The sequence below is a fragment of the Actinomycetospora sp. ABD4_176 genome (assembly GCF_056311855.1).
In genome coordinates this window covers 2656536-2768623 of sequence record NZ_CM149974.1, presented here as the reverse complement: position 1 = coordinate 2768623, position 112088 = coordinate 2656536, and the positions used below count along the sequence as shown (strand labels likewise).

The 112088-nt window shown below is 74.8% G+C and carries 109 protein-coding genes (2 of these 109 cut by a window edge); 56 read left to right on the top strand and 53 right to left on the bottom strand.

Features of this window, described 5'->3' with window-relative positions; translation table 11 throughout:
• Together ACYX4T_RS13390 and ACYX4T_RS13385 are read left to right on the top strand one after the other, a co-directional pair.
• Nucleotides 1-292, top strand: the end of a protein-coding gene (locus ACYX4T_RS13390) for a dihydrofolate reductase family protein (RefSeq protein WP_476014983.1). 302 nt of this gene lie to the left of the window's left edge; only the last 292 of its 594 coding nucleotides appear in the window; its start codon lies off the left edge, out of view; it ends in the stop codon at nucleotides 290-292.
• Nucleotides 293-314: 22 nt separating this feature from the next.
• Nucleotides 315-1019, top strand: coding sequence for a mycothiol-dependent nitroreductase Rv2466c family protein (locus ACYX4T_RS13385; protein WP_476014982.1), 705 nt, complete (start codon nucleotides 315-317; stop codon nucleotides 1017-1019).
• 67 nt (nucleotides 1020-1086) lie between these two features.
• On the opposite strand, the gene ACYX4T_RS13380 is transcribed toward ACYX4T_RS13385, so the two are convergent.
• Genes ACYX4T_RS13380 through ACYX4T_RS13370 form a run of 3 tightly spaced genes read right to left on the bottom strand, consistent with a single transcriptional unit; the run spans nucleotide 1087 to nucleotide 3758 of the window.
• Complete coding sequence (locus ACYX4T_RS13380; RefSeq protein WP_476014981.1) at nucleotides 1087-1929, bottom strand: class I SAM-dependent methyltransferase; 843 nt, start codon at nucleotides 1927-1929, stop codon at nucleotides 1087-1089.
• A gap of 23 nt (nucleotides 1930-1952) precedes the next feature.
• Complete coding sequence (locus ACYX4T_RS13375) at nucleotides 1953-2966, bottom strand: sigma-70 family RNA polymerase sigma factor (RefSeq protein WP_476014980.1); 1014 nt, start codon at nucleotides 2964-2966, stop codon at nucleotides 1953-1955.
• A gap of 3 nt (nucleotides 2967-2969) precedes the next feature.
• On the bottom strand, nucleotides 2970-3758 hold the full coding sequence (locus ACYX4T_RS13370; RefSeq protein ID WP_476014979.1) for a MerR family transcriptional regulator: 789 nt from the start codon (nucleotides 3756-3758) through the stop codon (nucleotides 2970-2972).
• A gap of 167 nt (nucleotides 3759-3925) precedes the next feature.
• Between ACYX4T_RS13370 and ACYX4T_RS13365 the strand changes: the two genes are divergently transcribed.
• Both ACYX4T_RS13365 and ACYX4T_RS13360 read left to right on the top strand, forming a co-directional pair.
• Nucleotides 3926-5044 carry a ferredoxin reductase gene (locus ACYX4T_RS13365; RefSeq protein WP_476014978.1) on the top strand — a complete coding sequence of 373 codons (1119 nt, stop codon included), beginning with the start codon at nucleotides 3926-3928 and terminating at the stop codon, nucleotides 5042-5044.
• Nucleotides 5045-5132: 88 nt separating this feature from the next.
• The gene (locus ACYX4T_RS13360) at nucleotides 5133-6368 is read left to right on the top strand and encodes a fatty acid desaturase family protein (protein ID WP_476014977.1); all 1236 of its coding nucleotides are present in this window, start codon (nucleotides 5133-5135) and stop codon (nucleotides 6366-6368) included.
• Nucleotides 6369-6392: 24 nt separating this feature from the next.
• Here ACYX4T_RS13360 and ACYX4T_RS13355 read toward each other — a convergent pair whose 3' ends face one another.
• The 4 genes from ACYX4T_RS13355 to ACYX4T_RS13340 form a co-directional block, all read right to left on the bottom strand.
• Nucleotides 6393-6809 carry a glutaredoxin family protein gene (locus ACYX4T_RS13355; RefSeq protein WP_476014976.1) on the bottom strand — a complete coding sequence of 139 codons (417 nt, stop codon included), beginning with the start codon at nucleotides 6807-6809 and terminating at the stop codon, nucleotides 6393-6395.
• A gap of 38 nt (nucleotides 6810-6847) precedes the next feature.
• Nucleotides 6848-8140, bottom strand: a complete 1293-nt coding sequence (locus ACYX4T_RS13350) for an MSMEG_0569 family flavin-dependent oxidoreductase (RefSeq protein WP_476014975.1) — start codon at nucleotides 8138-8140, stop codon at nucleotides 6848-6850.
• 100 nt (nucleotides 8141-8240) lie between these two features.
• Entirely contained in the window at nucleotides 8241-9398 is a 1158-nt protein-coding gene (locus ACYX4T_RS13345) for an LLM class flavin-dependent oxidoreductase (RefSeq protein WP_476014974.1), read from the bottom strand.
• The gene (locus tag ACYX4T_RS13340) at nucleotides 9395-10198 is read right to left on the bottom strand and encodes an alpha/beta fold hydrolase (protein ID WP_476014973.1); all 804 of its coding nucleotides are present in this window, start codon (nucleotides 10196-10198) and stop codon (nucleotides 9395-9397) included. Before ACYX4T_RS13340 ends, ACYX4T_RS13345 begins: the two co-directional genes overlap by 4 nt.
• Before the next feature lie 141 nt (nucleotides 10199-10339).
• Between ACYX4T_RS13340 and ACYX4T_RS13335 the strand changes: the two genes are divergently transcribed.
• On the top strand, nucleotides 10340-11338 hold the full coding sequence (locus tag ACYX4T_RS13335; protein ID WP_476014972.1) for a helix-turn-helix transcriptional regulator: 999 nt from the start codon (nucleotides 10340-10342) through the stop codon (nucleotides 11336-11338).
• 7 nt (nucleotides 11339-11345) lie between these two features.
• Here the strand turns inward: ACYX4T_RS13335 and ACYX4T_RS13330 are convergent, their stop codons facing one another.
• Nucleotides 11346-12179: an EamA family transporter gene (locus ACYX4T_RS13330; protein ID WP_476014971.1), complete on the bottom strand. Its 834-nt coding sequence runs from the start codon at nucleotides 12177-12179 to the stop codon at nucleotides 11346-11348.
• Between the two features lie 268 nt (nucleotides 12180-12447).
• On the opposite strand from ACYX4T_RS13330, the gene ACYX4T_RS13325 reads away from it, so the two are divergent.
• Nucleotides 12448-14259, top strand: a complete 1812-nt coding sequence (locus ACYX4T_RS13325; RefSeq protein ID WP_476014970.1) for an HNH endonuclease signature motif containing protein — start codon at nucleotides 12448-12450, stop codon at nucleotides 14257-14259.
• Nucleotides 14260-14340: 81 nt separating this feature from the next.
• A complete protein-coding gene (locus tag ACYX4T_RS13320) occupies nucleotides 14341-15519 on the top strand; it encodes an FAD-dependent monooxygenase (RefSeq protein WP_476014969.1) in 1179 nt (392 codons plus the stop codon).
• A gap of 64 nt (nucleotides 15520-15583) precedes the next feature.
• Here ACYX4T_RS13320 and ACYX4T_RS13315 read toward each other — a convergent pair whose 3' ends face one another.
• Entirely contained in the window at nucleotides 15584-17020 is a 1437-nt protein-coding gene (locus tag ACYX4T_RS13315; RefSeq protein WP_476014968.1) for an amidohydrolase family protein, read from the bottom strand.
• A gap of 195 nt (nucleotides 17021-17215) precedes the next feature.
• Here ACYX4T_RS13315 and ACYX4T_RS13310 point away from each other — a divergent pair, with 195 nt between their 5' ends.
• Nucleotides 17216-18022 (top strand): IclR family transcriptional regulator domain-containing protein, encoded by an 807-nt coding sequence (locus tag ACYX4T_RS13310; protein ID WP_476014967.1) that lies wholly within the window; start codon nucleotides 17216-17218, stop codon nucleotides 18020-18022.
• A gap of 19 nt (nucleotides 18023-18041) precedes the next feature.
• On the opposite strand, the gene ACYX4T_RS13305 is transcribed toward ACYX4T_RS13310, so the two are convergent.
• Complete coding sequence (locus tag ACYX4T_RS13305; RefSeq protein ID WP_476014966.1) at nucleotides 18042-19238, bottom strand: acyl-CoA dehydrogenase family protein; 1197 nt, start codon at nucleotides 19236-19238, stop codon at nucleotides 18042-18044.
• Nucleotides 19235-20215: a VOC family protein gene (locus tag ACYX4T_RS13300; protein ID WP_476014965.1), complete on the bottom strand. Its 981-nt coding sequence runs from the start codon at nucleotides 20213-20215 to the stop codon at nucleotides 19235-19237. The genes ACYX4T_RS13305 and ACYX4T_RS13300 overlap by 4 nt, the downstream gene beginning before the upstream one ends.
• Nucleotides 20216-20383: 168 nt before the next feature.
• On the opposite strand from ACYX4T_RS13300, the gene ACYX4T_RS13295 reads away from it, so the two are divergent.
• The 10 genes from ACYX4T_RS13295 (at nucleotide 20384) to ACYX4T_RS13250 (ending at nucleotide 28803) form a co-directional block, all read left to right on the top strand.
• A complete protein-coding gene (locus tag ACYX4T_RS13295; RefSeq protein WP_476014964.1) occupies nucleotides 20384-21343 on the top strand; it encodes an AraC-like ligand-binding domain-containing protein in 960 nt (319 codons plus the stop codon).
• Nucleotides 21340-22041: an alpha/beta hydrolase gene (locus ACYX4T_RS13290; RefSeq protein WP_476014963.1), complete on the top strand. Its 702-nt coding sequence runs from the start codon at nucleotides 21340-21342 to the stop codon at nucleotides 22039-22041. The genes ACYX4T_RS13295 and ACYX4T_RS13290 overlap by 4 nt, the downstream gene beginning before the upstream one ends.
• Before the next feature lie 80 nt (nucleotides 22042-22121).
• Nucleotides 22122-23309 (top strand): cytochrome P450, encoded by a 1188-nt coding sequence (locus tag ACYX4T_RS13285; protein WP_476014962.1) that lies wholly within the window; start codon nucleotides 22122-22124, stop codon nucleotides 23307-23309.
• A gap of 34 nt (nucleotides 23310-23343) precedes the next feature.
• Nucleotides 23344-23562, top strand: coding sequence for a ferredoxin (locus ACYX4T_RS13280; RefSeq protein ID WP_476014961.1), 219 nt, complete (start codon nucleotides 23344-23346; stop codon nucleotides 23560-23562).
• A 77-nt stretch (nucleotides 23563-23639) separates the two neighbouring features.
• Nucleotides 23640-24824 (top strand): CaiB/BaiF CoA transferase family protein, encoded by a 1185-nt coding sequence (locus ACYX4T_RS13275; protein WP_476014960.1) that lies wholly within the window; start codon nucleotides 23640-23642, stop codon nucleotides 24822-24824.
• On the top strand, nucleotides 24817-25626 hold the full coding sequence (locus ACYX4T_RS13270) for a citryl-CoA lyase (RefSeq protein ID WP_476014959.1): 810 nt from the start codon (nucleotides 24817-24819) through the stop codon (nucleotides 25624-25626). The genes ACYX4T_RS13275 and ACYX4T_RS13270 overlap by 8 nt, the downstream gene beginning before the upstream one ends.
• Nucleotides 25627-25656: 30 nt before the next feature.
• Nucleotides 25657-26541, top strand: coding sequence for a dioxygenase family protein (locus ACYX4T_RS13265; protein WP_476014958.1), 885 nt, complete (start codon nucleotides 25657-25659; stop codon nucleotides 26539-26541).
• A gap of 11 nt (nucleotides 26542-26552) precedes the next feature.
• Nucleotides 26553-27590 (top strand): 5-methyltetrahydropteroyltriglutamate--homocysteine methyltransferase, encoded by a 1038-nt coding sequence (locus tag ACYX4T_RS13260; protein WP_476014957.1) that lies wholly within the window; start codon nucleotides 26553-26555, stop codon nucleotides 27588-27590.
• Nucleotides 27591-27682: 92 nt separating this feature from the next.
• Nucleotides 27683-28192 carry a hypothetical protein gene (locus tag ACYX4T_RS13255; protein ID WP_476014956.1) on the top strand — a complete coding sequence of 170 codons (510 nt, stop codon included), beginning with the start codon at nucleotides 27683-27685 and terminating at the stop codon, nucleotides 28190-28192.
• Nucleotides 28189-28803, top strand: a complete 615-nt coding sequence (locus tag ACYX4T_RS13250; RefSeq protein WP_476014955.1) for a hypothetical protein — start codon at nucleotides 28189-28191, stop codon at nucleotides 28801-28803. Before ACYX4T_RS13255 ends, ACYX4T_RS13250 begins: the two co-directional genes overlap by 4 nt.
• Nucleotides 28804-28847: 44 nt before the next feature.
• Here ACYX4T_RS13250 and ACYX4T_RS13245 read toward each other — a convergent pair whose 3' ends face one another.
• Complete coding sequence (locus ACYX4T_RS13245; protein ID WP_476014954.1) at nucleotides 28848-29114, bottom strand: hypothetical protein; 267 nt, start codon at nucleotides 29112-29114, stop codon at nucleotides 28848-28850.
• Nucleotides 29115-29193: 79 nt separating this feature from the next.
• On the opposite strand from ACYX4T_RS13245, the gene ACYX4T_RS13240 reads away from it, so the two are divergent.
• The 7 genes from ACYX4T_RS13240 (at nucleotide 29194) to ACYX4T_RS13210 (ending at nucleotide 36360) form a co-directional block, all read left to right on the top strand.
• Complete coding sequence (locus ACYX4T_RS13240; RefSeq protein WP_476014953.1) at nucleotides 29194-29520, top strand: hypothetical protein; 327 nt, start codon at nucleotides 29194-29196, stop codon at nucleotides 29518-29520.
• A gap of 38 nt (nucleotides 29521-29558) precedes the next feature.
• The gene (locus ACYX4T_RS13235; protein ID WP_476014952.1) at nucleotides 29559-30764 is read left to right on the top strand and encodes a PucR family transcriptional regulator; all 1206 of its coding nucleotides are present in this window, start codon (nucleotides 29559-29561) and stop codon (nucleotides 30762-30764) included.
• A gap of 83 nt (nucleotides 30765-30847) precedes the next feature.
• The gene (locus ACYX4T_RS13230; protein WP_476014951.1) at nucleotides 30848-32038 is read left to right on the top strand and encodes a cytochrome P450; all 1191 of its coding nucleotides are present in this window, start codon (nucleotides 30848-30850) and stop codon (nucleotides 32036-32038) included.
• A gap of 117 nt (nucleotides 32039-32155) precedes the next feature.
• Nucleotides 32156-32983, top strand: a complete 828-nt coding sequence (locus tag ACYX4T_RS13225; RefSeq protein ID WP_476014950.1) for an IclR family transcriptional regulator — start codon at nucleotides 32156-32158, stop codon at nucleotides 32981-32983.
• Nucleotides 32984-33039: 56 nt separating this feature from the next.
• Nucleotides 33040-34374: an MFS transporter gene (locus ACYX4T_RS13220; protein ID WP_476014949.1), complete on the top strand. Its 1335-nt coding sequence runs from the start codon at nucleotides 33040-33042 to the stop codon at nucleotides 34372-34374.
• A gap of 148 nt (nucleotides 34375-34522) precedes the next feature.
• Nucleotides 34523-35209 carry a GntR family transcriptional regulator gene (locus ACYX4T_RS13215; RefSeq protein WP_476014948.1) on the top strand — a complete coding sequence of 229 codons (687 nt, stop codon included), beginning with the start codon at nucleotides 34523-34525 and terminating at the stop codon, nucleotides 35207-35209.
• Between the two features lie 14 nt (nucleotides 35210-35223).
• Nucleotides 35224-36360 (top strand): acyl-CoA dehydrogenase family protein, encoded by a 1137-nt coding sequence (locus tag ACYX4T_RS13210; RefSeq protein WP_476014947.1) that lies wholly within the window; start codon nucleotides 35224-35226, stop codon nucleotides 36358-36360.
• Between the two features lie 54 nt (nucleotides 36361-36414).
• Here the strand turns inward: ACYX4T_RS13210 and ACYX4T_RS13205 are convergent, their stop codons facing one another.
• The 5 genes from ACYX4T_RS13205 to ACYX4T_RS13185 form a co-directional block, all read right to left on the bottom strand.
• Nucleotides 36415-37749, bottom strand: a complete 1335-nt coding sequence (locus tag ACYX4T_RS13205; protein WP_476014946.1) for an ABC transporter substrate-binding protein — start codon at nucleotides 37747-37749, stop codon at nucleotides 36415-36417.
• The gene (locus ACYX4T_RS13200) at nucleotides 37749-38840 is read right to left on the bottom strand and encodes a branched-chain amino acid ABC transporter permease (protein ID WP_476015271.1); all 1092 of its coding nucleotides are present in this window, start codon (nucleotides 38838-38840) and stop codon (nucleotides 37749-37751) included. Before ACYX4T_RS13200 ends, ACYX4T_RS13205 begins: the two co-directional genes overlap by 1 nt.
• Nucleotides 38841-38934: 94 nt before the next feature.
• The gene (locus tag ACYX4T_RS13195; RefSeq protein ID WP_476014945.1) at nucleotides 38935-39813 is read right to left on the bottom strand and encodes a branched-chain amino acid ABC transporter permease; all 879 of its coding nucleotides are present in this window, start codon (nucleotides 39811-39813) and stop codon (nucleotides 38935-38937) included.
• Between the two features lie 25 nt (nucleotides 39814-39838).
• Nucleotides 39839-40591, bottom strand: coding sequence for an ABC transporter ATP-binding protein (locus ACYX4T_RS13190; protein ID WP_476014944.1), 753 nt, complete (start codon nucleotides 40589-40591; stop codon nucleotides 39839-39841).
• A complete protein-coding gene (locus ACYX4T_RS13185) occupies nucleotides 40588-41430 on the bottom strand; it encodes an ABC transporter ATP-binding protein (RefSeq protein WP_476014943.1) in 843 nt (280 codons plus the stop codon). Before ACYX4T_RS13185 ends, ACYX4T_RS13190 begins: the two co-directional genes overlap by 4 nt.
• A gap of 193 nt (nucleotides 41431-41623) precedes the next feature.
• Between ACYX4T_RS13185 and ACYX4T_RS13180 the strand changes: the two genes are divergently transcribed.
• Nucleotides 41624-42868, top strand: a complete 1245-nt coding sequence (locus tag ACYX4T_RS13180) for a PucR family transcriptional regulator (RefSeq protein ID WP_476014942.1) — start codon at nucleotides 41624-41626, stop codon at nucleotides 42866-42868.
• Here the strand turns inward: ACYX4T_RS13180 and ACYX4T_RS13175 are convergent.
• From ACYX4T_RS13175 to ACYX4T_RS13160, 4 genes are all read right to left on the bottom strand, one after another.
• Entirely contained in the window at nucleotides 42840-44579 is a 1740-nt protein-coding gene (locus ACYX4T_RS13175; protein ID WP_476014941.1) for a class I adenylate-forming enzyme family protein, read from the bottom strand. The two genes, ACYX4T_RS13180 and ACYX4T_RS13175, sit on opposite strands and share 29 nt — an antisense overlap.
• A gap of 79 nt (nucleotides 44580-44658) precedes the next feature.
• Nucleotides 44659-45030: a hypothetical protein gene (locus tag ACYX4T_RS13170; protein ID WP_476014940.1), complete on the bottom strand. Its 372-nt coding sequence runs from the start codon at nucleotides 45028-45030 to the stop codon at nucleotides 44659-44661.
• 163 nt (nucleotides 45031-45193) lie between these two features.
• Nucleotides 45194-46240: an LLM class flavin-dependent oxidoreductase gene (locus tag ACYX4T_RS13165; protein ID WP_476014939.1), complete on the bottom strand. Its 1047-nt coding sequence runs from the start codon at nucleotides 46238-46240 to the stop codon at nucleotides 45194-45196.
• A 74-nt stretch (nucleotides 46241-46314) separates the two neighbouring features.
• Nucleotides 46315-46725, bottom strand: coding sequence for a GlcG/HbpS family heme-binding protein (locus ACYX4T_RS13160; RefSeq protein ID WP_476014938.1), 411 nt, complete (start codon nucleotides 46723-46725; stop codon nucleotides 46315-46317).
• 193 nt (nucleotides 46726-46918) lie between these two features.
• On the opposite strand from ACYX4T_RS13160, the gene ACYX4T_RS13155 reads away from it, so the two are divergent.
• Nucleotides 46919-47530, top strand: a complete 612-nt coding sequence (locus ACYX4T_RS13155; protein WP_476014937.1) for a sulfite oxidase-like oxidoreductase — start codon at nucleotides 46919-46921, stop codon at nucleotides 47528-47530.
• Entirely contained in the window at nucleotides 47481-48263 is a 783-nt protein-coding gene (locus tag ACYX4T_RS13150; protein ID WP_476015270.1) for an FAD-binding oxidoreductase, read from the top strand. Before ACYX4T_RS13155 ends, ACYX4T_RS13150 begins: the two co-directional genes overlap by 50 nt.
• A gap of 71 nt (nucleotides 48264-48334) precedes the next feature.
• On the opposite strand, the gene ACYX4T_RS13145 is transcribed toward ACYX4T_RS13150, so the two are convergent.
• From ACYX4T_RS13145 to ACYX4T_RS13135, 3 genes are all read right to left on the bottom strand, one after another.
• Entirely contained in the window at nucleotides 48335-48682 is a 348-nt protein-coding gene (locus tag ACYX4T_RS13145; RefSeq protein ID WP_476014936.1) for a UBP-type zinc finger domain-containing protein, read from the bottom strand.
• Nucleotides 48679-49053, bottom strand: a complete 375-nt coding sequence (locus tag ACYX4T_RS13140) for a GNAT family N-acetyltransferase (protein WP_476014935.1) — start codon at nucleotides 49051-49053, stop codon at nucleotides 48679-48681. Before ACYX4T_RS13140 ends, ACYX4T_RS13145 begins: the two co-directional genes overlap by 4 nt.
• 84 nt (nucleotides 49054-49137) lie before the next feature.
• Nucleotides 49138-50445, bottom strand: a complete 1308-nt coding sequence (locus ACYX4T_RS13135) for a hemolysin family protein (RefSeq protein WP_476014934.1) — start codon at nucleotides 50443-50445, stop codon at nucleotides 49138-49140.
• A 220-nt stretch (nucleotides 50446-50665) separates the two neighbouring features.
• Here ACYX4T_RS13135 and ACYX4T_RS13130 point away from each other — a divergent pair, with 220 nt between their 5' ends.
• Nucleotides 50666-50863 (top strand): hypothetical protein, encoded by a 198-nt coding sequence (locus tag ACYX4T_RS13130; protein ID WP_476014933.1) that lies wholly within the window; start codon nucleotides 50666-50668, stop codon nucleotides 50861-50863.
• Between the two features lies 1 nt (nucleotide 50864).
• Here the strand turns inward: ACYX4T_RS13130 and ACYX4T_RS13125 are convergent, their stop codons facing one another.
• Genes ACYX4T_RS13125 through ACYX4T_RS13105 form a run of 5 tightly spaced genes read right to left on the bottom strand, consistent with a single transcriptional unit; the run spans nucleotide 50865 to nucleotide 55303 of the window.
• Nucleotides 50865-51419, bottom strand: coding sequence for a VOC family protein (locus tag ACYX4T_RS13125; protein WP_476014932.1), 555 nt, complete (start codon nucleotides 51417-51419; stop codon nucleotides 50865-50867).
• On the bottom strand, nucleotides 51416-52426 hold the full coding sequence (locus tag ACYX4T_RS13120; protein WP_476014931.1) for an LLM class flavin-dependent oxidoreductase: 1011 nt from the start codon (nucleotides 52424-52426) through the stop codon (nucleotides 51416-51418). Before ACYX4T_RS13120 ends, ACYX4T_RS13125 begins: the two co-directional genes overlap by 4 nt.
• On the bottom strand, nucleotides 52423-52803 hold the full coding sequence (locus ACYX4T_RS13115) for a nuclear transport factor 2 family protein (RefSeq protein ID WP_476014930.1): 381 nt from the start codon (nucleotides 52801-52803) through the stop codon (nucleotides 52423-52425). Before ACYX4T_RS13115 ends, ACYX4T_RS13120 begins: the two co-directional genes overlap by 4 nt.
• Entirely contained in the window at nucleotides 52800-53912 is a 1113-nt protein-coding gene (locus ACYX4T_RS13110; RefSeq protein WP_476014929.1) for an LLM class flavin-dependent oxidoreductase, read from the bottom strand. Before ACYX4T_RS13110 ends, ACYX4T_RS13115 begins: the two co-directional genes overlap by 4 nt.
• On the bottom strand, nucleotides 53912-55303 hold the full coding sequence (locus ACYX4T_RS13105) for a phytoene desaturase family protein (protein WP_476014928.1): 1392 nt from the start codon (nucleotides 55301-55303) through the stop codon (nucleotides 53912-53914). Before ACYX4T_RS13105 ends, ACYX4T_RS13110 begins: the two co-directional genes overlap by 1 nt.
• A gap of 94 nt (nucleotides 55304-55397) precedes the next feature.
• Here ACYX4T_RS13105 and ACYX4T_RS13100 point away from each other — a divergent pair, with 94 nt between their 5' ends.
• The 10 genes from ACYX4T_RS13100 (at nucleotide 55398) to ACYX4T_RS13055 (ending at nucleotide 65435) form a co-directional block, all read left to right on the top strand.
• Entirely contained in the window at nucleotides 55398-56276 is an 879-nt protein-coding gene (locus ACYX4T_RS13100) for an LLM class flavin-dependent oxidoreductase (RefSeq protein ID WP_476014927.1), read from the top strand.
• Between the two features lie 143 nt (nucleotides 56277-56419).
• Nucleotides 56420-57310, top strand: a complete 891-nt coding sequence (locus ACYX4T_RS13095) for a type IV toxin-antitoxin system AbiEi family antitoxin (protein ID WP_476014926.1) — start codon at nucleotides 56420-56422, stop codon at nucleotides 57308-57310.
• Between the two features lie 179 nt (nucleotides 57311-57489).
• Nucleotides 57490-58713 (top strand): cytochrome P450, encoded by a 1224-nt coding sequence (locus ACYX4T_RS13090; protein ID WP_476014925.1) that lies wholly within the window; start codon nucleotides 57490-57492, stop codon nucleotides 58711-58713.
• 9 nt (nucleotides 58714-58722) lie between these two features.
• Nucleotides 58723-59133: a nuclear transport factor 2 family protein gene (locus tag ACYX4T_RS13085; protein ID WP_476014924.1), complete on the top strand. Its 411-nt coding sequence runs from the start codon at nucleotides 58723-58725 to the stop codon at nucleotides 59131-59133.
• On the top strand, nucleotides 59133-60704 hold the full coding sequence (locus ACYX4T_RS13080; RefSeq protein WP_476014923.1) for an AMP-binding protein: 1572 nt from the start codon (nucleotides 59133-59135) through the stop codon (nucleotides 60702-60704). Before ACYX4T_RS13085 ends, ACYX4T_RS13080 begins: the two co-directional genes overlap by 1 nt.
• A gap of 14 nt (nucleotides 60705-60718) precedes the next feature.
• Complete coding sequence (locus ACYX4T_RS13075; protein WP_476014922.1) at nucleotides 60719-61555, top strand: mycofactocin-coupled SDR family oxidoreductase; 837 nt, start codon at nucleotides 60719-60721, stop codon at nucleotides 61553-61555.
• 19 nt (nucleotides 61556-61574) lie between these two features.
• Entirely contained in the window at nucleotides 61575-62693 is a 1119-nt protein-coding gene (locus tag ACYX4T_RS13070) for an NDMA-dependent alcohol dehydrogenase (protein WP_476014921.1), read from the top strand.
• A gap of 10 nt (nucleotides 62694-62703) precedes the next feature.
• Nucleotides 62704-63129: a nuclear transport factor 2 family protein gene (locus tag ACYX4T_RS13065; protein WP_476014920.1), complete on the top strand. Its 426-nt coding sequence runs from the start codon at nucleotides 62704-62706 to the stop codon at nucleotides 63127-63129.
• The gene (locus ACYX4T_RS13060; RefSeq protein WP_476014919.1) at nucleotides 63126-64673 is read left to right on the top strand and encodes a class I adenylate-forming enzyme family protein; all 1548 of its coding nucleotides are present in this window, start codon (nucleotides 63126-63128) and stop codon (nucleotides 64671-64673) included. The genes ACYX4T_RS13065 and ACYX4T_RS13060 overlap by 4 nt, the downstream gene beginning before the upstream one ends.
• Nucleotides 64674-64763: 90 nt before the next feature.
• Nucleotides 64764-65435: a TetR/AcrR family transcriptional regulator gene (locus tag ACYX4T_RS13055; protein ID WP_476014918.1), complete on the top strand. Its 672-nt coding sequence runs from the start codon at nucleotides 64764-64766 to the stop codon at nucleotides 65433-65435.
• Between the two features lie 79 nt (nucleotides 65436-65514).
• On the opposite strand, the gene ACYX4T_RS13050 is transcribed toward ACYX4T_RS13055, so the two are convergent.
• The gene (locus ACYX4T_RS13050; protein ID WP_476014917.1) at nucleotides 65515-67245 is read right to left on the bottom strand and encodes an ATP-binding protein; all 1731 of its coding nucleotides are present in this window, start codon (nucleotides 67243-67245) and stop codon (nucleotides 65515-65517) included.
• A gap of 87 nt (nucleotides 67246-67332) precedes the next feature.
• Between ACYX4T_RS13050 and ACYX4T_RS13045 the strand changes: the two genes are divergently transcribed.
• From ACYX4T_RS13045 to ACYX4T_RS13005, 9 genes are read left to right on the top strand one after another with little or no spacing between them, the layout of a single operon-like run.
• On the top strand, nucleotides 67333-68970 hold the full coding sequence (locus tag ACYX4T_RS13045; RefSeq protein WP_476014916.1) for an acyl-CoA carboxylase subunit beta: 1638 nt from the start codon (nucleotides 67333-67335) through the stop codon (nucleotides 68968-68970).
• Nucleotides 68967-69743, top strand: coding sequence for an enoyl-CoA hydratase/isomerase family protein (locus ACYX4T_RS13040; protein ID WP_476014915.1), 777 nt, complete (start codon nucleotides 68967-68969; stop codon nucleotides 69741-69743). The genes ACYX4T_RS13045 and ACYX4T_RS13040 overlap by 4 nt, the downstream gene beginning before the upstream one ends.
• A complete protein-coding gene (locus ACYX4T_RS13035; RefSeq protein ID WP_476014914.1) occupies nucleotides 69743-70534 on the top strand; it encodes a nuclear transport factor 2 family protein in 792 nt (263 codons plus the stop codon). The genes ACYX4T_RS13040 and ACYX4T_RS13035 overlap by 1 nt, the downstream gene beginning before the upstream one ends.
• Nucleotides 70531-71493 carry an LLM class flavin-dependent oxidoreductase gene (locus ACYX4T_RS13030; RefSeq protein ID WP_476014913.1) on the top strand — a complete coding sequence of 321 codons (963 nt, stop codon included), beginning with the start codon at nucleotides 70531-70533 and terminating at the stop codon, nucleotides 71491-71493. Before ACYX4T_RS13035 ends, ACYX4T_RS13030 begins: the two co-directional genes overlap by 4 nt.
• A complete protein-coding gene (locus ACYX4T_RS13025) occupies nucleotides 71490-72725 on the top strand; it encodes a cytochrome P450 (protein ID WP_476014912.1) in 1236 nt (411 codons plus the stop codon). Before ACYX4T_RS13030 ends, ACYX4T_RS13025 begins: the two co-directional genes overlap by 4 nt.
• Nucleotides 72722-74302 carry a class I adenylate-forming enzyme family protein gene (locus ACYX4T_RS13020; protein ID WP_476014911.1) on the top strand — a complete coding sequence of 527 codons (1581 nt, stop codon included), beginning with the start codon at nucleotides 72722-72724 and terminating at the stop codon, nucleotides 74300-74302. The genes ACYX4T_RS13025 and ACYX4T_RS13020 overlap by 4 nt, the downstream gene beginning before the upstream one ends.
• A complete protein-coding gene (locus ACYX4T_RS13015; protein ID WP_476014910.1) occupies nucleotides 74299-75144 on the top strand; it encodes a MaoC/PaaZ C-terminal domain-containing protein in 846 nt (281 codons plus the stop codon). The genes ACYX4T_RS13020 and ACYX4T_RS13015 overlap by 4 nt, the downstream gene beginning before the upstream one ends.
• On the top strand, nucleotides 75144-75986 hold the full coding sequence (locus tag ACYX4T_RS13010) for a mycofactocin-coupled SDR family oxidoreductase (RefSeq protein WP_476014909.1): 843 nt from the start codon (nucleotides 75144-75146) through the stop codon (nucleotides 75984-75986). Before ACYX4T_RS13015 ends, ACYX4T_RS13010 begins: the two co-directional genes overlap by 1 nt.
• A gap of 30 nt (nucleotides 75987-76016) precedes the next feature.
• Nucleotides 76017-77660, top strand: a complete 1644-nt coding sequence (locus tag ACYX4T_RS13005) for a flavin-containing monooxygenase (protein WP_476014908.1) — start codon at nucleotides 76017-76019, stop codon at nucleotides 77658-77660.
• Nucleotides 77661-77754: 94 nt separating this feature from the next.
• Here ACYX4T_RS13005 and ACYX4T_RS13000 read toward each other — a convergent pair whose 3' ends face one another.
• Nucleotides 77755-78096 (bottom strand): hypothetical protein, encoded by a 342-nt coding sequence (locus tag ACYX4T_RS13000; protein WP_476014907.1) that lies wholly within the window; start codon nucleotides 78094-78096, stop codon nucleotides 77755-77757.
• A 118-nt stretch (nucleotides 78097-78214) separates the two neighbouring features.
• Entirely contained in the window at nucleotides 78215-79210 is a 996-nt protein-coding gene (locus tag ACYX4T_RS12995; protein ID WP_476014906.1) for an AraC-like ligand-binding domain-containing protein, read from the bottom strand.
• A 261-nt stretch (nucleotides 79211-79471) separates the two neighbouring features.
• Here ACYX4T_RS12995 and ACYX4T_RS12990 point away from each other — a divergent pair, with 261 nt between their 5' ends.
• Nucleotides 79472-81607, top strand: a complete 2136-nt coding sequence (locus ACYX4T_RS12990; protein ID WP_476014905.1) for a molybdopterin-containing oxidoreductase family protein — start codon at nucleotides 79472-79474, stop codon at nucleotides 81605-81607.
• A gap of 59 nt (nucleotides 81608-81666) precedes the next feature.
• Here ACYX4T_RS12990 and ACYX4T_RS12985 read toward each other — a convergent pair whose 3' ends face one another.
• The 4 genes from ACYX4T_RS12985 to ACYX4T_RS12970 all read right to left on the bottom strand — a co-directional run bounded on the left by ACYX4T_RS12985 (nucleotide 81667) and on the right by ACYX4T_RS12970 (nucleotide 85526).
• Entirely contained in the window at nucleotides 81667-81957 is a 291-nt protein-coding gene (locus ACYX4T_RS12985; protein ID WP_476014904.1) for a hypothetical protein, read from the bottom strand.
• The gene (locus ACYX4T_RS12980; RefSeq protein WP_476014903.1) at nucleotides 81941-82159 is read right to left on the bottom strand and encodes a hypothetical protein; all 219 of its coding nucleotides are present in this window, start codon (nucleotides 82157-82159) and stop codon (nucleotides 81941-81943) included. The genes ACYX4T_RS12985 and ACYX4T_RS12980 overlap by 17 nt, the downstream gene beginning before the upstream one ends.
• A 181-nt stretch (nucleotides 82160-82340) precedes the next feature.
• Entirely contained in the window at nucleotides 82341-84848 is a 2508-nt protein-coding gene (locus ACYX4T_RS12975) for an HAD-IC family P-type ATPase (protein ID WP_476014902.1), read from the bottom strand.
• A 72-nt stretch (nucleotides 84849-84920) separates the two neighbouring features.
• Nucleotides 84921-85526: a TetR/AcrR family transcriptional regulator gene (locus ACYX4T_RS12970; RefSeq protein WP_476014901.1), complete on the bottom strand. Its 606-nt coding sequence runs from the start codon at nucleotides 85524-85526 to the stop codon at nucleotides 84921-84923.
• 78 nt (nucleotides 85527-85604) lie between these two features.
• On the opposite strand from ACYX4T_RS12970, the gene ACYX4T_RS12965 reads away from it, so the two are divergent.
• Nucleotides 85605-85982: a DUF1330 domain-containing protein gene (locus tag ACYX4T_RS12965; RefSeq protein ID WP_476014900.1), complete on the top strand. Its 378-nt coding sequence runs from the start codon at nucleotides 85605-85607 to the stop codon at nucleotides 85980-85982.
• Nucleotides 85979-86770 (top strand): alpha/beta fold hydrolase, encoded by a 792-nt coding sequence (locus tag ACYX4T_RS12960; RefSeq protein WP_476014899.1) that lies wholly within the window; start codon nucleotides 85979-85981, stop codon nucleotides 86768-86770. Before ACYX4T_RS12965 ends, ACYX4T_RS12960 begins: the two co-directional genes overlap by 4 nt.
• Here ACYX4T_RS12960 and ACYX4T_RS12955 read toward each other — a convergent pair.
• Entirely contained in the window at nucleotides 86748-87413 is a 666-nt protein-coding gene (locus ACYX4T_RS12955) for a TetR/AcrR family transcriptional regulator (RefSeq protein ID WP_476014898.1), read from the bottom strand. The genes ACYX4T_RS12960 and ACYX4T_RS12955 overlap by 23 nt on opposite strands.
• 59 nt (nucleotides 87414-87472) lie before the next feature.
• Between ACYX4T_RS12955 and ACYX4T_RS12950 the strand changes: the two genes are divergently transcribed.
• A complete protein-coding gene (locus tag ACYX4T_RS12950; RefSeq protein WP_476014897.1) occupies nucleotides 87473-89230 on the top strand; it encodes an MFS transporter in 1758 nt (585 codons plus the stop codon).
• A 26-nt stretch (nucleotides 89231-89256) separates the two neighbouring features.
• On the opposite strand, the gene ACYX4T_RS12945 is transcribed toward ACYX4T_RS12950, so the two are convergent.
• From ACYX4T_RS12945 to ACYX4T_RS12935, 3 genes are all read right to left on the bottom strand, one after another.
• Nucleotides 89257-89991: a GAF and ANTAR domain-containing protein gene (locus tag ACYX4T_RS12945; RefSeq protein ID WP_476014896.1), complete on the bottom strand. Its 735-nt coding sequence runs from the start codon at nucleotides 89989-89991 to the stop codon at nucleotides 89257-89259.
• Between the two features lie 136 nt (nucleotides 89992-90127).
• Entirely contained in the window at nucleotides 90128-90748 is a 621-nt protein-coding gene (locus ACYX4T_RS12940) for an FMN reductase (protein ID WP_476014895.1), read from the bottom strand.
• Nucleotides 90745-91851 (bottom strand): LLM class flavin-dependent oxidoreductase, encoded by a 1107-nt coding sequence (locus tag ACYX4T_RS12935; protein WP_476014894.1) that lies wholly within the window; start codon nucleotides 91849-91851, stop codon nucleotides 90745-90747. The genes ACYX4T_RS12940 and ACYX4T_RS12935 overlap by 4 nt, the downstream gene beginning before the upstream one ends.
• 211 nt (nucleotides 91852-92062) lie before the next feature.
• On the opposite strand from ACYX4T_RS12935, the gene ACYX4T_RS12930 reads away from it, so the two are divergent.
• A complete protein-coding gene (locus tag ACYX4T_RS12930) occupies nucleotides 92063-93688 on the top strand; it encodes an FAD-dependent monooxygenase (RefSeq protein WP_476014893.1) in 1626 nt (541 codons plus the stop codon).
• Here ACYX4T_RS12930 and ACYX4T_RS12925 read toward each other — a convergent pair.
• The 4 genes from ACYX4T_RS12925 to ACYX4T_RS12910 form a co-directional block, all read right to left on the bottom strand.
• On the bottom strand, nucleotides 93673-95139 hold the full coding sequence (locus ACYX4T_RS12925) for a protein adenylyltransferase SelO (protein ID WP_476014892.1): 1467 nt from the start codon (nucleotides 95137-95139) through the stop codon (nucleotides 93673-93675). The genes ACYX4T_RS12930 and ACYX4T_RS12925 overlap by 16 nt on opposite strands.
• 10 nt (nucleotides 95140-95149) lie before the next feature.
• Nucleotides 95150-95782, bottom strand: coding sequence for a hypothetical protein (locus tag ACYX4T_RS12920; RefSeq protein WP_476014891.1), 633 nt, complete (start codon nucleotides 95780-95782; stop codon nucleotides 95150-95152).
• 34 nt (nucleotides 95783-95816) lie between these two features.
• Nucleotides 95817-97040 carry an alpha/beta hydrolase gene (locus ACYX4T_RS12915; protein ID WP_476014890.1) on the bottom strand — a complete coding sequence of 408 codons (1224 nt, stop codon included), beginning with the start codon at nucleotides 97038-97040 and terminating at the stop codon, nucleotides 95817-95819.
• Nucleotides 97041-97118: 78 nt separating this feature from the next.
• Nucleotides 97119-98270, bottom strand: a complete 1152-nt coding sequence (locus ACYX4T_RS12910; protein ID WP_476015269.1) for an APC family permease — start codon at nucleotides 98268-98270, stop codon at nucleotides 97119-97121.
• A gap of 191 nt (nucleotides 98271-98461) precedes the next feature.
• Between ACYX4T_RS12910 and ACYX4T_RS12905 the strand changes: the two genes are divergently transcribed.
• Complete coding sequence (locus ACYX4T_RS12905) at nucleotides 98462-100234, top strand: pyruvate dehydrogenase (RefSeq protein WP_476014889.1); 1773 nt, start codon at nucleotides 98462-98464, stop codon at nucleotides 100232-100234.
• Nucleotides 100235-100514: 280 nt separating this feature from the next.
• Here the strand turns inward: ACYX4T_RS12905 and ACYX4T_RS12900 are convergent, their stop codons facing one another.
• Nucleotides 100515-102071 (bottom strand): adenylate/guanylate cyclase domain-containing protein, encoded by a 1557-nt coding sequence (locus ACYX4T_RS12900; protein ID WP_476014888.1) that lies wholly within the window; start codon nucleotides 102069-102071, stop codon nucleotides 100515-100517.
• Between the two features lie 247 nt (nucleotides 102072-102318).
• Between ACYX4T_RS12900 and katG the strand changes: the two genes are divergently transcribed.
• Nucleotides 102319-104499 (top strand): catalase/peroxidase HPI, encoded by a 2181-nt coding sequence (katG, locus tag ACYX4T_RS12895; RefSeq protein ID WP_476015268.1) that lies wholly within the window; start codon nucleotides 102319-102321, stop codon nucleotides 104497-104499.
• A gap of 58 nt (nucleotides 104500-104557) precedes the next feature.
• Here katG and ACYX4T_RS12890 read toward each other — a convergent pair whose 3' ends face one another.
• The 7 genes from ACYX4T_RS12890 to ACYX4T_RS12860 form a co-directional block, all read right to left on the bottom strand.
• A complete protein-coding gene (locus ACYX4T_RS12890) occupies nucleotides 104558-106003 on the bottom strand; it encodes a carotenoid oxygenase family protein (protein WP_476014887.1) in 1446 nt (481 codons plus the stop codon).
• 14 nt (nucleotides 106004-106017) lie between these two features.
• The gene (locus ACYX4T_RS12885) at nucleotides 106018-106635 is read right to left on the bottom strand and encodes a DUF3159 domain-containing protein (protein WP_476014886.1); all 618 of its coding nucleotides are present in this window, start codon (nucleotides 106633-106635) and stop codon (nucleotides 106018-106020) included.
• A gap of 131 nt (nucleotides 106636-106766) precedes the next feature.
• The gene (locus ACYX4T_RS12880) at nucleotides 106767-107165 is read right to left on the bottom strand and encodes a hypothetical protein (RefSeq protein WP_476014885.1); all 399 of its coding nucleotides are present in this window, start codon (nucleotides 107163-107165) and stop codon (nucleotides 106767-106769) included.
• A 173-nt stretch (nucleotides 107166-107338) separates the two neighbouring features.
• Nucleotides 107339-108049 (bottom strand): YoaK family protein, encoded by a 711-nt coding sequence (locus ACYX4T_RS12875; RefSeq protein ID WP_476014884.1) that lies wholly within the window; start codon nucleotides 108047-108049, stop codon nucleotides 107339-107341.
• Nucleotides 108046-108651, bottom strand: a complete 606-nt coding sequence (locus ACYX4T_RS12870) for a TetR/AcrR family transcriptional regulator (protein ID WP_476014883.1) — start codon at nucleotides 108649-108651, stop codon at nucleotides 108046-108048. Before ACYX4T_RS12870 ends, ACYX4T_RS12875 begins: the two co-directional genes overlap by 4 nt.
• Before the next feature lie 37 nt (nucleotides 108652-108688).
• Entirely contained in the window at nucleotides 108689-109861 is a 1173-nt protein-coding gene (locus tag ACYX4T_RS12865) for an acyl-CoA dehydrogenase family protein (RefSeq protein ID WP_476014882.1), read from the bottom strand.
• A 55-nt stretch (nucleotides 109862-109916) separates the two neighbouring features.
• Complete coding sequence (locus tag ACYX4T_RS12860; protein WP_476014881.1) at nucleotides 109917-110711, bottom strand: SDR family NAD(P)-dependent oxidoreductase; 795 nt, start codon at nucleotides 110709-110711, stop codon at nucleotides 109917-109919.
• Between the two features lie 53 nt (nucleotides 110712-110764).
• Between ACYX4T_RS12860 and ACYX4T_RS12855 the strand changes: the two genes are divergently transcribed.
• Nucleotides 110765-111586, top strand: coding sequence for an enoyl-CoA hydratase/isomerase family protein (locus ACYX4T_RS12855; protein WP_476014880.1), 822 nt, complete (start codon nucleotides 110765-110767; stop codon nucleotides 111584-111586).
• Here the strand turns inward: ACYX4T_RS12855 and ACYX4T_RS12850 are convergent, their stop codons facing one another.
• A protein-coding gene (locus ACYX4T_RS12850; protein ID WP_476014879.1) for a TetR/AcrR family transcriptional regulator crosses the window boundary here: on the bottom strand, nucleotides 111587-112088 show its 3' portion. The gene runs 149 nt beyond the window's last position; only the last 502 of its 651 coding nucleotides appear in the window; its start codon lies beyond the right edge, outside the window — the gene reads right to left on this strand; the stop codon is at nucleotides 111587-111589.

Genomic DNA, 112088 nt, shown 5'->3' with positions numbered 1-112088 from the left:
CCACTACGGCACCGCGCCCTTCACCTTCGTCACCGAGGGCGTCGAGGCCGCCGTGGCCATCGCGAAGGAGCGGGCCGGCGACGGCGACGTCTCGGTGACCGCGGGCGACGTCGGCGGTCAGGCGCTGGCCGCCGGGCTGGTCGACGAGGTGGAGATCGACCTGGCGCCCGTGGTGCTCGGACGGGGCAAGCGGTTCTTCGGCGAGGACGCCCCGGAGACCGTGCTCGAGGACCCGTACCTGGTCGTGCCCGGTCGCCGGGTCACGCACCTCCGCTACCGCGTGCGGCGCTGAACCCACCGGGTAGCCGACACCCATGAGCGATCGACTCGAGTTCTTCTTCGACCCGATCTGCCCGTTCTGCTGGGTGACGTCGCGGTGGGTCGTGGAGGTCGCGCGGCAGCGCCCGCTGGAGGTGACGTGGCGCCCGGTGTCGCTGGCGATCCTCAACGAGGAGATCAGCTATGAGGAGCGGAGGAAGGCCTCGCCCGACTACCCCGACAGCCACGTCCGCGGCCTGGAGATGCTGCGCGTGGTCCACGCCGCTCGGGAGGCGCACGGGCCGGGGGTGGTGGGCGACCTCTACACCGCGCTCGGCGGCCTCGTGTGGGATGCCGACCCGCCCGAGGGCGACGACTTCCACGCCGTCATGCACGAGATGGCCCGCCGGCGCGACCTGCGCCCCGCGCTGGAACGGGTCGGCCTGCCCACCGACCTCGCCGACGCCGCCGACGACACCGCCCGCGACGACGACCTGCGCGCCGAGACCGAGGAGGCCGCGCAGCGCTGCGGTGGCGGGGTGGGCACCCCGATCCTGTCGTTCAGCCCGCCGGACGGCCCGGCCCTGTTCGGGCCCGTCATCGACGCCCCGCCGCGGGGTGACGACGCCCTGCGCCTGTGGGACGCGGTGGCGACGCTGGCGCAGTGGGGCGGCTTCGCCGAGCTCAAGCGCACCCTGCGCTCGTTCCCGGACACGCCGCTGTCGCGGAAGCTCGCCCGCACCGGGACGACGGTCCGCTGACGCGCCGGGTCGTCGGGGCCCTCGCCCCGCCTGCCGGCTCCGCTCCTCGACGTGCTGTGAGGCGGGCTCAGGGCCGCCGGGCCCGCACGATCCAGGTGGCAGAGTCGTACCGCACGCCGTGCTCGTCGTGGTGCGCGGCGAGGTCGTCGCGCAGGGCGGCGATCGCGTCCTCGCGGGCGGCGGGGGAGAGGTCGGCGAGCAGCCCCGCCTGCTGGCCCGCCACGTAGCCGAGCGCGTGGTCGGGGTCGTCGCCGAACGTCATCGGCGCCCGGTGCCCCTCCAGCTCCACGTCGACGAGGCCGGCACCCTCGAGCAGCGCGCGCACCCCGTCGGGGTCGCCGAGCGAGAGCGGGCTCGGCCCCTGCGGCGGCGGGAACGCGACGTCGCGCCCGGCCGCGAGGATCGTCAGGAAGGAGCGGATCCACTCCTGCTGCTCGAGGCCCTGCCAGGTCAGCAGCACCATGCGTCCCCCGGGACGCAGCGCGCGGGCGAGGTTGGCGAACGCGGCGGGCTTGTCGGCGAAGAACATCGTCCCGTGCCGGCTGACCACCACGTCGGTGCCGCCGGGCGGGAACGGGTGCACCTGCGCGTCGCCCTGCTCGAAGACGGCGTTGACGAGCCCGGCCGCGGCGGCCCGCCGGGCCGCGATGGCGAGCAGGCGGGTGGACAGGTCGATGCCCGTGACGGTCGCGGGCGCCGCGCGCGGGGCGAGGTCGAGCGTCGTCTGCCCCGCGCCGCACCCGACGTCGAGCACCGACTCGCCGCGCACCACGCCCGCCGCCTCCAGGAACGGTCCGCGGTGCGCGGCGACGGCGGCGTCGAAGCGGTCGGCGTGCTCGGCCCAGAACGCCCCGGTGTCGCCGTCCCAGGCGTCCCGCATGGCCGCGTTGCCCGCGGCGACCTCGTTCACGGCAGCCTCCTCACGCCGGCCCCTCACGCCAGTTCCGCCGGCAGCCCGAACCGCGCGTGGTGCTCGGCGCCGATGAAGGAGGTGACCGCGGCGATCCGGTCGCCGCGCAGGGTGAGGACGTCGATCGACCACGGGCGGTGCGGCTCGTCGGCGGGCGCATCGGGAGGACGGAGGTAGGACGCCAGCGCGACCTGCCCGTTCGCCGTGACCTCGAGATGGCGCCACGACCCGCAGCCACCGAGCGGGACGGCGCGGGCGAAGGCCGCCACCGGACCGAGGCCCGCGTACCACTGCGCCATCGGCGGCATCGACCACGTGACGTCCTCGGTGAGCAGCGCGACGAGCGCCGCGGCGTCGCCCCGCTGGAGCGCGGTCGAGTAGCCGGTGACGACGTCGCGCAGCCGGGCGTCGTCGACCTCGCGCAGCGTCCGCTGCTGGGTGAGGTCCGGGACCTTCTCGGCGATCAGCTTGCGGGCCCGCTGCAGCGCCGAGTTCACCGACGCCGTCGAGGTGTCCATCGTCGCGGCGATCTCCGCGGCCGAGAACCCGAGCACCTCGAACAGCACCAGCGCCGCCCGCTGGTTGCCCGGCAGGTGCTGCAGGGCGGCGACGAACGCGAGCTCCACGGCCTCGCGCTCCTCGACCCGCGCGCCCGGCTCGTCGGGGTACGGGCCGAGCCACGCGACCTCGGTGACCGGGACGTCGCCCGTCACCGTCCGCTCGCTCGCCGGCCCGAGGTCCATCGGCAGCGCCCGGCGGCCGCGCGCGTCGACGAGGTCGAGGCACACGCGCGTGGCGACGGTGTACAGCCACGTGCGCAGCGAGCTGCGCCCCTGGAAGCCGCCGAGCCCGCGCCACGCCTTGACCAGCGCGTCCTGCAGGGCGTCGTCGGCGTCGTGGGCCGACCCGAGGATGCGGTAGCAGTGCGCGTGCAGCTCGCGCCGCAGCGGCGCGACCAGCCGGCCGAAGGCGGCGTCGTCCCCGTCCCGGGCCAGCGCGAGATCGCCGTCGACGTCCCGGACCGTGGTCTCGCTCACGCCCTAGGAGTCTGCCGCAGCGGGCCTCTCGGGATCCCGTCCCCGCTCGAAGTCGTCCGAGGCCTCGTCGAGGAAGAGCGAGATCGCGGCGGGCATCGACTCCCGGAACGTCGCGAGCAGCGCCTGCGCCGCGACCGGCTGCAGGGCGCCGACGACGTCGCGGACCTGCTGGGCGCGGTCGGCGGGCAGCCCCTCGCCGACGTACTCGGCCCACACCGTGCGCCGGAACAGGTCGACGAACCGTGCGGTCACGGCGCCGACGTGGGTGGTCAGCTCCTCGCGCATGACGATGAGGTCGGTGGCGGGCATCCCGAGGCGCACCGCCTCCGCGCCGGCGCGGACCAGCCCGGGGTTGGGGATGCGGGCGCGCCCGTCGCCGAGCTCGACGATCAGCCCGGCGTCGACGAGCGCCCGCCACGTGTCGTCCCCGACCTCGACACCGAGCCAGCCGGGCAGCTCGGTGGCCGCCATCTCCAGCGCGGGCTCGGGAGCCCAGGGCGCGAGCATGTGCAGGTACTGGGAGAGCGCCTCCTCGGCGGACTGGCGCGGGGTCGCCGTGACGAGCCGCTCGATCGCCGACAGCGAGAAGCCCTGCTCCTGGAGCTGGGTGATGAGCTCGAGGCGGGCGAGGTGCTCCGGGCCGTAGTAGCCGGTGCGACCCTGGAGGCGCGGGGCCGGGAGCAGACCGCGGGCGGCGTGCGCGCGGACGTTCCGGATCGTCATGCCCGCCCGTCGGGCGAGCACGTCGACGGTCATGTCCTGCGTCGACCGTCCCTCGTCGCCCGTGTCCACCGCCCTCCACGCTACTGATCGCCCTTCGTGACACCTCGGGGCGACATATGACACGTGATCGTGTTTCATGACGCGGGTCACGGGACATCCCGGGGCAACGCACCGGTAACTGTGACGGCCGGTTCCGGGTACCAGAGGTACCGTGTAGCGTGGTGGAGGTGAGCGACGTGACCGAAGGCCAGACCCCCGGCCGACTCCCCGGCGGTGTGCGCCGTCTGCGCAAGGTGGCCTCCCGGTTCACCACCCCGCTGCTCCCCGACGACTACCTGTCCCTGATCAACCCCTTGTGGTCGGCCCGCGAGCTGCGCGGGAAGGTCGTCAAGGTGGTGCCCGAGACCGAGGACGCGGTCACCCTCGTCATCAAGCCCGGCTGGGGCTGGTCGTTCCAGCACCAGGCCGGCCAGTACGTGGGCATCGCGGTCCAGGTCGAGGGGCGCTTCCACTGGCGGTCCTACTCGCTGACCTCGCCGCCGAAGAAGGACCAGGGCCATCTCTCGGTCACGGTCAAGGCGATGCCCGAGGGCTTCCTCTCGAAGCACCTGGTGGAGGGTCTCGAGCCCGGCACCATCGTGCGTCTCGCCCCGCCGAAGGGCGAGTTCGTCCTCCCCGACCCGCCGCCGAAGAAGATCCTGTTCCTCACCGGCGGAAGCGGCGTCACGCCGATCATCGCGATGCTGCGCACCCTCGATCGCCGCGGCACGATGCCCGACGTCCTCGTCGCGCACTCGGCGCCGGACGAGGACAGCCTGATCTTCTCCGACGAGCTCGACCGGCTCGCCGAGAAGCACGAGAACCTGCGCCTGCACAAGCAGTACACGCGCGCCGACGGCCACCTCGACCTCAAGAACCTCGCCGACCTCTGCCCCGACTGGCAGGAGCGCCAGGCCTGGGTGTGCGGCCCGAACGCCCTGCTCGACGAGGCCGAGCGCGTGTGGTCCGAGGCCGGGCTCGACGAGGCGCTGCACCTCGAGCGCTTCTCGGTCGACCTCGCCGGCGGCGAGACCGAGGGCGGCACGGTGACCTTCAGCCAGTCCGGCAAGGACATCGAGATCGACGGCGCCACCACGCTGCTCGAGGCCGGTGAGCAGGCCGGCCTCCAGCTCCCGTTCGGGTGCCGCATGGGCATCTGCCACACCTGCGTCGTCCCGCTGCGCCAGGGCGTCGTCCGCGACCTGCGTGACGGCACCGAGCACCGGGCCGACGGGTCCGGCGGCGCCGACTGGGACGCGGTGAAGGTCCAGACCTGCGTCGGTGCCGCCGCCGGCGACGTCGTCCTCGACGTCTAGCCCCGGCGTCTAGTCCTGACGTCCGGTCCCCGTCCCCCGCAGTCAACGCCAGCACGGTCACCAGTCCCCTTCGGAGAGGAACCGAGACATGGCCATCGCCGACGTCAAGGAGTTCGCCCACCTCACTGAGGCGGACGTGGAGGCGCTCGGACGCGAGTTCGACCAGATCCGCGCCGACTTCGAGGAGAAGCTCGGCGAACAGGACGCCGCCTACATCCGGCGACTCATCACCCTCCAGCGCCGCCTGAACGTGGCCTCCCGGGCGATGCTGTTCGGCAGCCACCGTCGCGAGCTGTGGTGGGCCGGTGCGCTGACGCTGGCCGTGGCCAAGATCCTCGAGAACATGGAGATCGGCCACAACGTCATGCACGGCCAGTGGGACTGGATGAACGATCCGGAGGTCCACTCGGCGACGTGGGAGTGGGACAACGTCTGCCCCGCGGACCAGTGGAAGCACTCCCACAACTACCTGCACCACACGTACACGAACGTGATCGGCAAGGACAAGGACGTCGGGTACGAGATCCTCCGCGTCCGCTCCGACCAGCCGTGGCACCCGTACTACCTGACCCAGCCCGTCGTGAACGCGATGCTGATGCTGGCGTTCGAGTACGGCGTCTCGCTCCACGACCTCGACATCGACGGCCTCGTCAAGTGGCAGCTCGAGGACCCGGAGGAGTTCAAGAAGAAGTTCCAGGCGATCCTGGTCAAGCAGGCCCGCCAGATCGGCAAGGACTACATCCTCTTCCCGGCGCTGACGGGCAAGAACTTCCGCCCGACGGCCACGGCCAACCTCACGGCCAACCTCATCCGCAACATCTGGTCCTACGCGATCATCTTCTGCGGGCACTTCCCCGACGGCGCCGAGGTGTTCACCGAGGAGGAGCTCGAGAACGAGACGCAGGGGGAGTGGTACCTGCGCCAGCTGCTCGGCTCGGCCAACTTCACCGGCAACCGGCTGATGCACGTCATGTCCGGCAGCCTCGGCTACCAGATCGAGCACCACCTGTACCCCGACCTGCCGTCCAACCGGTACCCGGCGATCCAGGAGCGCGTCCGCGCGCTGTGCGAGAAGTACGACCTGCCCTACACCACGGGCTCGTTCCCGAAGCAGTTCTGGCAGGCCACGCGCTCCATCTGGCGGCTGTCGCTACCCGCGAAGAAGATGCGCGAGGCGTCGGAGAAGCGCCAGTCGCTCGGGCTCCCGCGCTACCGCGGCGCCGTGCCGTCGACCGGCGACCAGACGCCGCAGGCCGCCCAGACCCCGCCGGCCCCGGCCAACACCCCGGGGCACCCGGACCCCAGCGGCTCGCCGTCGGCCTGAGGCCACTGGCGCGCCCGCTCGGGCTCAGTGCCCGAGCAGGCCGCGGACCAGACCGGGGGAGGGGTTGGTCCACACTCCCGAGGGGGCGACGACCGTCGGCGTCGTGACGTTCCCGTCGTTCGTGCGCCGGACGACGGCGGCGGCGTCGGGGTCGGTGGAGACGTCGACCCAGCGGGCCCGGCCCGCGACGCCGATCAGGCCGAGACGCAGCAGCACGCACCAGCTGCAGCCGGGCTTCCAGTAGATCGTCGTCTCCCCGGCCTCCGGGGGGCGCGTCTGCGGGTACGGCGCTGGTGAGATCAGGACTGCGACGAGGAGCAGCGGGACGGCCCAGACCAGCCCGATCGCGAGGCCGTCGTCGGTGACACGGACGACGGCCGTCACGACGGCGGCCACCGCGAGGGCGGCGGGCGCGGCCCATCGGCGCAACGTTGTGCCCATGAGGGCACGGTATCGGTCGGTCCGATCGGGCCGAGGTCTCAGGACCCCAGCGCGAGGACGTTGCAGACGTCCCCGCGCGGGCCGGTGCCGGTGAGGCCGCGCTGCGAGCGGATGCGCTCGGCGAGGTACTCGGCGTCGCGCCCGACGCCGGAGAAACGGCCCGAGCCCCAGGTCCACAGCCAGGGCAGGCCGAGGAAGTACAGGCCCGGCGAGCTCGTCACGCCGCGGGCGTGGGCGGGCGCGCCGCGACCGGTGAAGACCGGCACGTCGACCCAGCGGAAGTCCTGGCGGAAGCCGATGCACCACACCACCGAGGTGATGCCGGTGTCGGCCAGACGCAGCTCGGTCGTCTCGGTCCGCGGCCGCCACACCGGCGTGTAGCGCTCCTCGACGGGCGCGTCGACCTGCTGCTCGGCGATGAACTTGTCGATCGTGTCCTTGATCGACTCGGAGACCTCGTCGGCGTGGTCGAGGCGCGCGGTGAGGTCGGCGTCGAAGTGCAGCACACCGTCGCGGTGGTCGGTGAGCAGGCCGTAGAGGCGCATGCCGTCGCGGGCGTGCGCGCGCAGGTCGATGTCGCGGCCGCCGTCGCGGCCGGTGACGTAGTGGTTGGCCTGGGCCCGGACCGCCTCGCGCCGCGGGTGCTCGGTGACGGGCATGTCGTAGTAGCCCATCTCGGCGAGCCAGTCGGTGACGTCGCGGCCGCGGTAGAACCGCGCGACCCGCGGCGCGTCGCCGACGACGAGGTGGACCTGCCGGTCCTCGAGGTGCAGGTCCTCCGCGATTTGCGCCCCGGACTGGCCGCTGCCCACAACGAGCACCTCGCCGGGCGGCAGCTGCGCGGCGCGCCGGTAGTGGTGCGACTGGACCTGCGTGATCCCGGCCGGGAGCGGCTGGGACAGCGGCGGGGTGATCGGCGTGTGGTAGCCGCCGGTGGCGACGACGACCTGGTCGGCGGAGAGCTCGCCGACGTTCGTCGAGACCCGGTACGTGCCGCGCTCGTCCCGGGCCAGGCGGGTGACCTCGACGCCCTCGACGACCGGCGGGTCGACGAACGCCCGGTACGCCTCGAGGTAGTCGACGATCTCGTGGCGGACCATGAAGCCGTGCGGGTCGTCGCCGGCATAAGGGAAGTCGGGGAGCTGGCACTGCCAGTTGGGCGTGACCAGGCAGAACGTGTCCCAGCGATAGGTCTTCCAGGAGTGCGCCACCTCGGCGCGCTCGAGCACGAGGTGGTCGATGCCGCGGCGTCCCAGGCACCGGCTCATCGACAGCCCGGCCTGCCCGCCCCCCACGACGACGACCGGCCAGTGCCCGCCCGACAGTTCCATGATCGCTCCCCGCGTCGCCTCGCCGTCCTCCTCACGATCGGCGGGGTCGATTGCGGGGTGATTGCCTCCGGACTGCGCGCTCGTTGCCGCGTGTAACGGCTCAGGACGAGACCGGCACCGGCGCCCTCCGGAGCTCCGGGATCACCTCGCGGGCGAAGATCTCCGTGTTGCGCTGGACCATGTCCGCCGGCATGGCGCCGATCGTCAGCATCGCCATGAGCTGGCCGAACCCGAGCTCGTCGCGCAGCTCGCAGAGCTTGTTGCGGACCTGCTCGGGGCCGCCGACGACGACGTAGCCGAGGTCGATGAGCTCCTCGTACGACAGCTCGGGGAACGCCTTCATGTTCGCCTTGAGCAGGCCCTTCATGGCCGCCGGGGTCATGTACCCGGGCGGGAAGACGATCTCGAGGCCCTGGCGCAGGCCGCGGTGGAAGAGCCACTCGACGTACGGGCGCGCCTCGCGGTGGGCCGACGCGTCGTCCTCGCCGACGAACACCGGCAGCGCCATCCCGATCTTCTCGGGCTCCGGGACGTGGCCGAGGTCGGCGGCGGCGCTGCGGTAGCCGTCGAACCACGTCTTCACGACCTTCGTCGGGGCGTAGACCGAGACGTAGGTGTAGTGGTTCTCGGCGACCCAGCGCATCGTCTCCGGGCTGCCGGCGCCGGGGACCGCGATCGGCGGGTGCGGCTGCTGCAGCGGGCGCGGCCAGATGTTGACGTAGCGGTACTCGTAGTGCTCGCCGTACCAGCTGAACGGGCCCGGCTCGGTCCACGCCTTCTTGATCAGGTCGTGGGCCTCGTTGAAGCGCGTCCGCGAGTCGGCGGGGTTGATGCTGTGGCCGAAGTGCTCCCAGCCGATCCCGCGCACGAAGCCCGAGAGCAGCCGGCCCTTCGTCAGGTGGTCGAGCATCGCGATCTCCTCGGCCACCCGCAGCGGGTTGCCGCGCAGCGGGATCGCGTTGCCCAGCACCATGATCGTCGCCCGGCTCGTCCGGCGGGCCAGCGCCGCGGCCATGATGTTGGGCGACGGCATCGTCCCGTAGGCCGACTGGTGGTGCTCGTTGACGACGATGCCGTCGAAGCCCACCGTCTCCGCGTACTCGAGCTCGTCGAGGTAGCGGTGGTAGAGGTCGACGCCGATCGCCGGGTCGAAGTGGGAGTTCGAGAAGGTCAGCGACGGCGAGGGGTACTTCTCGACGTCGTCGAAGTCGTCGGGCAGGTACGGGTACGGCATCAGGTGGAAGAAGTTGACCTTCACGACGACCTCCCCAGGAACTCCACGACGGCGGCGGTGACCTCGGCGGGTCTCTCCCCGTGCAGGGCGTGCCCGCAGTCCTCGACGACCTGCAGCTCGGCGTCCGGGATGCGCTCGGCGTAGCGCTGCGCGTGCGCGCGGGGGACCAGGCGGTCCTCGCCCGCGGCGAGCACGAGGGTCGGCGCGCTGATCCGGTGCAGGCGTCGTTCGAGCTTCGGGTCGTTGAGGAACGGGTGCCAGCCGAAGCGGGCCAGGGCGCCGAGGTCGCGGTAGGTCGCGAGGATCTGGTCGGTGGTGGGCGGGATCGAGAGGGCGGCCGACACCAGATCCTCGTCGTGGAACAGCGCGCGCATCAGCTGCGGCGGGTTCATGAGGAAGAGGTCCGCCACCGGCGCCTCGGGGATCCGCAGGCCGACCGCGGCCCCGAGCACGAGGCGGCGGACGCGCTCGGGGGAGTGCATCGCGAGCTCCGCGGCCACCCAGCCGCCGAACGACATGCCCACGACGTCGACCTGCGCGAGGCCGAGTCCGTCGAGCAGGTCGAGGTAGTGGTACACGAGGTCGTCCACGGTGTGGATCTCGGGCAGGTCGTCGGAGAGGCCGAAGCCGGGGTGATCGGGGGCGACGAGGTCGCCGCCGGCGGCGAGCCCGAGCTGCAGCGGACCCCACTCGTTCGCGCCGCCCGCGGAGTGCAGGAGGAGCACCGGGTGGCCCTGCCCGGCGCGGCGGTACGCGATCTCGCCGCTGCCGGCGTCCCTGCGTCGGATCGCCGGCGTGGCCGGCTCGGCGTCGGTGACGGTCATGGACCCTCCTGGTCAGGACGCGCCGGTTCGGGTCAGGATGTGACTGCGGACACTACGAAGCGCGCCGCACCCCGCACGATCCGTTGACCGCCGGCGTCGGCCGGTTCCTGCAGCGGATCCCTCTCCTCCGGGGGGACAGTGATGTCGCTCGCCTTCACCGAGGACCTGGCGCGTCCGGACCTCGGCGACGCGGACACCGTCGACATCCGCACGCCGCACCCGTCGCTGGCCCGCTCGCGGACCATGGAGTTCCTCGGCTGCGGACACGCGATGACCGTCGACGGCGACGCCGACGACTTCGACGCCGCGGTGTCGTGGCGGCGGGTCGGCGAGGTCGGTGTGCTGCGCTCGCGCTACCGCGCGCCCGTCACCGTCACCTGCACGCCACCGATCCCCTGGGTGACCGTCAGCTTCGTCCCGCGCGGGGCGGTGTCGTTCGCGGCCGCGGGACGGACCACCACCGGCGACCACCGCCGCGGCGTCGTCCTCGACTACGCCGGGCGCGTCGACATGCGCTGGGGCCCGGGCACCGAGCAGTTCATGGTCGCCATCGGGCGCGACCGGCTCCAGCGCGGGCTGCGGACCCTCGTCGAGGACGCCCCCGACGCGCCGCTGGAGTTCGAGCCGGGACTCGAGGTCGACGGCCCTGGGCACGCCGTGGTCGGGGCGGTGGCGAGCCTGCGGGCCCTGCTCGCGCACTCGCCCGGGCCGCCGCCGGCGGTCCTGACCGGCGAGGTCGAGCACGCCGTCGTGACGGCGCTGCTGCTCGGGACCCGGCACAACCACCGGGAACGGATCTTCCGCCGGTCCCCGCCCGCGCCGCCGCGGGTGCTGCGCCGGGTGCTCGAGCTGGTCGACTCCGCCCACGACCGGACGCTCACCGTCGCCGACCTGGCGGCCCACGCCGGCGTCAGCGAGCGCGCGCTGCACGCGGCCTTCCGCCGCGAGCTCGGCACCACCCCCATGGCCCACCTGCGGGGGCGCCGCCTCGAGGCCGCGCGCGAGGAGCTGCTCGCCGCCGGGCCGGGCGACGGGGTCGCGGCGATCGCGATGCGGCACGGGTTCGCCCACCTCGGGCGGTTCGCGGCGGCGTACCGGGCGAGGTTCTCCGAGGCGCCGTCGGCGACGCTGCGTCGCTGACGGCGCCTCAGAGGTCGACGAGCACGATCCCGACCGTCACCACCGCGGCCGCGACCACGCGGCCGCGCCCGAAGCGCTCGCCGAGGAACACCGTGCCGAGGAGCGCGCCGACGACGATGCTCGTCTCGCGCAGGGCGGCGACCGCGGCGGTGGCCCCGCTGGTCTGCGCGACGAGCACGAGCCCGTAGGCGGCCAGCGAGACCAGGCCGCCGCCGAGGCCGGCGAGGAGGACGCTCCGATCGAGCCTGCGGAGCCGTCGTCCCCGGCGTGCCAGGGCGATCACCGGCAGCACCGGCCCCTGCAGCAGGAACATCCACGCGGCGTAGACGGGCACCGGGGTGGTGCTGACGGCGGTGGCGTCCACGACGGTGTAGGCGGCGATGCCGAGCCCCGTCGCCAGCGCGGCGCCGAGGGCGGGCAGCGAGGTGCGGGAGATCCGCCCGCCGTCGAGGGCGAGGCTGAGCAGGCCCAGCGAGATGACGCCGACCCCGACGAGCTGCAGGGTGGGCACGTCCTCGCTCCGCGCGAGCTCGACCAGCGCGACGACCCAGGGCGCGGTCCCGCGCGCGACGGGGTAGACCTGGCTGAACTCGCCGAGCTGGTAGCTCCACCAGAGCAGCAGCACGTAGACGACGTGGATGCTCGCCGAGGCGAGGATCGCCGGCCAGGCCGCGGCCGGCGGCAGGCCCAGCGCCAGCGCGACGCCGCCGCCGACCACGACGTAGGTCGTGCCGATGAGGGCGAAGCCGACCAGGCGGTCCGGGATGCCGTGGGCGACGGCGTTCCACGCCGCGTGCAGGAACGCGGCGAGCAGGGTGAGGGTCGTGATCGCGGGTGTCACCGAGGAGGCTCCCTGGTGTCGCTGCCCGCCCGGAGGCGGGCACGTCGAACAGGAGCCCTCGGGGCTTCTCTCCCGTCAGGTGTTGACCGGCCCGGACCGTGGGTCGGGGGCGGCCGTGGCGCCGCTCGGTCCAGACCCCGGCCGTCCCTGGTTGTGGGTCGGGTGGCGGGAGGCGGGCGGAACCCTAGGCGCAACCACGTGCTGGGACGGGACCCTCACCGCGCGGAGCCGGTCGTTCGGTGTCGGTGTGACTGGTATCATCGAACACGTGTTCGACACGGGATGGATGGCCGCGGCGGAGGAGCCGCGTCCCTCTGCCGTGCCGTGCTGGTTCTCGCGGTGGGTCCCGGGGCCCGAGCTCGCGTCGGCGCTGGAGGGCTCCGAGCCCGTCGACCTCGCCGACGACGAGGGCTACGACGCCGCCGAGCGGCTCGCCGGCTGGGAGGCGATCGTCAACTGGGCGACCGGCCGGCTCCACCGCGAGACCGCTCACTACCTGCAGGCGTGCGAGGCCCGGGCGCGCGGCGCCGGGCGGGGCGAGCTGGCGTCGCAGGCCGTGGCGATGGAGGTCGCCACCCTCGCCCGCATCTCGCCGCGCTCGGGCGAGATCCGTATCCACCAGGCGGGCACGCTGGTCGAGCAGCTGCCGTGCACGCTCGCCGCACTCGAGGACGGGCGCATCTCCCTCGGGCACGCGCGGGCGGTGCTCGACCAGGTCGAGCTCTGCGATCCCGGCACCGCCCGCGCGGTGGACGCGGAGCTGTGGGCGCGGCCGGCACGCGACCGCACGCCGGCGCAGCTGCGCGACGTCGTCCGCCGGATCGTGGCCCGCCTGGATCCGGACATGGTCCGCCGGCGCCCCGAGCAGGCCCGGAAGACGCGGGAGCTGCGCTACTGGTCGGAGGACCACGGGGCCACCGGCGTGATCCAGCTGCGCCTGCCCGGCGACGAGGCGCGCGGGGTCTACTCGATCATCGACTCCCTGGCCCGCGCCGCCGGCGACGCCCTGGACGGCGAGCAGCGCACCCTGGCGCAGAAGCGCGCCGACAGCGCCCGCGACCTGGTGCTCGACGGCGCCACGGGTGGTGGCGACTGCTGCTGCGGTGCCGCCGCCGGCGACGGCGCGGCGGGCGGCGGTCGCGCGGCCGGTGGCGTCCCGGCTACAGGCGACGCGGCAGGTGACGACGCGGCGGACGACGGTGCGACAGGCGACGCGGACGACCGCCACGACGTCGGCGCGGGGGACGTGCCGGGCGCCGAGGACACTCAGAACGCCGAGGACGACCCGACCGGAGACGATCGGGCGGCGGGCGGGCCCGCGGAGCGCGGGGCACCGCGATCCGGCGCCGAGGACGCGCGCGACCCGGTGCGCGGGCTCCGGGCGGGGCGGCGGTCGCCGGTCCGGGCCGAGGTGCGGGTGACCATCGGGTGGGACGTGCTGGCGGGGTTCTCCGACCGTCCGGCCGAGCTCGAGGGGCACGGCCCGATCCCCGCCGACATGGCCCGACGCCTCGCGTCCGGCCCGGAAGCCTGGTGGCGCCGGCTGCTGACCGACCCGGTCACCGGCACCGCCGCGCACCTCGACGCCCGCCGCTACCGACCACCCGCGTCGATGCAGGACTTCGTGGGGGCCCGCGACCTGACGTGCGCGGCGCCGGGGTGCCGGGTGCCGGCTGCGCGGTGCGACCTCGACCACGTGGCGCCGTACGAGCACCACCGTCCGGGCGGGGGCGGCGGGCCGACCCGGAGCGACACGTTGAAGCCCGCCTGTCGCCGGCACCACCGCATCAAGACGCACGGAGGGTGGTCGGCGACGCTCGGCCCCGACCCGGACGGCGGCAGTGCGCCCGTGATCACCTGGACGTCCCCGTCGGGCCACCGGTGGTGGGTGCGCTCGCCGGCGCTCGACCCGCCGGCGTGGGAGCGCGACGGCGTACCTGACGGCGCACGTCATGATCAGGGTGACGATGCCGGCGGGGCAGCAGGCGGCGAGGTCGACGGCTGGCCGTCCGACATCGACTCGTGGCGTCGCCGCGAGGCGAACCGTCGCCCCACGGACCCGGGTCGGCGGGCGGGTTGAGGCATCGGGCCCTCGGACCGACGCTCCCGCACACCGGGAGCCCCTGCTGCGCCGCGAATGCCGTCGGGTGAGGCTGGCGGGGTGCGGACGGACGTGGTCGTCGTGGGCGCCGGGCCGGCGGGGCTGGTCCTCGCGTGGCTGCTGCAGCGGGCGGGTGTGGCGACGACCGTCGTGGAGGCCCAGCCGCACGACCAGCTCGGCAAGCTCCCCAAGGCGGGCATCGTCGAGTACCGCACCGCGGCGCTGCTGACCGCCGAGGGACTGGGCGGCGCGGTCCTCGACTTCGCGGCGGAGAACCACCGCTGCGAGTTCCGCACCGCCGACGAGTCGGTGCTCGTCGACTACGGCGCGCTCACCGGGGGACGGCCCCACTACGTGTTCCCGCAGCACGAGCTCGTCGCCCGGGTCGCGGCGTCGTTCCTCGACGAGGGCGGCAGGGTGCTCTTCGAGCACCGCGTCACCGGCATCGAGCAGGACGCCGACGGCGCCCGGGTGACGACGACCGGGCCCGACGGCGAGCAGGAGCTCCACGCCGAGGTGGTGGTCGGGTGCGACGGCGCGGGCAGCGTGGTGGCCCGGTCGCTGGCCGGGCACGTCACTTCGCACGACCGTCGCCACCCCCAGCGCTTCCTCGTCATCAGCGCCGCCATGCCGCCCCTGGTCGGCCACACGATCTACGCGGCCCACCCGCGCGGCTACGCCGCCCACATGCGCCGGCTGCCCGAGGTCACCCGCCTCTATCTCGAGGTCCCCGGCGACCAGGGCCCCGCCGACTGGTCGCACGACCGCATCCGCGAGGAGGTCGGCCGGCGCCTCGGTGCCGACCTCGGCGGCGTCGAGCTCCCCGAGGTCGACGTCCTGGACCTGCGCACCCGGGTGACGACGCCGATGCAGCACGGCCGGGTCTTCCTGGTCGGCGACGCGGCGCACCTCATCACGCCCGCCGGCGGCAAGGGCATGAATCTCGCGATCTTCGACGCCGTGGAGCTCGCTCACGGGCTGGTCGAGCGCTTCGGCCCGCAGCGGGACCCCGCCCGCAGCGAGCGCTACAGCGCGACCCGGCTGCCCGCGATCTGGCGCACCCAGGCGTTCTCCGACTGGTTCCTGCGGATCATGACCGCCCCGCCCGGCGCGGGCGACGAGCGCGACGGCTTCGGGCTCGGGCTGCGCGAGGGCTGGGTGTCGTCGCTGCAGCGCGATCCGCTGCTGCGCCGGTGGTTCGCCCACTCCTACGCGGGTGTCGACCCGCAGCACGCCTAGCCACCGCGGGGGCGGCCACAGCAGCCGCCGGGCGGCCGCGGCAGCCGCTGCCCCCCCCGGAGCCTCAGGCGCCGTGCGTCGCCCCCGAGTGGTAGTCGGTGTACTGGTACGGGTTGTCGAGGATGGTCGTCTCGGGGATGTCCGGGTTCATCCCCTGCCGCCAGGCCTCCTCGCCGAGCTCGCCGCGCAGGTGGTCCACGGTCTGCTCCACCGCGCGCCGGGCCGCGGCCAGGTCGACCCCGACGAGGCGGTGGTCGCGCTTGACGACCCGCCCGTCGACGAGCACCACCTCGACGTCGCCGCGCTGCGCCTGGAACGCGACGTGGCCGTGCGGGTGCAGCAGCGGGAACATCGCCGGCGAGTGCTCGTTGCGGATCAGCACCAGGTCGGCCTTCTTGCCCACCTCGACGCTGCCCAGGTCGTCCTCGCGACCGAGGGCACGCGCCCCGCCGCGGGTCGCCATGTCGACGACGTGCTCGGCGCGCAGGGCGGCGTGGGTGACGGTCTCGCCCTTGGCGTGGGCCTCGAGGTGCTCGCGGGAGCGGTCCGCGCCCAGCGTCGTGCGCATGGCCGTGAACAGGTCGCCGCTCCACCACACCGAGGTGTCCATCGACAGCGACACCGGGATGTCGTGGCTGCGCAGCACCCAGGTGGGCGGGTAGCCCTGACCGGCGCTCTGCTCGCTCTCGGTGGACACCGACACCGAGCCGCCGGTGGCCGCGATCCGCTGGTAGGAGTCGGCGGACAGCGTCGCGGCGTGCACGTAGACCGTGTCCGGGCGCGTGAAGCCGTGCTCGTGCATGAGGCGGATGCCGTCGTCGTTGGTCGCGCCCCAGACGCCGGCGTGGGTGGTGACGGGCAGGCCCAGGTCGCGGGCGACCTCGAACGCGGGCTTCTCCGGGAACGACGGGTCGCCGGTGACGTCGAAGGCGAGCTGGAAGCCCTCGACGTCGCCGCGGCGGCGGTCGAGGAAGTCGCGCAGCTCCGGGGTCGCGGTCCAGTTCTGCGGCGCGTCCTGGATGTTGCCGTAGGCGAGCACGAAGCGGCCCGGGACGGCGGCGAGCGCGTCGACCGCGGCGTCGGCGTGCTCGGTGCTCTGCAGGCCGTGGGACCAGTCCACGCAGGTGGTGACGCCGGCGTCGACGGCCTCGATCGCGGCCAGCAGGTTGCCCGCGTGGACGTCCTGCGCGCGGAAGCGCCGGCCCCAGTCGAGGTAGTACCAGACGAAGTACTGGGTGAGCGTCCAGTCGGCGCCGTAGCCGCGCATCGCCGTCTGCCACATGTGCCGGTGCGTGTCGACCATGCCCGGCATGACGATCCCGTCGCGCGCGTCGATCTCCTCGGTGCCCGCCGGGACCTCGAGGTCGACACCGATCGCGGCGATGCGGTCGTCGACGACGAGCACGTCGTGGCCGGAGAGCACGGTGTGCGCGGCGTCGACGGTGAGCACCGTGCCGCCCCGCAGGACGACGGGACGCCGCTCGGCGGCGGGCTGGCTCATGGAGCGCTCCTCGGTGGGACGTCGCGGACAGGCGTCCGGCAGACGGTCGGATGACGTGGGTCACCTTCGTCCGCCGATGGTCGCGTTGTCAACGACCGCGCCGGGAGGAGGCCCGGGAGCCCGCCGCGGTCGTGCTGTCCGTCCAGCGGTCGCAGCGGCTACAGTGCCGCGAGCCAGGTCGTGGAGGGAGGCGCCGTGCCGCGGGACGGAGCGGGGCCCGACTTCATCGAGGCCCTCGCGCGCGGGCTGGACGTCATCACCGCCTTCGGCGCCGAGCGCCCGGTGATGACGCTGGCCGAGGTCGCGACGGCGACCGGGCTCGCGCGGCCGACGGCGCGGCGCATCCTGCTCACGCTCGCCGAGCTCGGCCACGTCCGCGCGGTCGAGCGCGGCTACGTGCTCACGCCGCGTGTGCTCGACCTCGGCGTGGCCTACGTCGACGCGCTGGGCCTGTGGGAGGTCGCGCGCCCGCACCTCGAGCGGCTGGTCGAGCGCACCGGCGAGTCGTGCTCGATCGCGCAGCTCGACGGCTCGGACATCGTCTACGTCGCGCGGGTCGCCGTCCCGAAGATCGTCGCGCTGAGCGTGCAGATCGGGACGCGCTTCCCGGCCCTGCCGACGTCGCTGGGCAAGGTGCAGCTCGCCGCGCTCCCGCCCGACGAGCTCGAGCGCGTCCTCGCCGAGCCCACCCGCTCGGGCCTGACCCCGCGCTGGCGGCCCGAGCCCGACGAGCGCGACGCCGTGCTGCGCGAGGTCCGCGCCCGCGGCTGGGCGCTGACCGACGAGCAGCTCGCCCCGGGCATCCGCTCGGTGGCTGCGCCCCTGCGCGACGGCGAGGGCCGGGTCGTCGCCGGCGTCAACGTCAACTGCCACGCCGCCGAGACGTCGGTGACGCACCTCCTCGAGCACCACCTGCCGCTGCTGCTCCAGGCCGCCGGCGACATCTCCGCCGACTTCGCCCGGCGCGCCGCGCTCCCGCGCCGGACGCTGCCGGCGTCCTGACGGGCAGCGACGGGCGCGATCAGGCCGCGGGCTCGACCAGGTCGAGGAACACCCAGGACGCACCGGGCGCCAGCCCGGCCATCCGGCGTCCGCAGCCGTGGCGCACGCCCGGCCCGGAGGTGACGTGCTGGGTGCCGCCGTGCAGGTCCCGGAAGACGCGGTTGAGGGGGCCGCTGCGCAGGGCGGTCGTGCCCGCCCACCGGTAGACGGTCCGCCCGACCTCCTGCGCGGCCTCGGTGGCGGTGTGCAGGGCGAGCCGCAGGAGCGTGTCCTGGTCGGTGGTGAGCTCCTCCCCGCGGTCGAGGGTGGCCTCGATGTCGGCCCAGACCTCGAGGTTCCAGGCACGGGCCGAGCGCAGCGTGGCCTCGGCGCGGGCGTAGTCGGCGTGGAACTCGCTCGTGTCGACGCCGGCGTTCCGGGTCCCCGTCTTCGCGGCCGCGACGGCCTGCATCTCGTCGAGCAGGCGCCGCCCCACCCCGAGGGCCCACCCGACGTGCTGGAGGCTCGCGAACGCGGCCAGGCCCAGCCGGAACACCGGGCCGCCGAGCAGCGGCTCGGTGGTGGTCGCGACATAGGTGTGCTCGGTGGGGACGAAGACGTCCTCGCAGTGGTAGTCGACGCTGCCGGTGGCGCGCAGCCCCATGACGTCCCAGTCGTCGACGATCGTCACCTGCTCCTTCGGGAGCGTGAACACCCGCACCTCGCCGGAGTCGCACAGCGCGGCGGTGTGGATGTGCGTGGCGTGGTGCAGCCCGGAGGCGAACGACCACGAGCCCGAGAGCAGGAAACCGCCCTCGACACCGACCGCCCGGCCCGGACGGGTGCCCTGGCCCGCGGCGAGGGTGCGGTCGCCGTGCTCCGCGGTGACCTCCGCGAAGGGCCGGCGCCCGAGGTAGGCCGCCGTGGTGCCGATCGCCATCTGCAGGGTCATGACGACCCAGCCGGTGGACGCGTCGGCGCGTGAGAGGGCCTCGATCGCCGCGATGACCTGCCGGGGTGCGAGCTCCATGCCGTCGAGCTCGCGGGGCATGCTCATCGTGTAGACGCCGCTGTCGTGCAGCGCCTCCGCCACGCGCGGGGTGAGGCGGCCCCCGGCCTCGTTCGCCTCCGCCTCCTCGCGCAGCAGCGGGTCGAGCTCGCCGATGCGGGCCATCACGTCGTCGAAGCGGTCGGCGGCGGTCGGGTCCGTCACGGGACGGACGAGCTGGTCGGTCACGACTCCTCCTCGGCGGGCGCCACCGGCGTCTCGATCGGCTCGAGCTTCGAGAAGATCTCCTCGCGGCGGTCCTCGAACTGCTCGGGCAGCTGGAAGCGCTGACCGAGCTCGTGGGGCGACTCGTCGCAGGTCCAGCCGCCCTCGGCGTGGGTCACGGCCAGCTCGAACAGCGCCCCGCCCGGAGTGCGCACGTAGACCGACTTGAAGTACTTGCGGTCCTTGAGCTCGGAGATGTCGGTGTAGCCGTTGCCCTCGATCTCGAACTTGAGGTCGTCCTGGTTCTCCAGGGTCTCGAGGTTCCAGGCGACGTGGTGGAACGTGCCGGCCCCGTAGCGCCAGGTGCCCTGGTCGTCGCCGTTGTCGGCGATCAGCTCGACGTGGTTGCCGTGGCTGTCCTGCCCGACCTGGTACGCCGCGCGGTCGCCGTCCTCGACGAGCTTGCCCTGGGAGTGGAAGACCTCCTCGGAGAACTCGACCATGCGCTCGGGGGTGGCGACGTGGATCCCGGTGCCGTGGATGCCGTGGATCGCGTACTCCGGCGGCACGCCCTGCCCGGCGTGGCCGACGCGCGGGTCGCCGTCGACGGGGACCAGGGCGTACTCGATGCCACAGGGGTGACGGAACTCCAGGCGGCGGCGGTCGAACACCTCGGTGCTCGTGACCTCGACGCGGTGCTCGGTGAGCCGCTGCTCCCAGAAGTCCAGCGAGCCCGCCGGCACGGCCAGCAGCACCTCGCGGGCCTGGTTGGTCCCCCGGCGCCCGACCAGCCCGGCCTGACGCCACGGGAACGTCGTGAGCACCGCGGACGGGTCGCCGGCCGCGTTCGAGTAGTAGAGGTGGTAGATCGGCAGCGAGCCGTCGAAGAGCACCGTGCGCTTGATGAAGCGCATGCCCAGCGTGTCGACGTGGAAGTCCACGTCCTCCTGGGCGCCGCCCACCGACAGCGTCGTGTGGTGGGAACCGCGGATGTGGGACACGGGACCTCCTCGGGGCCGGCCTGCTCGGGCCGTCCCACGCTACGTGTGGTCCACGTCTCGTGACTCTCGCTACAGTGCACGGTCATCTCCGCGTGCTGCACGGCGCGGGGGGTCGGCGTACGGCGACCGGCCGTCGCGCCGTACCGGAGGTGCTCCACATGGACGCTCATGGACGCTGACGACGAGGTCCGCGCCCGTGACGTCGACGCCTGGCGCGGCGCCGTCACCGGAGCCCTGTTGCCGTTCCACGTCGAGTGTGCGGCACCCGAGCGGTTCCACGGGAGCATCAGCCGCCGCCGTCTCGGCGACGCCTCGATGATCGCGATGACCTCCCGGCCCCACCTCGCGGTGCGGGCCGCCGAGCACATCGGCGACGGCCCCGCCGACTACCTGCTCTCGGTGCAGCTCGCCGGGACCGCGCAGTTCCGCCAGGACGGCCGGCTCGCCCGCGTGGGGCCCGGCGACCTGGTGTTCTACGACTCCAGCCGGCCCGTGGAGATCGTCAGCGGGGAGGGCTACCGCAGCCTCTGCTTCCGCTTCCCGACCGACGGGCCCGGCGGGCACCGGCGGGCGGGGGAGCTCACCGCCACGACGTTCGACGCCGCACACGGGCTCACCCCCGCCGTCGCGGGCCTGCTGACGGGGTTGCACGAGAGCCTCGAGCGCCCGGCCGGGCGCGTCCGCGGCGACACCGTCCTCGCCGCCGCCCGGCACGCCACCGAGCTCGCCCGCACCCTGTTCGACGACGAGCTCGCCCGGCGCGGGCTGCTGGGCACCCCGGACCGGCACGACGAGCTCCGCGCGCGCATCGACCGGCACATCGACGCCCACCTCGCCGACCCGGACCTGTCGCCGCGCGCGGTCGCCGCCGCGATGTTCGTCTCGACCCGCCACCTGCACGCGGTGCTCGCCGAGGACGGGCGCACCGTGGCGGGCACGATCCGCGAGCGCCGGGTCGCGCGGTGCCTGGCCGACCTCGCCGACCCGCGCCAGGCGCGCACGCCGGTCTCGGCGGTCGCGCTGCGGTGGGGCTTCACCAACGCGACACGGTTCGGCCAGCTGGTGAAGGCCGCGACCGGGCGGACCCCGGTGGCCTACCGTCGGGCCATGACGGACGGGACGGCGTGACCCGGGCGGCGGGGACGGCGGCCCTGCGGGCGCCCGGGCTCGCGGTGCACGGCGCGCCGGTGGGGCGCGGGGACCTCGCGGTCGTGCTGCTGCACGGCCGCGACCAGGACCCGGCGTGGATGCAGGAGCACGTCGTCGCCCGGCTCGCGCCGCGCCTGTCCGACGTGGCGATCACCTGGGTCCTCCCGGCCGCTCCCGGCCGCACCTGGTACGCCGGTCGCGTCCACGACCCGCCCGAGGAGACCCTGGCGGAACGGGACCGCGCCGCCGACGTCGTCGACGGTCTCGCCGACGCCCTCGTCGCCCACGGTCACGACGCCGGGTCGACGGTGCTCGCCGGGTTCTCCCAGGGCGCCTGTCTCGTGGCCGACCACCTGCTGCGCCGCCCATCGCGATGGGCGGGCGCCCTGGTCTGGACCGGCGCGGCCGCAGGTCCGCCCGGCACCGACCGGTCACCTCCGGCCGCGGATCCCCGGCCCCTCGCGGGGCTCCCGGTCCTCGCCACCAACGGCGACGCCGACCCCTGGGTCCCGCTCGCGGCCACCGAGGAGCTCGTCGACGCGCTGCGCGCCCGCGGGGCCGCCGTCGAGCTGCGCGTCCAGCCCGGGCGCGACCACGAGGTCGCCGACGACGAGCTGGACGCGGCCGCGGACCTCCTGGGCCGCCTGCCGGGCCGCGGCGGGCGCCGTGACGGTTGACACCGCGACACCTCGTCGGTGAGGGTCGATCGCCCAGCGGACACCTGTCCGCCGCATCGACCCCGGGGGTCACGCCGCCGATGACGACCGTCGCGACCGCGCCGCAGTACGACGCCGACATCTACACCGACCAGGCGCTCCTCGAGCCCTACGGGCACTACCGCGCCCTGCGCGACCTCGGGCCCGCGGTGTGGTTGACCGCCCACGACGCCTACGCGATCGCGCGGTACGAGGACGCCAGGCACGTGCTCGCCACCCCGGAGGTGTTCCGGTCGGCCGACGGCATCGCGCTCAACGAGCCGGCCAACGCGGCGATCCTCGGCTGCACGCTGGCCAGCGACGGCGAGCGCCACGCCCACCTGCGCCGGATCGTCGCGCACCGGCTGACCCCGCGGGCGCTGCGGCCGATGCGCGAGGTGATCACCGATGCCGCCGACGCCCTGGTCGCGGACCTCGTGCCCCGCGGGTCGTTCGACGCGGTCGGCGACCTCGCCCGGGCCCTGCCGCTGTCGATCGTGCCGGACTTCATCGGCTGGCCCGAGGAGGGTCGCGAGCACCTGCTGCGCTGGGCGGGCGCGAACTTCGACTCCTTCGGCCCGCTCAACGCCCGCACCGAGGCGGCCCTGCCGCAGTGCGGCGAGATGGCCGCCTACGGGGCCCACCTGGTGCGCGAGGGCGGCGTGCTGCCCGGCAGCCTCGGCGCCGGCGTGCTCGAGGCGCGCGACCGCGGCGAGGTCACCGACGAGCAGGCCATGATGCTCATGCTCGACTACCTCGCGCCCTCGCTGGACACGACGATCAGCGCCGTCGGCAGCGCGATCTGGCTCTTCGGCGCGTACCCCGAGCAGTGGGACCGGCTGCGGGCGGAACCCGAGCTCATCCCGAACGCGGTGCAGGAGGTCGTGCGGCTCGAGGCGCCGATCCGCGGGTTCGGGCGACTCGCGGCGCAGGACACCGAGATCGGCGGCGTCGCGGTGCCCGCGGGCTCGCGGGTGCTCGTGCTCTACGCGTCGGCGAACCGCGACGAGCGGCACTTCGCCGACCCGGACCGTTTCGACGTGGCGCGCCCCGACGCGCCCGAGCAGCTCGGTTTCGGCTACGGCGAGCACGGGTGCGCCGGGCAGGGTCTGGCCAAGCTCGAGATCGCGGCGCTGCTCACCGCGCTCGCCCGCACCGTGCGCCGCTTCGAGGTCGGCGAGCCGCAGCGGGCCCTCAACAACCTGATCCGGGCCTTCGCCTCGGTCCCGGTCACGGTGCACACGGACTGACCAGAGCGAGCCGGGGCGGCAGGGAGGCAGGACGATGCGCATCGAGGCGGACTACGACCGGTGCGAGGGTCACGGGCAGTGCGAGGAGCGGGCCCCGGACATCTTCGAGCTCGACGACGACGGCTTCCTCACCCACCACTACGAGGGGCGGGATCTGCCCGGCGAGCTGGAGGAGGCCGGCCGGGGCGCGGCCGCGGTGTGCCCGGTCGCGGCGCTGCGGGTCGTCGAGACGGCCCCGACGCCGCGGACTTGACGATCTCGATCGTCGCGAGCAGGCTCGACCATCGACGACGGACAGCTGTCCGTAGAGCGGACGAGAGGTAGGACCGCATGGCGCAGGACGACCACACGGGGGCGGAGGGCGGCGGCGGGCCGCTGAGCGGGCTCCTCGTGGCCGACTTCTCGCGCGTGCTCGCCGGGCCCTACGCCACGATGCTCCTGGCCGACCTGGGCGCGACGGTGGTCAAGGTCGAGTCCCCGCAGGGCGACGAGACCCGCACCTGGATGCCGCCGACCCGCGACGAGACGTCGACGTACTACCTGGGCATCAACCGCGGCAAGCGCTCCATCGCGCTCGACCTGCGCCAGGACGACGACGTCGCGGTGGCCAAGGAGCTCGCGCGCCGCGCGGACGTCCTCATCGAGAACCTGCGCCCCGGCGGCATGGCCAAGTACGGGCTGGACTACGCCTCGGTGTCCGCCGACAACCCCGCCTTGATCTACGCCTCGATCTCCGGCTTCGGGTCGACCGGGGGCGCGCACGTCCCCGGCTACGACCTCATGGTGCAGGCGGTCTCGGGGCTGATGAGCCTCACCGGCTCCCCGGACGGCCCGCCGTTCCGTGCCGGCATCTCGATCTTCGACGTGATGGCGGGCAAGGACGCGCTCATCGGCATCCTCGCCGCGCTGCACCACCGCGACGCCACGGGCCGCGGCCAGCACGTCGAGCTGTCCCTGCTCGCGTCGGCGATGTCGGGCATGGTCAACCAGAGCTCCGCCTACGCCGCAGGCGGCGTCGTCCCGACGCGGATGGGCAACGCCCACCCGAGCGTCGTGCCCTACGAGCCGCTGCCGACCGCCGACAACGACCTCATCGTCGCCGCGGCCAACGACGGCCAGTTCCGCAAGCTCTGCGGCGTCCTCGGGATGCCCGAGCTCGCCGACGACCCGCGCTTCGCGCGCAACGCCGACCGCACCGAGCACCGCGACGAGCTGCGCCCGATCCTCGTCGAGGCGCTCTCGGGCAAGGGTGCCGACGAGTGGTTCGACCTCCTCGTCGAGGCCGGCGTCCCCGCCGGCCCGATCAACAGCGTCGCCGGCGGCTTCGCGATCGCCGAGCGCTTCGGGCTCGACCCGATCGTCGAGGTCGGCGCGGGCGAGCGGGCGGTGCCGACCACCCGCAACCCCATCCGCTTCTCCGACACCCCGGCGACCTACGAGCTCCCGCCGCCCGAGCTCGACGAGCACGGCGCGGAGCTGCGGAAGTGGCTGACCTCCGAGGCCCCGGATGTCTGAGGCGCGCGAGTACCCCACCGCGCTGGGCGCCTCGTCGAAGGACGCGATCACGCTGCTCGGCCACGACCTGGCGAACGACGTCATGGGCGAGGTCGGGTTCGGCGAGCTCGCGTTCTGGCTCGCGACCCAGCGCCGCCCGACGCCCGGCGAGACCCGGGTGTTCGAGGCCGTCCTCGCCGCGCTGGCCGACCACGGCTACACGCCGACCGCGATCATCACGCGGCTGACGCACCTGTCCGCGCCCGACTCGGTGCAGGGCGCGCTCGCCGCGGGCCTGCTCGCCGGCGGCTCGCGCTTCCTCGGCGTCACCGAGGACTGCGGGCGGTTCCTGCACGACGTCCTGGTGGCCGCCGAGGAGCTGCCCACCGACGACGCGGGCTGGGACGAGCTCGCGCGGAGCACGGTCCGGCGGGAGCGCGAGGCGAAGAGGTTCGTCCCGGGCCTCGGCCACCACGTCCACAAGGACGGCGACCCCCGCACGCCGCGGCTCATGGCGATCGCCGCCGAGGAGGGGGTCACCGGCCCGCACCTCGCGCTGTTCGCCGCGATCGGGCGGGTGCACCCGGAGGTCCTCTCCAAGACGCTGCCGCTCAACGGCGCCGGCGTATGCGGTGCCGCGCTCGCCGACCTCGGCCTGCCCCTCGAGCTCCTGCGCGCGTTCGCCCTGCTCGCGCGCACCGCGGGGCTCATCGGCCAGCTCGCCGAGGAGCTGCGCCACCCCGTGGCCAACGACATCTTCCTGTCGGTGGACCTGCACAACCGGCCCACCGACCCCGACCCGTACGAACCGCCGAGCCTCTAGCCACAGCCCCGAGCCACACAGGAGGTCGCGATGGCGCACCCGGTCACCCCCACCACGCCGATGACCGTCACCGAGGACACGATCACCGACCTCGCCGCGGCGCGGTGGTCGACGGCGCACGACCCGCGCACCGCGGAGCTGATGAGCGCGCTGGTCCGTCACCTCCACGCGTTCGCCCGCGAGACGCGCCTGTCCGAGGGCGAGTGGATGGCGGCGATGCGCTGGCTGACCGAGGTCGGGCAGATCAGCGACGCCAAGCGCGAGGAGTTCATCCTCGCCTCGGACGTGCTGGGCCTGTCGATGCTCGTGGTGCAGCAGAACCACCGCTTCGACGAGGGCGCGACGCCCGCGACCGTGCTCGGCCCGTTCTTCATCGAGGACTCGCCGGAGCTCGGCTACGGCGACGACATGTCCGACGGCATCGCAGGCACGCCGCTCTTCGTCCACGGCACGGTCCGCGCGCTCGACGGGTCACCCGTGCCCGGCGCGGTGCTCGACGTCTGGCAGGCCGACGCCGAGGGCGCCTACGAGTCCCAGCTGGAGGTCGACGAGGCCCGGCTGCGCGCGAAGTACACCGCCCGCGAGGACGGCACCTACTGCGTGCGCACCATCGCCCCGCTCGGCTACGCGATCCCGATGGACGGCCCGGTCGGGCACCTCATCGCGCGGACCGACATCAGCCACTTCCGGCCCGCCCACGTGCACTTCCTGCTCGACGTGCCGGGCTACGCGCCGCTGATCACGCACCTGTTCCGGGAGGGCGCGCCGTACCTCGACAGCGACGTCGTCTTCGGCGTCAAGCGCGAGCTGGTCGTCACGTTCGCCGACCGGGAGCCCGGTCCGACACCCGACGGCGGCCACAGCGACGTCCCGTGGTGCGAGGCCGTCTACGACTTCGTGCTGCAGCCCCGCTGAGAGGACCCCTGATGGCGACGCTCCCCCTCCTGCCGACCTCGCTCGTCGGCAGCTACGCCCAGCCCGACTGGCTCATCGACCGCGGCAGGCTCGCCGGCCGGTTCCCGCCGCGGGTGCGCGCGAAGGAGCTCTGGCGGGTGGCGCCGGAGTTCCTCGCGCAGGCGCAGGACGACGCGACGCTGCTGGCGGTCAAGGCCCAGGAGGACGCCGGGCTCGACATCCTCACCGACGGCGAGATCCGGCGGGAGAGCTACTCGAACCACTTCGCCACCGCGCTCGACGGCGTCGACGTCGACAACCCGGGCAGCGCGCTCGACCGCAGCGGGCACCCGAACCCGGTTCCCCGCATCACCGGGCCGATCGCGCGACCGGTGCCGGTGGAGGTCGACGACCTGCACTTCCTGCGCGCGGCCACCGACCGCACGATCAAGATGACCGTGCCGGGCCCGTTCACCATGTCGCAGCAGGCCCAGGACGACCACTACGGCGACCCGGGCGCGGCGGCCATGGCGTACGCCGCGGTCGTCAACGCGGAGATCCGGGACCTGTTCGCGGCGGGCGCCGACGTCGTGCAGATCGACGAGCCCTACATGCAGGCCCGGCCCGACGCCGCCCGCGCCTACGGGCTCGAGGCGCTGGACGCGGCCCTCGACGGCGTGGAGGGCACCACGGCGGTGCACATCTGCTTCGGCTACGCGGCGATCATCCACGAGCGGCCCGAGGGCTACTCGTTCCTGCCCGAGCTGGCCGGCAGCCCCGTCGACCAGATCTCCATCGAGACCGCGCAGTCGGGTCTCGACCTCGGGATCCTCCGTGACCTCACCGACAAGACGATCATCCTCGGCGTCCTCGACCTGTCCGACGAGAAGGTCGAGGGCGCGGACGTCGTCGCCGACCGGGCACGCCGGGCGTTCGACCTGCTGCCGCCCGAGCAGCTCGTGCTCGCGCCCGACTGCGGGCTGAAATACCTGCCGCGCACGGTGGCCGAGGGCAAGATGCGCGCCCTGGCCGCCGGGGCGGACCGGCTGCGCACGGAGCTGGCCGGGTAGCGGGTCGTCCGCCCGGACGCCGGTGATCGAACGGTCGGTCCAGCGGGTACCAGGGGGCTCCAGGCCGACCGAGGCCGTACGAGGAGGAGTCCATGGCCGATCCCGGCGAGTCCACCAAGGCGACCCGCGCGGGCCAGCGCGTCGCCGGCGCCGTCAAGCAGGCGGCGGGCGCGATCACCGACAACCAGGACCTGCGCGCCGAGGGCGAGCTCCAGCAGGAGAAGGCGGACGCGGCGAAGGAGGCCAAGCGCGCCGACGAGTTCGCCGAGCAGAAGCGCGAGGAGGCCGAGGCCCGCGCCAAGGCCGAGGAGCTGGCGGTCGAGCGCGAGCGCCTCGCCGCCGAGGACGCCGCGGCGGCCCGTGAGGAGCGCGCCGAGCAGGACCGCGACGCCGAGCAGCGGCGGGCCGCGCAGGAGACGGCGAGCCGCCGGCAGGCCACCGAGCAGGTCGCGCGGTCCCGCGAGCAGGAGCTGCGCCGCGACGAGGTGGACGCGGTGCGCGAGCGCGCCGCCGCCGAGGAGCGCGCGCAGGACGAGGAGGTCCGGGCGGAGCGGGCGCGCCGGGACGCCGAGGTGATCGAGGACGTGGAGGAGACCCGATGAGCAACCCGGTGGCCGCGGTGCCGCGCACCCTCGTCTCGGTCGGGTTCGGCGTCGCCCGCGTACCCGTCGACCTGCTCGCCCAGGTGACGGGCAACGCGAACAACAGGGAGTGGGGCCCGACGCTGGCCTTCGACAGCGTCGAGGCGACGGTGCGCGGGATCCTGGGCTCGGTCCTCGGCGACCCCGAGATGAGCGCGCAGGGCCGGGTCGAGGAGGCGCGGGTCCGCCGGCGCGGCGAGGCCGCGGAGCGCGAGCAGGCCGCCGACGCCCGCCGCGAGGTCGCCGACGAGCGGCTGGCGCAGCGCCGCGAGCAGGACCAGCAGCAGCGCGAGCAGGTCCGCGAGCAGGCGGAGGACCAGAAGCGGCGCCTCGAGGAGGAGCGGCGCGCGCGGGCGGAGAAAGCCGAGCAGCGCGAGCAGCAGCGCAAGGCGCAGGCCGAGCGCGACCGCGCGGCGGCGCACGAGCGGATCGACGACCACGCCCACGAGGCGCGCCGCACGCGGGTGCAGGAGGAGTCCGAGGCCGTCGCCGCCGAGCGCGAGGCGGCCGAGAAGAAGGCCGAGGCCCTCGAGCTCGCCGAGGCCGCCGACGAGGCCCGCCGCCGGCGCTGAGCGTGCGGACGGGGACCGGGAGGGGTGCGCCCTCCCGGTCCGCCTCAGGCGGCCACCGCGCCGCGGCTGCTCCCGTCCGAGGTCAGGACGCTGCCGGCAGCGACGACCAGCGCGATCGGCCACTCGAGCAATCCGGCGGCGGTGAGGCCGACGATCCCGCCGACGTAGACGACCTGGCCCCGCGAGAGCTCGACCGTGCCCAGCCACGGCAGGGGCAGCGACAGCGCCGGCCCGCGCCCGGCGTCGTCGCGGGGCGCGGGCGGGAGCGTGGCCGGCGGCGGGGTGGCGGGCGCGGCGTGAGTGGCGGTCATCTCGCAGCGTGCCCGAACCACGTCGTGTGTACGCCGGTCGCGGCACGCGTGCGGTGTCCCCGGGCGGGTAGCCCGCCACGTGCCCGACCGTGACGCCCTCCTGGCCCGCTACCGCGAGCTCGTCGACCGGGAGCTCCCCGCCGCGGCCGCGCGCGGGCGCTGGGTGATCCGCCACGACCACTGCTTCGGCCGCGTGCTGCTCGACGACGCCGTCGGCGGGTGCTGGTACGACGCCCTCGACCGCCGCCGCGGCGCCGCGTACCGCCGGCTCGACGACGATCGCCTCGCCCACGCCGTCGCTCAGGGGGAGCGGATGCTCGCCGAGGGCGACCCGCTCGTCCGTGACCTCGACGCCCGGTCGCTGGCGTGGCGGGGGAAGGCTCCGAAGCCGCCGAAGCAGGTGTGACGTGGACCGCACGACCCGTGGCGGGGGATGCTGCCCCGATGGTGGCGCCGACCGGGACCGCGCGGGAGTCCCTCACCGTGCTCTGCCGCGCCCTGCGCGAGGAGGTCGACGAGCTCGCCGACTGCCTGACCGCCCGCATCGTCGAGCGCGAGGACGTCTACGGCGCGCTCGGGGTGCCGGTGCGCGACGACCTGCGCTCGACGTGCCGGGCCAGCCTCGACCGCCTGCTCACCCAGCTTGCCGGCGACCTGCCGCCCGACGTCGACGCCGCGGCGCTCACCGTCGACACCGGCCGTCGGCGTGCGCGGCAGGGGGTGCCGCTCGAGGTGGTGCTGCGCGCCTACCGGCAGTGCGGGCGGCTGGTGTGGGAGCGCATGCGCGCCGTGTCCCGGGCCAGGTTCGGCGGCGAGCACGACGCGGCGCTGCTCGTGGTCGCCGACGACGTGTGGCGCATCCTCGACGCGAGTTCCGACCGGCTCGTCGACGCCTACCGGCGCGAGGAGACGCGGCTGCGCGGCCTGGAGCTGGGGCGGCGCTGGGCGGTGGTCGAGGGGCTGCTCGCCGGCCGCGGCCGCGAGCCCGCCTGGGCCCGCGACGCCGCCCGGTTGTTCGGCGTCGACGAGGACGCCGCGGTGCTCTGCGTGGTCGCCCCGGTCGGCGACGCCGACGGCGACCCGCTGCCCGGGGTGTCGGAGGCGCTCGCCGGGTGCGCGACGTCGGTGTGGCACGTGCGCTCGGCGGAGGTCGTGGGCGTCGTCATCCCGTCGGACGAGGAGGACGCCGGGGCGACCGTCGCGGACGCCCTGCGGCCCCGCGCGCACGGTCCGGTGGGCGTGTCGCCGCCGGTGGCGGGCCTCGCGCGGCTCGACGTCGCGTACCGGTGGGCGCGCCTGGCCGCGCGGACGCTGCCGGCGGGTGCCGGGGCCGTCGCGGACCTCGACGACCGGTTGCCCGAGGCGCTGCTCGCCGAGGCGCCCGATCTCGTGCCGCGGCTGCGGCGCGCCGCGCTCGGCGACCTGCTCGACGTCCCGCCGGCCGAGCGGGCCGTGCTGCTCGCGACCCTGCGCGCCGTGCTCGACGCCGACGGCTCGCCGTCCCACGCCGCCGGCGCGCTCTACTGCCACCGCAACACCGTGATGTACCGGCTCGCGCGCCTCGAGTCGCTCACCGGCCGCCGCCTCGCCGACGCCCGCGACCGCCTGCTCCTCGGCCTCGCGCTCGCGGCCCCGGACGACGACGGGTGACGGCCGAGCGTCACGGCGGGTCGGCCTCCCGGCATCCGGCACGGGGGTGCCCACCACCGGCGTCGTGGTGCTCGGATGGAGCGGTGACCGACACGGTGGTGGAGCTCGACGTCGACCCGTTCGCCCTCGACGTCCTCGCCGACCCGGTGCCCGCCGACACGGCGATCCGCGAGGCCGCGCCGCTGGTGCGGCTGCCCGCGCACGGGGTGTGGGCGACGGGGCGGCACGCCGAGGTGGCCGCCGTCTTCCGCGACTGGGAGACCTGGACGTCGACCGCCGGCACCGGGCTCGCCGACATCCGGCGCGGCGAGGGCTGGCGCCCGCCGAGCGTGCTGCTCGACGCCGACCCGCCCGCGCACACCGCGGCGCGCCGGGTGATGAACCGGGTGCTCGCGCCGCGCGCGCTCGCCGACCTCGCCGCGCGGTTCGCGGCGGTCGCGGAGGAGGTCGTCGACGACGCGGTGGCGGCCGGCGAGGTCGACGCCGCCGTCGCGCTGGGCGAGCGCTTCCCCATGACGGTCCTCCCGGACGCGGTCGGCATGGCCCCCGAGGGCCGCGAGCACCTCCTGCCCTACGCCGCCCTGAACTTCGAGTCGATGGGCCCGCACAACTCCCTGCGCGCCGAGGCGGAGCGCCGGGCGGGCGGGGCGCGCGAGTACGTCGCGTGGCAGGTCCGCCGCGAGGCCCTGACCGGCGACGGGATCGGCGCCGCGATCTACGCCTTCGCCGACACCGGTGACATCTCGGCCGACGACGCCGCGCTGCTCGTGCGGTCGTTCCTCTCGGCGGGGATCGACACGACGATCCTCGCGCTCGGCTCCGTGGTGCACGAGCTCGCCCGCCGCCCCGACCAGTGGGCGGCGCTGCACGCCGACCCGACGCTCGCGCGGGCCGCGTTCGAGGAGGGTCTGCGGTTCCACACCCCGAGCCCGGTGATCGGGCGGACGGCGACGCGCGAGGTGGTCGTCGGGGACACCCTCGTCCACCCCGACGAGAAGCTGCTGATGATGCTGGGTGCCGCCAACCGCGACCCCCGCCGGTGGGACGCCCCGGACGCCTTCGACCTGCACCGACGCACCGCCGGACACACCGCCTTCGGCGCCGGGGTGCACAACTGCGTGGGCCAGGTGATCGCCCGCATGGAGGCCGAGGCGCTGCTCGGGGCGCTGGCCCGCCGCGTCGCGCGCCTCGAGCCGGCGGGGGAGTCGCGGCCGCGGCTGTCGAACTGGCTGCGGGGGTTCGCGAGCGTGCCGGTCCGCCTCGTCACGGGCTGAGACGGAGCTGACACGGAACCCACACTTGTCTTCCGGCATCCGGAAACCTCTGTTGGGCACGGTGCGTGACCCGCCGCACACTCCTGCGATCCGTGTCGCCGATGCCGACGGAGAGCCATGACGGTCACCCATGACCGCGGCCGGTCCACCCGCCCCGCGCGGGACCCCGAGCGGGTGTCGACGGGACCCGTCGTCGCCCGGGCGCTGCGCCTGCTCGAGGCCTTCTCGGACGACCGCCCGACGTTGACCCTCAGCGAGATCTCGCGCCGCTCCGGCGTGCCGCTGTCCACCGCCCACCGGCTCGTCACCGAGCTCGAGGTATGGGGCGCCGTCGAGCGCGACCCGGGCGGGCGCTACCAGGTCGGCCTGCGGCTCTGGGAGGTCGGCGCGCTCGCGCCGCGCGGCCCGGGGCTGCGCGAGCGGGCGCTGCCCTACCTCGAGGACCTGTGCGCGGTCACCCGCGAGAACGTCCAGCTCGCCGTGCGCGAGGACGACGAGATCGTCTTCGTCGAGCGCCTCGCCGGGTCGCGCGCCGTCGGCGTGCTCACCCGCGTCGGCGGCCGCTGGGCGATGACCGCCACCGGGGTCGGGCTGGTGCTCCTCGCGCACGCGCCGACCGACGTCCTCGAGCGGGTCCTCGATGGCCCGTTCACCCGCCACACGCCCTACACGCTCGCCGACCCCGTCCGGATCCGCGAGATGCTCGCGGCCATCCGGACCTGCGGCTACGCGGTCAGCGAGCGCCAGATCACCGACGACGCCACCTCGGTGGCCGCGCCCGTCCGCGACGCGACCGGCGAGGTCGTGGCCGCGCTGTCGGTCGTCGCGCACCACGACAACCCGCCGGTCTCGGTGCTCGCCCCACTCGTGCGCACCAGCGCCGCCGGCGTCTCGCACGCCCTGGCCGCCGGCCGCGCCACGCGCCGGGCCGCGCCGGCCTCCTGACACTCGCTCCGACACTCCCGAGCCACCCCCGACCGAGCCCTCCCGGAGGACCGCCCATGGCCGAGGACCCGGCCGCCACTCCGCCCGCCCCCACCGCCCGCTCGGGGCGCGAGGTCCGCAAGGTCGCCCTCGCGAGCCTCGTCGGCACGTCGATCGAGTGGTACGACTTCTACATCTACGGCCTCGCCGCCGTGACGGTGTTCGCGCCGCAGTTCTTCCCGCAGGTCTCCTCGCTGACCGGCACGCTCGCCGCGTTCGCGACCTTCGCCGTCGGGTTCGTCGCCCGCCCCATCGGCGGCATCGTGTTCGGGCACCTCGGCGACCGCATCGGGCGCAAGGCCACGCTCGTCACCACGCTGGTGACGATGGGTGTCGCCACCACCCTCATCGGCCTGCTCCCGACCTACGCCGCGATCGGCGCGCTCGCCCCGGTCCTGCTCGTCCTGCTGCGCCTCGTGCAGGGCTTCGCGGTCGGCGGCGAGTGGGGCGGCGCGGTGCTGATCTCGGTGGAGCACGCGCCGGAGTCCAAGCGCGCGTTCTACGGCAGCTTCCCGCAGCTCGGGGTGCCCATCGGGCTCATCGCCTCGAACGCGGTCTTCCTGGTGCTCGCGGCGTCGATGCCCGCCGAGGCGTTCTCGTCGTGGGGCTGGCGCGTCCCGTTCCTGCTCAGCGCGGTGCTCGTGCTGGTCGGGCTGTGGGTGCGGCTGCGGATCGAGGAGAGCTCGGAGTTCGTCGCCGTGAAGCGCTCCGGGTCGATGGCCCTGCCGCTCGCGTCGGTCCTGCGCCACCACTTCCCGCAGGTCCTGTGCGGCATCGCGATGTTCACCGGCATCACGGGCATCGGCTACATGGCCGCGACCTACACCATCCAGTACGGCACCAGCAGCCTCGGCCTGCCCCGCGCGGCGCTGATCGCGATCGTGCTCGTCGTCGCGGTGCTCGAGGTGCCGCTGATCCTGTGGGTGTCCGCGGGTGCCGACCGCTGGGGCCTGTCCCGCACGATCGTCACCGGCAGCATCGCCACGGCCGTCGTCGCCGCCCTCTTCCTGCCGTTGCTCGCGAGCGGGTCGCTCCTGCTCATCGCCGTGGCCGTCGCGGCGGCGCGGTGGGCCTCGGCGCCCATGTGGGGACCGTCCGCCGCGCTGGCCGCCGAGTGCTACCCGACCGAGATCCGCTACAGCGGCGCGTCGGTCGGCTACCAGCTCGGCTCGATCGTCGGCGGCGCCCTCGCCCCGATCTTCACGACGCTGCTGCTCGCCTCGTCGCTCGGCATGGCGGGCGCGTCGGCGTACCTCGTCCTCATCACGCTGATCTCGGGCCTCGGCGCGCTGGCCGCCGACCGGCTCGTGCGCCGCGCCGGCACCCGGACGCCGGTGCGCACGCCCGTCTGACCCCGACCTCGACCCCCACCTCGGTGATCAGCAGGCGGAAACGCACCTCGAGAGCGCTCCCGGGGGTGCTTGTCGGCCTGCTGATCTCCACCATCGCCGCTCGCCGGCCCCTGGTCGCGTCAAATCCCATAGGATATGGTCCGGCACCGTGACCGGTGCGGAGGCGGCGCTGCTCGGCGACGCGCCGGCGCTGCCCGAGCAGGTGGCGCTGCAGCTGCGCGAGCGGATCCTCAGCGGGGTGCTGCGCCCGGGCACGTTCCTCCGCCCCGACCGTCTCGCCGTCGAGCTCGGGGTCAGCCCCACCCCGGTCCGCGAGGCACTGCAGGCGCTGCGCGCCGACGACATGGTGCGGGCGCTGCCGCGGCGCGGGTTCGTCGTCGCGCCGCTGGACCGCGCCGACGTCGTCGACCTCTTCGCCGTCCAGGCCCAGCTCACCGGGGAGCTGGCGGCCCGCGCGGCCGGGTCGCTCGACGCCGAGGGGCTGGCGGCGCTGCAGGCCCGGGCCGCCGAGGTCGACGCGCTCATCGCGACCGGCGACCCGGGCGACCTCGCCGTCGCCGAGGGCCGATTCCACGCCGCGCTGAACCGCGCGGGCGGGGCCCGCAAGCTCGCCTGGCTCGTCGGGCGCGCCGCGCACTACCTGCCGCCCCGCTTCTACACCGGCCGCGCGGCCTGGCGCACCGCCACCGTCGCGGCCCACCGCACCCTGCTCGACGCCCTCGCCGCGGGCGACGCCGGGACCGCACGGGCGGCCATGGAGGGCCACGTCCTCGACGGGCGCGACCTCCTGCTCGCCCACCTCGAGGCCGTCGGCCTCTGGGACGACGCACGCTGAGAAGGAGGCCGACGATGCCCGTGACCCTCACCGAGGAGCAGCAGGACCTCGCGAACGCCATCGGCGAGTTCGCCCGTCGCGAGGTGCCCGACAAGGCGCGCCGCGACGAGCTCACCGCCGAGGGCCCGCACTCGATGGAGATCTACCGCAAGATGGCCGACCAGGGCTGGCTCGGCATCGCGCTGCCCGAGTCCTACGGCGGCTCCGGGGGGTCGATGACCGACCTGCTCGTCTTCCTCGAGGAGACCTCCTACCACCAGATCCCCATCGGCGGCTTCGGCACGACGATCATCACCGCGGCCGCGCTGGAGCGCAGCGGCTCCGAGGAGCAGAAGCAGCAGCTGCTGGGTGACGTGGTGGGCGGCGAGCTGCTCGCCATCTCGATGTCCGAGCCCGGCGCCGGCTCCGACGTCGGCGGCCTGACCTGCAAGGCCGAGAAGTCCGAGAACGGCTGGGTGGTCAACGGCCAGAAGACGTGGTGCTCGAACGCCCACATCTCGAAGCACATCCTGCTCGTCGCCCGCACCTCCACCGAGGGCGGCAAGCACGAGGGCCTGACGATGTTCATGGTCCCCACCGACGCCGAGGGCCTCGAGATCCGCGGCATCGAGACCATGGGTGGCAAGGAGGTCAACGACCTCTACTTCACCGACTGCCACCTGCCCGCCGACGCCGTCGTCGGCACCGAGGGGCAGGGCTGGCGCCAGCTCATGGCCGGGCTCAACCTCGAGCGCATGATCCTCGCCGGGCTCATGCTCGGCCTCGCGCGCCGCGCCTTCGACGACACGCTGGCCTACGTCAAGGAGCGCCGGCAGTTCGGCCGGCCGATCGGCACCTTCCAGGCGCTGCGCCACCGGATCGCCGACAACGCCACCGACCTCGCGGCCCTCAAGCTGCTCGTGCACGACACCGCCCGCACCATCGACGAGAACCCCGGCGCGCTGTTCCCGCGCGAGGCGTCGATGGCCAAGCTCAAGGCCACCGAGCTCGCCAAGCACCTCTCGCTCGAGGGCATGCAGATGCTCGGTGGCTACGGCTACGCCACCGAGTACGGCATGGAGCGCCTGCTGCGCCAGAGCGTGGTCTCGACCGTCTACGGCGGCACGAGCGAGATCCAGCGCGACATCATCGGCAAGACGCTCGGGCTGTGATCCCGCGGGCGGCCCCTCGCGGAGGGGCCGCCCGGGGACCCGGGCAGCGGCGGCTCAGCCCGCGGTCGGGGTGACCGTCGGGATGCCGTCGGGCGGTGGCGCGGGCCGGCTCTGCTCCGGGGCGTCGGTGATCGGGGCGTCCCCGTTGTCGGTCAGGCGCACCGGGGTCAGCGGCAGCGTGCTGCCGCCCTGCAGCCGGGCCACGGCGACGCCGGCCATGCCCGCGTGCGACTCGGGGCTGTACCGGAACGGCGGGTAGGCCGGGCCGCGGAAGCCGTTCGGTCCGCCGCCCTGGCGCTCCACCGCCTCGACGATCCCCTGCCGCGTCGGTGCCGGGCCGGCCGCCTGCAGCGACTGGACGAACGTGTAGGCCTCGGCCATCCCGTAGATGCGGAAGCTGGTCAGCGGGGTGCCGTCGCCGTGGGCCGCCCAGACCTGCGAGAACAGCTGCACCCACGGGTCGTTCGTCTCGTCCGGGCCCGGCAGGTACTCCGTGGTCAGCACGCCGTCGAGCGGGTTCGGCCCGCTCTGGCCCTGGCTCAGCCGCTGCAGCAGGCCGCCCACGAGCGTGGGGTCCGACCCGACGTTGCTGTACGCCCACTGCGGCCGGTAGTTCAGCCGCTGGGCCGCGAGCTGGCTGCGCGCGGTGTACGACGGCACGGTGAAGCCGATGACGAGGTCCGCGCCCGCGGCCTGCAGCGCGGAGATCTGCGGGGCGATGTCGGTGGCGCCGGAGGTGTAGCGCGCCGCGGCGACGACCTGCGGGCCGAGGGTGCGCCGGACGCCCGCCTCGCCGTCGCGCCCGAAGTCGTCGTCCTGCAGGAGCAGCCCGACCCGGGCGTTCGGGGCGGTCTGGGCGATGTACTGCCCGAGGATCTTGCCCTCGACCTCGTAGTCCGGCTGCCAGCCGAAGGTCATCGGGTTCTGCTCGGGCTGGTTCCACAGCAGCGAGCCCGACGACGCGTACAGGTCGGGCACGCCCTCGCCGTTGAGGAAGTCGAGGACCGCGCCGTGGGGTGCGGTGCCCAGGCCGCCGAGGACGGCGAAGACCTGGTCGCGCAGCACCAGCTCGTTGACGACCTGCGTCGTCTGGGTCGGGGTGTAGGCGTCGTCGCGGAAGACGTACTCGATCTGCCGGCCGTTGACGCCACCGCGGGCGTTGACCCAGTCGAAGTAGGCCCGGGTGCCGGTCGGGATCTCGCTGTAGCCCGGCGCCGCGACCCCCGTGAGCGGGAAGTGCGCCCCGACCTTGATCGAGGTCGGTGTGACGCCGACGTCGGACGCCCCGCCGGGCTCCTGCTCCCGCCCGCCCGCCCCGCACCCGGCCAGGACCACCGCCAGCACCGCGACGACCGCGGCGAGCACCCTCGCGCCCGGCAACACCCTCATCAGGTCCTCCTCGACTCGACGTCCGACCCCTGCTCGTGCTCCGGCTCCTGCGCCGGCCCGGGCTCCTGCTCCGGCCCCGTCCGCCCGCGCCGCAGCCGTGCCGCACCTCGCCGCAGCAGACCCACCGCGCCGTCGGCCGCGAAGATCATCACCAGCACCAGCACGAGCCCGTAGGTGAGCGGGGCCAGCTCGGCGGCCTGGATGTCCGACAGCCCGGCACGAGCCCCGAGCCCGGTGACCAGCGGCGGCAGGAAGACGATCACCACGCTGCCGAGCACGGCGCCGGTGAGGCTGCCGAGCCCGCCGATGACGATCGCGGCGAGCAACGACAGCGAGAGCACGATCCCGAACCCGCTCGGCGCCACGAGTCGGGTGACCAGGGCCAGCACCCCGCCCGCGAGCCCCGCGCACACCGCGCTGACCACGAAGGCGAGCACCCGCAGGCGCCCGACCCGCAGTCCGGCGAGCTCCGCGGCGACCTCGTCGTCGCGCACCGCCCGCCACACCCGCCCGTAGCGCGACGTGCCCAGGTTGGCCAGGCACCACAGCACCACCCCGGCGACGGCGGCGCCGATGGCCGCGAGCCACTGCGTCGTCGACGGGTCGGTGGCGAACAGGAAGTAGTGGGCGTCGGCGACCGCCGGTGGCGGGCGGGGCGCGTCGACGGTGAGGCCCTGGTCGCCGCCCAGCAGACCGGCGAACGCGACCGCGAGCCCGGGCAGCCCGACGGCGAGCGCGAGCGTCGCGCCGGCGAGGTACGGGCCGTGCAGCTGCGCCGCCGCGACCCCGACGACCGCGCCGACGAGCCCGGCGACCGCCGCGCCCGCGAGCATCGCCGCCAGGAACGGCACGCCGGGCGGCAGCAGCAGCGCGGTGGTGTAGCCGCCGACGGCCATGAAGGCGCCGTGACCGAGCGAGATCTGGCCGTTGGTGCCCGTGAGCAGCGTGAGGCCCGCGCAGGCGATGACGTAGTAGGCGAGCGTCGCCACCTGCGAGACCCGGAACGGGCTGGCGAGCTCGAGGACCGCGAGCACCACCACCGCGCCCACGAGCAGGCCCAGCGAGTGCCGGGCCAGCGGTGTGCGCGGCAGGCGCGGTGTGCGGCGGCGCCGGGGCCGGTCCGCGTCGGCGCCGGCGCGGGCGGTGGTGGGGGCGTCGGTGTCGGTCACGTCGGCGTCGGTCACGTCAGACCCTCCGCACGCGGGCGCGGCCGAACAGCCCGGCCGGACGGACCAGCAGGACGGCGACGAGGATGACCAGCGCGGCCATGCCGGCGAGCTCCGAGCCGAGGTAGCCGCTGACGTAGGAGAGGGCGAGCCCGATCGCGACCCCGCCGACCACGGCCCCGAGCGGGCTGTCGAGCCCGCCGAGCACGGCGGCCACGAACCCGTAGACGATCAGCGCGTCCATGTAGGCCGGCCAGACGAGGCTGCCGCCGGCGATGAGCAGGCCGGAGAGCGACCCGACCGCCGCCGCCAGGGACCAGCCCAGCGTGAGCATCCGCCCGACGGGCACCCCGAGCAGCCGCGCGACCTCCCCGTCGAACGCCGAGGCCCGCAGGCGCAGGCCCAGGTCGGTGAAGCGGAACAGCGCGACCAGGCCGAGCATCGTCACCAGCACCGCGCCGAGGGTGAACAGCCCGTACGGCGTGACGGCGACGTTGACCGACCCGACCTGCAGCCCCGAGAGCCCCAGCGGCGCCGGGAACGAGCGGTACTGGGCGCCGAACAGCAGCGACGCGAGCGCCTGCAGCGCCACGAACACCCCGAGGGTGACGATCACCGGGTTGAGCTCGGGACCGTTCTCCACCGGGCGCATCACGACCCGCTCCACGAGCGCGCCCAGGAGCAGGCCCGAGCCCAGCGCGACCAGCAGCGCGGCCCAGTACGGCCAGCCCGCGTCGACGGCGAGCAGCGCCAGGTAGGTCGTGAACATCGCCATCGACCCCTGCGCGAAGTTGACGACGCGGGTGGAGCGCCAGATCAGCACCAGGGCGAGGGCGAACGCAGCGTAGATCGCCCCCTGGGACAACCCGCTGAGGGTGAGGTCGAGGAACTGCTGCACGGGGCTCCTCCCGGTCCGGTCCGGCTCAGAAGCCGAGGTAGGCGTGGCGCAGGGCCTGGTCCGCGGCGAGGGTCGCGGCGTCGGAGACCGCGACGACGCGGCCCAGGGCGAGCACCACGCCGGTGTCGGCGACCTCGAGGGCGCTGCGGGCGTTCTGCTCGACGAGGACGACGGTCAGGGCGTGCCGCTCGGTGAGGTCGCGCAGCACCGTGAAGATCTGGGTGACGATGCGGGGCGCCAGACCGAGCGACGGCTCGTCGAGCAGCAGGACGTCGGGCTCGGTGAGCAGCGCACGGCCGATCACCAGCATCTGCCGCTCGCCGCCCGAGAGCGTGTCCGCCGGGCGCCGGCGGCGGTCGGCGAGGGCCGGGAACAGCTCCAGCACCGCGTCCAGCGACCACCCGCGGGCCGGCCCGCCGCGGCCGGCGGCCCGGCGACGGCCCAGCAGGGCCCCGAGGCGCAGGTTCTCCTCGACCGTGAGCTGCGTGATCACCCCGCGGCCCTCGGGCACGTGCGCGACGCCGGCGGCGGCCACCGACTCCGGCGCGGCGCCGGTGAGCTCGCGCTCGCCGAGGCGCACCCGCCCGGCGCGGGGCCGCACCAGACCGGAGACCGTGCGCAGCAGCGTCGTCTTGCCCGCGCCGTTCGCGCCGAGCACCGCGGTGACGCCGCCGGGCTCGGTCGGGATCGTCACGTCGCGCAGGGCGGTCACGGGCCCGTAGGTCGCGGTCAGGTCCTCGACGACCAGGCGCGGCGGGGCCGTCGACGGGGCGCTCACGACGCGCTCCCCGGGGAATCGCCCTGGGACCCGCCCCGGGACTCCTCGCCGAGGTAGGCGGCGGCGACGGCCGGGTCGTCCTGCACGGTCTCCGGATCGCCGACCGCGATGACGCGGCCGAAGTCGAGGACCGTGATCCGGTCGCACACCGCCATCACGAGGTCCATGTGGTGCTCGACCAGCACCACCGCGGTGCGCGCGCTCCGCCCGGCGAGCCGGCGGATCAGCCCGGCCAGCTCCTCGATGTCGTCGGAGCCGAGCCCGCCCGCCGGCTCGTCGAGGAAGAGGATCTCGGGCTCGGCGACGAGCGCCCGCGCGAGCGCCACCCGCTTGCGGACCGGGAACGGCAGGGCGTCGGGGTGCCGGTCGGCGACGTCCGCGGCGCCCACCTCGACCAGCGCGGCCCGGGCCCGCTCGGCGAGCGCGCGCCGGTCGGCCTCGGCGCGCGGCAGCCCGAGCAGGGCGGCGAGGAAGCCGGTGCGGCGGTGACGGTCCGCGCCGACCATGACGTTCTCCAGCGCGGTCAGCCCGCGGAACAGGCCGACACCCTGCAGGGTGCGGGCGATCCCGAGGCCGACGAGCTGGTGCGGTGCGAGCGCGGTCAGCGGGCGGCCCGCGCGGGTGAGCACCCCCTCGTCCGGGCGCTGGAAGCCGCAGCAGACGTTGAGCAGCGTGGTCTTCCCGGCGCCGTTGGGCCCGATGACCCCGTGCACCTCGCCCTCGGCGAGGTCCAGCGACACCGCGTCCAGCGCCGTGAGCCCGCCGAACCGCACGGTCACGTCCTCGACGGCGAAGGCCGGCGTGCCCAGCGTGGGCTCCCGCTGCGCGGCAGACGTCATGTGCTCTCCCCGGCCGTCCCGCCCCGTCGTCACCCGGCGGGACCGTGCCGGCACCCAGCGGAGCCGACCAGGCTCACCCTGGGCCGACCGCCCCGTCCGGACCATGGGCCGGGAGCACAGAATGTGAGCTGGGTCATGCAGCGCCGGGCACGACCGGCTTCTCCGGGGTCCGGTGCGGGTGCATCCTGCGGCCATGGGCCCCCCGCGCCGGCGCACCGCGACCCCCGCGGAGGGGGAGCCGGACGTGCCCGCCGTGTCCGCTGTGCTCGCCGTCCTCTGCGGGGCGCTGCGCGCGGACCTGGACGACCTCGCCGACCGGCTGACGGCCCGGATCCTCGAGCGCGAGGACACCGACGGCGAGCCCGGCGTCGCGCCGCGCGAGGACGTGTGGACGACGTGCCGGGCGCATCTCGAGCGTGGCCTGCTGGTGCTGGCCGGGGAGGTGCGGCCCGACACCGACCGGATGTCGCTGACCGCCGACACCGGGCGGCGCCGGGCCCGGCAGGGCGTGCCGCTCGAGGCCGTGCTCCGGGCCCACCGCCTCGGCGGGCGGCTGCTGTGGGAACGGATGCGGGCGGTGTCGCAGGAGCGCTACGGGGGCGCGTACGACCGGACGCTGCTCGCGGTGGCCGACGAGGTGTGGCGGATGATCGACGGGAGCTCCGCGCGGCTGGTCGACGCCTACCGGGCCGAGGAGGCCCGGCTGCGCGGCCGCACCCTCGGGCACCGCCACGCGATCGTCGAGGAGCTGCTCGACGGTCGCGGGAGCGACCCGGCCGTCGTGCGGGAGGCGGCGCGGACGCTGGGCCTGGCCGAGCACGGCCCGCTGCTGTGCGTCGTCGCCCCGGCCGGGAGCGTCGAGGGAGGTGTCGACGACGAGCCGCTGCGCGCCCCCCGCGACGCCCTGCGCGAGGCCGGCATCACCTCGACCTGGCACCCGCGGCGCGACGAGGTGGTCGGCCTCGTCGCCGCCGAGGGCGTCACCACCGGGGAGGTCGTCGGGCTGCTCGGGCCCCGCGCCGCCGGCCCCGTCGGCGTGTCCCCGCCGGTGGCGGGCCTGGCGGAGGTCGACGGGGGCCTGGCCCTCGCGCGGTTGGCCGCGTGCACGCTCGCGCCCTCCGCCTCCCGGGTCGTCGCGCTGGACGACCGGCTGCCCGAGGCCCTGCTCGCCGGCAACCCCGCGGTGGCCGCCCGCCTGCACCGGGTCGTGCTCGGCGGGCTGGCCGACCTCCCCGAGCTCGAGCGCGCGACCCTCCTGCGGACCCTCGAGGTGGTGCTCGTCGAGGGCGCGTCGCCGTCCCGTGCCGCCACGGCGCTCGCGTGCCACCGCAGCACCGTCGCGTCGCGCGTCTCGCGCATCGAGGCGCTGACCTCGCTGCGCCTCGCGGCGCCGCGCGACCAGCTGCTGCTCACCCTGGGGGTGCTGGCGGAGCGCTGAGCTCGCCGAGCTCCCGCCGCAGGGTCGTCTTGACGACCTTGCCGGTGGCGGTGCGCGGCAGCGGCTCGTCGCGCCAGATCACCGTGCCCGGCACGGCGAACCCGGGCAGCACGGCGCCCAGCGCGGCCTGCAGCGCCGCCGTGTCGGGCGCGGTGCCCGGGGTGGCGACGAGCACGGCGGCCACGTCCTCGCCGAGGCGCGGGTGCGGGACGCCGACCACCGCGGCCTCGAGGACGCCCGGCTGCGCGAGCAGCGCGGCCTCGACCTCGCCGCAGAACACGTTCTCCCCGCCGCGCACGACGACGTCCTTGGCGCGGTCGACGACGTAGACCCAGCCGTCGCGGACCAGGCCCAGGTCGCCGCTGTGCAGCCACCCGTCGCGCAGCACGGCCGCGGTCGCCCCGGGGTTGCGCCAGTAGCCGCGCATGATCTGCGGGCCGCGGAAGCAGAGCTCGCCGACGGTGCCCTCGCCGACCTCGTCGCCGGTCGCCGGGTCGACGATGCGCAGCTCGGTGCCGGGGACCGGACGCCCGACGCTGTCGGGGTGCGCGGCATAGTCGGCGCCGGTGTTGGCGCACACCGCGGACGTCGTCTCGGTGGCGCCGTACCCGTTGGCCGCCGACGCGCGCCCGGCGAGCTCGGTGGACACCCGCCGCACCAGCGAGGGCGGGATCGGGGCGCCGCCCATGGCGATGCGGGTCAGCGAGGCGGTCTGCCGCGGGTGCTCGACGGCCAGCTCGACGACGTCGCGCAGCACCGACGGGACGCCCGAGGCGTTGGTCAGCGCCTCGGTGGCGATGAGGCGCAGGGCCTCGTCGGGGTCCCAGTGGTGCAGCAGCGCGAGCGTCGCGCCCGAGAGGACGGCGCCGTAGAGCCCGTTGAGCCCGGCGATGTGGAACATCGGGTAGGCGAGCAGCGTCCCGGGCCGGGCGGGCGCGGGCACCGGCTCGCCGCGCCGCGCGGCGGCCAGCTGGTTGGCGCGCCCCAGGCACGCGACGTTGAGCGCGTTGGTGACGTGGTTGCGGTGGGTACCGACGACGCCCTTCGGCGCCCCCGTGGTGCCCGAGGTGTAGATGATCGTGGCGACGTCGTCCGGGGTGACGTCGACCGCGGGCAGCGGGCCGTCGGACGGGCGCACGACGTCGTCCCACGCCAGCACCCCGGGCGGCGGCGGACCCTCCCCGCGCGCGAGCACGACCGGCGGGAGGTCGTGGCGCCCGACGAGCGCGCCCCCGCGCTCGGGGTCGGCGATCACCACCCGGGCCTGCGCGTGCGCGAGCGCGCCGGCGAGCTGCTCGCCGGTCCACCACGCGTTGAGGGGCACGACGACCAGGCCCGCGACCAGCGCCGCCCAGAACGCCACGGGCCACTCGGGCACGTTGCGCATCGCGACGGCCACCCGGTCGCCGGGCGCCAGCCCCTGCTCGTCGACCAGCCACCGCGCGAGCCCGGCGACGAGGCGGCGGTGCTCGGCGTAGGTCGTGCGCTCGGACCCGTAGACGGTCGCGACGCGGTCGCCGGGCGCGGGCGAGGTCAGGTACAGCTCGCGCAGCGTGTGCGGGCCCCGCTCGTGGACCCGCATGGCGACGCCGTCGACCGTCGCCGGCACCATCGCGAACTCCCCGCCCGGGGCGGTCAGCTCGGCGAGGATCGGGCCGAGGCCGGTCCGGTCCGCGTGGTCATCGGTCCCGGCCGCTCCGGCGGACGCCATCCTCGACCCTCCTCCCGACCGTGCCGAGGGTAGGCGGGCGGGAGCCGCGACGCCGAGGGCCCGCGACGCCCCGCGACCCTCAGCTGCGCTGGAGGGCGTCCTGCTCGACGAGGAACCGGGCCCAGACCTCGCGGTAGAAGGAATCGAGGAACGCGCGGCGCTCGGGATCGCGGGCCGACTCCGAGAACGCGACCACCAGGAAGGTGAGGGAATGGGCCACGGCCTCGTCCCGCGCGTCCCGGAACTCGCCCGCGGCGTCACAGCGATCGAGGACGACGTGCGCGAGGTCGTAGGCGACCCCCACGACCGTCGCCCCGTCGACCTCGCCGGGAGCGAGGTGGAGACGCCGGCCCAGGCAGGAGGTCGCGGCCGCCAGCATCGTCGCGTGCTTCTCCACGTCGGCGGTCCGCTCGGCGTCGGTCGCCCACGGCATGGGAATGGTGTCCCGCATCGGTGCGCGTCCTTCCGTCGTCGGCGGGGCACTTGCGATTCTTCGGCAGCGAGGAGCCGGCGAGCCACCGTTCCGGGCCGCCCCCCCACCGGATGCAAGGCAGGCGCAAGGATTGCCGGGGCGCGATCTCCGGTCCGTGTGAGCCGACGGGCCGGAGGCCCGTTCAGGCCGCCGGCTTCCAGCCCAGCGCCGGGCCGAGCCTGGTGGCCATGTCGGTGAGGATCTGCACGTAGTCCTCGTGCTCGAAGGTGAACGGCAGCGCGAACACGACCTCGCGGACCTCGCGGAAGGCGGCGTCGGCGTAGAGCTTCTCGGCGACCTCCTCCGAGGTGCCGAGCACGTCGGGCGCCGCGAGCAGTCCCGGCCCGGGCGGGCCGCTCGGCGCGGCGGTGCGGGGCGTGCGCCGCGCGACGTAGGCCTCGTACCTGGCGCGCTGCTCCGGGGTGGCCGAGTCGGTGGGGATGACGACGAGCCCCTGCGACACGCGGGCGGCCTCGCCGTCGCGGTGGTGCGCCCGGAACAGCGCGATCTGGCGCTGCTGGATCGCGGCGAAGTCCCAGCGGCCGTCGGTCTCGAGGTCGCTCTGCTCGGGCTTGATGATGTTGCTCGTCAGCAGGTTGAGACCCTGCTCGGCGGCCCACCGCGTCGAGCGCCCGCTGCCCGCGCCGTACCAGATGCGGTCGCCGAGTCCGGGGGAGTGCGGCTCGACCCGCGCCGAGAACTCCTCGAACCCCGCGGTGCCGGAGAACGTGCTCACCGGCTCGCCGCGCACCATCCGCAGGAGGCGGGCCACGCGCTCGTAGGTGAGGTCCTCCCGGTCGGCGGTGTCGGGGTAGAGCGCGTCCTTGACGTCGTCCCAGTGGATCGGCGGGCCGACCGAGAAGCCGGGCTCGAGCCGGCCGCCGGAGAGGATGTCGACGGTGGCGAGGTCCTCGGCCATCCGCAGCGGGTTCTCCCAGCCCAGCGGCGTGACCGCCGTGCCCATGGCGATCCGCGAGGTGCGCTGCGACGCGGCCGCCATGATCGCGATGGGGGAGGAGATGCCGGTCTGGAAGTGGCGGTGGCGCAGGTAGGCGCTGTCGAAGCCGAGCTGCTCGCCCAGCTCGATGACCGCGAGCGTCGACTCCATGCCGGGACCGGGGTCGTCGCCGTCGAAGAGTCCGAGGGTGAGGAAGCCCAGCTTCTCGAGCGGGACGTCGGGCGTGGGCACGGCAGCACTCCCTCGAAGCGGCTCCGACAGGGTCCGGTGATCGGGGCAACGACCCCCGCCGCGGAGGTGTTCCCCTACAGCGCCGCCGCCGCGGCGGAGGCGACGGCCTGGTCCTGCTCCCCGGTGCCGCCGCTGACGCCCACGGCGCCGACCACGGCGTCGCCGGACATCAGCGGCACACCGCCGGCGAAGATCATGACGCGGCCGTGGTTGGAGTCCTGGATGCCGAAGAACTGCCCGCCGGGCTGGGCGTTCTCGGCGAGGCCCTGGGTGGAGACGTCGAAGGCCCGCGCGGAGAAGGCCTTGTTGATGGCCACGTCGACGCTGCCGATCCAGGCACCGTCCTGGCGGATGTGGGCCACGAGGTTGCCGCCGGCGTCGACGACGGCGATGTTCATCGGCTGCCCCTGCTGCGCCGCCTCCTGCTCGCCGGCGGCGATGACGCGGCGGGCGTCGTCCAGGGTCACGGTCTCGATCGAGCGCATGGCGGGTCCTTCCCGGAAGGCTGCGCGGGAGCTCGCCGGTGGGTCGACGACCCTGCCCATCGTGGTCGCGACCCTCGGGTGCCGTCGACCCCGCGACGACACCGGACCCACCCGGCGACGGCGCCGTCCGAGGGGCGCCAGGAGGGGCGTTCGTTCACTACTGTCGGGCCGCGACGGTAGAGCGGACGGAGTGATGATCGTGGCGACCACGCGCGGATTCCTCGGGCGTCGGCGGGAGCGCGACCCGCGGCTGCCCCCGGGGCAGTACGACGTCGGGGCCGGGTGGCCGGTGCTCACCGCCGAGGCGACGCCGCGGGTCGACGCCGACACGTGGACGGTCACCGTCGACGGTCTGGTCGACACGCCCACGACGTGGACGCTGCGCGAGCTGCGGCTGTTGACGCCCTCGGTGTACGCGGGGGACATCCACTGCGTCACCACGTGGTCCAAGCTCGACACCAACTTCTCCGGCATCTCGTTCGACACCCTGCTCGACGCGGTGGGCGTGCAGGACGGGGCGAGGTTCGTCGTCGAGCGCTCGACCACGGGTTACACCACCAACCTGCCCCTCGACGACGTGCGCGGCGGCAAGGCGTGGGTGGTGTGGGAGCACGAGGGCAGGCCGCTGCCGCGCGAGCACGGCGGACCGGTGCGGATGATCGTGCCGCACCTCTACTTCTGGAAGTCCGCGAAGTGGATCGAGAGGATCACCCTGCTCGACCACGACGAGCCCGGCTTCTGGGAGGTGAACGGCTATCACGAGCGAGGCGACCCCTGGCGCGAGCAGCGCTTCGACGGGGACTGACGAGTTCGGGGCCCCCGACGACCGCGCGGGCGGCCCCAACGACCGGCGGGCCGCGGCGAGGTGGCGCGACGCGCGGGTCGTCGAGGTCGCGCACCCGGCGGTCGACGCCGTCGTGCTGCGCCTCGCCGTGCCCGCGCGCGTGGCGCACCACCCCGGCCAGCACTACGTGGTGCGGCTGCGCGCGCCCGACGGCTACACCGCGCAGCGCTCCTACTCGGTGGCCTCGGCGCCCGCCGACGACCTCGTGGAGCTCTTCGTCGAGCGCATCGACGACGGCGAGGTGTCGACCTACCTCGCCGACGTCGTCGAGCCCGGCGACGATCTCGAGGTCCGCGGGCCGATCGGGCGCTGGTTCGTCTGGAGCGGCCACACGCGCGCCGTCGCGATCGGCGGCGGCAGCGGCGTCGCCCCGCTGGTCGGGATGCTGCGGCACGCGCACGACGTCGGCCGGACCGACCGGCTGCGCCTCGCGGTCAGCGCGACCACCCGCGACCGCCTGCCCTACGCCGACGAGCTCGAGGCCGCCGGCGCGCACATCGCGCTGACCCGTGCACCGGGCGACCCGCACGCCGGGCGCCTCGACGCGGCCGCGATCCCCGCGCTCGTCGACCCCGCGGCGACGGTCTACCTCTGCGGCTCGGCCCGCTTCACCGGCGCGATGGAGACGCTGCTCGTCGACGCCGGCCAGCCCGCCGGGACGATCCGCGTGGAGCGGTTCGGCCCGACGGGCTGACACCCGCGCCGGAGGTCGCAGGACAGCGCGACGCAGGAGCGCCGGCCTGCGCATCTCCTTGGCGCGACCACTCAGTGCAGCTTGCGCTGCCAGTCCTCCGGGACGCGGCCGGCGGGCCCCGGGACGCCCTGGTCCTCGGGGTGGTTCTGGGCGCCCGCGAGCACCGGGCCGTGGCCGACCGAGCCGTCGCGGTCGTCGAAGAACCAGTCCTCGCCGGGCTCGAAGCTCGTGAGGATCGGGTGGCCCCGCTCGCGGGCGTGGCGCGTCGCGTGCTGCATCGGCGACGAGTCGCAGCACCCGATGTGGCCGCAGGCCGCGCAGCGGCGCAGGTGGAACCACCAGCCGCCGTTCTGCTCGCACTCCAGGCACCCCGTCCCCGAGGGCTCGGCGTGCGGATCGATGTCCTGCTGGGTCGTCACTGTTCCTCTCCCGCCATCTCCGGTCCCGCCATCTCCGGCTCCGGAAGGCCGAGCTCCTGCCGCGTCTGCGCCGGGACGTCGGCGAGGTACTCCCGGTGCGACCCCAGCCACCGCTGCGCGTAGGGGCACAGCGGGACCAGGGCTGCCCCCTCGGAGCGCGCGGCCTCGAACACCGCCCGCACCAGGCGCCCGGCAAGCCCCCGGCCGGCGTAGGCCTCGTCGACCTCGGTGTGGACGAGGACGATCCGGTCCCCGCGTCGCCGGACGTCGACGTGTCCGGCCTCGACGCCGTCGACGTGGAGCACGAAGGCCCGGCGGTCCGGTTCCTCCCGTACCTCGATCCCGGCGTCGACGTCACTCGTGTCGTCCATCGCTCTCCTCGTGCGCGCCCGATCCCGACACCGTCCATCCTGCTCCCCGGACGCAACCGGCGGCGGCGACCTGCGCCACCGCGGTCACTGCTCGCGGGGGTCGGTGTCCTCCCGGGCCAGCGGCGTGATCCGCACCCGCGCGACCCGCAGGCCGTCGACGTCGGTGACCGCGAAGCGGTGGTCGATCGCCTCGACGACGTCGCCGATCTCGGGCGTGCGCCCCAGCTCCTGCAGGACGAAGCCGCCGAGGGTGTCGAAGGAGCCGTCGGGCAGCTCGATCCCGGTCTGCTCGGCGACGTCGTTGCGGTGGAGCAGGCCGTCGGCCTCGTAGGTGCCGTCGGCGAGGGGGCGCGCGGGCACGGCCTTCGGGTCGTACTCGTCGCGGATCTCGCCGACGATCTCCTCGACGAGGTCCTCGACGGTGACGATCCCGTCGGTGCCGCCGTACTCGTCGATGACGACCGCCAGGTGCCCGCCGCCGCGCCGCATGAGCGAGAGCGTGTCGAGCACCGGCTTGCTGCCGGGCAGGACCGTGACGGTGCGGACGATGTCGCGCAGCTGCGGCGAGGCGCCGGCGGCGGTGACGTGCGCGGTGAGCAGGTCGCGGACGTGGACGAAGCCCAGCACGTCGTCGACCGACTCGCCGATCACGGGGTAGCGCGAGTGCGGCCGGTCGGACACCTGCACGACGGCCTCCGCGGCGCTGAGCTCGGCGTCGAGGAAGTCGACCTCGGTGCGCGGCACCATGACCTCGCTGATGACGCGGTCGGTGGCCTGGAAGGCGTCGGTGAGCAGGCGTCGCTCGTCGTCGGTGAGCGTGCTGGTGGTGCGGACCATGTCGCGCAGCTCGTCCTCGCTGACCTCGTCCTCGGTCTGCCTGGGATCGACGCCCAGGACGCGCACGACGGCGTTCGTCGACACCGAGAGCAGCCAGATCAGGGGGCGGGTGAGCGAGGCGAGGCGGTCGAGCACCGGGGCCGTGGTCAGCGAGACCGCCTCCGGCTTCTGCAGCGCCAGACGCTTGGGGACGAGCTCGCCCGCGACCAGCGACAGGTACGACACGAACGCGGTCACGAGGACGAGCGCGACCGTTGCCGCCAGCGCGACGGGGAGCCCGATGCCCTCCAGGCCGGGCTCGAGGCGCCCGGCGAGCGTGGCGCCGCCGTAGGACGAGGCGAAGAACCCGGTGAAGGTGACGCCGATCTGCACCGCGGACAGGAAGCGGTTGGAGTCGCCGCGCAGGCGGGCCACCGCCCGGCCACGGGCCCCGCTCTCCGCCAGCGCCGACACCTGCCCCGAGCGCAACGACACCAGCGCGATCTCGGCGGCGGCGAAGAAGCCCCCGATCAGGACGAACAGCAGTACCAGCCCGATCTCGAGCGCGACGTCCACACCTGGATCCTGACAGCCGGGAGGTGGCGGACCGGGCGGGCGCCCCGGTCAGGGCGTGCGGCCGGTGCCCGCGACCACCCGTTCCCCCGGCGGCGCGTTGTCGCCGGGAGTCGTCGTCGAGGTGCGCTGTGGTGGGTAACCTGGGTCACAGCGGTCCGGCGACCGCCGGGTCGCGGCGACTGACGACGACGGTGACGACGAGGTCATCGGAGGTGCTCGGATGTCCGACGAGAAGCGCGAACCGACCGCCCCGCTCGAGCGGCACGACGCCGACGAGCCCGTGCGCAAGGGCAACATCCACGGGTTCATCGAGGCGGCCCGGCTGTGGGCCCGGCAGAAGGGCCTGGCGGTGCCGGCGAACGGGCCGCTGCCGCCCGAGGTGGTCGCGCAGTACAAGCGGCACCAGACCTGGGAGTAGGTCACCCCTCGCGGAGGACGGCGCGCTCGTCGGCGGTGAACACCACGCGGCCGGCGAGCACGTCCTCCAGCGTCACGCCCGACGCCGCGGGCGTGTCCCAGCGCAGCGTCGTGTCCGCGAGCTGCAGCAACGTGCCGAGCCCCGAGCGCGGGCGGACGAACGCCTCGCGCCAGTGGGGCGCCGACAGGTCGACGTCGACGACCTCGTAGCCGCACGCGGTCAGCCGGGCCACGGCGACCTCGACGTCGGCGAAGATCAACGTGATGTGGTGGACGCCCGGCCCCCGCCTGTCCAGGAACCGGGCGACAGGCGCGTCGTCGCGCAGCGGCGAGATCAGCTCGATCTTCATCCCGCCGGGCAGCACGACCTGCACGATGCGGATGCCCTGCTCGTCGTTGTCCCCGCCGAACAGGAACTCCCCGCCGAGCGCGTCGACGAACAGCGCGACGCCCTCGCGCGGGTCGCGCACGGCCACGGCGACGTGGTCGGTCGACAGGAGGCCGGCGTCCGCGGGGACGGCGGCGACGGCGGGGTCGGTGCCGTCGTGGGCGTTCACGACCGCACCCCGACGGCCGCGGCCAGGCGTTCGATGGTCTGCACGGGTCCCTCCGGGTCGCCCGGCGCGGCGCCCGGGGTGAGCGCGACGGGCAGGTCGACGCCGGCCGCGCGGAGCTCGGCGACCCGCCGCGCGACGTCCTCACCGGTGCCGAGCGCGCACATCGCCTCGACGGCGGCGTCGTCGACCGCGCGCAGGGCGGCCCGGCGGTCGCCGGCGGCCCACGCGTCCGCGGCGTCGTCGAGACCGGCGAGGCTGCCGCGGAACGAGGGCCGGTGCGTCGGCACCATGGCGTACTGCAGCACGAAGCGGCGCAGGCGCTCGCGGGCCTCGTCGCCGCGGTCGCCGGCGTAGGCCCAGAACGACGCGGCGATCCCGACCTCGTCGGGGTCCCGCCCGGCCTCGCGCGCACCCTCGCGGACCAGCGCGATCTTCGGGCCGTACTCGTCGGGCGGTGTCCAGGTCAGGAACGCGACGTCGGCGAGCGCGCCGGCGAGGCGCAGCATCCGCGGGTTCATCGCGGCGAGCACGATCGGGACGTCGACCGGGGCCATCGCCGCCCGGAAGCCGTGCGAGCGGACGTGGGCGCCGTCGAGGTCGGTGCGCTCGCCGCGGAGGACGCTGCGCAGCGCGGCGACGTACTCCGCGATCCGGGCGCGCGGGGCGTCGAACCCGAGCCCGTGCCACTGCTCGACGATGATCGGGCTCGACGCGCCGAGGCCCGCCAGCACCCGCCCGGGGGCGAGCGAGGCGAGGGTCGCGAACCCCATCGCCGTCAGCACGGCGGTGCGCGGGTAGACGCCGACGATGCCGCTGCCGAGCCGGATGCGGTCGGTGGACGCCGCGATCATCCCGAGCATCGCGAACACCTCGGGGCCCGCGACCTCGCCGACCAGCACGTCGGAGTAGCCGCAGCGCTCGGCGAGCTGCGCGAGCTCGAGGTACTGCCCGGCCGACAGGCCCTCGTCGACGGGCAGGGTGACGCCGAGGCCGCGCAGGACGGTCATGCGCGGACCTGGCGGGCGACGCCGGCCGTGTCGTACCAGGTGGAGAGGGCCTCGATCGTCGTGCCGTCCTCGCCGAGGTCGAAGACGTCGACGGCGTCGAACTCGACGGGGGCGTCCGTCGCGGTGCGCCCGGTGAAGTGGATCTCGACGAGCACCGTCCGGTCGGCGACGACGACGCGCGTGACCTCGTCGTGGTGCACCGGCAGCGCGGCCAGGACCTGCGGGAAGTGCGCGGCGATCTCGTCGCGTCCCCGCCGCGTCGGGGCCCCGACGGTGCGCAGCTCGGCGCCCTCGGCGAACACCGCGCGGATCGCGTCCCAGTCCTCGGCGTTGACCGCGGCGAAGTACCGCTCCACGGCCGGCGGGGTCGCGCTCACTCCGTCAGCCGCTTCCGCAGCTCGGACATCGCGCCGAACGACCAGCGGGCCAGCGACGGGTCGCCGAACGCGGTGATGTTCCACATGACGAGGTGGCGCAGCCCGTGGGCGACGTACTCCTCGACCTGCTCGGCGACCTCGTCGGGCGTGCCGCAGAACGCGTAGTGCCGCACCACGGCCGGCGGGATCGCGTCGATGATGCGCAGCGACTCGGCGCGGTCGATGGCGGTCGGGATGAAGTCGTGGAAGCCGCTCCCGTCCGGGTACGGGCCCTCCACCCCGAGGTCGCGGAACACCTGCGCCGGCAGCAGCACGCACAGCGCGCGCACCAGCGGGGCCTCGGTGAGCCGCTGCACCGTCTCCGCGTCGGGGCCCACGAGGACGTAGCCGAGCATGCCGGGGGTGATGGCGTCGGGATCTCGCTGCTCGTCCTCGGCCGACCGCCGGATCGTCTGCAGCGCGGCTCCGTACTCGGGCGGCCCGAGCTTCGTGGGCAGCCAGCCGTCGGCCTTGCGCCCGGTCAGGCGCAGCATCCGCGGCCCGTGGGCGGCGGTCCAGATCTCGGGCGGCGTCGCGCCGAACGGCCGCAGTCCGAGGACGGCCTTGTCGAGGCGGTGGAAGCGGCCCTCGAAGTCGACGGGGCCGTCGGCGTCCATGAGCAGCCGCATGACGTCGATGCCCTCGTCGAGCCGGGCGACGGGCCGGTCGAACGGCATGCCGTACGGGGTGGCGTTGAGTTGCTCGCCGCTGCCCAGCCCGATGATCGCGCGGCCCTGCGTGACGTGGTCGAGGGTCAGCGCGGTCTGGGCGGCCATGGCGGGGTGGCGGCGGATGAGGTCGGTGACGCAGACGCCGACGCGGATGCGCTCGGTCGCGGCGCCGACCACGCCCATCATCACCGCGGGGTCGAAGTAGACGTGCGGGTTGGGCTGGTGGTCGGCGAGCGGGGTGAGGTCCGGCGTCCACATCGAGTCGGGGTGCCAGCCCATGAGGTGGTCGGGCCACCACACGGCGTCGAAGCCCTCGGCCTCGCTGCGCTGCGCGAACTTCACCGCCGCCGCGGCCGGCGGCATGATCTGGCCGGGGACGCCGAGCTCGAGGCCCGGCATCAGTAGCGCCACCCGTCGCCGAACGTCGCGAGGCGCCGGCCGAGGTACTCCTCGACGACGGTGAGCGCGGCGCGCGCCGCCCGGTCGGTACCCACCCCGCGGCTGCGGAACGTCTCCCCGGCGAACCACAGCCCCTCGGGGCGCGGCGGGCGCCAGTGCGGCCGGTACCGCCCGACCAGCCCGGGCTTCTGGATGACCCCGAAGCTCGGTTCGAAGACGAGGTGGCGGCGGCGCCAGACCGTCTTCCCGAACCCGGGCCACATCGTTACGACGTCGGCCTCGAAGCGCTCCATCTCGCGGCGCAACCAGGCCCGGTCCCGGCCCTTCTCGCCGGGGAACACCCCGCCCATCACGTGCAGCTGGGTGCCCTCGGGCGAGCACGTCGGGTCCATCGCGGTCTGGTTGAACATGAAGCCGCCGAGCTCCGTGTTCGGGGTCCTGAGCCATGTCGAGAGCTCGCGCGGGTCGTACTGGTGCACCGGCTCCTCGGTCGCCAGGTAGAGCCCGAGCCAGGCGATGCGGAACTTGTCCTGGGCGAGGAACTTGATCTGCTCGGCGTACCAGTCGGGCAGGTCGCTCTCGTCGACCACGTTGAGCACGTGCCAGACCGGCAGGGTGCAGACGACGTGGTCGGCCTCGAGGCTCTCCTCCTCGAAGAACTCGTTGGGCAGCACGCGGGGCTGCCGGGCGATCGCGACACCCTTCGTCACGCCGTCCTCGATGACGACGCGCTCGACCGGGGTGCCGAGCCGGAGGTCGCCGCCGGCCGCGGTGAACGCGTCGGCGAGGTCGGCCCACATGCCGTCCCAGCCCTGGCCGGGCCAGCACGAGTAGGCGGCGGTGTTCCGCTCGGCGAAGTGCATCTTGCGGGGGAAGAGGTTGTCGCTGGCGGAGTGGTCCCACCAGTTGTCGGTCATGCACTCCAGCACGGTGATGAACTCGAAGAGGTCGATCACGCCCTGGTCGTCGGTGTACTGGTGCAGCCACTGGCGCAACGGCTTGTCGTCCCAGCGGTCGAGCTCGTCCCACTCGGTGTCCAGCAGCGCCTTGATGACCTTCTTCAGCTCGCCCTTGCTGCCCGAGTAGCGGTCGCGGATCGAGCCCCAGCGGTTCTTCTCGTGGTCCCAGACGGGCATCTCGGCGGAGACCTCGCCGTGGTGCAGCGTCTTGCCGACGTGCTCGAAGACCTTGGTCAGCCCGGAGCCCGGATCCTCGACGAGGTGGCCGCCGACGTTGACGGTGAACCCCTCGTCGGGGACGGCCATGCCCCGCCCGCCGAGGTGGGGGGAGCGTTCCAGCAGGCAGACGCTCTTGCCCTCGACGGCGAGCAGCGACGCCGCGGTCAGCCCCGCCGCGCCGGCACCGATGACCACCACGTCGTACTTCGGCACGCGGCCTCCTCGCCCCGAAAGGTCTACCAAACGACCGTTCGACAGCGTGGCAAGGTGGCGACCGGCGGGTCAAGCGGCACGGCATGATGCCCTCGTGGCGACCACCCCCAAGTTCGGCTGGCTCTCCCCGGTGATCGGCAACCGGTGGAGCGACCACCGCCCCATCGCGGCCGGCCAGGACACCGCGATCCTCCCGACGGCGCTGCCGCACTTCGACTCGCTGTGGATCGCCGACCACTTCTACGGCTTCGACCGGAAGACCGACCCGTTCCTCGAGGCGTGGACGACGCTGACGTGGCTCGCGGCGCGCCACGAGGGCGTCGAGCTCTGCCACCACGTGCTCGGCGTCGGCTACCGGCACCCTCCGCTGCTGGCGAAGATGGCCGCGACGCTGCAGTACCTGTCCGGCGGGCGCTTCGTGCTCGGCATCGGCGCCGGCTGGCGTGATGACGAGTACGCGGCCTACGGCTACGACTTCCCGCGCCCGTCCGTGCGCTTCGCCCAGCTCGAGGAGGCCGTCACGATCTGCCGGCTGATGTGGACCGAGCCCGACCCGTCGTTCGAGGGCCGGTACTTCCGCATCGACGGCGCCGCCGCCCCGCCGCTGCCCGACCCGCCGCCGCCGGTCTGCATCGGCGCGGCGGGCGAGAAGGTCGGGCTGCCGCTGGTCGGGCGGCTCGCGGACCGGTGGAACGGCCCGTTCAAGGGCGAGACGGAGGACTTCGTGCGGCGCCGCGACATCGTGCGCCGCGCGGCCGAGGACGCCGGCCGGGACCCCGACGCGATCGAGGTCTCGGTGACGCTGGAGCGCGCCCTGCCCGAGAGCGACGCGGAGTCGGAGCGGCTGGTGGCCGAGCTCGCGGCCAAGGCCGAGGTGGGCGTGGAGCACTTCGTCATGGACTTCGGCAACCCGCCCTCGACCGAGCCCGTGCTGCGCTTCGCCGAGCAGGTCATGGCGCCGCTGCGAGGCTGATCCGGGGCGCGCGGGGCCGTGCGGCGCCCCGAGCTGGTGATCAGCAGGCGGAAAAGCACGCCGCGGGCCCGTGCGCAGGTGCTTTTCGGCCTGGTGATCACAGGAGATGGAACCGTGGAGCCCCGGCGTCACTCCAACCCCGTGTGGACCTCGAGCAACCCTTCCGCGGTTCCCGGGCGATCGCGGCGGGCCTGACGACGCGGCGACGCCTGCAGGGACCGGGCTATCTCGCGCTCGGACGCGACACGTACGTGGCCGCCGGTGTGCTCGTCGACGACCGGGTGCGGGCCGTGGGTGCGGCGCTCGAGGTGCCCGGCGCGGTCGTCGCCGGCTGGTCGGCGGTGCTCCTGCACGGGGTGGACGCCGCGCCCCGGAGCGGCGCGCCGGTCGAGCTCGTCGTCGGCCCGCGGCACGTCCGGCGCGTCCGTCCGGGGCGGGTCCTGCGGCAGGACGTGCTCGCCGCCGACGAGGTGTGGGACGTCGACGGGGTCCGGGTGACGTCGCCGATGCGGACCGCGCTGGACCTCGCGTCGCGCGCCGAGCACATCGACGGCGTCATCGCGGTCGACGCGCTGGCGCACGCGTTCCGGTTCCACCCCGACGAGCTGCTCGACCACCCGGTGCTGCGCGACAACCCGCGAGGCCGGCGGCGGTTGGTGGCCGTGGTGGCGGACGCCGACGCCCGCGCGGAGTCGCCGCCGGAGACGCGCCTGCGCCTGCTCCTGCGAGGGGCGCCGGGCATCGTCGAGCCGACCCCGCAGCTCGTCGTGGCCGACGACCGGGGCCGGGACGTCGGGCGCGTCGACCTCGGCTGGCGTCGGCTGCGGACCGCGCTCGAGTACCAGGGCGACCACCACCGCACGGACAGGGCGCAGTGGCGACGCGACGCCGTGCGGACGACCGAGCTCGCCGCTGCCGGCTGGCTCGTCCTCCCGGTCACCGCCCACGACCTGTTCGTCGACCCGCAGGGCCTTCTCCGCCGGCTGCGGGTGGCGCTCGCGCAGCGGGCCCGCGAGCTCGGCCTCTCCCCGTGATCACCAGGCGGAAAGGCACGCGCGAGGGGGTCCGGGCGGTGCCTTTCGGCCTGGTGATCACCGGCGGGGGTGAGCCCGAGCGCCCTTGACCGCGGCGGGTGTGATGCTAGTCTCCGTCGACGAGTACCAAACGATCGTTAGGTACTGCGACAGCGACGTCTGCCCAGGTCGGGGGACCCATGACGGCTCGACTCGAACGGCTCGACCCGCCCGACATCCTCTCACCGGAGTTCGCCCGCGACCCGTACGCGGCCTACCGCCTGCTCCGCGACGAGTTCCCGCTCGTGTGGCACGACGCCATGCAGACCTACGTCATCAGCCGCTACTCCGACGTGCAGCGGGCGTTCAAGGACCCGGTGTTCACGAGCGAGAACTACGCCTGGCAGCTCGAGCCGGTGCACGGGCGCACGATCCTGCAGATGGAGGGCCGCGAGCACTCCACCCACCGCGCGCTGGTGGCGCCCGCGTTCCGGGGCAAGGCCCTCCAGGAGCAGTTCGGTCCGACGATCCGTCGCAACTCGCGCGAGCTGGTGGACGCGTTCCGGGACGACGGTCGGGTCGACCTCGTCGACGCCTACGCGACGCGGTTCCCGATCAACGTCATCGTCGACATGCTCGGCCTGCCGCGCACCGACCACGACCGGTTCCACGCCTGGTACACGTCGATCATGGGGTTCCTCGGGAACCTCGCGGGCGACGAGGCCGTCACGGCCGACGGCCTGCGCACCAAGGACGAGTTCGAGCAGTACATGATCCCGCGGATCCGGGAGCGCCGCGAGCACCCCGGGGACGACCTGCTCTCCACGCTGTGCGCGGCCGAGATCGACGACGAGTCGATGACCGACGAGGAGATCAAGGCCTTCTGCAGCCTGCTCCTCACCGCCGGCGGGGAGACCACGGACAAGGCGATCACGAGCCTGGTGGCCGACCTCGTCGCGCACCCCGAGCAGCTCGAGGCGGTCCGGAACGACCGGAGCCTGATCCCCGCCGCCTTCGCGGAGACGCTGCGCTGGTCGCCCCCCGTGCACATGATCATGCGCCAGCCCGCCGAGGACGTGGAGCTCTCGGGCGGGGTCGTCGAGGCCGGGCGCACGGTCACCTGCCTCATCGGTGCCGCCAACCGCGACGAGCGCCGCTTCGACCGCCCCGAGGTCTTCGACGTCCTGCGTCCCGACCTCGACCACTCGCGGGCCTTCTCCGCCGCTGCCGACCACCTGGCCTTCTGCCTCGGCCGCCACTTCTGCGTCGGGGCGCTGCTGTCGCTCTTCGAGATCGAGGTCGGCATGAACGACCTCCTCGACGCGATGAGCGACATCCGCTTCGCCGGCGGCGAGCCGCCGCCCGAGACCGGGGTGTTCACCCGGGCCCCCGGCCGCCTGCTCCTCGAGTTCACCCCCCGCTAGGAGGACACCGTGCCCGTCCGCCCCCACATCGAGAACCTCCTCGGCAAGGCCTCCTGGGGCTACGACGAGGCCGACCCCGACCTCATCGCCTCCTGCTTCACCGAGAACGCCCGGATGAGCCTGCGGATCGGGCGCGACGGCGACCTGATCGGCCCGTTCGAGGGGCGCGCGGACATCCGCAAGCTGCACGCCGACTCGATGGCCGCCCAGACCGACCAGCGCCGGCACAACCTGTCGAACCTGTGGTTCGAGAAGGAGAGCGACGACGAGGCCGTCGCCGTCACGAACCTGACGCTGCTCTCGATCGAGGACGGCACCATCCGGGTGCTCTCCAGCGGCTGGTACCGCGACCAGCTCGTCCACCGCGACGGCACCTGGCTCATCGCCGACCGCTACGTCTACCTCGACCTGCCCTACTGATGGTCAACGTCGGTCGCATCCCCGAGAAGTGGGCGGCGCTGACCCCGCGCGGGGACGCCGTCGTCGACACCACCACCGGCCGTCGCACGAGCTGGGCCGAGCTCGACGAGCGCGTGCGCCGCCTCGCCAACGGCCTGCGCGGCGCGCGCCCCGACGGGCTGGCGCTGCAGCGCGGCGACCGCGTCGCGGTGCTCGCCAAGAACTCCACCGAGTTCCAGGAGATCTACTTCGCCGCCGGGCGGGCCGGGCTCGTCGTGCAGCCGCTGAACTGGCGCCTGGGGGTCGCCGAGCTCGCCCGCATCGTCGCCGACGGCGCCCCGCGCGCGCTCGTCGTCGCCGGCGAGTGGGCCGAGCTCGGGCGCGAGCTGGCGACGCTGGTCGACGTCGAGCACTGGCTGTCCTACGGCGAGGGCGGCGACGGCAGCTACGAGGACCTGCTCGCCGCGTCGTCGGACGCCGAGCCGGCCGACGCGAGCACGGTCGGCGACGACGACCCGTTCTTCATCCTCTACACCGGCGGCACGACCGGGGCGTCGAAGGGCGCGCTGCACACCCACCGCAGCGCGTCGTTCGGGATGCTCAACCAGACCGTCGCCGAGCGCATCGTGCCGACCGACGTCTACATGCTGACCGGGCAGATGTACCACATCCCGGTCGTGCTCTCGATGAACTACCTGCGCCACGGCTGCCCGCTGGTGCTCATGAACTTCGAGGCCACGCGGTCCCTGGAGATCATCGAGGCGGAGCGCGTCTCGGCGTTCCTCGGCATCACCACGATGCTCAACTGGATGATGGCCGTGCCCGGCTTCGACTCCTACGACATCGCCAGCCTGCGCAACATCCAGTACGGCGGCGGGCCGATGCCCTCGGCGGTGGTCAAGAACGCGCTGCAGGCCTTCCCGTGCACGCTCATCCAGGGCTACGGGCAGACCGAGGGCACGACGATGTGCTTCCTCTCGCAGGAGGACCACCACGCCGCGGTGAACGGGGTGCACCCCGAGCGGCTGCAGTCGTGCGGGCGCGAGGGGTTCGTGACGTCGGTGCGGGTCGTCGACGTCGACGGGCGGCCGGTGCCGACCGACGGCAGCACGGTCGGCCAGATCGTCGTGCGCTCCGAGGCCAACATGGCCGGCTACTGGAACCGGCCCGACCTCACCGCCGACACCCTGCGCGACGGCTGGATGTGGACCGGCGACCTCGCCACCTGGGCCGCCGACCGCTACGTGTTCATCGTCGACCGCGCCAAGGACATGATCATCTCCGGCGGCGAGAACATCTACTCGGTCCAGGTCGAGGAGGCCGTCAACCACCACCCGTCGGTGCTGGAGTGCGCGGTGATCGGCGTGCCCGACGACGAGTGGGGCGAGAGCGTCAAGGCGTTCGTCGTGCTCAAGCCGGACACGACCGCGACCGAGGCGGACATCGTCGACACCGCCCGGGCGCACCTCGCGTCGTACCAGAAGCCCCGCTCGGTGGAGTTCGTCGACGCGTTGCCCAAGGCACCCACCGGCAAGATCCTCAAGCGTGACCTGCGGGCCCCGTACTGGGGCGAGCAGGGGCGCTCCGTGTAGATCAGGAGCACACCGTGACCGGACGCATGGAGGGCAAGGTCGTCCTCGTCACCGGGGCCGCGCGCGGGCAGGGTCGCGCGCACGCGGTCCGGCTCGCGCAGGAGGGCGCCGACGTCGTCGCCGTCGACCTGTGCGACGGGATCGACACCGTGGTCGGCAAGTACCCGCCGGCGACGCGCGAGGACCTCGACGAGACCGTCGCCCAGGTCGAGAAGCTCGACCGGCGGATCGTCGCCCGCGTCGCCGACGTCCGCGACCAGGCCGCGCTCGACGCCGCGGTGGCCGACGGCGTCGCCGAGCTGGGGCGCCTCGACGGCGTCGTCGCCAACGCCGGCATCGCGAGCTACGGGCGCGCGTGGGAGCTCGACGAGACCACGTGGCAGGACATGATCGACGTCAACCTCACCGGCGTCTGGCACACCGCGAAGGCGGCGATCCCGCAGCTCATCGAGGGCGGGGGCGGCGCGATGGTGTTCACCAGCTCGATCGGCGGCTTCAAGGGGATCGCGCAGGTCGGGCACTACGTGTCGGCCAAGCACGGCGTCGTCGGGCTGATGCGCAACCTCGCCAACGAGCTCGCCCCGTACCGCGTCCGCGTCAACACGGTGCACCCGACGAACGTCGACACGCACATGATCCAGAACCCGGGGACCTGGGGCATGTTCGCGCCCGGCGACCCGGAGCCCACGCAGGAGAAGGCGATCCCGGGGTTCACCTCGCTCAACGCGCTCGAGATCCCGTGGATCGAGTCGGTGGACGTCGCGAACGCCGTGCTGTTCCTGCTCTCCGACGAGGCCCGCTACATCACCGGCGCGACGCTGCCCGTCGACGCCGGTGCCGCGATCAAGTGACGACCCCCTGGAGGCGACCATGAAGACCCGCGGAGCCCTGCTCTGGGAGCCCGGCACGCGCTCGGGGTGGAGCGTCGAGGAGATCGAGCTCGACCCGCCGAAGGCGCACGAAGCACTCATCAAGCTGGCCGCGTCGGGCGTCTGCCACTCCGACGACCACCTCGACACCGGCGACATCCCGCTGCCCTGGGCGCCGGTCCTCGGCGGGCACGAGGGCGCCGGCGTGGTCGAGGAGGTCGGGCCCGGCGTGACGGCGGTGACGCCGGGCGACCACGTCGTCCTGTCGTTCCTGCCCTCGTGCGGGCGGTGCCGCATGTGCGTCAAGGGCAAGTCCAACATGTGCGAGCTCGGCGCGGGCGTGCTCGCCGGCGTCGCGCCCGACGGCACCCACCGCGTGCACGCGCGCGGGCAGGGCGTCGGGTGCATGAGCTACCTCGGGACGTTCGCGCCCTACGTCGTCGCCCCGCTCGATGCCGTCGTCCCGATCCCCGAGGACATGCCGCTCGACAGGGCAGCGCTCATCGGCTGCGGCGTCCCGACCGGCTGGGGCTCCTCGGTGTACGCCGCGGAGATCGAGCTCGGCGACACCGTCGTGGTCGTCGGCACCGGCGGCGTCGGGATGAACGCGGTGCAGGGTGCGCGGCACAAGGGCGCCCGCAACGTCGTCGCCGTCGATCCGGCGCCGTTCAAGCGTGAGAAGGCCGTCGAGTTCGGGGCGACGCACGTCGCCAAGGACTACGAGGAGGCCGGCCAGATCGTCGAGAGCCTGACGAACGGACAGGGCGCCGACCGGGTGATCATCACCGTCGGCGTCGTCACCGGCGACCTCATGAACCCGGCCCAGGAGATGACGCGGCGCGGCGGGACGATGGTGCTCACCGGCGCCGCGCCCGTGCTGCAGCGCGACGTGCCGTTCGACCTGTTCACGTTCGCCATGTCCGGCAAGCGGCTGCAGGGCTCCCTCTACGGGACGACCACCAGCCGCACCGACGTGCCGCTGCTCGCCGACCTCTACCTGCGGGGCGAGCTCAAGCTCGACGAGCTGATCACGCGCACCTACTCGCTCGACGACATCAACCAGGCGTTCCGCGACATGCACGACGGCAAGAACGTGCGTGGCGTGATCATCTACGACTGAAGGGCGACGCATGCCGACCGCGGACGACCGTGCCGAGATCATCCAGGCCACCCACCTCTACGCCCGGGGCCTGGACCGCTTCGACCCGAAGGAAGCCCTCTCGGCCTACACGGACGACGCCGTGTGGGACGCGACGGGCGTCGGCCTCGAGCGCTACGAGGGTCGCGACCAGGTGCTCGCGTTCTTCGAGCGCGACACCGGGTCGATGTCCGAGCAGTTCCACCTCATGACCAACCACGTCGTCGAGTTCGACGACGACGACCACGCGCACGGCACGAACTACGTGCTGGCGGAGGGGCGGACCACGGGCGGGGCGTCGATCAGGGCGGCGGCGTTCAACGTCGACACCTACCGACGCACCGCGGACGGCTGGAAGATCGCCAGCCGTGTCATCACGCCGCTGACCGCCCCGCAGATGGAGGGGTTCGAGGCATGAGCCCCCGGGTGCTGCGCACCCTGCCGGGCCTGCTCGACGACGCGGTCGCCCGGTCGCCGGCGCGCGAGGTCGCCTTCCCCACCGAGCGGGCCACGTGGCCGGCGGTGCGGGAGGCGGCCCGGGCGTGGGCGGCCGGGCTGCACGCCCGCGGGGTGCGGCGCGGCGACCGGGTGCTGCTCGTGCTGCCGGGCGGTCTCGACGCGGTCGTCGGCGTGGTGGCCGCGGCGATGCTCGGGGCGATCCCGACGCCGGTGAACCCGCGCGGCACGGCGGCCGAGGTCGCGTGGCTGCGCGGCGACGCCGAGCCCGCGGTGGTGGTGGCGTCGCCGGACCTGCTCGCGCTGGCCGGGGACGGCGCCGTCACCCCGGCCGAGGTGGCCGGGGATCCCGGGGACGCGCCGGCGGTGGAGGTCGCCCCCGAGGACCCGATGATCCTGCTCTACACGTCGGGGACGACGTCACGCCCGCGCGGCTGCGTGCACACCCACGGGGCCTACGGGGCGCTGGGCGAGAACCTCGTCGAGCGGCTGCGCCTCACGCCCGACGACCGCTTCTGGACCCCGCTGCCCCTGCACCACTGCGGCGGGATCGACCTGCTCCTGGGCTCGCTGGCCGCGGGCTGCACGCTCGTGCACGTCGGGGCGTTCGTGCCCGACGTGGCGTGGCGCCAGCTGGTGGACGAGCGCGCGAGCGTCGCGTTCCCGGCGTTCGACACGATCTGGCTGCCGGTGCTCGACCATCCCGACTTCGACCCGGCCGCGGTCCCCGACCTGCGCACGGTCATCAACGTCGGCCCCGCCGAGCGGATGGCGGCGATGCAGGCGCGGCTCCCGACGGCGACGCAGATCTCGTGCCTGGGCGGGACGGAGTCGGCGGGCTTCTGCTGCGTCGGCTCGGTCGACGACCCGCCCGAGGCCCGGGCGGGCACCAGCGGGGTGCCGCTGCGGGACATGGAGGCGACCGTCCGCGACCCGGAGACCGGGCGCGAGTGCGCTCCCGGCGAGGTCGGTGAGTTCCTGCACCGCGGGGTCTCGCGCATGGCGTACTACCACGGCGACCCGGCGACGACGGCCGAACGCATCGACGCCGAGGGCTGGTTCCACACCGGGGACCTCGTGCGTCGTGATGCCGCCGGGCGGTTCACCTTCGTCAGCCGGCTCAAGGACATGCTCAAGGTCGGCGGGGAGAACGTCGCGGCCGCCGAGGTCGAGGGGCGGCTCGCCGAGCACCCGGCGGTCGGCGTCGTCGCGGTGGTCGGCGCGCCCGACGCGCGGCTCGGCGAGGTGGCGGCGGCGTACGTGGAGCCGGCGCCGGCATACCGCGACGCCGACCGCGAGGCGCTGGCCCGCGAGCTCGTCGCCCACTGCCTCGCGGCGCTCGCCACCTACAAGGTGCCGCGGTACGTCGAGGTCGTCGACGGCTGGCCGATGTCGGGCACGAAGATCCAGAAGGGGGCGTTGCGTGAGCGGATCGCCGCCGACCTCGCCGCCCGCGGCGTCACCGAGGCGCCGCGGCTGTCGCGGCACCACCTGACGGCCGGGTGACGGACCGGGCACCTACCGACCGTATGGTGGTCGGCGGCGCACCGGGGCGTCGACGCGAGGTCACGGGCGCTGGGACACCGGGAGCAGAGCATGGCACAGGACCGTCGTCCGGCCGGGCGCAGCGAGCGCCGCGTGCCGGGCGAGCGCAAGCCGCGCGAGGAGCGCTGGGCGCAGCTGCTCGAGGTCGCCACCCAGGTGTTCTACGAGAAGGGCTACGAGGGCGCGTCCCTGCAGGACATCGCCGACCGCCTCGGCATGCTCAAGGGCAGCCTCTACTACTACATCCAGTCCAAGGAGGACCTGCTCTTCGAGGTCATCAGCGAGGTGCACCGGGAGGGCTACGCCGTCGTGCGCACGGCGGCGGCCACCGGCGGCGACCCGCTGGAGCGCCTCGAGCGCACCATCCGCGCGCACGTCGAGCACGCCTGCCGCAACCTCGTGCCGACCGCGGTGTTCCTCCACGAGCTCGAGTCGCTCCCGGCCGCGCGGCGCGACGCGATCCTCGGCACCGGGCACGCCTACCAGGGCGTGTTCCGCGACCTCGTCGCCGAGGCCCAGCGCGACGGCCTCGCCCGCCCCGACGTCGACCCCCGCGTGGCCGGGCTGTCGATCCTCGGGTCGACGAACTGGGTCTACCGCTGGTTCCGCCCCGACGGCCCCTCCACACCCGAGGAGATCGGGGTGCAGCTCGCGGCGATGGCGGTGCACGGCGTCGCGACCGCCGACGCCCTCGCGGCGCGGGACGCGGCGGTCGGGGCGTAGCTGGTCGGGGCCTCAGTGGTCGCAGCGAACGCGCTGTTCGCTGCTTCTCGGCGCGCGAACTCCCCGTCGATCACCGAGGTCAGGGTGCCGTCACCGCGACCAGCGCGCTGCCGGCCGTGACCCGGTCGCCGGCCGCGACGTGCACCGCGTCGACGCGCGCCGCCCGGGACGCGCGCACGGGGAGCTCCATCTTCATCGCCTCGAGCACCACGAGCACCGCGCCGGCGTCGACGTCCTGCCCGGCCGCGACGACGACGTCGACGACCGTGGCGTCCATGGGCGCGACCGGGTCGCCGGTGACCTCGGTGCGCGGCGACGCGGCGCCCCCGTCGCGGGCAGGTGCGGCGGCCACCGTTCCCGGTGCGCCGTCCCGGTGCCGGGGCACGCGCAGGGTCAGCGGGCCGCGGTCGGTGCCGAGGCGGACGGTGCGGTCACCGCGCTCCGGTTCAGGACCGGCCGGGCGCTGCGCCGCGTCCGGCGCCCAGTCCCGCTCGACGCTGCCGGTGTCGTGGGCCATCGCCGCGTGCTCGGGTCGCCGCAGCACGCCGCGCAGGTAGGGCGCGGTGGTGGCGACGCCGGTGACCGCGAGGTCGTCGAGCGCGGCGCCGAGCCGCGCGGCGGCGGTGGCGCGGTCCGGGCCCCAGGCGTGCACCTTGCCGAGCAGCGAGTCGTAGGCGCCGGGCACCGCGTCCCCGGCCTCGACACCGAGGTCGCTGCGCACCCACGGCCCGGCGGGCAGGGTCAGCGCGGTGACGCGGCCGGGCGCGGGCCGGAAGCCCTCCCACGGGTCCTCGGCAGCGACGCGCGCCTGGATCGCGTGCCCGCGCACCTCGACGTCACCGACCACGGACGCCAGCGCCTCCCCGGCCGCGATCCGCAGCTGGGCGACGACGAGGTCGACGCCGGTGACCAGCTCCGTCACCCCGTGCTCGACCTGCAGGCGGGTGTTCATCTCCAGGAACGCACCCACGGGGGGCTCCGCCCCCCGTGAACCCCCCACATCGAGCAGGAACTCGACGGTGCCCGCGCCCCGATAGCCGACCTCCGCCGCGAGCCGCCGCGACGCCGCGTGCAGCTCGGCGCGCACGGCGTCGGGCAGGTCGGGCGCCGGGGCCTCCTCGAGCAGCTTCTGGTGGCGGCGCTGGACGGTGCAGTCGCGGTCGCCCAGCACCGCGACGGCGCCGTGGTGGTCGGCGAGGACCTGCACCTCGACGTGGCGCGCGCGAGCGACCCAGCGCTCGAGGAACACCTCGCCGCGACCGAACGCCGCCGCCGCCTCGCGGCCCGCGGCCGTGAGGGCGCCCTCGAGCTCCGCCGGGCCGGTGACCACCCGCATCCCGCGCCCGCCCCCGCCGTGCGCGGCCTTGACCAGCAGCGGGAACCCGATCCGCGTCGCCGCCTCCCGCGCGCCCGCGGGGTCCACGGGCCCGTCGGTGCCGTCCAGCACCGGCACCCCGCACCGCCGGGCCAGCGCCCGCGCGCGGACCTTGTCTCCCATCGCCGCGACGACCTCGGCCGGCGGGCCGACGAACACCAGGCCCGCGTCGGTCACCGCCCGCGCGAACCCCGCGTCCTCGGCGAGCAGCCCGTAGCCCGGGTGCACCGCCCAGGCACCCCGCGCAGCCGCCACGACGGCGTCGACGTCCAGGTAGGAGGGGACGAGCACGGCGTCGTCGGCCACGCGGGTGGGCAGCGAGCCGGCGTCGACGGCGGTGTGGACGACGACCGACCGCAGCCCCCGCTCCCGGCAGGCCCGCACGATGCGCACGGCGACCTCACCGCGGTTGGCGACGAGGACGGTGCCGGTCATCGCGACCTCCAGGGACTCATCTACCAAACGGCCGGATGGTAGATTATCGTCGCGACGAGAGCCACGTCACGTCACGCGGGAGGCAGGGTGGCAGTCGAGCACGCCGGCGACCGCGCCAACGGTCACGGCCCCGGTGCGCCCGACGAGGCCGACCGGCACGCGGACGCCGCGCGGTCGGGCACGGACGCGGCGCTGGGCGAGCTCGAGCGCCGGCGCGCCGCCGCGGAGGCGATGGGCGGCGCGGCGGCGATCGCGAAGCACCGGGCGTCGGGGCGGATGGTGGTGCGCGACCGCGTGGCCGCGCTGGTCGACGCCGGGAGCTGGTTCGAGGTCGGTGCGCTCGCCGAGCCCGAGATCCGTCGCGAGAAACCGGTGCCCGGCGACGCCGTCGTCACCGGCTTCGGCACGCTCGACGGGCGGCGCGTGGGCGTCATCGGCATCGACGCGACGGCGGTCGCGGGGACGACGGCGCCGATCAGCATGCGCAAGCAGGGCCGGCTCATCGAGCACGCGCAGCGCGGCGGCTTCCCGCTGGTGCTGCTCTGCGACGCCGACGGCGGCCGCATGCCCGACGTCATGGGCTGGCGCTTCTCCGGCCTGCCGCTCGACTTCACGACCTTCCTCGGACCGACCGACGGCCGCCCCGCGGTCCCGCGCGCCGCGGCGGTGCTCGGGCCGTCGTACGGCGACTCGGCGCTGCACGCGGCCACCGCGCACTACGTCGTCATGACCCGCGGGTCGTCCGTGGCGCTGTCCGGGCCGTCGGTGGTCGAGCCCGCGATCGGCGAGCGGGTCACCGACGAGGAGCTGGGCGGGCCGGAGGCGGCGACGGCGGCCGGCAACGCGCACCTCGTCGTCGACACCGAGGCCGACGCGCTCGACGCCCTCGGCGCGTTCCTGTCCTACCTGCCCTCGAACGCCGCCCTGCCCGCCCCGGTGTCCGCGCCGGTCGGGCCGGCCCGCGACCCCGCCACGCTCGCCGACCTCGTGCCCACCGGAGCCCGCGCGGGTTACGACATGCGCGAGGTCCTCGCCGCGGTCGCCGACGCCGACTCGGTGCTGCCCTGGGCCGACGGCCGGGGCCCGAGCCTGCTCTGCGCGCTCGCACGCATCGAGGGCGCGCCGGTGGGGATCGTCGCCAACCAGCCGCTGGTCCGCGCGGGGGCGCTCGACGCCGACGCGCTGGCCAAGGAGCACGACTTCGTCGACCTGTGCGACACCTTCGGCCTGCCGCTGGTCCTCCTGCACGACGTGCCCGGGCTGATGATCGGCACGCAGGCCGAGCGCTCGGGCATCCTGCACGCCTACGAGCGCACCGTCTCCCGCCTCGCCCGGGCGTCCGTGCCGCGCGTGGGGGTGGTGCTGCGCAAGGCCTACGGCGGCGGGCACTTCGCGATGGGCGGGCGGCCCACCCGGCCCGACTTCCTCTACGCCTGGCCCGGCGCCGAAATGGGCTTCATGGCCCCCGAGACCGGCGTCCGCACGGTGCACCGCCGCGCGCTGGACCGCCTGCTGGAGACCGACGGCTCCGAGGCCCGCGATGCCCGCGCCGCGGAGCTGACCGCGGAGTGGGTCGCCGAGTCCGAGCCGTGGGAGGCCGCGGCGCACCTCTCGCTCGACGACGTCATCGCGCCCGCGGCGACCCGGCACGTGATCGCCACCAGCATCGAGATCGCCTGGGGCGAGCGGCCGGAGCGTGTGGGCCACCAGGGAGGCCGCCCGTGACCGAGTACACCGAGATCACGGTCAAGGAGGACGGGCCGGTCGCCGTGGTCCACCTCGACCGCCCGGAGAAGCGGAACGCGCTGACCACGGCGTTCTGGCCGCAGATGCGCGACGCGCTGGCCCGGCTCGAGGCGTCGGGGACGACGCGCGCGGTGGTGCTCACCGGTGCGGGGGAGAAGGCGTTCTCCGCGGGCGGCGACATCGCCGGGTTCGGCGAGCTCGACGGCGCCGCGGCCAAGCGCGCCTTCCAGGCCGACTGCCTGCGCACCTTCGCCGCGATCGAGGAGTCGGCGCTGCCCGTGATCGCCGCGGTCAACGGCTACGCCTTCGGCGGCGGCTGCGAGCTCGCGCTGGCGTGCGACCTGGTCATCGCCTCCGAGCGCGCGGCGTTCGCGATGCCGGAGAGCGGCATCGGGCTCGTGCCGGGGTTCGGGGTGCTGCGCGGGCCGGCGGTGATGGGCCGGCACTGGACGAAGTGGATGGTGCTCGCCGGCGAGCGCCTGGACGCCGCACAGGCCGAGCGCGTCGGGCTGGTGCAGAAGGTCGTCGCCCACGACGCGCTGCTCGACGAGGCCGTGGCGCTGGGGGAGCGCATCGCCCGCGCCGCGCCGATGGCCGTGCGCGTCGGCAAGGCGATGATCAACCGTGGGGTCGACCGCGGCGAGACCGGCTACTCGCTCGAGGCGGTGACGATGCTGCAGGAGACCGCGGACACCGCCGAGGGCATCGCCGCGTTCACCGAGAAGCGGGCGCCGCGGTTCGAGGGGCGCTGATGGGCGATCCGTTCGTCGCGCTCATGCGCCGCTACGTCGTCGACTACACCAACGCCCACGACCTCGCCGTCTGCGACGAGATCATGGAGCCCGACTACGTGCTGCGGATGGGCTCGCACGTGGTGGCGGGGCGCGACGAGGCGTACAAGCCCGCGACGCGCCAGCAGCTCGAGCAGTTCCCCGGCCTCGGGCTGACCGTGCACGACGTGGTGAGCAACGGCGAGCGCCTGGCGCTGTGCTTCTCCGAGCACGGCGCGTCCGTGCGCCACGGGGGCGCGCTCGCGGCGTGGCGCGGGATCGGTCTCTACGCGTGGAACGGTCGGCGCCTGACGGCCAACCGCGTCGAGCAGGACTACCTCGCGCGCCGCCGCCAGCTCGCCGACGGCGTGCCCGACACCGTGCCGCCGCCGGCACTCGCGCCCTGGGACACCGCGGCGCGCGCGCCCGACGCCGGCGTCGAGGCGGTCGTGGCGGCGTGGGCGGCGCAGGGCGCCCCGGCGGTCGGGGACGTCGAGGTCGACGACGGCCGGTACCCGGACGCGCTGGTCGAGGCCGACGAGGTCGTCGTTGACGACCTGTTCACCGCCGGCGACCGGGCCGCCGTGCACGTCACCGTGCAGGGCCCCTTCCGCGGCGGCCTGCCCGACCTCGACCACCGGCGCGGCGCCCCGGCGACCCTGCACGCCGCCGCGCTCGTCACCGTCGTCGGCGGGCGCGTCGTCGCCGGCCGGGTGGTGCGCGACCGGCTGGGCCTCGCGAGGGCCCTGACCGCCGTCGGGGCCGCGCCGTGACCCGCGTCGGCCTCTACCTCGACCTGCGCGTCCCGCCCGGCGCGCGCGGCGCCGACGTCTACGCCCGCACGCTCGACCGCGTCGCCGCCGCCGAGGACCGGGGGCTGGAGGCCGCGTGGGTCACCGAGCACCACGGGTTCGCCGACGGCTACCTGCCCGCCCCGCTGACCGTCGCCGCCGCGGTGGCCGCGCGCACCCGCACGCTGCGGGTGGGCACGGCCGTCGTCATCGGGCCGATGGTGCCGGCCGCGACGCTCGCCGAGCAGGCCGCCGTCGTCGACCTCGTGTCCGGCGGGCGCCTCGAGCTCGGCGTCGGGGCGGGGTGGCGGGCCGAGGAGTTCGCGGTGGTCGGCGCCGACCACCGCACCCGCTACGCGACCCTCGAGGACCAGCTGCGCCGGCTGCCCGAGCTCTGGGCCGACGGGACGGTGACGCCCGCGCCGGTCCAGGACCCGCTCCCGACGTGGGTCGGGGCCCGCGGTCCGCGTGGCGCGCGGCTCGCCGGTCGGGTCGGCGCCGGGCTGCTGTGGCTCGACCCCGCGCTGCTCGAGCCCTACGCCGAGGGGCTCGCCGCCGGCGGCTGGTCGCGCGATCGGGCGCGCGTGGGCGGGCTGGTCAACGTGCTGCTCGCCGACGACCCGGTCGCCGCGAAGGAGGAGGTCCGCGCGGCGGCGCGCCGCAACCGGGCCTCGTACCGCGGCAACGACGACGCCGCGGCGAGCACGGGCGACACGACGTTCCCGAAGCTGAAGGTCCTGACCGGGGGCGACGCCGTCGCCGCGGTGCGCGAGCAGCTGGCGCCGCTGGCCGCGCACGTCCCCGTCACCGACGTCTTCTGCTTCGCCGACCTCGGTGGCCTGCCCGACGCAATCGTCGACCGCCACCTCGAGCTCGTCACCGACGAGCTGCGCCCCGGGCTGGCGCAGACCGCCCCCACCCCCGTCGGAGGTGTCCCGTGACCGACCTCCCCGACGACCTCCTGACCCCCGAGGCCGTCGCCGACCCCGACGGCGCCGCCGCCGTCCTGCGCGAGCACGACCCCGTGCACTGGAGCCCGACCCACCGCGCATGGCTCGTGACGCGGTACGACGACGTCGTCGCCGCCTTCCGCAACCCGGCGCTGTCGTCGGACCGGGTGCGCCCCCTCATGCAGCGCTCGGGCGACGCCTCGCAGCGCATCCTCGGCCTCATCAGCGAGTGGATGGTCGTCACCGACCCGCCCGCCCACACCCGGCTGCGGCGCCTGGCCGGCGCGGCGTTCAAGCAGCAGCAGATCGCGGCCATGGAGGACCGCATCCGGGCGCTGGTCGACGAGCTGGTCGACGCGTTCCTCGCGGACGGCGGCACCGACCTGGTCGCCGGCGTCGCCTACCCGCTGCCCGCGATCGTCATCGCCGAGATGCTCGGCGCGCCGCCGGAGGACCGCGACCGGTTCCGGGAGTGGTCCGACGAGCTCGCCCTCGTCGCGTTCGGCGCCGGCGGCGACGCGCGGCCCGACCGCCACGAGCGGGCGCTGCGCGGGCTCGAGGAGATGGCGGGCTACTTCCGCGGGCTCGTCGCCCGCCGCCGCCGGGAGCCGCGCGGGGACATGCTCTCGGCGATGATCGGGGGTGACCCCGGGGAGGACGCGCTCTCCGACGACGAGCTCGTCGGCATGTGCGCGCTGCTGCTCTTCGCCGGCCACGAGACGACGACCAACGCCATCGCCAACGCGGTCCGCCTGCTCACCGCCGACCCCGCGCTGCGCGACCGGGTGCGCGACGACCCGGCGCTCGTGAACCCCGCGGTCGAGGAGGCGCTGCGCCTCGCCGGGCCGATCAAGGTGCTGGTGCGCTGGGTCGTCGAGGACCACGAGCTGCGGGGGCGCACCATCCGCCGCGGTGAGCGCGTCTACCTGCTGCTCTGCGGCGCCAACCGCGACCCCGAGCGCTTCGCCGACCCCGACGCCGTCGACCTCGCCCGCGAGCGCGCCACCCACGTCGCCTTCGGGCGCGGCATCCACGCCTGCATCGGGGCGCAGCTCGCGCGCATCGAGACCCGCGTCGCGGTCGGGACGCTGCTGCGCCGGCTGCCCGGCCTGCGCGTCGCCGGCGAGCCGGTGTACCTGCCGACGATCGCGTCGCGGGCGCAGACGTCGCTGACGGTGGTGCACGACGGCGTCCCCGCGGTCGACGCCGGGAGCCGACCGTGAGGCCCCGGGTCACGACGCTGTACGAGCTCGTCGACGAGTCCGCCGCCCTCGACCCGGACGCCGAGGCCCTGGTCTTCGCCGACGGCGAGCGCCTCACCGCCGGCGCGCTGGCCGCGCGCTCGGTGCGCCACGCCGCCGCGCTGCTCGCCCACGGCGTCGCCCCGGGCGACCGGGTGGCGCTGCTGCTGCCCGCGTCCGCCGACCTCGTCGCGCTGCTGCTCGCCGTCACGCGTCTCGGCGCGATCGCGGTGCCCGTCAACGCCCGCTACCGCCCCGACGAGGTGCGCCACGTCGTCGTGCACTCCGGCACGGCGCTCGTCGTCACCGCGCCGCCGAGCACGCCCGGGGCACCGGACCTCGCCGACCTCGCACACCAGGCCGTGGCCGGCGGGCCGGCGCCGGAGCTGCGCGCCGTGGTCACCCTCGCGGAGCTGGTCGGTGGCGACCCCGCGGACGTCGCCGACGCCGAGGCCGGCACGCGGGTCCGCGCCGCCGCGGTGCTGGTCTACACCTCGGGCACCACGGCGGCGCCGAAGGGTGCGCTGATCTCGCACGAGGCGCTGGTCCGGCTCGCCGCCGGGATCGCCGAGCGGATGGCGCTGACGCCGGCCGACCGCATCTGGACCGCGATCCCGCTGTTCCACGGCGGCGGCATCACGTTCGCGGTCGCGGCGCTGACCGCCCGCGCGACCTTCGTGCACCCCGGACACTTCGACCCCGCGACGACGCCCGCGCTGCTCGAGACCGAGCGGGTCACCGTGGCGCTCGCGGCGTTCGAGACGATCTGGATGCCGGTGCTCGACCGCCCCGACTTCCCCGACCGCGACCTGCACCGCATCCGCCTCGTCATGGCCGTCGGGGTGCCCGAGCGGCTGCGGGCCATGGCCGGGCGCGTGCCGCAGGCGGTCCACGTCTCGTGCGTGGCGATGACCGAGTCGTCGGCGTTCCTCGCCCTGGGCCGCCTCGACGACCCGCTCGAGGCGCGCCTGACCACCGGCGGGCACCCGATGCCCGGGATGCGCGTGCGTGTCGTCGACCCCGACAGCGGCGCCGACCTCCCGCCCGGCGTCCCCGGCGAGCTGCTCTTCCGCGGGCCGACCGCGTTCGACGGCTACTTCCGCGACCCCGAGGCCACGGCCGCGACGATCGACGCGCACGGCTGGGTGCACACCGGCGACGTGGTCACCGTCGACGAGGACGGGCGCGTCACGTTCCGCACGCGGCTCAAGGACATGCTCAAGGTCGGCGGCGAGAACGTGTCGGCCGCGGAGATCGAGAACCACCTGCTCACGCACCCGGCGGTCGGGGTCGTCGCGGTGGTCGCCGCGCCCGACGCCCGCTACGTCGAGGTGCCGGCGGCGTTCGTGCAGCTCGCGGCCGGCGCCACCGCGACCGCCGAGGAGCTGATCGCCCACTGCGTCGGGCGGATCGCGAGCTTCCGCGTGCCGCGGTACGTGCGCTTCGTCGACGCCTGGCCGATGTCCGGCACGAAGATCCGCAAGGTGGAGCTGCGGGCGCGGATCGCCGAGGAGCTCGCGACGGCGGGCGTCACCGAGGCGCCGCGGGTGGGCGCGTGACGGCCGCCCCGGCGCCCGCGGAGCTCGCGGGACTGCGCCTGCCCGGCGGCACGAGCCGGGTCGAGGGCTACGAGAGCCTGCTGATGCACGACGCGGTGCGGGCGCCCCGTCGCCCCGAGCCGCACCCGATCTGGGCGTTCCTCGCCCCGCAGCGGGGGATGGGGTGCTCGCTCGGCGAGCTGTTCACCACGCTCGGCTGCCCGCTCGAGGCGGGGCCCCTGCTGGGGCGGTTCGCGGCACGGTGCTCCGCACCGCTGGCCCTCGACGTCGACCACGAGGTGCGCGGCGGCGTCACCACCGTGCGCCGGCGCCGGGGCCGCGTGCTCGGCGTCGTCGACGAGGTCGAGGTGGTGCTCGACCTGCGCCGCGTCCCCCCGGCCACGGGGACGCCGGTGCTCACCGCCACCTACGGCTTCCTGCTGCCGCGGCCGGGGGTCGCCGACGCGCCGACGGCCGGGGGGACGCCGGACGCGGTCCCGGAGGGCACCGAGCACCCCGGCGCGCCGATCACCGTCCGCGCCGACGAGATGAAGCTGCTCGCCCTGCTGCTGCGCGACCCCAACCCGATCCACCTCGACCCCGACGCCGCCGCGGCGGCCGGGCTCGGGCACGCGTGCGTCAACCAGGGCCCCGCGAACCTCGCCTACGCCCTGACCCACCTCACCGCGCGCCGGCCGCACGCCGTCCTCACGGGCTTCGCCGCGCGCTTCCGGGCGACGGTCGTCGCCGGCGACGTCGTCACGCCGGTGGCCCGCGACGACGGCTCGTTCGCCCTGCGCCATGCCGACGGTCGGGACGCGATGACCGGCACCGCGCAGCTGCGAGGACGGGGAGGACCGTGATGGGACGGGTCGAGGGCAGGGTCGAGGGGAAGGTCGCCCTGATCACCGGGGCGGCGCGGGGCCAGGGCCGCTCGCACGCGCTGCGGCTGGCCGGCGAGGGCGCGAACGTGGTCCTCGTCGACGCCTGTGCGCCGATCCCGTCGGCGCCGATCGGGATGCCGGGGGAGGACGACCTCGACCGGGTCGCCGAGGAGGTCCGCGCGGCCGGGCGGCGGGCGCTCGCGCACGTCGTGGACGTGCGCGACACCGGCGGGCTCGCGAAGGTCGTCGACGACGCCGTCGGCACCTTCGGGCGTCTCGACGTGGTGTGCGCGAACGCCGGCATCTTCCCGACGGCGCCGGCCCTCGACACCGACGACGGCCTGTGGGACGAGACCATCGCGATCAACCTGAGCGGCGTCTTCCGCACCGTGCGCGCCGCGATCGCGCCGATGGTGGAGCGCGGCCAGGGCGGCTCGGTGATCATCACGAGCTCCACCGCCGGCCTCAAGGGCGTGCCCAACACCATCGCCTACGCGGCGGCCAAGCACGGCGTCGTCGGGGTCATGCGCGTGCTCGCGAACGAGCTCGCGCCCCACCGTATCCGCGTGAACTCGGTGCACCCCACCGGCGTCGACACCGACATGATCCGCAACGAGGCCACCTACCGGCTGATGGTGCCGGGTGTCGAGCACCCGACCTCCGAGCAGGCCGAGCCGGTGTTCCGGTCGATCAACGCGCTGCCGGTGCCGTGGGTCGACGCGTCCGACGTCAGCAACGTCGTGCTGTGGCTCGCCTCCGACGAGTCCCGCTACGTCACCGGCGTGACCCTGCCCGTCGACGCCGGCTCGACCGGCAAGTGACCAGACCGTCCCCGTCCCGGAGGTGACCCTGTGACCGACACCCTCGCGCAGCCCGTGCCCGCCCCCACCGAGGCCGCCACCACCCGCGTCGACGCCCTCGTCGTCGGCGCCGGCCTCGCCGGGCTCTACATGCTCCACCGGTTCCGCGGCCTCGGGCTGCGCACCGTCGTCCTCGAGGCGGGCGACGACATCGGCGGCACGTGGTTCTGGAACCGCTACCCCGGCGCGCGGTGCGACGTCGAGAGCATGGAGTACTCCTACTCGTTCTCCCCGGAGCTCGAGCAGGAGTGGGACTGGAGCGAGAAGTACCCGACGCAGCCGGAGATCCTGCGCTACGTCCACCATGTCGCCGACCGCTTCGGCCTGCGGGACGGCGTGCGGCTGGGGACCCGTGTCGCCGCCGCGCATTGGCGCGACGACGACGGCCGGTGGACCGTGACGACGGAGGCGGGCGAGGTCTGGGACACCGAGCAGCTGGTCATGGCCACCGGCTGCCTGTCGACGTCGAAGCTGCCCGAGATCCCGGGCGTGGAGGGTTTCGCCGGCCGCACCTTCCACACCGCGCACTGGCCCCACGAGCCCGTCGACTTCACCGGGCGGCGCGTGGCCGTCATCGGCACGGGGTCCTCGGGCATCCAGGCGATCCCGCTCATCGCCGAGCAGGCGGGCGACCTCACCGTCTTCCAGCGGACCGCGAACTTCAGCATGCCCGCGAACAACGCCCCGCTCTCCGACGAGGCCCAGGCCGAGCGCAAGCGCGGCTACCGCGAGCACCGGCAGGCCGCGCGCGAATCCGGGTTCGGCGTGCCCGTGCCGGAGGCGACGCGCTCCGCGCTCGAGGTGACCGCCGAGGAGCGCCACGCGCAGTACGAGAGCGTCTGGGGACGCAACCTCGTGGGGCTGCTGACCTCGTACACCGACAGCATCGTCGACGCCGACGCCAACGAGACCGCCGCCGAGTTCGTGCGGGAGAAGATCCGGGAGATCGTCGACGACCCGGAGACCGCCGAGACCCTGTGCCCGCGCGACCACCCGTTCGGCACCAAGCGCCCGTGTCTCGACAGCGGCTACTATGCCACGTTCAACCGCGAGAACGTGCACCTCGTGGACCTCCGGCGCACGCCGCTCGTCGAGATCACCGGGCGCGGCGTGCGCACCACGGACGCCGAGTACGCCGTCGACGACCTCGTGTTCGCCACCGGCTTCGACGCGATGACGGGCACACTCGCGGCCGTCGACATCCGCGGCCGCGCCGGGGTGCGGCTGGTCGACAAGTGGGCGGACGGGCCGGTGACGCACCTCGGGCTGCAGGTCGCCGGGTTCCCGAACCTCTACACGATCACCGGGCCCGGCAGCCCGTCGGTGCTGTCGAACATGATGGTGTCGATCGAGCAGCACGTGGACTTCGTCGCCGACACCGTGGCGCACGCCCACTCACGCGGCGACACGGTCGTCGAGTCCACCGAGGAGGCCGAGCGGGGCTGGACCGACCACGTCCGCGAGGTCGGCGAGTACACGCTCTACCCGCGGGCGGACTCCTGGTACATGGGCTCGAACGTGCCCGGCAAGCCGCGGGTGTTCATGGCCTACATCGGCGGCGTCGGGAACTACCGGAAGCACTGCGACCAGCTCGCCGCCGACGGCTACCCGGGGTTCGTGTTCTCGTCGGTGTGATCGGGCGGCCGAGGTCGCGGGCGTCCGCCGGGGCCCCGAACGTATGTGAGCACTTTCCGGGCCTATAGGCCCGGAAAGTGCTCACATGGGGGGATCAGGCGAAGCCGTCGGGGTCGGTCCGGACGGTCTCGAAGGTGCCGTCGGCGTCGGTGTCGAGCGCGGCGGTGTCGAAGTCGCCGTCGTCGTCCGTGTCCATGAGGACCGTCTCGCCGTAGCCGTCGCCGTTCGTGTCGACCACGCCGGTCTCGAAGGTCCCGTTGTGGTCGGTGTCGGCGACGACCGTGTCGACGCGGCCGTCGCCGTCCTCGTCCGTGGCGGTCGAGGCGAGGTGGCCGTGCTCGTCGAGCTGGTAGGTGCCGACCACGGTGCCGTCGGCCTCGTAGATGGTGCCGTCGGCGGCGAAGTGGCGGTCGGAGGCGCTGGTGTCGGTGCTCATGGCGTGCTCGCTCTCGGTGAGAATCGGTGCCCGGTGCGGGGGGCGTTCGAACCTCTGACGGTGCGGGCGGGCCCGGATGTTCCCCGTTGAGCAGGGAATTCTCTCCGCTCGCCGGGGATCACTCCGAGTGACGACGGCGGAAGCTGCTCGGGGGCTCGTGGAAGGCGTCCTTGAACGCGCGGCTGAACGCGGCGAGGTCGGCGAACCCGCAGCGCACGGCCACGTCGGTGACCGAGAGGTCGGCGAGCCGTGGGTCGGCGAGCGCGCGCTGCCCGTGCTCGAGTCGCCGGCGGCGCACCAGCCGGCCCACGGTCGTCGACGCCTCGGCGAAGGCGCGGTGCAGCTGGCGGGTCGAGACGAAGTGCGCGCGGGCGATGGTCTCGGGCCCGAGGTCGGGGTCCTCGAGGTGCTCGGCGACGTAGGCCTCGACGCGGGCGCGCAGGGCGGCGGCCGCCCGGGTGCCCGTCGCGTCGCGGTGCAGGGCCTCGCCGGCGACGGTGCCGACGAGGTCGGCGAGCTCGGTCGCGAGACGCCCCGCGGCCGCGGGGGAGAGCTCGGGCGGCGCGCCGACGACGTCGGCGAGCGTGCGCCCGACGATGCTGCCGAGGCGGTCGCCGCCCAGCGCCCGCGCGGTCGCCGACCGGGAGGTGCCCGGGTCGATGCCCACGAGGTCGCGGGGCCAGGTGAACACCAACATCCGCCAGTCGCCGGTGAACCGCCAGGCGAACGGCCGCGCCGTCTCGTAGATCGTGTAGGCGCCGGGGCCGAGGAGGGCCTCGCGCCCGTCCTGGCGCACCACGGCCTCGCCGCGGGCGATGAGGCCGACCTGCAGGTAGTCGTCGTCGTCGCGGGCCAGCCCCGGGGTGCGGACGCACTCCTGGGAGGTCGAGTCGACCGTGGCCACCGCGAGGTGCCCGAGCAGGCTGCTGCGCACCGCCCCGTCGAACGCCGCGTCGCGCCGGGTGTGCACGTCGAGGGCGACGAAGTGCTCGCGCAGGAGGTCGCGCCAGCCGTCGACGCGGTCGGCCCGTCCCCGCACCTCGCCCGGGCCGGGCGCGCGCGCCGGCGTCCGGGGGCGCGCGAACGGGCCCACGGGGCGGGCGGTGGTCGCCACGGGCGGCTCCCGGAGGGGGAGGAGGACATCTGGTCGACGGCGGAGTCGGTGAGCGGTGTCGGTGAGCAGGGGCGGTCGCTCGACGCTAGGGAACCGGAGACCTCCTGGTCAACGCCGGGACAACTCGTCGCCCAGCGACAAGCGCGCGACCTCCCCGGGCGGTCAGGCTGTCCCCGGCGGTCGGACCACGGGGTCGCGTCCGCCCGGCCCACCACCACGCGGCGGACCCCCTGCCGCCGCCCGAGCCGCCCGGGAGAGCCCGTGACCGCCCTCGACGACCTGCCGCTCACGCCCACGACCACCACCGTGCGCGCGGCCTGCCCGCACGACTGCCCGGACACCTGCGCGATGGTCGTGACCGTCGAGAACGGCGTCGCGACCGGCGTGCGGGGCGACCCCGAGCACCCGATCACCCGGGGCGGTCTCTGCGTCAAGGTCAACAACTACCAGGACAAGGTCTACAACCCGGACCGCGTGCTGCACCCGATGCGCCGCACCGGACCGAAGGGCAGCGGGCGGTTCGAGCAGATCAGCTGGGACGACGCTCTGGACACGATCGCGTCGGAGTTCCGGTCGCGCATCGCCGAGCACGGCCCCGAGACCGTCATGCCGGTGAGCTACCTCGGCACGCAGGGCATCCTCAACGGCCTGTCGGTGGGCGACGCCTTCTTCCACCGCCTGGGCGCCACCATCACCGAGCGCACCTACTGCGACTCCGGGTCCTGTACCGCCTACGCCGCCACCGTCGGGGCGACCGCGGGCGTCGACCCCGAGAGCATCGTGCACTCGAAGTACATCATCATCTGGGCCTGCAACATGGTCTCGACCAACCTGCACCTGTGGCCGGTGGTGGCCGAGGCGCAGAAGCGCGGCGCGAAGGTCGTCGTCATCGACCCCGTGCGCCACAAGACCGCCCGGCGCGCCGACTGGTACATCCCGATCAAGCCCGGGACGGACGGCGCGCTCGCGCTGGCGATGATGAACGTGATCATCTCCGAGGGCCTGCACGACGAGGACTACGTCCGCGAGCACACGGTGGGCTTCGACGAGCTCGCCGAGCGCGCCGCGCAGCACACCCCGGAGTGGGCGTCGGAGGAGACCGGCATCCCCGCCGAGGACATCCGCACGCTGGCCCGCGAGTACGCCACCACCGACCCGTCGATGATCCGCATCGGCGTCGCCATCGAGCGGCACGCCGGCGGCGGGCAGACCGTCCGCTCGATCGCCTGCCTGCCCGCCCTGACCGGGGCGTGGCGGCACGTCGGGGGTGGGCTGCTGCAGCTGCCGCTGTGGGCGCACCCCGTCAACTGGCCGGCGTTCATCCACCCGGAGATGGCGACGCCGGGTACGCGCGTCGTCAACCAGTACCTGCTGGGGCGGGCACTGACCGGCGAGATGCAGCTGGACCCGCCCGTCACGGCGCTCGTGGTCTACAACTCGAACCCGATGGTGGTCTGCCCCGAGCAGGACAAGCTCGCGCGGGGTCTGTCCCGCGAGGACCTGTTCACCGTCGTCAGCGACCACGTCCTCACCGACACGGCCCGCCACGCCGACATCGTGCTGCCCGCGACGACCCAGCTCGAGCAGCACGACATCATGTTCAGCTGGGGCCACTTCTACGTCACGCTGAACACCCCGGCCATCGCGCCGGAGGGCGAGGCCGTCCCGAACACCGAGCTGTTCCGCCGGCTCGCGGCCCGCATGGGCTTCGACGACCCCTACTTCCGGCTCTCCGACGAGGAGCTGCTCGAGCAGTCCTACGACTGGTCCTCGCCGGTGATGGAGGGGATCACGCTCGCGTCGCTGCGCGAGACCGGCTGGGCGCGGCTCAACCTGCCGTCACCCGACGAGTACCGCCCGCACGCCCAGGGTGGGTTCCCGACGCCGTCGGGGAAGACGGAGTTCCGCTCCTCGGCGCTGGAGGCGGCGGGCAACTTCGTCGTCCCGCTCTTCCGCCAGCTCTCCGAGGAGTACCAGCCGGGCGGGGTCGTCGACCCGCTGCCGCACTACGTGCCGCCGCGCGAGACGTCCGACAGCCACCCGCTGAACCTGCTCTCGCCGAAGTCGCACGCGTTCCTCAACTCGAGCGCGGGCGACCAGGCCATGCAGAAGCGCGTGCAGGGCGAGCAGATGGTGACCCTGCACCCCGCCGACGCCGCGGCACGCGACATCACCGACGGCCAGTACGTGGCGGTCTACAACGACCGCGGGCGGTTCGTCGCGCTGGCGCGCGTCAGCGACGAGGTGGCGCCGGGCGTGGCCGTGGCGCCGATGGGCGCGTGGCCGAAGAACGCGAAGGACCAGAGCACGGTGAACGCCGTGAACCCCTTCGTCTTCGCCGACCTCGGCAACGCGCCGACGTTCTCGGACACGCGCGTGGAGATCGCGCCGGTCTGAGCCCCGAGACCCCGGCCGGTGCCGCCCGCCCCTCGGGCGGCACCGGTCGGCCCCACCCGTCAGCGGGCGGCGAGCAGCGGGCCGGACGTCCGGTCGTCGGGGGTGCGCGGTGCGGGCGTGACGGGTGTGTCCCGCTCGAGGGCGCCGAGGACGCGGCGGGCCGCCCGGTCGGCGACGTCGCCGACGTCGCCACCCCGCCCGATCGCGCGGAACAGGTCGGCGAGCGCGGCGACGGCGGCGGGCGAGAGGGTCAGGCCACCGTGCGGGCAGGCGCGCGGGGCGAGCGCGGCGGCGGCGCGGGTGCAGGCGTCACCCGTGCCGGGGCCGGGCCCGTCACCGCCCGCGGACACGGACCGTCTCCGGGACGGCCCCGGCCAGCGTCCCGGCCGGGGTGTCGTGCCAGACGTGCTGGAACGACCCGCGGGTCCGACCGGACCGGCCGTCGGGGCCCGCCTCGGTCGTGCGTGTCGGCTCGGCGGGGCGCACGCGGCGCCGGGCGTCGAGCGGGGTGTCGGCGGTGCTGGTCTCAGCACGCCAGTGCAGGTGCCACATGGGCGGGGTCCTCCTCGTCCGCCACCGGGACCCGTGCTCGCTCGCCCGTCGGGACGGGGCGCCGGCGATCACGGAGGGTCGACCGTGGCTCGCGGACTGAACACGGCACCCGCGATGGTGGTCCAGGTCACGTATCGCTCGCCACGTGGACGCCGTCTGGACCGAAACAGCACCGGGGTGCTCAGCCGGCGACCGGCGGCCGCCGGTACAGCCCCAGGGCGCGCTCGAGCACCCGGTGGCGCAGGACGACGCTCAGGGTCACGAACCACCCCACGATCGCGACGCCCGCGGCCTCGACGACGGGCGGGTCGGGCGCGGTGAGGCCGAAGTACTCCTGCGTGGCGGGGACGAGCAGGACCACCGCGAACGCCGCGAACAGGGCCAGGGCGAGCCACGTCGGGCGCCGGTCGTCCGTCACCGGCGCCCAGGCCGCGAAAATCCGATGAGGCGGCGCGAGCAGCAGGATGAGGACCAGCGCGCTCGTCGAGACGAAGACCGAGAGCCCGGACTGCGCGCCCAGGGTGGCCGCGGCGGTGACGAAGTCGGGGTCGGTGGCGGGGAGGCCGGTGTACTGCTCCCACATGCTCGTGCCCTCGGGCATGTCCCGGACGGTCAGACCCGTGGTCACGAGCTGGTAGAGGTAGGCGTAGACGGCGGTGCCGAAGCCCGCGGTGAGCACGCCGACGGGGATGACGAACCGCGCGAGGGAGGCCAGCAGGTCCTCGGCCGGTGGCGTGGGGCGCGCCCACATGGTCAGGAAGAACGTCGGGAGCCCGACGGTGAACAGGGTCAGCCCGACCTGGGTCGGCGTGTAGGGGAAGCCGAGCCCGAGCAGGGTGACGGTGAGGATGACCAGCATCTGCGTGGCCACCCGCGCGAGGAACAGGTACATCGACGCGCCGACGCCTGCGATGATCCGCCGGCCCTCGGTGCGCGCGGGCGACAGCGTGGTGAACGAGTCGTCGAGCAGCACGATGTCGGCGACGTCGCGGGTCACCGAGCTCCCCGAGCGCATCGCCACCCCGACCTGCGCGGACTTCAGCGCGCGGGCGTCGTTGACGCCGTCGCCGACCATCGCCACCTGGTGCCCGCGACGGCTCAGCGAGGTGACGATCTGCTCCTTCTGCTCCGGCGCGATCCGCCCGAACACACCGTGGGTGTCGACGGCCTCGTCGAAGGCGGTCGTGTCGGGTCCCTCGAGCGCCCCGAGCCGCGGCCCCGCGATCGCCGGGCCCGCGATCCCGGCGCGGCGGGCGAGGGCGGCGACGGTGTCCGGGTCGTCGCCGGAGATCACCTTGATCGTCACGCCCTCCTCGGCGAGGTGCGCGAGGACGTCGGTGACCCCGTCGCGCAGCTCGTCGGCGAGCGCGATCAGGGCGACGCCGCGCAGCCGGGCCAGGCGGGGCCGGCCGTCGGCCTCGCGGAGCGGTCCCTCGGCGCGCGCGAGGACGAGCACGCGCAGGCCCCGATCGGTGCGCCGGCGCACGGCGTCCTCGCTGACGAGCTGGGCGTCGGCGAGCGACGCGCGCAGCGTGGAGGGCGCGCCGAGGACGAGCGAGGTGCCGTCGGCGAGGGTGATGCCGCTCCAGCGCAGCGACGAGCGGAACTCGACCTCGTCGACGACGTCCGCCGCGTCCCCGGGCAGCGTGGCGTCGCCGGCGAGCGCGGCCGTGGTGGCGTTGGTGCTCGCCACCGAGCGGGCGAACGTGCCGAGCAGGGCCCGCGCGCCCGCCTCGTCGCCGCCGTCGGGCACCACCTCGACGAGCGTGAGCCGCCCGCTCGTCAGCGTCCCGGTCTTGTCGGTGCACACGACGTCGACGCGGCTGACCGCCTCGACGGCGTTGGTGCGCTGCACCAGGGCGCCGCGCCCGGCGATCCGCGCGGCGCCGACCGTGTACGCGACGGCGATGAGGAAGAACAGGCCGTAGGGCACGAGGCCCGACAGCACGGCCGACGTCTGCACGAAGCGCAGCACCGTCGACCCCTCGAGCGCCGCCTGGGCGAGGATCGCGCCGCTCATCAGCACCACGAGCAGGATGAGCAGCCGCACCACCAGCTCGATGCGCCACTGCAGCGGCGTGAGCACCATCGTGTCCGCGCGGGCGGCGAGGGTCAGCCGCCCCGCGTGGCTCTCGGCGCCCACCGCCTCCGCGCGCTGGCACCCCTCGCCGCCGACGACGGAGCTGCCTGAGAGCAGGGGGTCGCCGAGGGCCTTGGCGATCGGGTCGGACTCGCCGGTGAGGAGCGACTCGTCGGCCTCGACGTGGCCCGACACCAGGGGCCCGTCGACCACGATCTGCTCGCCCGCCCGCAGCCGCAGCAGGTCGCCGACCACCACCTCGGCGGGCGGCACGATGCGGTCCTCACCGTCGCGCACCACCGTCACGGGCTCGCGGGCGAGCAGCTGGAGCCGGTCGAGCTGGCGCTTCGCGCGCAGCTCCTGCACGGCGGCGAGCGCCGCGTTGATGATGCCGAGGCCCACGCTGACCAGGGCGTCGCTGTAGCGGCCGAGGGCGAGCAGCGCGATCCCGATGACGAACAGCGTGTTGTTGTAGAACGAGAAGACCGTGGTGCGCAGGATGCGCCCCGTGGTCCGTCCCGACCCCGAGACGGGCGTGTTGGCCCGGCCCTCGCGCGCGAGCTCGCGGGCCCGGGCGTCGCTCAGGCCCTCGACGGTCGCCGTCGTCATCCCGCGTCCCCCGGCTCGTCGCGTCGCACGCCGACGATCGTCCCGGGCGTCCCTGATGTGGAGCTGAAGGGGTCAGGCCGCGAGGGCCCGCCGCCACTGCGCGGTGACGTCGGCGCGCAGCCGCTCGGTGTCGACGTCCTCGGGGTCGAGCATGCGCTGCAGCCCGATGCCGCGCAGTTGCCCGACGATCGCGGTGGCGACGGCGACCGGGTCCACGTCGTCGCGGATCGTGCCCGCCGCGAGGCCGGCCTCGACGTCCTCGCGCAGGTCGGCCCGGAACGCGCGGTCGCGCTCGCGGAAGGTCGCTGCGAGCTCGGACGCGGTGGCGGCCTCGGCCCACAGCAGCAGGAAGGCGCGGTTCGCGGTCGTCAGCGCGGTGAGCCCGTGCACGTAGCCGTCGACCAGCGCGAGGAGCCGGTCGAGCCCGGGTGTCATCTCGGTCAGGCCCGGAACGAAGCCGCCCTGGATCGACCGGGCCAGGGCGTCGACGAGCCCCTGCTTCGAGCCGAACTGGTGGGTGACGATCCCGCGGCTGTAGCCGGCGCGCTCCCCGACGCGGGCGAGCGTCAGGGCGCGCACCCCGGACTCGACGACGACCTCGGCGGCCGCGGCGATCAGGGCGGACTCGGTGTGCTCGCGGCGCTCGGCCTGCGTGCGGCGGCGGGGCTCGACGGTCACGGGGGAACCCTAGCAGGCTCATTTGCGTGTCGACCGACAAGTATGTGAGAGTGATGGGACACCCGAGAGGAGACGGACATGGTGGAGTTGCCGAACGGCGCGGTGGAGACGTTGCTCGCGGAGGACCCCGGGGGTCCCGTGGTGATGCTCAACCTGCTGCGCTTCCGCCCCGAGGGCGGGCGGGAGATCTACCAGCGGTACGTCGACGCGGTGGGCGCGGTGAGCGCGCGCTACGGCGTGGAGATCGTCTACCTCGGCGAGGGCGGGCGTGCGCTCGCGGCCGAGGACGGGCAGGCGTGGGACACGGTGCTCCTCGTGCGCTACCCCAGCCGGGAGCACTTCGCGGCCATGGTCCGCGACCCGGCGTACCGGGAGATCGAGCACCTGCGGGTGGGCGGCCTGGCCGAGGCCGTGCTGCAGCCGACCGTCCCCGCCGTGGGTCGGGAGGTCGCGTGACGGTCGTCCTGGTCCACGGCAACCCCGAGACCCCGGCGGTGTGGGAGCCGCTGCTCGGCGCGCTCGAGCGCGCCGGCATGCCGGGCGGGTCGGTGGTGCGGCTGTCCCCGCCGGGGTTCGGCGCACCGCTGCCCGACGGCTTCGCGGCCACGCCGGAGGCGTACCGCGACTGGCTGATCGGCGAGCTGGAGACGGTCGTCGCCACCGACGGGCCCGTCGACCTCGTCGGCCACGACCTCGGCGGGAGTCACACGCTGCGCGTCGCGATGGTCCGGCCCGACCTGCTGCGCAGCTGGGTCAGCGACACGCTCGGCGCCTTCGAGCCCGACTACGTGTGGCACGAGCTCGCGCAGCGCTGGCAGACGCCCGGGGTGGGGGAGGCGGACGTCGCCGAGCGCTTCGGCCCCGGCCGCGACGTCGACGCGGTGGTGGCCCTGCTCGTCGGGCGCGGCATGCCCGAGACCGTTGCGACGGCGGTGGTGGCGGGTCAGGACGCGGAGATGGGGCGCGCGATCCTCACCCACTACCGGTCCGCCGTGCAGCCGGTGATGGCCGAGGCGGGTGTCCACCTGCCGGACGCGGCCCGGCGTCCGGGCCTGGCGGTGCTCGCCACCGCCGACCACGTGGTGGGCGACGACGCCCAGCGCCGCCGCGCCGCGGTGCGGGCGGGCGCGCGGGTGGCCGAGCTCGAGGGCCTCGGTCACTGGTGGATGGCCCAGGACCCCGAGCAGGCCGCCCGCGTGCTCGTCGGGTTCTGGGACGAGGTCAGTGGTCGTGCGCCGGCGTGACGGGGGCGAGCCACACCCCGACGAGCACGTCGACGAGCCCCGACGCGGCGTCGGACCAGGTGGCGCGGGTGGTGGGCGCGCCCTCGGCGAGGGCCCGCTCGCGCTCGGCGGGGACGTGGACGAGCAGGTGGCGCCCGACGTCGCCGCGCTCGCGGCGCACGGCCGCCGGCAGCTCGGGCAGGCACGCGTGCAGCCCGTCGAGGATGCGCAGCAGGACCGGCGAGCCCAGCGACTCGTCGACGAGGATGTCCCGCAACGTCGGGTCGGTCATCACCTGCGCGCCGAAGCGGGCGTACCAGGTCGGGCTGCCCAGCGCGTCGAGGTGGTCGAAGGTCGGGCGGACCAGGCAGTCGAGCCAGTCGCGCAGGTCGTCAGCTCGATCGGGGCTCCCGGCGATGCGCGCGACCATCGCCTCGCGCGTGCGCTCGATCGCCTCGCCGTGGCGGCGCGCGATCGCGCGCACGAGGTCGGTCTTCGTCCCGAAGTGGTAGCCGACGACCGCCGTGTTGCCCTGGCCGGCGGCGTCGGCGACCTGGCGGTTGGACACCTCCTGGACGCCGTGCTCGGCGAAGAGGCGCTCCGCGGCGTCGAGGATGCTCGTGCGGGTGGCGACGTTGCGGTCGGTCCGGGCCTTGGCGGGCACGGCGCCGAGTGAATCGGGCCCGCCTCGCCCTTGTCAATCGTCTGATTTAGATTGGGCGGGTGACCACGGCTGCGCCGCCCCGCCGCGCCCCCGCGTTCGTCCCGGTGCTCGCGCTCGCGGGCATCACGGTGTCGCTGCAGCAGACGCTCGTGGTGCCGCTGGTGCCGCAGTTCCCCCGGCTGCTGGGCGCGCCCGCGGCCGACACGGCGTGGATCGTCACCGCGACGCTGCTGACCGCGGCGGTCGCGGTGCCGATCGTCGGGCGCCTCGCCGACATGGTGGGCAAGCGGCGGATGCTGCTCGTGTGCCTGGCGACGCTCGTCGCGGGCTCGGTGGTGGCGGCCCTGTCCACCTCGCTGGTCCCGCTCGTCGTCGGGCGCGCCCTGCAGGGCCTCGCGACCGGCGTCATCCCGCTCGGCATCAGCCTCATGCGCGACGAGCTGCCACCCGAGCGCCTGGGCTCGGCCACCGCCCTGATGAGCGCCTCGCTCGGCGTCGGCGGCGCGCTGGGCCTCCCGCTGGCGGCCCTCATCGCCCAGACCACCGACTGGCACACGCTGTTCTGGGCCGCCGGCGGCCTCGGGGTCGTCGTGCTCGTCGGGGTCGTCGCGCTCGTGCCGGAGTCGGCGCAGCGGGCGGGCGGCCGGTTCGACCTCGTCGGCGCGGTCGGGCTCGCGGTCGCGCTCGTCTGCCTGCTGCTCGCCGTGTCGAAGGGCGGCACGTGGGGCTGGGGGAGCGCGACGACGGTGACGCTGTTCGTCGTCGCGGGCGTCGTCCTGCTCGCGTGGGCGTGGTGGGAGCTGCGCACGCGCCAGCCCCTGGTCGACCTGCGGGTCAGCCGGCGCCGCCAGGTGCTGCTGACGAACACCGCGTCGGTCGTCATGGGCTTCTCGATGTTCGCGATGTCGCTGGTCTACCCGCAGCTCCTGCAGCTGCCGACGGCCACCGGCTACGGCCTCGGGCAGTCGATCCTCGTCGCGGGCCTCGTCCTCGCGCCCGGCGGACTCTGCATGATGGCGATGTCGCCGCTCTCCGCGCGCATCAGCGCCGCGTCCGGCCCACGCACGACGCTCATGGTCGGCGCGGCCGTCGTGGCCGTCGGCTACGGCGTCGGCGCGGCGTTCCACGGCTCGGTGTGGGAGCTCGTGATCAGCTCGATCGTCATCGCCTGCGGCATCGGGCTGGGCTACGGCGCGATGCCCTCACTGATCATGGCGGCCGTGCCCGTGGCGCAGACCGCGGCGGCGAACAGCCTCAACAACCTCATGCGCGCGCTCGGCACGTCGTTCGCCAGCGCGGTCGCGGGCGTGCTGCTCGCCTCGCTCGTCAGCAGCGCGGGCGTGCCGACCGAGGGCGCGTTCGTCCTCGTCATGCTGCTCGGGGCCGGGGCGGCGGTGGCCGCCGTCGTGATCGTCGCCTTCGTCCCGCGGCAGCGCCCGGCGCCGCGGGTGGCCGAGCCGGTAGCGGAGTCGGTGGCCGAGTCGGTGGCCGAGCCGGTGGGGCAGCGGGCGGCGGCCGTCGAGCCCGCCGCGCTGCCGCTGGTCAGCGGCACCGTGCGCCACCGTGGCGCGCCGGGTGGTGCGGTGCTGACGGTGGTCAGCACCGACGGCCACCAGCTCGGCCGGGTGCGCGCCGGGGACGACGGCGCGTTCGCGGTGGGGCGGACCGGTGCCGGCCGGGCGCACCTGCTCGTCGTGCAGTGGTCGGGCATCGCGCAGGCGGAGCCGCTGTCGGGCACCGACGGGCTCGTGCGCGACGTCGACCTCGCCGAGCCGGTGCGCGCCGACCGGAGCGCACCGGCGGGCGTGCCCGTCTGAGCGGGCCCCGGCTGACCCGGGCGGGTTCAGGCCGGCGCGTCCCGACCGTCGGCGCTGCGCTGCCGGGCCTCGTCGTGCAGCCACCGGGCGACGTCGACGAGCTTGAGGTTGGTGTCCTGCGACGACCGCACGAGCATCGTGAACGCGGCGTCGTCGTCGACGGTGAAGCGCTCCATGAGAATGCCCTTGGCCTGCCCGATGACGTCGCGGCTGTCCACGGCGCGCTGCAGGTTCGTGGCGTGCTCGCTGCCGTGGAGCAGCATCGCCGCCTGCACGCCGAACAGCCCCGCGGTGAGCCGGGCGTCGTCGTCGAACGCCTCCGGCGCGCTCGCGTACAGGTTGAGCGCCGCCCGGACACGGCCGGGCTCGTGGCTGAGCTGGCTCGACATCATCGACCGGTAGCCGACCTGCACCGCCCGCGGCGCGAACCTCGGCCAGCGCTCGGCATCCGGTCCCGCGAGGTCCTGGGCGACGACGATCCCGTCCTCGGGCGGGTCCTCGACCGCCGTGATGCAGGGCCCCTCCTCGATCTCGCTCTGGAGCTGGTCCAGCTCGGTGACGGCCGGGTGCGTCGGGTCCCGCGACTCGATGTCCCCGTCCCGGGTCAGCGAGATCCCGCCCGCCTCGACGCCGGGCACCGTGTCCACGGCGGAGCGGACGATCTCGCCGAGCGTCTGCTCCATGTCCCGGATCGACCGCTTCGCCGTGAGGTCACGGGCTGCCTGGCGCAGCGCCGTGACGAGCGCCTCGTTGGTGCGCATGGGTGGCCTCCCTCGGGATCCCCGACCCGGATCGGCGACCGTCGCATGCTCGTCGGACAGCACAAGCCGTTCGCCTGACGGCAGTTCCCGGAGGACGGGTCGGGGAAACGGCCGGGGTCCGACCGTCGCGGCGGTGTCAGACCTCGCCGCGCAGCAGGGCCTCGAACGGCGTCGGGTCGGCGAACGGGTCGCCGGTCCGCCGCGCTGCGGGGCGCCCCGCGACCAGGTCGGCGAGCTCCCCGGCGGCCCGGGTGATGCGCTCGCCGAGCTCGCGGCTCGCCCCCGACCCGCCCCAGTCCTCCGCCGCGGCGAACACGCCCGTCGGCACCACCGTCGCGTGCAGGTAGGCGAACAGCGGGCGCAGCGCGTGGTCCAGCGCGAGCTGGTGGCGCGCCGAACCGGCCGTCGCGCCCAGCAGCACCGGGGTCCCCGCGAGCGCCTCGCGGTCGAGGACGTCGACGAAGGTCTTGAACAGGCCGCTGTAGGAGGCCGAGAAGATCGGTGTCACGGCGACGAGCGCGTCGACGCCGGCGACGGTGTCGAGGACCGGGCGCAGCGCGGCGTTCGGGAAGCCGGTGACGAGGTGGTCGGCGAGGTCGCGGGCGTGCTCGCGCAGCTCCACCACCTCGGGCCGGACCTCGACGCCCCGCTCGGCCAGCGCTGTCACCGTCGCGTCGGTGAGCCGGTCGGCGAGCAGCCGCGTCGAGGACGGCACCGACAGCCCCGCGCTGACGACGGCGAGGGTGCGGGTGGTCATCGGACCGTCACCTCCTGCTGCTCCCGGGCCGCGTCACGGGCGGCCACCAGCGACGCGTGGGTCGGGGCGTCCGGCACGTGGGCCGGCTTCAGGGCGGCGAACTCCCGGCGCAGCACCGGCACGACCTCCTCGCCGAGCATGTCCAGCTGCTCGAGGACGGTCGTGAGCGGCAGGCCCGCGTGGTCGACGAGGAACAGCTGGCGCTGGTAGTCGCCGACGTACTCGCGGAAGCCCAGGGTCCTGTCGATGACCTGCTGCGGGCTGCCCACCGTCAGCGGCGTCTCGCGGGCGAAGTCCTCCAGCGCGGGGCCGTGCCCGTAGACCGGCGCCTCGTCGAAGTACGGGCGGAACTCCCGGATCGCGTCCTGCGAGTTCTTGCGCATGAACACCTGCCCACCGAGGCCGACGACGGCCCGGTCGGCGTCGCCGTGCCCGTAGTGCTCGAAGCGGCGGCGGTAGAAGTCGACCATGCGCCGGGTGTGGTCGGCCGGCCAGAAGATGTGGTTGTGGAAGAAGCCGTCGCCGTAGTACGCGGCCTGCTCGGCGATCTCCGGGCTGCGGATCGAGCCGTGCCAGACGAACGGCGCGACGCCGTCGAGCGGGCGCGGTGTCGACGTGAAGCCCTGCAGCGGGGTGCGGAAGCGCCCCTCCCAGTCGACGGTCTCCTCGTCCCACAGCCGGCGCAGAAGCGCGTAGTTCTCGATCGCCAGCGGGATGCCCTGGCGGATGTCCTGGCCGAACCAGGGGTAGACCGGGCCGTTGTTGCCGCGCCCGAGGGTGAGGTCGACGCGACCGCCCGCGAGGTGCTGCAGCATCGCGTAGTCCTCGGCGATCTTCACCGGGTCGTTCGTGGTGATCAGCGTGGTCGCGGTGGACAGCTGCAGCCGCTGGGTGCGGGCGGCGATCCAGGCGAGCGTCGTCGTCGGGGAGGACGAGAAGAACGGCGGGTTGTGGTGCTCGCCCAGGGCGAAGACGTCGAGGCCGACCTCCTCGGCCTTCTCCGCGATCCGCAGGACGGCCTGCAGGCGCTCCGCCTCGGTCGGCGTGCGGCCGGTGGTCGGGTCCGGGGTGATGTCGCTGACCGAGAAGACACCGAACTGCATGGCCGCCCTCACTCCAGGTCGTTGAACCTTCAACGTGCATCCTCGTGAACGATCGAGGACACGTCAACTATTCCGCGCCCTGCCGTGCGGGTCGTTGACGGCAGCACGGCGGGTGCGTTGTACTCCTCGTGGTCAAAGAGATCTCGGAGCTGGGCTGAACAGGTGGTCGTGGCCGTCGGGACGCGTCTGACGGTGACGGAGAGGAGTCGGTATGGACCTGGACGTCGTCGTCGTGGGGGCCGGCCCGGTCGGGCTCACCGCCGCCGTCGAGCTCGCCCGCCGGGGCGTCCGCCCCCTGGTGATCGACGAGCTCGACGAGCCCCGGCACTACGCGAAGGCCGTCGGGCTCCAGCCGCGCACGCTCGAGCACTGGGAGCGCACCGGCATGCTCACCGCGGCCCTCGACGAGGTGCGCACGCTGCGCGGTCAGGTCGTGTTCCGGGACGGCGCGCAGGTGGCGCGCCTGGAGCTCGCCCTGCCCCCGGACGTGCCCTACGGCTTCACCACGCTGCCCCAGTACACGACCGAGCGCCTGCTCGCCGAGGAGCTGCACCGCCACGGCGGCGCGGTGGAGCGCGGGACCGCGCTGGTGGGCTTCACCCAGGACGCGGACGGGGTGACGCTCCAGCTGCGCTCGTCCGACGGCGAGCGGACCGTCCGCACCGGGTACCTCGTCGGGGCCGACGGCGCCCACAGCGTCGTGCGCAAGGGCATGGGGACCGGCTTCGAGGGCGACGCCTTCCCCGAGGAGTACATGCTCGGCGACGTCGTCCTCGACTGGTCCCTGCCCGCCGGGTACGGCGTCCGCATCACCTGCGCGGTGCCCGGGGAACCCGACGACGCCCTCGTCGCCATCCCCCTGCCCGAGCACGGTCGCTACCGCATCTCGATGCTGGCCCCGCCGGAGCTGCGCAGCCGGCCCACCGAGGGGTCCGGCGACGGGATCGTCCACGGGCTCGAGTCCGGCCGCGCGCCCGAGGTGGCCGACCTGCAGGCCGTCGTCGACCGCCTGGCCCCCGAACCGACGACGGTGTCGGACCTGCGCTGGTCGTCGGTGTTCCGCATCAGCCACCGTCTCGCGTCCCGCTACGGCGAGGGGCGGGTGTTCATCGCCGGCGACGCCGCCCACATCCACCCGCCCACCGGCGGGCAGGGCATGAACACCGGCATCCAGGACGCGCTGAACCTCGCGTGGAAGCTGGCGCTGGTCGTCGACGGGCGCGCCGCGCCCGCGCTGCTCGAGAGCTACCACGCCGAGCGCCACCCGGTGGGGGAGGAGGTCGTCGGGCGCACCGTGCGCCACGCCCGCGACGGGTTCGACGCCGACGACCCCGCGACGGTGGTCCGGCGCGAGGCGCAGCTGCTGGTCGGCTACCCCGACAGCCCCATCGTCGGCGCGGAGGGCGAGGCCCTCGGGGTGCGACCCGGCGACCGCGCGCCCGACGCCCGCGGCCTGCGCCGCGACACCGCCACCGACCCGCTGCGGCTGCACGCGGTCCTCGCCGCCACCGAGTTCGCCCTGCTCGCCTCCGTCGACGACGCCACCCAGCTCACCGAGATCGGCGCTGTGCGCACCCTGGCGGCGTCGTGCGGGCTGCCGCTGCGCGTGCACGCCGTGGTGGCGCCGGCGCTCGCCGCGGCGTTCGCCGACGCCGGCGAGCCGTGCCTCGTCGACGCCGCGGGTGACCTCGCCGCCGCCTACGGCCTGCGCGGCGGGGACGCCGTGCTCGTCCGCCCCGACGGCTACGTCGGGTGGACGGCCCGCCCGCTGTCGGAGCCGGCGCTCGCCGCCCACCTCGCGACGATCACGGGTGTGCCCGCTCAGGTCCCGCAGTAGGTCACGTAGCCGGTCGCGGACGGGTCGCCCTGGGCGTACTCCTCCAGCCCCGGGCGCTCCTCGTACGGGCGGGAGACGACGTCGACGAGGCGGTGGAAGGGCTCCGGGTCGCCCGCGACCGCCGCGTCCAGGGCGGCCTCGACCTGGTGGTTGCGGGGGATGTAGACCGGGTTGACGCGGTCCATCGCGTCGGCGGACCCGGCCACCGTCCGGTCCTGGGACTCCAGCGCGGCGCGCCACCGGGCGACCCACGCGTCGACGGCGTCGCGGTCGACGACGAGGTCGCGCACCGGTGCGGCATCCCCGCGGACCGCGGCCGAGAGCCCACGGAAGAAGCGGGTGTGGTCGGGGTGCTGGTCGGTCAGGAGCGTCACGAGGTCTCCGACGAGCTCGGTGTGCTCGCCGACCAGCCCGATCTTCGCGTGCAGCCCCGCCGAGCGGTGCCGCGTGAAGCGCTCGCCGAACGACGACACGACCTCCGTCGCGGGCTCGATCGCCTGCTCGGGGTCGTCGGCGATCATCGTCAGCAGCGACTCGGCGAAGCGGGCGAGGTTCCACTGCGCGGCCTGCGGCTGGTTGCCGAACGCGTAGCGCCCGCCGTGGTCGATGGAGCTGAACACGGTCGCCGGGTCGTAGGCGTCGAGGAAGGCGCAGGGCCCGTAGTCGATGGTCTCGCCCGAGATCGTCATGTTGTCGGTGTTCATGACGCCGTGGACGAAGCCGACGTCCATCCACTGCGCGACCAGCGCCGCCTGGGCCTCCACGACGGCCTCGAGCAGCGCGAGCGCCGGGCGCTCCGCCTCCGCGGCCTGCGGGTGGTGGCGGGCGATCGCGTGGTCGGTGAGGCGGCGCAGGAGGTCCGCGTCGCGGGTGGCGGCGGCGTACTGGAAGGTGCCGACGCGCAGGTGGCTGGCAGCGACGCGGGCGAGCACGGCGCCGGGCAGTGGCGTCTCGCGCATCACCGTCTCGCCGGTGGTGACGACGGCGAGCGCCCGCGTCGTCGGGATCCCGAGCGCGTGCATCGCCTCGCCGACCACGTACTCGCGCAGCATCGGCCCGAGCGTCGCCCGGCCGTCGCCGCCGCGGGCGAACGGCGTGCGCCCCGAGCCCTTGAGGTGCAGGTCGCGGCGCCGGCCCGCGGTGTCGGTGAGCTCGCCGAGCAGCAGGGCCCGGCCGTCCCCGAGCCGCGGCGAGTAGTTGCCGAACTGGTGGCCCGCGTACGCCATGGCCACCGGCGTCGCCCCGCTGGGGACCGCAGCGCCGGCGAGGACCGCGACGCCCTCGGCGCTCCGCAGCGCGGCGACGTCGACGCCGAGCTCGGCCGCCAGGTCCTCGTTGAGCGCCACCAGCTCCGGCGACGGCGAGGGCGCGGCCGCCCAGGGCTGGTAGAGCCCGCCGAGGTCGCGGACGAACCAGTCGTCGAGCGTCACGGGCGAGGCAGCGACGGTCATGTCTCCGAGGCTAACCGCGAGGCGTCGTCGGTATGCCGGAGTCGTTATGCCGGATCAGCGTCGTGAGGCGCACGAGCGACGGGGTGCGCGGCGTGGAGCCGAAGCCGAAGCGCACCGGCGGCGTGACCGGGGTGAGCGCGCCCTGGTCGGCGCCCTCCCAGCGCAGCCGGGCGTCGGTGACGCGGTGCAGGTCCCGCGCGCCGTAGTACTCGCGGCGCCCGCCGCCGGCGCTGCCCACCGTGCGCACGCCGGGCAGCACGCGCCGCGCGACGACGTCGACCGCGGTGATCCAGGCGGGCGCCGTCGCGAGGCGTCCCGGCACCGCGCGCAGCAGCCGGCCCAGCGGCGGGCGCCGCCCGACCCGCAGCGTCAGGTCCAGCTCGGCGGTGGTGACGCGGTGCTCGCCGATCCCGGCGCTGTGCCTCACCGGGCCGAGCCGCACCTCGTCGAACGTGTAGGTGGCGGCCACGAAGTCGCGGACCTGCTCGTCGGGCGCGAGCAGGATGCGCCGGCCGTCGGGGCGCTCGACCATGACGTCGGTGAACGCCCCGAACGGCGAGCGCGGCCAGTGCCCGACGACGGCGCGCAGCCCGGCCGCCGTGCCGACGCCGGCGATCCACCCCTCGAAGCGGTCGGTGTCCATGCCCGGGGCCTACCCGCCGGACGGGACGAGGCGCTCACCGGACCTGCTCGCCGGCCCACGCGGCGAGCACCGAGAAGGCGGCCTGGTGGCCCAGGGAGCCGTCGGGGCCGGTGTCGAAGGCGTGGTCGGCGAAGGGCACGTCCACCTGCCGGGCGTCGATCCCCGCCGCCCGGGCGGCCTCGACGAAGTCGGTCGCGCCCTCGGGCGGGACGAGGCGGTCGCGCGCCGGCACGATCGCGAGGGTGGGCGGGGCCTGCGGGTCGAGGACGTCGGTGCCCGTCACCGCCCGGTAGCGGTCGGGCACCTGGTCGGGCGTGCCGCCGGTGTAGGCGACGGCGAACCCCTGCGCGCCCTGCCCGCGGCGGTGGGTGTCGGCGAGGTCGACGGCCGGGTAGAGCGTCGCGACCGCCCGCGGCGCGGGCACCGGTACCGGCGAGGGGCAGGCCGAGGGCTGGGTGCCCGCGGCCGCGCGGTAGCCGACCGTGACGGCGAGCTGCCCGCCCGCCGAGTCACCGCCGAGCACGATGCGGCCCGGGTCGCCGCCCCGTGCCGCCGCGTGCTCCGCGACCCGCGCGAGCGCGCACGCCACCTGCGGGCCGGCGACGTCCCAGGTGGGGCGGCCGGGGCGCGAGAGCGTGTACTCGACGGACACGGCGAGCCAGCCCGCGTCGGCGAGGCGGCGCATGTCGGCGGCACGGTCGAGCTCCGAGCCCCTCGCCCAGCCCCCGCCGTGCACCCACACGAACACCGGCGCCGGCCCGGCCGCCCCGCGGGGACGCGTGACGGCGAGGTGGAGGTCCTGGCCCTCGGGGGTGGTCGTGTACACGGGGCGCTCGTCGGGGGCCGCGCCCGGCGGCGGGCCGGAGAGCGTGAGCGCCCGCCACGGGTCGACGCCGCCGCCGGCGCCGAGGGTCGCGACGACCACGGCCCCGACCGCGCCGGCGAGCACCAGCGTCGCCACCGTGGCGAGCGCGGCGACGACCGTGGTCGCCCGGCGCGCCCACGGGGACCGGCGCAGCAGCCACGCCCCGACCGTCACGACGAGGCCGAGCACGAGCAGGAGCGGCCCGTACACGACCACGAGCAGGGGCGAGGCGACCGGACCGGCGAGCGCGGTCGTCGGCGCCACCGCGGTGACCGCGGCGGCGAGCAGGACCAGAGTGGCGACGGCGAGGAGCGCGAGCACGACGAGCGACGCGGCGGAGCGCGGTGCGGACACCGCCGGGATCTCGACCGTCGGGTCGTCGGGCCCGCTCACCTGCACCACGTCACGAGCCAAGCACAGGTGCGCTCCGCGCTCGTGAGCACTGTCGCGTGCTCTGGCACTTCGTTCTGCTCACCTGCGCCGGAGGCGCACCAGCGCCCGGCCGGCGAGACCCGCGAGCAGCACGGCCGCGCCGGCGACGACGCTGACGAGCGGGAGGGTGACGGCGAGGACCACGCAGCCGACGAGACCCACGCCGGCGAGGACCCGGGCGCGGCCGAGCGTCAGGGCCGCCGCGTTGGCGATGGCGTAGTAGACGAGCACGGCGAAGCTCGAGAACCCGATGGCCTCGCGCAGGTCGGTGACCAGCACCAGCACGAGGACCACGGCCCCCACGAGGAGCTCAGCGCGGTGGGGCACGCGGAAGCGGGGGTGGATCGCGGCGAGCGCCGGCGGGAGCTCGCGGTCCCGCGCCATGGCCAGCGTCGTGCGCCCGACCCCGGCGACCAGCGAGAGCAGCACGCCCGCCGACGCCACCGCGGCGCCGACGCGGACGACGGTCCCGAACACCTCGCCGCCCGCGGCCGTCGCCAGCGGGAACGGGGAGGCCGCGAGCGCGGCGGGCCCCACGGCGGCCAGCGCGCTCGCGCCGACCACCGCGTAGACCACCACGACGATCCCGAGCGCGAGCGGCACCGCGCGCGGGATCGTGCGGGCGGGATCGCGCACCTCCTCGCCGAGCGTGGCGATGCGCGCGTAGCCCGCGAACGCGAAGAAGAGCAGCCCGGCGGCCTGCAGCACGCCGCCCACCCCACCCGACGCGCCGTCGAGGACCAGGGCCGGCGACGTCCCGGGCCGGATCAGGGCGCCCACCACGACCGCGACGAGGGCGAGCAGCGTGAGCACGACGAGCACGCGGGTGGCGGCGACGGTCTTCGCGACCCCGCGGCAGTTCACCGCCGTCACCAGCACGACGGCCACCGCCGCGACGGCGCGCGCGTGCTCGGGCCAGGCGTAGCTGCCGAGCGTCAGGGCCATGGCGGCGCACGACGCGGTCTTGCCGACGACGAAGCCCCAGCCCGCGACGAACCCCCACACGTCGCCGAGGCGTCGTCGCCCGTAGACGTAGGTGCCGCCGGACTCGGGGTGGAGGGCCGCGAGCCGCGCCGACGACGTCGCGTTCGCGTAGGCGACCAGCGCGGCGACGGCGAGGCCGACGAGCAGCGCCGACCCCGCCGCGGCGGCCGCGGGCCCGAAGGCGGCGAACACGCCGGCGCCGAGCATCGAGCCCAGCCCGACGACGACGGCGTCGGTGAGGCCGAGCCGTCGCTCGAGGCCCGGCGGTGGGGAGTGTGCTGGCGTGGGGTCCGGAGGCGGGCCGGTCACGGTCGTCCGGTACCCCACCCGCGGATCGAGCCATGCGCGAGGCCGCCGAGGCATCGCGGACCCGTGACCGCGGTGCGACGATCACCGCCGTGGCCCGCACCGTCGCCGATCAGATCATCGAGGTCCTCGTCCAGGCCGGCGTCCGGCGCATCTACGGGCTGGTGGGGGACAGCCTCAACCCGATCGTCGACGCCGTGCGCCGCTCGGGCGGGTCCGCGCGGGGCGGCATCGACTGGGTCCACGTGCACAACGAGGAGGCCGGCGCGCTCGCCGCCGCCGCGGAGGCGCAGCTGACCGGGTCGCTCGCGGTGTGCGCGGGCAGCTGCGGGCCCGGCAACACCCACCTGATCCAGGGCCTGTACGACGCGCACCGCTCCGGCGCGCCGGTGCTCGCGATCGCGTCGCACATCCCGTCGCTGCAGATCGGCACGAACTACTTCCAGGAGACCCACCCCGAGCGGCTGTTCGGAGAGTGCTCGTCGTGGTGCGAGCTCATCTCGCGGCCCGAGCAGATGCCGCGCCTGCAGCGGATCGCGATGCAGACCGCGCTCGCCGACCGCGGGGTGTCGGTGCTCGTGCTGCCCGGCGACGTCACCGCCCTGCCCGCCGCGCACGAGACGGGGCGGGGCGACCTCGTGGCGCCGTCGTCGGTGGTGGTGCCCGCGCCCGACCGCGTCGAGGCCCTGGCGGAGCGGATCAACCGGGCGTCGTCGGTGACGCTCTTCGTCGGCGCGGGCGTGCGGGAGGCCCGCGACGAGGTGCTCACGCTGGCCGAGCGGGTGAAGGCGCCGGTGGGGCACTCGCTGGGCGGCAAGGAGTGGATCCAGTACGACAACCCGAACGACGTCGGCATGAGCGGGCTGCTCGGCTACGGCGCCTGCTTCGAGGCGAGCCACTCCGCCGACCTGCTCGTGCTGCTCGGCACCGACTTCCCCTACGACGGCTTCCTGCCGCAGGCGCACACCGTGCAGGTCGACCGCGACGCCCGGCACCTCGGCCGGCGCACCGTGCTCGACCTCGGCGTCGAGGGCGACGTCGGCGCGACCCTGCGCGCGCTGCTGCCGCTCGTCACCGAGAAGACCGACCGCACGTTCCTCGACCGCATGCTGCGCCACCACGCCGAGGCGCTCGAGCACGTCGTCGACGCCTACACGACGCGCGTCGAGGACCACCGCCCCGTGCACCCCGAGTACGTCGCGGCGGTGCTCGACGACGAGCTCGCCGACGACGCCGTCGTCACCGTCGACACCGGCATGTGCAACGTGTGGGCGGCGCGCTACATCACCCCGACCGGGCGCCGGCGCATCATCGGCTCCTTCCGGCACGGGACGATGGCGGGCGCGCTGCCGCACGCGATCGGGGCGGCGGTGTCGCAGCGCGAGGTCCCGGGCGGGCGCCAGGTCGTGTCGATGTCCGGCGACGGCGGCCTGACGATGCTGATGGGCGAGCTGCTCACCGCCGTCGAGCACGACCTCGACCTCACCGTCGTCGCGTTCAACAACGGTTCGCTGGGCATGATCCGCCTGGAGATGATGGTCGCCGGGTTCCCGTCGTTCCAGACCGACCACGGCCCCGCGGACCTCGGCGCGATCGCCCGCGCGGCCGGGCTGCACGCGGTGACGGTGGACGACCCGCGCGAGCTGCGGGCGGCGCTGCGCACCGCGCTCGACCACCGCGGCCCGTCGCTGGTGGACGTGCGCACCGACCCCGACGCCCTGTCGATCCCGCCGCACATCACCGCCGAGCAGGTGCGCGGCTTCGCGCTGGCGGGCATGCGGACGGTCCTCGCCGGCGGCGTCGGGAAGATGGTCGACCTCGCCCGCTCCAACCTGCGCTCCATCCCCCGCCACCCGCTGCGCTGACCCGGAACGAGCGATGCGGCATCGCTGGCGTTGGACGCCAGGATCGCCACATCCTCGCCGTCGCGACACGCCGTGACCCGCATCCGTGGCATCGCGCCCCGGGCGTCGTCCGGGGTGTTCCCGCCACGCTGAGGCACCCCGTGCCTCGGGCGGGCGGGGTGGCAGGGCCGGCGTGTCGCGCGAGCGAGGATGTGGCGATCCTGGCGATGAGCGCCAGCGACGCCGCATCGCTCGCACCGACCATCGTTCTCGCCGGCTTCGTACGCATGCGCGACGTGCGTCAGTTCCCGGTGTGCCGCTCCGGCGCGTGGACGTGCGTGACGCGCTGGCGCCCGCGCAGGCGTACGACGTCGACCTCGCACCACCGGCGCGCCTCGTCGGCGCCGGCGCGCGAGGTCGCCGCGTCGGACGCCGCGACGCCGCCCGGCAGGCCCTTGGCGACGTCGCACAGCCGCGCGGCCTCGTTCACCGGGTCGCCGATGACCGTGTACTCGTAGCGCCGCGCGTCGCCGATGTTGCCGGCGACGGCCGGGCCGGCGGAGACCCCGATGCCCGCGGTGGCGGGGGAGTCGTCGGTCGCGAGCCGCGCGGCGAGCGCGCGGGCGGCGGCGAGCGCGGCGGCGGCCGGGTCCGGTTGGTCGTCCGGCGCCCCGAAGACGGCGAGCGCGGCGTCGCCCTCGAACTTGTTGATCCAGCCCTGGTGGGTCTCGACGACGTCGACGACCTCGGCGAAGAACGCGTTGAGCACGGCGACGACCTCCTGCGGCGGGCGGTCGAACGCCATCTCGGTCGAGCCGACGATGTCGACGAACAGCACGGCGAGCTCGCGCACCTCGCCGCCGAGCTCGATCTCCTCGGCGAGCGCGGCGCGGGCGACCTCCTGGCCGACGTGGCGCCCGAACAGCTCGCGGACGCGGTCGCGCTCGCGCAGCCCGGCGGCCATCTCGTTGAACCCGGCCTGCAGCATCCCGAGCTCGGTGGGGTCCGAGACCTCGACCCGGGCCTCCAGGTCGCCGTCCTGCACGCGCCGCAGCGCCCGGCGCACCGCCATCACCGGCCGCGACATCGACGTCGACGTCAGCGCCGTGAGCAGGAAGCCCACGGCCAGCGCGACCACCGCGAGCACGAGCACGACGACCCCGAGGCGCGTGACCGTGTAGTAGTCGCGGAAGAGCAGGGACGCCGCGGCGGCGAGCGCGATGCCCAGCAGCGGCACCCCGGTGCCCAGCAGCCACGCGCCGAGCGAGCGCGCGACGACCCCGGGCAGCAGGCCCAGGCGGTTCGGCGGGTCCTCGGCGAGCACCCGGGCGACCTCGCCGCGCAGGGTCAGCTCGGAGAGGCGGTGGGCGACGGCGACGGTGGCCATGCCGCCGAGGGCGACGACGCAGCCGACCGTCAGCGCGACGGTGACGGAGAACCGCACGTTGATCGTGACGAACAGCAGCACCGCGAGGACCCAGGGCACCGCCTGCACCACGGTGATCCGTACCGGCGCGCCCAGCACCGCCCGGCGCGCGAGGTCCCGGTGGCGCCGCCACGCGCCCTCGTCGTCGTCCGGGTCCGGCGGCGTGGGCACGCGCACCCATCCGTAGCCCCACACGAGCCCGACCGGGACGGCGACGGCGAGGTAGAGGCCGAAGGTCCACAGGTTGCGATCCAGCGCGTCCTCGAGGTCCGCGACCAGCGACTGGGTCGGCAGGACGTAGCCCGCGAGCGCGAGCACGATGGCGGCGCCGACGACGTTGGAGACCACCACCAGCGCCCCGACCAGCGCCTTCGTCGCCGGGCGGAAGTCGCGGTGCACGGTGCCGCGGCCTCCGGCCGGGATGGACGTCATGATCCTCAGCCTATCGACGCGGTACCGTCGGTACCGCGTACGGGCCCGCGCGCAGATGTTGCTCGCCACCCCCGGATTCTTGATCTGTTCCAGAAAAGAGGCGACACTGCGAGCCGTGTCACCGCCGGCCCGGGTCGCCGCCACGGCCCCCTGCGCCCGGCTCCACCGCCCACCACCCCCAGACCATTGACCACCCCGTGACCCGGAGGACTTCCTCGTGTCAGAACACGTGACCCGCGAGACCGAGATGAACACCCACGACGCCGGTGGGTGCCCGGTCCACGCCGGTCGCCTCGCGCACCCGACGGAGGGCGGCGGCAACGTCGACTGGTGGCCGAACCAGCTCAACCTGCGCGTGCTGCGGACCCACACCGCCGTGTCCAACCCGATGGACCCCGACTTCGACTACGCCGAGGCGTTCAAGACCGTCGACCTCGACGAGCTCGCCGCCGACGTCGACCACGTCCTGACGACCTCGCAGGACTGGTGGCCCGCCGACTTCGGCCACTACGGCGGCTTCATGATCCGCATGGCGTGGCACTCGGCCGGCACCTACCGCCTCGCCGACGGCCGCGGCGGCGCCGGCATGGGCATGCAGCGCTTCGCCCCGCTCAACAGCTGGCCGGACAACGGCAACCTCGACAAGGCCCGCCGCCTGCTCTGGCCGGTCAAGCAGAAGTGGGGCAAGAAGGTCTCCTGGGCCGACCTCATGATCTTCACGGGCAACCGCGCCCTGGAGACCATGGGCTTCCCCACCTTCGGCTTCGCCGGCGGGCGCCAGGACGTGTGGGAGCCCGACAACGAGACCTACTGGGGCCCCGAGAACTACTGGCTCGGCGGCGACCAGCGCTACACCGGTGACCGCCAGCTCGAGAAGCCGCTCGGCGCGTCGCAGATGGGCCTGATCTACGTCAACCCGGAGGGCCCGGACGGCAACCCGGACCCGCTGGCCGCGGCCCGCGACATCCGCGAGACGTTCGGCCGCATGGCGATGAACGACGAGGAGACCGTCGCCCTCATCGCCGGTGGCCACACCTTCGGCAAGACGCACGGTGCCGCCGACCCCGACCAGTACGTCGGCGCGGAGCCCGAGGGCGCCGCCATCGAGGAGCAGGGCCTCGGCTGGCACCAGAAGTTCGGCAAGGGCAAGGGCCGCGACACCATCACCTCCGGCCTCGAGGTCACCTGGACCTCCACGCCGGCGCGGTGGAGCAACGGCTACTTCGACAACCTGTTCGGCTACGAGTGGGAGCTGCACAAGTCGCCGGCGGGGGCGTGGCAGTACCGGCCGGTGAACAATGGCGGCGCGAACACCGTGCCCGACCCGGAGACCGGTGAGCTCACCCGCCAGCCGACGATGCTCGTCACCGACATCTCGCTGAAGGTCGACCCGGTCTATTCGGAGATCTCGCGGCGGTTCCACCAGAACCCGGACGAGTTCGCCGACGCGTTCGCCCGCGCCTGGTACAAGCTGACCCACCGCGACATGGGCCCGATCCAGCGCTACCTCGGGCCGTGGGTGCCGCAGGAGACGCTGATCTGGCAGGACCCGGTGCCCGCGCACGAGGGCCCGGTGGTGAACGCCACGGAGATCGCGGACCTCAAGAAGCAGGTCCTCGACTCGGGTCTGACGATCTCGCAGCTGGTCAAGGCCGCGTGGGCGTCGGCGTCGACGTTCCGCGTCGGCGACAAGCGCGGCGGCGCCAACGGCGCGCGCGTGCGCCTCGACCCGCAGATCGACTGGGAGGTCAACGACCCGCAGGAGCTGCGCCGGACGCTGTCGACCCTCGAGGGCATCCAGCAGGCGTCCGGGAAGATCTCGCTGGCCGACCTCATCGTCCTCGGCGGCTGCGCCGCGGTGGAGCAGGCCGCGAGGGACGCCGGGCACCAGGTCGAGGTGCCGTTCACCCCGGGCCGCACCGACGCGTCGCTGGAGTGGACCGACGTCGACTCGTTCACCCACCTCGAGCCGTCGGCCGACGGGTTCCGCAACTACCTCGGCAAGGGCCACGCCCTCCCCGCCGAGTACCTGCTGGTCGACCGCGCGAACCTGCTGAGCCTGTCCGCGCCGGAGATGACCGTCCTCGTCGGCGGGCTGCGCGTGCTCGGCGCGAACACGGGCGGCTCGACCCACGGCGTGCTCACCGAGCGTCCGGGGCAGCTGACGAACGACTTCTTCGTCAACCTGCTGGACATGAACACCCAGTGGGCGGGCATGGCCGAGGAGGAGGGCATCTACGAGGCCCGCGGCGCCGACGGCGAGATCCGCTGGACGGGCACCCGCAACGACCTCGTGTTCGGCTCGAACTCCGAGCTGCGCGCCGTCTCCGAGGTCTACGCCAGCGCCGACGCCGACGAGAAGTTCGTCCGCGACTTCGTCGCCGCGTGGGACAAGGTCATGATGCTGGACCGCTACGACCTGGTCTGACGGTCGTCGGAGCGAGGGACGCCCCGGCTGCGCACGACGCAGCCGGGGCGTCGCTCGTTCACTCCTGTGTCGGCAGCCAGGCGCCGTGCAGGCCCAGCGGCACGCGCACGGGGATGCGCACCCGCGCGACCGGTCCGGAGCCGGGGTCGGCACCGGGGATCACGACGAACCAGCTGGACCGGTCGGTGCGGTCGGTCGCGAACGTGACCCACCAGCCCTGCTCGCTGTCCTCGGTACCGGGCCTCGGCACGAAGCACGGCTCGCCGACCGAGAGGTCGCCGGCGTCCCACGTGACGCTCCGCCCGGTCGCGGTGTCGACCCAGAGGACCGCGTCGAACTCACCGTTCGCGAGGTCGGTGCGCCCCGTCTTCGTCCCGAGCCCGATGACGCCGTGCCGGCGGCCGAGGCGCCGGTCGTCGACGCGCGGGAACTCCATGCCGTGCGGGTCGGTGAGGAAGTCGCGCGTGACCGACCCGCGAACGGGGTCGATCGTCGCGCGCGTGATGCCGCCGACGACCGGACCCGTGTTCGGCGAGAGGCCGCCGGGCCGGGACCACTCGACGTAGTCCAGGACGACGCCACCCGCTGTGCCGTCGGCGGTCGGGGGGAGGTCGAACGCGTTGGCGCTGTGCCAGGACCAGAACGCCTCGGTGTGCACCCATCGGACCGGGCCGCCGTCGCGCGGGATCAGCGCGATCCGCGTGCCGTCGTCGGGACGCCAGGCGAGCAGCGACCCGCCGCGCATCGCCGCGGCCACGTCGAAGTACAGCGGCCCGAGCACGAGCACCACGAAGCGCTCGGTGATCGCCATGTCGTGGATCATCACGGGCGTGTCGACGTCGGGCACCGTCGTCGGCATCCGCCGGGCCGCCCCGTCGGGGCCGAGCACCGACCACGTCAGGTACGGCGGCTCGAGCCCGTAGGTGAACACGACCATCTCGCCGGTGCGCGGGTCGACCTTCGGGTGGGCGCACATGCCCGCGGGCAGCGAGCCGCCGAAGGTCTCCTTGCCGACGGTCGCGAGCTCGGGGGTCAGCGCGTAGGGCGGCGCCGCCTCCGCGAGGGCGAGCAGCCGGCCGCCGTGGCGCACGACGTTGATGTCGGGCAGGTCCTTCATCATCCCGGCGAGCGTGGGCCCGACCTCGTCGGCACCCGGCGTGTAGCCGGTCATCAGGCCGCCCCACAGGGCGCGGCCCGCCGCGATCTCGGCGTCGAGCATCGGGGTGTGGACGAAGCGGTTGCTGTAGCGCGCGCGGCCCTCCGACACCCACAGCCCGTGCACCATGCCGTCGCCCTCGAGCGGGTAGACGTACGAGCCGAGCGGGGTGAAGCGCGGGTTGGGGCCGTTGCGCAGGTACATCCCGTCCATCTCGGGCGGGAGCTCGCCGGTCACCTCGAGGTCGCCGGCGTCGATCTCGTCGATCACGGGCTCGAAGGTCCCGGACAGGTGCGGGTCGTGCGCGGCGTCGACGGGCGGGGGTCCCGGGGGGACGGTCGTGGTCACGGTGCGTCCTCCCGTCAGGCCGGCTGTGCCGGGGGCCGGGGCGCCTCGTGGGCGCCCTGCGGGCGGTGGGCCTGCGCGATCTGGGCGCGCACGTGCTCCGGGTACCAGGCCGTGATCTTGATGGCGACGACGATCGCGACGACGGGGATCACCCAGTTGAAGAGGTCCGTGCTCGCACCGGACACCACGGCGAGGTCGCACAGCGCGTTGAGCACGAACACGCCGCCCCACAGGGCGGTGAGCACGCGGTTGACCTTCCGGAAGGTCGGGGTGTTCCAGACCTCCTGCGGGGCCTCCTTCTTCGCGTAGAACTCGGTGAAGGGCCGGCCGACGGCGAGCGAGCCGAACGCGACGAGCGCGATCACGACGCTCGACAGGAGCTGGGCGCGGTCCTCGATCGGCTGCAGCGCCGCGCGGTCGAGCACCAGGGAGAGCACGACGAGCACGGCGAAGAACACCAGTGCCGCCGCGTCGAGGACGCTGATCGCCCGGTACCTGCGCCAGTCCGGGACCGCGAGGACCAGCGTGCAGACGAGCGCGGCCAGCGCCGCCCACATCCAGGTGCTCGGGCCCGCGACGACCGAGAAGACGATCCAGGGCACGAACCCCAGGAAGATGGCGAGTTTCTGCACGACGGTCTCCTGCCGGACGCTGATGACTCAGCGTCATCATGGGAGCAGGAGAGATTCTGTTTCAAGGTCCTGTCGCGCCGATGACGCGGCGGACGGTCACGATCCGGCGTCATCGCTGCGCCGGACGGGTGTCAGGTGGCCTGGTTGGTGCGCGCACCGACCACCGCGAGCCGGAGCGGCACACCGCCGACGCGCCGCGGCAGCGGCGTCGGCAGGGCCCCCGCACCGACCACGACCAGGCCGTCGACCGCCGGGTGCTGGGCCTGCCGCGTGAGCTGCCGGAGAACGTCCTCGGTGACGCCCCCGAGCGCCGGCACGACCCCGATCGACGCCTCGGCGCGGGGGAGCGGCTCGGCGACGAGCAGCGGCAGGAGGTCGCCGCCCCCGAGCGCGTAGTCCCGCACGGTCACGAGCCCGGCCCCGGCGAGCAGCAGGGCGATCACGCCGATCACCGAGGCGGTGTCGAGGTGCGGGAACGACGCGCCCTCGATGAGGCCGACGACGCGCGCGGCGAGCAGGTCCGCCTGCATGCTCCCCCTCCTCCCCTGCCCGGTGTGACCCACCATGATTCCCTGCCGCGGCCTCGAGGGCGAGCCCCACTTGTGACGCGAGGTGTAGGAGGGGCGTGCGGGGTCCGGTCAGGGCCCCGTCCGCTGCGGTGTCGTCCTCCCCCCGGGGTCGCGGCGCACGGCCCGCCGGGGTCTCACCGCGGCGCCGTCCACGGCGCCTCGACCCGCGACACCGCGTGGCTGCCCACGCCGACGCCGATGATGATCACGAGCCCGAGGGTGAGCGCCGCGCCCGGCGCGACGAGGCGGCACAGCAGCGCGCCGGCGACGACGCCCACGACGAACGCCAGCAGCGCGAGGCCGCGGCGCAGCGCGAACGGGTCGCGGCGCCCGGCGCCGCGCTCGGTGAGGAGGCCGATCGTGGTCAGCGTCAGGACCGCGGTGAGCAGGTCCGGGACCTTGAGGTAGCGGATGAGCGCCAGCTGGCCACCCATCGACGCGGCGAGCAGGACCGTCACGGTCAGGCGCGCCGTGGGGTGCATCGGCTCCGCGGCGAGCACGACGAGGACGACCACCGGGACGGCGAGGACGAGCTTGAGGGCCGCGACGTCGCGGACCGCGCGGCCGCGGTGGCTCCCGGGCCGGCGGACGATGCGCGCGCCGACGAGCGCGCCCACGGCGAACCCGCCGACCGCGACGGCCGGCGCCACGATCGAGCCGCCCGCGCCCGCGAGCGCGATCCCGAGGAACACGATGTTGCCGGTGATGGCGGCGACGAAGACGTGGTCGAGCGCGAGGATGCTCGTCGCGTCGACGACGCCCGCCAGGCACGTGAGGGCCACCAGCAGCGCCGGCAGCGGCCCGTCCCTGTCGTCGACGAGGGCGCGACGCAGCGCCCAGGTCACGGGCCGGCCAGCCCGTCGCGCACCAGCCGCTGGGCCGCGTCGATGACGCCCTCGAGCGAGCCGCGGGCCGGGTCCCACCACTCCGCGGTCCAGTTGAGCGCGCCCAGTACGACCATGAGTGCGGTGCCGGGGTCGAGGGCCGGGTCGAGGTCGCCCTCCTCGCGCACCTGCGCGACCAGTGCGCGCCACACGTCGACGTAGTCGCGCTGCGCCTGCCGGTGGCGCTCGCGCATCGCCTCGGGCAGCTGCGGCACGGTGCGCACCGCGGCGGCGGCGTGGTCGGAGTGCGTCAGCAGCGTGCGCAGGTGCGCGGCGACCGCGATCGCGAGCCGGTCGATCGCCCGGGCGTCCGCGGGCGCCGCGGCGAGCGCCTCGGTGACCAGCGACCGCGCCCGGTCGAGCCCGACGGCGACGGCCTCGTCGATCAGCTCGTCGCGCGAGGAGAAGTAGTAGTAGATCGCCGGCGCCTGCACCTGCGCGACCTCGGCGACGTCGGCGAGCCGCGTGCCCGCGTACCCGCGGCGCAGCAGCACGTGCGCCGCGGCGTCGACGACGCGGCGGCGCGTGCGCGCGGACTTCGTGTCCCGCGCCGCCCCGGTCATCGCGCCAGCGTAGGACGCGCGCGCCCCGGGACGAGGCTCAGTACGACGACGGCAGGCCGAGGCTGTGCTGCGCGACGAAGTTCAGCACCATCTCGCGGCTCACCGGCGCGGTCTTGAGCATGCGCGCGAGGAACCACAGGTCGGCGAGCCCGTACTCGAGCGCGAGGCCGTTGCCGCCGTGGGCCTGCATGGCCTGGTCGAGCGCGCGCAGCGAGGCGTCGGCGGCGGCGAACTTCGCGATGTTCGACGCCTCGGCCGCGTCGTGCCCGGCGTCGAAGAGCTCCGCCGCGCGCGCCGCCATGAGCCGCGCCTGCGCGACGCCGATGTAGGCCTCGGCGAGCGGGTGCGCGACGCCCTGGTGCGCGCCGATCGGCACGCCCTTCCACACCGTGCGCGTCGTCGCGTACGCCGTCGCCTTCTCCAGCGCGTAGAGCGCGATGCCGGTGCTGATCGACGCCGCGGTGATCCGCTCCGGGTTGAGCCCGGAGAACACCTGGCGCAGCCCGTTGCCGTCGTCGCCGATGAGCGCCTCGGGGCCGAGGGGCACGTCGTCGAACCACACCGTGAACTGGTGCTCGGGCTGCACGAGCGCCGCCTCGATCGGCTGCCACGTCAGCCCGGGGGAGTCGGTCGGCACGACGAACAGCGACAGCGGGCGGCGTGCCCCGGAGCCCTCGGCGGTGCCGCTGCGCGCGACGACGAGGATCGCGTCGGCCTCGTCGACGCCGCTGGTCCAGTACTTGGTGCCCCGCAGCCGCCAGCCCTCACCGTCCGCGTGCGCGGTCGTCGTGATCTCGTGCGAGTTCGAGCCGGCGTCCGGCTCGGTGATCGCGAACGCCATCTTCACCGAGCCGTCGGCGATGCCGGTCAGCCAGCGGCGGTTCATCGCGACGGACGCGTGGCGGGCGAGGATCGTGCCGCAGATGGCGGGCGAGATGACGGTCATGAGCAGCGGGCAGCCCGCCGCCGACGCGGCCTCGACCACCACCGAGAAGTCGCCCAGCGTGCCGCCGCCCCCGCCGTACCGCTCGGGCAGGTGCACCCCCAGGAAGCCGTTCGCGCCGAGGTCCTTCCAGAGCGCGGTCGGCTCCTCGTGCGCGCGGGCGCGCGCGACGAAGTAGTCGTGGCCGTAGCGGCCGACGAGCCCGGAGACGGCCTCGCGCAGCGCGGCGCGCTCGTCGGTCTCGGGGACGATCGAGGAGGGGTTCACGCGGGGCTCCCGGGCTCGGTTTCTCATAGAGAATAAAAAATGAGCGCGCCCGTGTCTACGGCATCGACGAGCCGCCGCCCACGGCGATCACCTGGCCGGTCACCTGACGCGCCGCCCGCGGCGAGGACAGCCACACGACCGCGTCGGCGACGTCGCCGGGAGTCGTCAGGCGCCGCAGCGGCTGCTGCCTCACCACCGACGCGACCTGGTCGTCGTCGAACACCGCGTCGCGCCCCCCGGCCCACAGGCTCGTCGCGCCGACCCCGCCCTCCTCGGGGAGCACGAGCCCGGGGCACACCACATTCGACCGGATCCCGCGACGCCCCTGCTCGCGGGCGGTGGTGCGCGCCAGCGCGATGAGCCCGGCCTTCGTCGTGCCGTAGACGCCCTGGCGGATCGCGCCGAACGCGGCGTCGCTGGAGATGAACACGACCGACCCCGCGCCGGCCTCGCCCATCGGGGCCAGCGCGGCCTGCGTGCAGTCGATCGCCGTGTAGAGGTTGGTCTCGACCGTGCGCTGCCACAGCGCGCGGTCGGTCTGCTCGGTGAGGAAGCCCGGCACGCTCCAGCCGGCGTTGTTCACCAGCGCGTCGACGCCGTCCCACCGCTCCACCGCGGCGCCCACGACCCGCCCGCCCGCGCCGTCGGTGGTCAGGTCGATCTCGAGCACCTCGACCGCCGCCGCCCCCAGCGCGAGGCCCTCCTCGCGCACCCGCGCGGCCTGCGCGCCGTCGCGGTCGGCGAGCAGGATGCGCGCACCTTCGCGGGCGAAGCCGTGCACGATGCCGCGGCCGATGTTCGAGGCGCCGCCGGTGACCACGACGCGGGCGCCGGCGAGTGCGAGATCCACGGTCCCTCCCGTGTACGGTTAATCCACATTAGAAATCAGCGGGGAGGCTAGCGGTGGGCGAGGCCGTGGGCGAGCAGGTGGTGGGGTCCGGACCGGTGCTGCTCGACGTCGACGACCGGGGCGTCGCGCGGCTGCGGCTCAACCGCCCGGAGGCCTCGAACGGCCTCGACGTCGACCTGCTGCGCGCGTTCCACGACGCCGTCATGGCCTGCCACGCGCGCCCCGGCCTGCGGGTGCTCGTGATCTCGGGCGAGGGGCGGCACTTCTGCGCGGGCGGCGACGTGAAGACGTTCGCGAGCAAGGGCACCGGGCTCCCGGACTACCTGCGCGAGGCCACCGCGCGGCTACAGATGGTCGTGCAGGCGCTGCTCGCGCTGCCCGCGCCCGTGGTCGCCTCGGTGCACGGGTTCGCTGCGGGCGGGGGCGGGTTCGGGCTGGTGTGCGCGGCGGACCTGGTCGTCGCCGCCGAGTCCGCGCAGTTCCTCGGCGGCGCGACGCGCGTGGGCATGGCCCCGGACGCGGGCGCGACGGTGACCCTCCCGGCGCTGGTGGGGCTGCGGAAGGCGATGGAGATCGCGCTGACCAACCCCGTGCTCACCGCCGCCGAGGCCCTCGACGCCGGCATCCTCACCGCCGTGGTGCCCGACGACGAGCTCGCCGCGCGCACCGACGAGCTCGTCGACCGCCTCGCCGCCGGCGCCCCGCGGGCGCTCGCCGCCACCAAGCGCCTGCTGTGGTCCGGGATCGGCGCGCGCGTCGAGGCGCAGCTGGGAGAGGAGGCGCGCACGGTCTCCGAGCTCTCGGGCACCGCCGACGCGCGCGAGGGCCTGGACGCGGTGATCGAGCGGCGCGCGCCCCGGTTCACCGGAGACTGATCACCGGCCGCCGGCCGTCCCGGCGAGGCCCCGCCGCACCACGTGCTGCGTCGTGGCGACGACCTCCTCCAGCGACCCGCGCTCGGGGTTCCACCACTCCGGCGCCCAGTTCAGCGCGCCGAGCACGAGCATCCGCGCGGCGCGCGCGTCGACGTCGGCGGTCAGCTCGCCCGCGGCGACGGCGTCCTCGACGAGCCCGCGCCACACGTCGGCGTACGCGCGCTGGCCAACGAGCTGGCGCTCGCGGATGTCGGCGGGCAGCTGGGCGGCGTTGCGGATCGCGGCGAGCGAGAACTCCGAGCGGCGCAGCACCACCTCGAGGTGCGCGGCGATCGCGCGGTCGATGCGGTCGAGCGCGGACGCGTCGTCGGGCAGCGCGGCGAGCGACGCGACGACGTGCTCGAGCGTCGCCTGCTGCCCGACGGTGACGACCTCGGCGAGCAGGTCCTCCCGCGAGGGCCAGTAGTAGTAGACCGCCGGCGCCTGCACCTGCGCGACCTCG

Coding starts and splice junctions, on each gene's coding strand:
- ACYX4T_RS13340 (WP_476014973.1), bottom strand. CDS start 10,198: ATGACCGTCACCGACGCCGAGCCGGCCACGCCGGCGATCCGACGCAGG.
- ACYX4T_RS13265 (WP_476014958.1), top strand. CDS start 25,657: ATGGCGCACCCGGTCACCCCCACCACGCCGATGACCGTCACCGAGGAC.
- ACYX4T_RS13050 (WP_476014917.1), bottom strand. CDS start 67,245: ATGACCGGCACCGTCCTCGTCGCCAACCGCGGTGAGGTCGCCGTGCGC.
- ACYX4T_RS12925 (WP_476014892.1), bottom strand. CDS start 95,139: ATGACCGTCGCTGCCTCGCCCGTGACGCTCGACGACTGGTTCGTCCGC.
- ACYX4T_RS13140 (WP_476014935.1), bottom strand. CDS start 49,053: ATGGACGACACGAGTGACGTCGACGCCGGGATCGAGGTACGGGAGGAA.
- ACYX4T_RS13255 (WP_476014956.1), top strand. CDS start 27,683: ATGGCCGATCCCGGCGAGTCCACCAAGGCGACCCGCGCGGGCCAGCGC.
- ACYX4T_RS13245 (WP_476014954.1), bottom strand. CDS start 29,114: ATGACCGCCACTCACGCCGCGCCCGCCACCCCGCCGCCGGCCACGCTC.
- ACYX4T_RS13080 (WP_476014923.1), top strand. CDS start 59,133: ATGGTCAACGTCGGTCGCATCCCCGAGAAGTGGGCGGCGCTGACCCCG.
- ACYX4T_RS12910 (WP_476015269.1), bottom strand. CDS start 98,270: ATGCTCGGCGCCGGCGTGTTCGCCGCCTTCGGGCCCGCGGCCGCCGCG.
- ACYX4T_RS13175 (WP_476014941.1), bottom strand. CDS start 44,579: ATGGCGTCCGCCGGAGCGGCCGGGACCGATGACCACGCGGACCGGACC.
- ACYX4T_RS13060 (WP_476014919.1), top strand. CDS start 63,126: ATGAGCCCCCGGGTGCTGCGCACCCTGCCGGGCCTGCTCGACGACGCG.
- ACYX4T_RS13035 (WP_476014914.1), top strand. CDS start 69,743: ATGGGCGATCCGTTCGTCGCGCTCATGCGCCGCTACGTCGTCGACTAC.
- ACYX4T_RS13350 (WP_476014975.1), bottom strand. CDS start 8,140: ATGGAACTGTCGGGCGGGCACTGGCCGGTCGTCGTCGTGGGGGGCGGG.
- ACYX4T_RS13155 (WP_476014937.1), top strand. CDS start 46,919: ATGATCGTGGCGACCACGCGCGGATTCCTCGGGCGTCGGCGGGAGCGC.
- ACYX4T_RS13225 (WP_476014950.1), top strand. CDS start 32,156: ATGACGGTCACCCATGACCGCGGCCGGTCCACCCGCCCCGCGCGGGAC.
- ACYX4T_RS12980 (WP_476014903.1), bottom strand. CDS start 82,159: ATGTGGCACCTGCACTGGCGTGCTGAGACCAGCACCGCCGACACCCCG.
- ACYX4T_RS13235 (WP_476014952.1), top strand. CDS start 29,559: ATGGTGGCGCCGACCGGGACCGCGCGGGAGTCCCTCACCGTGCTCTGC.
- ACYX4T_RS12940 (WP_476014895.1), bottom strand. CDS start 90,748: ATGACCACCCGCACCCTCGCCGTCGTCAGCGCGGGGCTGTCGGTGCCG.
- ACYX4T_RS13285 (WP_476014962.1), top strand. CDS start 22,122: ATGACGACCGTCGCGACCGCGCCGCAGTACGACGCCGACATCTACACC.
- ACYX4T_RS13180 (WP_476014942.1), top strand. CDS start 41,624: ATGGGCCCCCCGCGCCGGCGCACCGCGACCCCCGCGGAGGGGGAGCCG.
- ACYX4T_RS13335 (WP_476014972.1), top strand. CDS start 10,340: ATGTCGCTCGCCTTCACCGAGGACCTGGCGCGTCCGGACCTCGGCGAC.
- ACYX4T_RS13315 (WP_476014968.1), bottom strand. CDS start 17,020: ATGAGCCAGCCCGCCGCCGAGCGGCGTCCCGTCGTCCTGCGGGGCGGC.
- ACYX4T_RS13220 (WP_476014949.1), top strand. CDS start 33,040: ATGGCCGAGGACCCGGCCGCCACTCCGCCCGCCCCCACCGCCCGCTCG.
- ACYX4T_RS12975 (WP_476014902.1), bottom strand. CDS start 84,848: ATGACGACGGCGACCGTCGAGGGCCTGAGCGACGCCCGGGCCCGCGAG.
- ACYX4T_RS13295 (WP_476014964.1), top strand. CDS start 20,384: ATGGACGCTGACGACGAGGTCCGCGCCCGTGACGTCGACGCCTGGCGC.
- ACYX4T_RS12900 (WP_476014888.1), bottom strand. CDS start 102,071: ATGACGTCCATCCCGGCCGGAGGCCGCGGCACCGTGCACCGCGACTTC.
- ACYX4T_RS13055 (WP_476014918.1), top strand. CDS start 64,764: ATGGCACAGGACCGTCGTCCGGCCGGGCGCAGCGAGCGCCGCGTGCCG.
- ACYX4T_RS13000 (WP_476014907.1), bottom strand. CDS start 78,096: ATGAGCACCGACACCAGCGCCTCCGACCGCCACTTCGCCGCCGACGGC.
- ACYX4T_RS13090 (WP_476014925.1), top strand. CDS start 57,490: ATGACGGCTCGACTCGAACGGCTCGACCCGCCCGACATCCTCTCACCG.
- ACYX4T_RS12870 (WP_476014883.1), bottom strand. CDS start 108,651: ATGACCGGGGCGGCGCGGGACACGAAGTCCGCGCGCACGCGCCGCCGC.
- ACYX4T_RS12945 (WP_476014896.1), bottom strand. CDS start 89,991: ATGCGCACCAACGAGGCGCTCGTCACGGCGCTGCGCCAGGCAGCCCGT.
- ACYX4T_RS13205 (WP_476014946.1), bottom strand. CDS start 37,749: ATGAGGGTGTTGCCGGGCGCGAGGGTGCTCGCCGCGGTCGTCGCGGTG.
- ACYX4T_RS13065 (WP_476014920.1), top strand. CDS start 62,704: ATGCCGACCGCGGACGACCGTGCCGAGATCATCCAGGCCACCCACCTC.
- ACYX4T_RS13010 (WP_476014909.1), top strand. CDS start 75,144: ATGGGACGGGTCGAGGGCAGGGTCGAGGGGAAGGTCGCCCTGATCACC.
- ACYX4T_RS13355 (WP_476014976.1), bottom strand. CDS start 6,809: ATGGGCACAACGTTGCGCCGATGGGCCGCGCCCGCCGCCCTCGCGGTG.
- ACYX4T_RS13185 (WP_476014943.1), bottom strand. CDS start 41,430: ATGACGTCTGCCGCGCAGCGGGAGCCCACGCTGGGCACGCCGGCCTTC.
- katG (WP_476015268.1), top strand. CDS start 102,319: ATGAACACCCACGACGCCGGTGGGTGCCCGGTCCACGCCGGTCGCCTC.
- ACYX4T_RS13250 (WP_476014955.1), top strand. CDS start 28,189: ATGAGCAACCCGGTGGCCGCGGTGCCGCGCACCCTCGTCTCGGTCGGG.
- ACYX4T_RS13130 (WP_476014933.1), top strand. CDS start 50,666: ATGTCCGACGAGAAGCGCGAACCGACCGCCCCGCTCGAGCGGCACGAC.
- ACYX4T_RS13260 (WP_476014957.1), top strand. CDS start 26,553: ATGGCGACGCTCCCCCTCCTGCCGACCTCGCTCGTCGGCAGCTACGCC.
- ACYX4T_RS13210 (WP_476014947.1), top strand. CDS start 35,224: ATGCCCGTGACCCTCACCGAGGAGCAGCAGGACCTCGCGAACGCCATC.
- ACYX4T_RS12920 (WP_476014891.1), bottom strand. CDS start 95,782: ATGGACACCGACCGCTTCGAGGGGTGGATCGCCGGCGTCGGCACGGCG.
- ACYX4T_RS12880 (WP_476014885.1), bottom strand. CDS start 107,165: ATGCAGGCGGACCTGCTCGCCGCGCGCGTCGTCGGCCTCATCGAGGGC.
- ACYX4T_RS13270 (WP_476014959.1), top strand. CDS start 24,817: ATGTCTGAGGCGCGCGAGTACCCCACCGCGCTGGGCGCCTCGTCGAAG.
- ACYX4T_RS12935 (WP_476014894.1), bottom strand. CDS start 91,851: ATGCAGTTCGGTGTCTTCTCGGTCAGCGACATCACCCCGGACCCGACC.
- ACYX4T_RS13070 (WP_476014921.1), top strand. CDS start 61,575: ATGAAGACCCGCGGAGCCCTGCTCTGGGAGCCCGGCACGCGCTCGGGG.
- ACYX4T_RS12930 (WP_476014893.1), top strand. CDS start 92,063: ATGGACCTGGACGTCGTCGTCGTGGGGGCCGGCCCGGTCGGGCTCACC.
- ACYX4T_RS13170 (WP_476014940.1), bottom strand. CDS start 45,030: ATGCGGGACACCATTCCCATGCCGTGGGCGACCGACGCCGAGCGGACC.
- ACYX4T_RS13110 (WP_476014929.1), bottom strand. CDS start 53,912: ATGCCGGGCCTCGAGCTCGGCGTCCCCGGCCAGATCATGCCGCCGGCC.
- ACYX4T_RS13360 (WP_476014977.1), top strand. CDS start 5,133: ATGGCCATCGCCGACGTCAAGGAGTTCGCCCACCTCACTGAGGCGGAC.
- ACYX4T_RS13385 (WP_476014982.1), top strand. CDS start 315: ATGAGCGATCGACTCGAGTTCTTCTTCGACCCGATCTGCCCGTTCTGC.
- ACYX4T_RS13275 (WP_476014960.1), top strand. CDS start 23,640: ATGGCGCAGGACGACCACACGGGGGCGGAGGGCGGCGGCGGGCCGCTG.
- ACYX4T_RS13120 (WP_476014931.1), bottom strand. CDS start 52,426: ATGACCGTCCTGCGCGGCCTCGGCGTCACCCTGCCCGTCGACGAGGGC.
- ACYX4T_RS13160 (WP_476014938.1), bottom strand. CDS start 46,725: ATGCGCTCGATCGAGACCGTGACCCTGGACGACGCCCGCCGCGTCATC.
- ACYX4T_RS12965 (WP_476014900.1), top strand. CDS start 85,605: ATGGTGGAGTTGCCGAACGGCGCGGTGGAGACGTTGCTCGCGGAGGAC.
- ACYX4T_RS13280 (WP_476014961.1), top strand. CDS start 23,344: ATGCGCATCGAGGCGGACTACGACCGGTGCGAGGGTCACGGGCAGTGC.